Annotated in this window: 97 protein-coding genes and 1 pseudogene (1 of these 98 only partly in view); 50 read left to right on the plus strand and 48 right to left on the minus strand. The window is 64.7% G+C overall.

Annotated features, from left to right (window positions below):
• Positions 1 to 112 precede the first annotated feature (112 nt).
• The 3 genes from N7E70_RS20210 to N7E70_RS20220 all read left to right on the plus strand — a co-directional run bounded on the left by N7E70_RS20210 (position 113) and on the right by N7E70_RS20220 (position 2,110).
• Positions 113 to 1,258 (plus strand): alpha/beta hydrolase, encoded by a 1,146-nt coding sequence (locus N7E70_RS20210; protein WP_263007399.1) that lies wholly within the window; start codon positions 113 to 115, stop codon positions 1,256 to 1,258.
• 147 nt (positions 1,259 to 1,405) lie between these two features.
• Entirely contained in the window at positions 1,406 to 1,717 is a 312-nt protein-coding gene (locus N7E70_RS20215) for a YMGG-like glycine zipper-containing protein (protein ID WP_263007400.1), read from the plus strand.
• A 72-nt stretch (positions 1,718 to 1,789) separates the two neighbouring features.
• On the plus strand, positions 1,790 to 2,110 hold the full coding sequence (locus tag N7E70_RS20220) for a hypothetical protein (protein ID WP_263007401.1): 321 nt from the start codon (positions 1,790 to 1,792) through the stop codon (positions 2,108 to 2,110).
• 15 nt (positions 2,111 to 2,125) lie between these two features.
• Here N7E70_RS20220 and N7E70_RS20225 read toward each other — a convergent pair whose 3' ends face one another.
• Positions 2,126 to 3,217: a helix-turn-helix domain-containing protein gene (locus N7E70_RS20225; RefSeq protein ID WP_263007402.1), complete on the minus strand. Its 1,092-nt coding sequence runs from the start codon at positions 3,215 to 3,217 to the stop codon at positions 2,126 to 2,128.
• 144 nt (positions 3,218 to 3,361) lie between these two features.
• Entirely contained in the window at positions 3,362 to 4,357 is a 996-nt protein-coding gene (locus tag N7E70_RS20230) for an AraC family transcriptional regulator (protein WP_263007403.1), read from the minus strand.
• Between the two features lie 224 nt (positions 4,358 to 4,581).
• Between N7E70_RS20230 and N7E70_RS20235 the strand changes: the two genes are divergently transcribed.
• Positions 4,582 to 5,784 carry a M14 family metallopeptidase gene (locus tag N7E70_RS20235; RefSeq protein ID WP_263007404.1) on the plus strand — a complete coding sequence of 401 codons (1,203 nt, stop codon included), beginning with the start codon at positions 4,582 to 4,584 and terminating at the stop codon, positions 5,782 to 5,784.
• A 144-nt stretch (positions 5,785 to 5,928) separates the two neighbouring features.
• On the plus strand, positions 5,929 to 6,249 hold the full coding sequence (locus N7E70_RS20240) for a hypothetical protein (protein ID WP_263007405.1): 321 nt from the start codon (positions 5,929 to 5,931) through the stop codon (positions 6,247 to 6,249).
• A 106-nt stretch (positions 6,250 to 6,355) separates the two neighbouring features.
• Here the strand turns inward: N7E70_RS20240 and N7E70_RS20245 are convergent.
• Positions 6,356 to 6,559: pseudogene (locus N7E70_RS20245) on the minus strand (alkylhydroperoxidase domain protein); the annotation flags it as partial.
• Between the two features lie 192 nt (positions 6,560 to 6,751).
• On the opposite strand from N7E70_RS20245, the gene N7E70_RS20250 reads away from it, so the two are divergent.
• Both N7E70_RS20250 and N7E70_RS20255 read left to right on the plus strand, forming a co-directional pair.
• Positions 6,752 to 7,081, plus strand: a complete 330-nt coding sequence (locus N7E70_RS20250) for an ArsR/SmtB family transcription factor (protein WP_115732507.1) — start codon at positions 6,752 to 6,754, stop codon at positions 7,079 to 7,081.
• Positions 7,081 to 7,569, plus strand: coding sequence for an SRPBCC family protein (locus tag N7E70_RS20255; RefSeq protein ID WP_263007411.1), 489 nt, complete (start codon positions 7,081 to 7,083; stop codon positions 7,567 to 7,569). Before N7E70_RS20250 ends, N7E70_RS20255 begins: the two co-directional genes overlap by 1 nt.
• A 60-nt stretch (positions 7,570 to 7,629) precedes the next feature.
• Here N7E70_RS20255 and recQ read toward each other — a convergent pair whose 3' ends face one another.
• The gene (gene recQ, locus N7E70_RS20260; protein ID WP_263007406.1) at positions 7,630 to 9,429 is read right to left on the minus strand and encodes a DNA helicase RecQ; all 1,800 of its coding nucleotides are present in this window, start codon (positions 9,427 to 9,429) and stop codon (positions 7,630 to 7,632) included.
• Between the two features lie 541 nt (positions 9,430 to 9,970).
• Here recQ and N7E70_RS20265 point away from each other — a divergent pair.
• Together N7E70_RS20265 and N7E70_RS20270 are read left to right on the plus strand one after the other, a co-directional pair.
• Positions 9,971 to 10,897: a sulfite exporter TauE/SafE family protein gene (locus N7E70_RS20265; RefSeq protein WP_263007407.1), complete on the plus strand. Its 927-nt coding sequence runs from the start codon at positions 9,971 to 9,973 to the stop codon at positions 10,895 to 10,897.
• A complete protein-coding gene (locus tag N7E70_RS20270) occupies positions 10,897 to 11,679 on the plus strand; it encodes a TIGR02186 family protein (RefSeq protein WP_263007408.1) in 783 nt (260 codons plus the stop codon). The genes N7E70_RS20265 and N7E70_RS20270 overlap by 1 nt, the downstream gene beginning before the upstream one ends.
• Before the next feature lie 119 nt (positions 11,680 to 11,798).
• Here the strand turns inward: N7E70_RS20270 and rbsK are convergent, their stop codons facing one another.
• From rbsK to deoC, 4 genes are all read right to left on the minus strand, one after another.
• Entirely contained in the window at positions 11,799 to 12,731 is a 933-nt protein-coding gene (gene rbsK / locus N7E70_RS20275) for a ribokinase (protein ID WP_067966732.1), read from the minus strand.
• Between the two features lie 29 nt (positions 12,732 to 12,760).
• Positions 12,761 to 13,327: a nucleoside 2-deoxyribosyltransferase gene (locus N7E70_RS20280; RefSeq protein ID WP_263007413.1), complete on the minus strand. Its 567-nt coding sequence runs from the start codon at positions 13,325 to 13,327 to the stop codon at positions 12,761 to 12,763.
• 157 nt (positions 13,328 to 13,484) lie between these two features.
• Complete coding sequence (locus N7E70_RS20285; RefSeq protein ID WP_263007414.1) at positions 13,485 to 15,854, minus strand: aldehyde dehydrogenase family protein; 2,370 nt, start codon at positions 15,852 to 15,854, stop codon at positions 13,485 to 13,487.
• A gap of 251 nt (positions 15,855 to 16,105) precedes the next feature.
• Complete coding sequence (gene deoC / locus N7E70_RS20290; protein WP_263007497.1) at positions 16,106 to 17,095, minus strand: deoxyribose-phosphate aldolase; 990 nt, start codon at positions 17,093 to 17,095, stop codon at positions 16,106 to 16,108.
• 266 nt (positions 17,096 to 17,361) lie between these two features.
• On the opposite strand from deoC, the gene N7E70_RS20295 reads away from it, so the two are divergent.
• Positions 17,362 to 18,108 (plus strand): DeoR/GlpR family DNA-binding transcription regulator, encoded by a 747-nt coding sequence (locus N7E70_RS20295; RefSeq protein ID WP_249925987.1) that lies wholly within the window; start codon positions 17,362 to 17,364, stop codon positions 18,106 to 18,108.
• A 66-nt stretch (positions 18,109 to 18,174) separates the two neighbouring features.
• Here the strand turns inward: N7E70_RS20295 and N7E70_RS20300 are convergent, their stop codons facing one another.
• The 3 genes from N7E70_RS20300 to N7E70_RS20310 are packed head-to-tail and all read right to left on the minus strand — an operon-like array spanning position 18,175 to position 22,213.
• Positions 18,175 to 19,146, minus strand: a complete 972-nt coding sequence (locus N7E70_RS20300; protein WP_263007415.1) for a nucleoside hydrolase — start codon at positions 19,144 to 19,146, stop codon at positions 18,175 to 18,177.
• Position 19,147: 1 nt separating this feature from the next.
• Positions 19,148 to 21,367: an arylsulfatase gene (locus N7E70_RS20305; RefSeq protein ID WP_263007416.1), complete on the minus strand. Its 2,220-nt coding sequence runs from the start codon at positions 21,365 to 21,367 to the stop codon at positions 19,148 to 19,150.
• Between the two features lie 15 nt (positions 21,368 to 21,382).
• Positions 21,383 to 22,213, minus strand: coding sequence for a formylglycine-generating enzyme family protein (locus tag N7E70_RS20310; protein ID WP_263007417.1), 831 nt, complete (start codon positions 22,211 to 22,213; stop codon positions 21,383 to 21,385).
• Positions 22,214 to 22,437: 224 nt separating this feature from the next.
• On the opposite strand from N7E70_RS20310, the gene N7E70_RS20315 reads away from it, so the two are divergent.
• Positions 22,438 to 23,382 (plus strand): LysR family transcriptional regulator, encoded by a 945-nt coding sequence (locus N7E70_RS20315; RefSeq protein WP_192317096.1) that lies wholly within the window; start codon positions 22,438 to 22,440, stop codon positions 23,380 to 23,382.
• Between the two features lie 80 nt (positions 23,383 to 23,462).
• Here N7E70_RS20315 and N7E70_RS20320 read toward each other — a convergent pair whose 3' ends face one another.
• From N7E70_RS20320 to N7E70_RS20340, 5 genes are all read right to left on the minus strand, one after another.
• The gene (locus N7E70_RS20320; protein ID WP_263007418.1) at positions 23,463 to 25,694 is read right to left on the minus strand and encodes an arylsulfatase; all 2,232 of its coding nucleotides are present in this window, start codon (positions 25,692 to 25,694) and stop codon (positions 23,463 to 23,465) included.
• 122 nt (positions 25,695 to 25,816) lie between these two features.
• Positions 25,817 to 26,641: an ABC transporter permease gene (locus N7E70_RS20325; RefSeq protein WP_067963148.1), complete on the minus strand. Its 825-nt coding sequence runs from the start codon at positions 26,639 to 26,641 to the stop codon at positions 25,817 to 25,819.
• A gap of 3 nt (positions 26,642 to 26,644) precedes the next feature.
• On the minus strand, positions 26,645 to 27,493 hold the full coding sequence (locus N7E70_RS20330; protein ID WP_083948616.1) for an ABC transporter ATP-binding protein: 849 nt from the start codon (positions 27,491 to 27,493) through the stop codon (positions 26,645 to 26,647).
• Positions 27,490 to 28,494 (minus strand): ABC transporter substrate-binding protein, encoded by a 1,005-nt coding sequence (locus tag N7E70_RS20335; protein WP_263007419.1) that lies wholly within the window; start codon positions 28,492 to 28,494, stop codon positions 27,490 to 27,492. Before N7E70_RS20335 ends, N7E70_RS20330 begins: the two co-directional genes overlap by 4 nt.
• A gap of 138 nt (positions 28,495 to 28,632) precedes the next feature.
• Positions 28,633 to 29,445 (minus strand): formylglycine-generating enzyme family protein, encoded by an 813-nt coding sequence (locus tag N7E70_RS20340; RefSeq protein ID WP_263007420.1) that lies wholly within the window; start codon positions 29,443 to 29,445, stop codon positions 28,633 to 28,635.
• A gap of 186 nt (positions 29,446 to 29,631) precedes the next feature.
• Here N7E70_RS20340 and N7E70_RS20345 point away from each other — a divergent pair, with 186 nt between their 5' ends.
• The 5 genes from N7E70_RS20345 to N7E70_RS20365 all read left to right on the plus strand — a co-directional run bounded on the left by N7E70_RS20345 (position 29,632) and on the right by N7E70_RS20365 (position 35,242).
• Positions 29,632 to 30,381, plus strand: coding sequence for a GntR family transcriptional regulator (locus N7E70_RS20345; protein ID WP_263007421.1), 750 nt, complete (start codon positions 29,632 to 29,634; stop codon positions 30,379 to 30,381).
• The gene (locus tag N7E70_RS20350; RefSeq protein ID WP_263007422.1) at positions 30,378 to 31,349 is read left to right on the plus strand and encodes an ABC transporter substrate-binding protein; all 972 of its coding nucleotides are present in this window, start codon (positions 30,378 to 30,380) and stop codon (positions 31,347 to 31,349) included. Before N7E70_RS20345 ends, N7E70_RS20350 begins: the two co-directional genes overlap by 4 nt.
• 53 nt (positions 31,350 to 31,402) lie before the next feature.
• The gene (locus N7E70_RS20355) at positions 31,403 to 32,185 is read left to right on the plus strand and encodes an ABC transporter ATP-binding protein (RefSeq protein ID WP_263007423.1); all 783 of its coding nucleotides are present in this window, start codon (positions 31,403 to 31,405) and stop codon (positions 32,183 to 32,185) included.
• Positions 32,185 to 32,943 carry an ABC transporter permease gene (locus N7E70_RS20360; protein ID WP_263007424.1) on the plus strand — a complete coding sequence of 253 codons (759 nt, stop codon included), beginning with the start codon at positions 32,185 to 32,187 and terminating at the stop codon, positions 32,941 to 32,943. The genes N7E70_RS20355 and N7E70_RS20360 overlap by 1 nt, the downstream gene beginning before the upstream one ends.
• A 64-nt stretch (positions 32,944 to 33,007) precedes the next feature.
• The gene (locus tag N7E70_RS20365; RefSeq protein ID WP_263007425.1) at positions 33,008 to 35,242 is read left to right on the plus strand and encodes an arylsulfatase; all 2,235 of its coding nucleotides are present in this window, start codon (positions 33,008 to 33,010) and stop codon (positions 35,240 to 35,242) included.
• Positions 35,243 to 35,427: 185 nt separating this feature from the next.
• Here N7E70_RS20365 and N7E70_RS20370 read toward each other — a convergent pair whose 3' ends face one another.
• The gene (locus N7E70_RS20370) at positions 35,428 to 36,417 is read right to left on the minus strand and encodes a LysR substrate-binding domain-containing protein (protein WP_263007426.1); all 990 of its coding nucleotides are present in this window, start codon (positions 36,415 to 36,417) and stop codon (positions 35,428 to 35,430) included.
• A 119-nt stretch (positions 36,418 to 36,536) separates the two neighbouring features.
• Here N7E70_RS20370 and gabT point away from each other — a divergent pair, with 119 nt between their 5' ends.
• Positions 36,537 to 37,823: a 4-aminobutyrate--2-oxoglutarate transaminase gene (gabT, locus tag N7E70_RS20375; protein ID WP_263007427.1), complete on the plus strand. Its 1,287-nt coding sequence runs from the start codon at positions 36,537 to 36,539 to the stop codon at positions 37,821 to 37,823.
• Between the two features lie 8 nt (positions 37,824 to 37,831).
• Positions 37,832 to 39,289, plus strand: coding sequence for an NAD-dependent succinate-semialdehyde dehydrogenase (locus tag N7E70_RS20380; RefSeq protein ID WP_263007428.1), 1,458 nt, complete (start codon positions 37,832 to 37,834; stop codon positions 39,287 to 39,289).
• A gap of 293 nt (positions 39,290 to 39,582) precedes the next feature.
• Here the strand turns inward: N7E70_RS20380 and N7E70_RS20385 are convergent, their stop codons facing one another.
• The 3 genes from N7E70_RS20385 to N7E70_RS20395 form a co-directional block, all read right to left on the minus strand.
• A complete protein-coding gene (locus N7E70_RS20385) occupies positions 39,583 to 40,917 on the minus strand; it encodes a uracil-xanthine permease family protein (RefSeq protein WP_263007429.1) in 1,335 nt (444 codons plus the stop codon).
• 67 nt (positions 40,918 to 40,984) lie between these two features.
• Positions 40,985 to 42,337: an 8-oxoguanine deaminase gene (locus tag N7E70_RS20390; protein WP_263007430.1), complete on the minus strand. Its 1,353-nt coding sequence runs from the start codon at positions 42,335 to 42,337 to the stop codon at positions 40,985 to 40,987.
• A gap of 279 nt (positions 42,338 to 42,616) precedes the next feature.
• Positions 42,617 to 43,831, minus strand: a complete 1,215-nt coding sequence (locus N7E70_RS20395) for an ROK family transcriptional regulator (protein WP_263007431.1) — start codon at positions 43,829 to 43,831, stop codon at positions 42,617 to 42,619.
• A gap of 239 nt (positions 43,832 to 44,070) precedes the next feature.
• Between N7E70_RS20395 and N7E70_RS20400 the strand changes: the two genes are divergently transcribed.
• The 15 genes from N7E70_RS20400 (at position 44,071) to glpK (ending at position 61,427) form a co-directional block, all read left to right on the plus strand.
• The gene (locus tag N7E70_RS20400) at positions 44,071 to 45,306 is read left to right on the plus strand and encodes an extracellular solute-binding protein (protein WP_263007432.1); all 1,236 of its coding nucleotides are present in this window, start codon (positions 44,071 to 44,073) and stop codon (positions 45,304 to 45,306) included.
• Positions 45,307 to 45,421: 115 nt separating this feature from the next.
• Positions 45,422 to 46,306 carry a carbohydrate ABC transporter permease gene (locus N7E70_RS20405; RefSeq protein WP_263007433.1) on the plus strand — a complete coding sequence of 295 codons (885 nt, stop codon included), beginning with the start codon at positions 45,422 to 45,424 and terminating at the stop codon, positions 46,304 to 46,306.
• Positions 46,306 to 47,151, plus strand: a complete 846-nt coding sequence (locus N7E70_RS20410; RefSeq protein WP_263007434.1) for a carbohydrate ABC transporter permease — start codon at positions 46,306 to 46,308, stop codon at positions 47,149 to 47,151. Before N7E70_RS20405 ends, N7E70_RS20410 begins: the two co-directional genes overlap by 1 nt.
• Before the next feature lie 5 nt (positions 47,152 to 47,156).
• Complete coding sequence (locus N7E70_RS20415; protein ID WP_263007435.1) at positions 47,157 to 48,173, plus strand: SIS domain-containing protein; 1,017 nt, start codon at positions 47,157 to 47,159, stop codon at positions 48,171 to 48,173.
• Positions 48,174 to 49,103 carry a PfkB family carbohydrate kinase gene (locus N7E70_RS20420; RefSeq protein WP_263007436.1) on the plus strand — a complete coding sequence of 310 codons (930 nt, stop codon included), beginning with the start codon at positions 48,174 to 48,176 and terminating at the stop codon, positions 49,101 to 49,103.
• On the plus strand, positions 49,100 to 50,212 hold the full coding sequence (locus N7E70_RS20425; RefSeq protein WP_263007437.1) for an ABC transporter ATP-binding protein: 1,113 nt from the start codon (positions 49,100 to 49,102) through the stop codon (positions 50,210 to 50,212). The genes N7E70_RS20420 and N7E70_RS20425 overlap by 4 nt, the downstream gene beginning before the upstream one ends.
• A gap of 303 nt (positions 50,213 to 50,515) precedes the next feature.
• Positions 50,516 to 51,808: an NCS2 family permease gene (locus N7E70_RS20430; RefSeq protein WP_263007438.1), complete on the plus strand. Its 1,293-nt coding sequence runs from the start codon at positions 50,516 to 50,518 to the stop codon at positions 51,806 to 51,808.
• 405 nt (positions 51,809 to 52,213) lie between these two features.
• On the plus strand, positions 52,214 to 53,743 hold the full coding sequence (gene glpD, locus N7E70_RS20435; RefSeq protein ID WP_263007439.1) for a glycerol-3-phosphate dehydrogenase: 1,530 nt from the start codon (positions 52,214 to 52,216) through the stop codon (positions 53,741 to 53,743).
• Between the two features lie 37 nt (positions 53,744 to 53,780).
• Positions 53,781 to 54,863: an ABC transporter ATP-binding protein gene (locus N7E70_RS20440; protein ID WP_263007440.1), complete on the plus strand. Its 1,083-nt coding sequence runs from the start codon at positions 53,781 to 53,783 to the stop codon at positions 54,861 to 54,863.
• Between the two features lie 9 nt (positions 54,864 to 54,872).
• Positions 54,873 to 55,940, plus strand: coding sequence for an ABC transporter ATP-binding protein (locus N7E70_RS20445; RefSeq protein WP_263007441.1), 1,068 nt, complete (start codon positions 54,873 to 54,875; stop codon positions 55,938 to 55,940).
• A 3-nt stretch (positions 55,941 to 55,943) separates the two neighbouring features.
• Positions 55,944 to 56,810, plus strand: coding sequence for a carbohydrate ABC transporter permease (locus N7E70_RS20450; protein ID WP_263007442.1), 867 nt, complete (start codon positions 55,944 to 55,946; stop codon positions 56,808 to 56,810).
• 118 nt (positions 56,811 to 56,928) lie between these two features.
• On the plus strand, positions 56,929 to 57,747 hold the full coding sequence (locus N7E70_RS20455; RefSeq protein WP_442866523.1) for a carbohydrate ABC transporter permease: 819 nt from the start codon (positions 56,929 to 56,931) through the stop codon (positions 57,745 to 57,747).
• A gap of 13 nt (positions 57,748 to 57,760) precedes the next feature.
• The gene (locus tag N7E70_RS20460) at positions 57,761 to 58,042 is read left to right on the plus strand and encodes a DUF2160 domain-containing protein (protein WP_067963213.1); all 282 of its coding nucleotides are present in this window, start codon (positions 57,761 to 57,763) and stop codon (positions 58,040 to 58,042) included.
• A 74-nt stretch (positions 58,043 to 58,116) separates the two neighbouring features.
• Entirely contained in the window at positions 58,117 to 59,841 is a 1,725-nt protein-coding gene (locus N7E70_RS20465; protein WP_067963216.1) for an ABC transporter substrate-binding protein, read from the plus strand.
• Positions 59,842 to 59,933: 92 nt separating this feature from the next.
• Positions 59,934 to 61,427 (plus strand): glycerol kinase GlpK, encoded by a 1,494-nt coding sequence (glpK, locus tag N7E70_RS20470; protein WP_263007443.1) that lies wholly within the window; start codon positions 59,934 to 59,936, stop codon positions 61,425 to 61,427.
• A 105-nt stretch (positions 61,428 to 61,532) separates the two neighbouring features.
• On the opposite strand, the gene N7E70_RS20475 is transcribed toward glpK, so the two are convergent.
• From N7E70_RS20475 to hutI, 11 genes are all read right to left on the minus strand, one after another.
• A complete protein-coding gene (locus N7E70_RS20475) occupies positions 61,533 to 62,621 on the minus strand; it encodes an NAD(P)H-dependent flavin oxidoreductase (protein ID WP_263007444.1) in 1,089 nt (362 codons plus the stop codon).
• Positions 62,622 to 62,645: 24 nt separating this feature from the next.
• Positions 62,646 to 63,410 carry a heme ABC transporter permease gene (locus N7E70_RS20480; RefSeq protein WP_263007445.1) on the minus strand — a complete coding sequence of 255 codons (765 nt, stop codon included), beginning with the start codon at positions 63,408 to 63,410 and terminating at the stop codon, positions 62,646 to 62,648.
• 108 nt (positions 63,411 to 63,518) lie between these two features.
• Positions 63,519 to 65,285, minus strand: a complete 1,767-nt coding sequence (locus N7E70_RS20485; protein ID WP_192317143.1) for a glucan ABC transporter ATP-binding protein/ permease — start codon at positions 65,283 to 65,285, stop codon at positions 63,519 to 63,521.
• A gap of 243 nt (positions 65,286 to 65,528) precedes the next feature.
• Positions 65,529 to 74,120 carry a GH36-type glycosyl hydrolase domain-containing protein gene (locus tag N7E70_RS20490; protein ID WP_263007446.1) on the minus strand — a complete coding sequence of 2,864 codons (8,592 nt, stop codon included), beginning with the start codon at positions 74,118 to 74,120 and terminating at the stop codon, positions 65,529 to 65,531.
• Between the two features lie 350 nt (positions 74,121 to 74,470).
• Positions 74,471 to 75,043 carry an NADPH-dependent FMN reductase gene (locus N7E70_RS20495; RefSeq protein WP_067963236.1) on the minus strand — a complete coding sequence of 191 codons (573 nt, stop codon included), beginning with the start codon at positions 75,041 to 75,043 and terminating at the stop codon, positions 74,471 to 74,473.
• 114 nt (positions 75,044 to 75,157) lie between these two features.
• Entirely contained in the window at positions 75,158 to 75,727 is a 570-nt protein-coding gene (locus tag N7E70_RS20500; protein WP_263007447.1) for a HutD/Ves family protein, read from the minus strand.
• On the minus strand, positions 75,727 to 77,052 hold the full coding sequence (locus N7E70_RS20505; protein ID WP_263007448.1) for a YjiH family protein: 1,326 nt from the start codon (positions 77,050 to 77,052) through the stop codon (positions 75,727 to 75,729). The genes N7E70_RS20500 and N7E70_RS20505 overlap by 1 nt, the downstream gene beginning before the upstream one ends.
• A 73-nt stretch (positions 77,053 to 77,125) precedes the next feature.
• A complete protein-coding gene (gene hutU / locus N7E70_RS20510) occupies positions 77,126 to 78,799 on the minus strand; it encodes a urocanate hydratase (RefSeq protein WP_263007449.1) in 1,674 nt (557 codons plus the stop codon).
• Positions 78,800 to 78,812: 13 nt separating this feature from the next.
• Positions 78,813 to 79,640 carry an N-formylglutamate deformylase gene (hutG, locus tag N7E70_RS20515; RefSeq protein ID WP_263007450.1) on the minus strand — a complete coding sequence of 276 codons (828 nt, stop codon included), beginning with the start codon at positions 79,638 to 79,640 and terminating at the stop codon, positions 78,813 to 78,815.
• Positions 79,637 to 81,181: a histidine ammonia-lyase gene (gene hutH, locus N7E70_RS20520; RefSeq protein WP_263007451.1), complete on the minus strand. Its 1,545-nt coding sequence runs from the start codon at positions 81,179 to 81,181 to the stop codon at positions 79,637 to 79,639. The genes hutG and hutH overlap by 4 nt, the downstream gene beginning before the upstream one ends.
• Positions 81,178 to 82,410 carry an imidazolonepropionase gene (gene hutI / locus N7E70_RS20525; RefSeq protein ID WP_182573689.1) on the minus strand — a complete coding sequence of 411 codons (1,233 nt, stop codon included), beginning with the start codon at positions 82,408 to 82,410 and terminating at the stop codon, positions 81,178 to 81,180. Before hutI ends, hutH begins: the two co-directional genes overlap by 4 nt.
• Positions 82,411 to 82,501: 91 nt before the next feature.
• Here hutI and N7E70_RS20530 point away from each other — a divergent pair, with 91 nt between their 5' ends.
• From N7E70_RS20530 to N7E70_RS20545, 4 genes are read left to right on the plus strand one after another with little or no spacing between them, the layout of a single operon-like run.
• Entirely contained in the window at positions 82,502 to 83,854 is a 1,353-nt protein-coding gene (locus N7E70_RS20530; protein WP_263007452.1) for a formimidoylglutamate deiminase, read from the plus strand.
• A gap of 36 nt (positions 83,855 to 83,890) precedes the next feature.
• The gene (gene hutC / locus N7E70_RS20535) at positions 83,891 to 84,634 is read left to right on the plus strand and encodes a histidine utilization repressor (RefSeq protein ID WP_263007499.1); all 744 of its coding nucleotides are present in this window, start codon (positions 83,891 to 83,893) and stop codon (positions 84,632 to 84,634) included.
• A 53-nt stretch (positions 84,635 to 84,687) separates the two neighbouring features.
• On the plus strand, positions 84,688 to 85,137 hold the full coding sequence (locus N7E70_RS20540; protein WP_263007453.1) for a hypothetical protein: 450 nt from the start codon (positions 84,688 to 84,690) through the stop codon (positions 85,135 to 85,137).
• Positions 85,134 to 85,415, plus strand: a complete 282-nt coding sequence (locus N7E70_RS20545) for a hypothetical protein (RefSeq protein WP_263007454.1) — start codon at positions 85,134 to 85,136, stop codon at positions 85,413 to 85,415. Before N7E70_RS20540 ends, N7E70_RS20545 begins: the two co-directional genes overlap by 4 nt.
• Before the next feature lie 90 nt (positions 85,416 to 85,505).
• On the opposite strand, the gene N7E70_RS20550 is transcribed toward N7E70_RS20545, so the two are convergent.
• A complete protein-coding gene (locus N7E70_RS20550) occupies positions 85,506 to 85,850 on the minus strand; it encodes a RidA family protein (RefSeq protein WP_055979001.1) in 345 nt (114 codons plus the stop codon).
• A 193-nt stretch (positions 85,851 to 86,043) separates the two neighbouring features.
• On the opposite strand from N7E70_RS20550, the gene aztA reads away from it, so the two are divergent.
• The 6 genes from aztA (at position 86,044) to N7E70_RS20580 (ending at position 91,881) form a co-directional block, all read left to right on the plus strand.
• The gene (aztA, locus tag N7E70_RS20555) at positions 86,044 to 86,919 is read left to right on the plus strand and encodes a zinc ABC transporter ATP-binding protein AztA (RefSeq protein WP_263007455.1); all 876 of its coding nucleotides are present in this window, start codon (positions 86,044 to 86,046) and stop codon (positions 86,917 to 86,919) included.
• Between the two features lie 8 nt (positions 86,920 to 86,927).
• Positions 86,928 to 87,794 carry a zinc ABC transporter permease AztB gene (gene aztB / locus N7E70_RS20560; RefSeq protein WP_154385512.1) on the plus strand — a complete coding sequence of 289 codons (867 nt, stop codon included), beginning with the start codon at positions 86,928 to 86,930 and terminating at the stop codon, positions 87,792 to 87,794.
• Between the two features lie 23 nt (positions 87,795 to 87,817).
• Entirely contained in the window at positions 87,818 to 88,753 is a 936-nt protein-coding gene (aztC, locus tag N7E70_RS20565; RefSeq protein ID WP_263007456.1) for a zinc ABC transporter substrate-binding protein AztC, read from the plus strand.
• 136 nt (positions 88,754 to 88,889) lie between these two features.
• On the plus strand, positions 88,890 to 90,080 hold the full coding sequence (aztD, locus tag N7E70_RS20570) for a zinc metallochaperone AztD (RefSeq protein WP_263007457.1): 1,191 nt from the start codon (positions 88,890 to 88,892) through the stop codon (positions 90,078 to 90,080).
• A gap of 149 nt (positions 90,081 to 90,229) precedes the next feature.
• Entirely contained in the window at positions 90,230 to 91,450 is a 1,221-nt protein-coding gene (zigA, locus tag N7E70_RS20575) for a zinc metallochaperone GTPase ZigA (protein ID WP_263007458.1), read from the plus strand.
• A gap of 92 nt (positions 91,451 to 91,542) precedes the next feature.
• Positions 91,543 to 91,881 carry a TIGR01244 family sulfur transferase gene (locus tag N7E70_RS20580; RefSeq protein WP_263007459.1) on the plus strand — a complete coding sequence of 113 codons (339 nt, stop codon included), beginning with the start codon at positions 91,543 to 91,545 and terminating at the stop codon, positions 91,879 to 91,881.
• A gap of 46 nt (positions 91,882 to 91,927) precedes the next feature.
• Here the strand turns inward: N7E70_RS20580 and N7E70_RS20585 are convergent, their stop codons facing one another.
• The 7 genes from N7E70_RS20585 to N7E70_RS20615 form a co-directional block, all read right to left on the minus strand.
• The gene (locus N7E70_RS20585; protein WP_263007460.1) at positions 91,928 to 92,464 is read right to left on the minus strand and encodes a DinB family protein; all 537 of its coding nucleotides are present in this window, start codon (positions 92,462 to 92,464) and stop codon (positions 91,928 to 91,930) included.
• A gap of 8 nt (positions 92,465 to 92,472) precedes the next feature.
• Positions 92,473 to 93,216, minus strand: a complete 744-nt coding sequence (locus N7E70_RS20590; RefSeq protein ID WP_263007461.1) for a fumarylacetoacetate hydrolase family protein — start codon at positions 93,214 to 93,216, stop codon at positions 92,473 to 92,475.
• Positions 93,217 to 93,230: 14 nt separating this feature from the next.
• The gene (locus N7E70_RS20595; protein WP_263007462.1) at positions 93,231 to 94,100 is read right to left on the minus strand and encodes an MBL fold metallo-hydrolase; all 870 of its coding nucleotides are present in this window, start codon (positions 94,098 to 94,100) and stop codon (positions 93,231 to 93,233) included.
• 112 nt (positions 94,101 to 94,212) lie between these two features.
• The gene (locus N7E70_RS20600; RefSeq protein WP_154385436.1) at positions 94,213 to 94,716 is read right to left on the minus strand and encodes an HPP family protein; all 504 of its coding nucleotides are present in this window, start codon (positions 94,714 to 94,716) and stop codon (positions 94,213 to 94,215) included.
• Positions 94,717 to 94,842: 126 nt separating this feature from the next.
• Positions 94,843 to 95,877 carry an L-threonine 3-dehydrogenase gene (gene tdh / locus N7E70_RS20605; RefSeq protein ID WP_263007463.1) on the minus strand — a complete coding sequence of 345 codons (1,035 nt, stop codon included), beginning with the start codon at positions 95,875 to 95,877 and terminating at the stop codon, positions 94,843 to 94,845.
• A gap of 55 nt (positions 95,878 to 95,932) precedes the next feature.
• Positions 95,933 to 97,120: a glycine C-acetyltransferase gene (locus N7E70_RS20610; protein ID WP_263007464.1), complete on the minus strand. Its 1,188-nt coding sequence runs from the start codon at positions 97,118 to 97,120 to the stop codon at positions 95,933 to 95,935.
• Between the two features lie 191 nt (positions 97,121 to 97,311).
• Positions 97,312 to 97,791 carry a cupin domain-containing protein gene (locus tag N7E70_RS20615; protein ID WP_263007465.1) on the minus strand — a complete coding sequence of 160 codons (480 nt, stop codon included), beginning with the start codon at positions 97,789 to 97,791 and terminating at the stop codon, positions 97,312 to 97,314.
• A gap of 261 nt (positions 97,792 to 98,052) precedes the next feature.
• Between N7E70_RS20615 and N7E70_RS20620 the strand changes: the two genes are divergently transcribed.
• The gene (locus N7E70_RS20620) at positions 98,053 to 99,168 is read left to right on the plus strand and encodes a mandelate racemase/muconate lactonizing enzyme family protein (protein ID WP_263007466.1); all 1,116 of its coding nucleotides are present in this window, start codon (positions 98,053 to 98,055) and stop codon (positions 99,166 to 99,168) included.
• 51 nt (positions 99,169 to 99,219) lie between these two features.
• On the opposite strand, the gene N7E70_RS20625 is transcribed toward N7E70_RS20620, so the two are convergent.
• Together N7E70_RS20625 and N7E70_RS20630 are read right to left on the minus strand one after the other, a co-directional pair.
• On the minus strand, positions 99,220 to 99,687 hold the full coding sequence (locus N7E70_RS20625; protein WP_263007467.1) for a cupin domain-containing protein: 468 nt from the start codon (positions 99,685 to 99,687) through the stop codon (positions 99,220 to 99,222).
• A 261-nt stretch (positions 99,688 to 99,948) separates the two neighbouring features.
• Positions 99,949 to 101,151, minus strand: a complete 1,203-nt coding sequence (locus N7E70_RS20630; RefSeq protein ID WP_192317189.1) for an acyl-CoA dehydrogenase — start codon at positions 101,149 to 101,151, stop codon at positions 99,949 to 99,951.
• 119 nt (positions 101,152 to 101,270) lie between these two features.
• Between N7E70_RS20630 and N7E70_RS20635 the strand changes: the two genes are divergently transcribed.
• Entirely contained in the window at positions 101,271 to 102,164 is an 894-nt protein-coding gene (locus N7E70_RS20635) for a LysR family transcriptional regulator (RefSeq protein ID WP_263007468.1), read from the plus strand.
• On the opposite strand, the gene N7E70_RS20640 is transcribed toward N7E70_RS20635, so the two are convergent.
• Positions 102,154 to 104,199 (minus strand): NADH:flavin oxidoreductase, encoded by a 2,046-nt coding sequence (locus N7E70_RS20640; RefSeq protein WP_263007469.1) that lies wholly within the window; start codon positions 104,197 to 104,199, stop codon positions 102,154 to 102,156. The two genes, N7E70_RS20635 and N7E70_RS20640, sit on opposite strands and share 11 nt — an antisense overlap.
• Before the next feature lie 113 nt (positions 104,200 to 104,312).
• On the opposite strand from N7E70_RS20640, the gene queF reads away from it, so the two are divergent.
• A complete protein-coding gene (gene queF, locus N7E70_RS20645; RefSeq protein ID WP_263007470.1) occupies positions 104,313 to 104,774 on the plus strand; it encodes a preQ(1) synthase in 462 nt (153 codons plus the stop codon).
• A gap of 23 nt (positions 104,775 to 104,797) precedes the next feature.
• On the opposite strand, the gene N7E70_RS20650 is transcribed toward queF, so the two are convergent.
• From N7E70_RS20650 to N7E70_RS20660, 3 genes are read right to left on the minus strand one after another with little or no spacing between them, the layout of a single operon-like run.
• Entirely contained in the window at positions 104,798 to 105,280 is a 483-nt protein-coding gene (locus tag N7E70_RS20650) for a hypothetical protein (protein ID WP_263007471.1), read from the minus strand.
• Entirely contained in the window at positions 105,277 to 105,669 is a 393-nt protein-coding gene (locus N7E70_RS20655) for a nuclear transport factor 2 family protein (RefSeq protein WP_263007472.1), read from the minus strand. The genes N7E70_RS20650 and N7E70_RS20655 overlap by 4 nt, the downstream gene beginning before the upstream one ends.
• Positions 105,670 to 105,681: 12 nt before the next feature.
• Positions 105,682 to 107,247 carry a trimethylamine methyltransferase family protein gene (locus tag N7E70_RS20660; protein WP_263007473.1) on the minus strand — a complete coding sequence of 522 codons (1,566 nt, stop codon included), beginning with the start codon at positions 107,245 to 107,247 and terminating at the stop codon, positions 105,682 to 105,684.
• Positions 107,248 to 107,338: 91 nt separating this feature from the next.
• Here N7E70_RS20660 and N7E70_RS20665 point away from each other — a divergent pair, with 91 nt between their 5' ends.
• Together N7E70_RS20665 and mutL are read left to right on the plus strand one after the other, a co-directional pair.
• Positions 107,339 to 108,241: a LysR substrate-binding domain-containing protein gene (locus N7E70_RS20665; RefSeq protein WP_263007474.1), complete on the plus strand. Its 903-nt coding sequence runs from the start codon at positions 107,339 to 107,341 to the stop codon at positions 108,239 to 108,241.
• A 776-nt stretch (positions 108,242 to 109,017) separates the two neighbouring features.
• Positions 109,018 to 110,874 (plus strand): DNA mismatch repair endonuclease MutL, encoded by a 1,857-nt coding sequence (mutL, locus tag N7E70_RS20670; protein WP_263007475.1) that lies wholly within the window; start codon positions 109,018 to 109,020, stop codon positions 110,872 to 110,874.
• Positions 110,875 to 111,116: 242 nt separating this feature from the next.
• Here mutL and N7E70_RS20675 read toward each other — a convergent pair whose 3' ends face one another.
• The gene (locus tag N7E70_RS20675) at positions 111,117 to 112,016 is read right to left on the minus strand and encodes a DMT family transporter (protein ID WP_067963332.1); all 900 of its coding nucleotides are present in this window, start codon (positions 112,014 to 112,016) and stop codon (positions 111,117 to 111,119) included.
• 112 nt (positions 112,017 to 112,128) lie between these two features.
• Between N7E70_RS20675 and N7E70_RS20680 the strand changes: the two genes are divergently transcribed.
• On the plus strand, positions 112,129 to 113,034 hold the full coding sequence (locus N7E70_RS20680) for a LysR substrate-binding domain-containing protein (RefSeq protein WP_067966762.1): 906 nt from the start codon (positions 112,129 to 112,131) through the stop codon (positions 113,032 to 113,034).
• Positions 113,035 to 113,206: 172 nt separating this feature from the next.
• Entirely contained in the window at positions 113,207 to 113,440 is a 234-nt protein-coding gene (locus N7E70_RS20685; RefSeq protein WP_067966764.1) for a DUF2093 domain-containing protein, read from the plus strand.
• A 33-nt stretch (positions 113,441 to 113,473) separates the two neighbouring features.
• Here N7E70_RS20685 and lpxK read toward each other — a convergent pair whose 3' ends face one another.
• Both lpxK and waaA read right to left on the minus strand, forming a co-directional pair.
• Positions 113,474 to 114,499, minus strand: coding sequence for a tetraacyldisaccharide 4'-kinase (gene lpxK, locus N7E70_RS20690; RefSeq protein ID WP_067963335.1), 1,026 nt, complete (start codon positions 114,497 to 114,499; stop codon positions 113,474 to 113,476).
• A gap of 2 nt (positions 114,500 to 114,501) precedes the next feature.
• A protein-coding gene (gene waaA / locus N7E70_RS20695) for a lipid IV(A) 3-deoxy-D-manno-octulosonic acid transferase (RefSeq protein WP_263007476.1) crosses the window boundary here: on the minus strand, positions 114,502 to 115,343 show its 3' portion. 475 nt of this gene lie beyond the right edge of the window; the window shows 842 of its 1,317 coding nt (coding positions 476–1,317); the start codon falls outside the window, past its right edge — the gene reads right to left on this strand; the stop codon is at positions 114,502 to 114,504.

A 115,343-nucleotide genomic window follows, 5' to 3' on the forward strand; every position in this document is an offset into this window, starting at 1 on the left:
TGATTGGCCTGAAATCCCACCACCAGGCCTGACGTCCCAATCCTTGGGCAACCCGTTGTCCCCAGGCAGATTTGCTGCTTCTGATTGGGCGTAAGATTTGCTGGATCAGGGCATGTCGACGAAGCGTCTGTTGTTGGTTTTGTTCGTCACATTGCAGCTCGCCGGCTGCGGCGGCCCGCGTGCCGTGCTCGGGCTCGGCGCGGCGACCGAACAGGCAAGGCCGGCGGCGTCGGTGCCGGTCTATGTCGCCACCACGCGCGCGCAGTCCGACAACCTGTCCCTGCCCTTTTCGGCCGAACGCTCGCAGACGCTCAACTTCGCGCGCTTCGACATCGACATCCCCCGGAACCATGTCCCCGGCGAGGTTGAGAAAAGCGGACGACTGCCCGATCCCGCTAGGCATTTCGTGGCGCGGAGCTACCAGCAGATCGCCGGCCGCAGGCAATTCGTTGCCCAGCTCGACACGGCCCTCGCCCAGCGGCCGCAGCGGGAGCGCGAGATCTTCATCTTCGTGCATGGCTACAACAACAACTTCGCCGACAGCGTCTTCCGCGCCGCGCAGCTCGCCCATGACTACAATGTGCGCGCGGTCACGCTGCATTATGCCTGGCCGTCGGGCGGCGCCCTGCCGCTTTACGTCTATGACCGCGACAGCACCGTGGTCGGTCGCGGCGGACTGGCGGAGACGATCGAGATCGCGGCCCTGACCAAGGCCAACCGCGTGATCCTCGTCGGCCATTCGATGGGCGCCTATGTGGTCATGGAAGCACTGCGGGAGCTGGCGCAGACCGGCCGCAGCCACGCGCTGCGGCGGCTCGGCGGCGTGGTGCTGGCGGCGCCCGACATCGACACCGACGCCTTCCAGAGCCAGGTCCGCGATATCGGCGACCTGCCGATGCCCTTCGCCATCGTGGTGTCGCGCCGCGACCGGGCGCTCAGCATTTCCAGGCGCATCGCCGGCGGCCACCCGAGGGTCGGCAGCGGCTCCGACATCGCGCTGCTGCAGCAAAAACACATAACGGTGCTCGACGCCTCCGACGTCGATGGCGGCTCGCACAACATCTTCGCCAGCTCGCCGGCGCTCATCGCATTCGCCGGCCAAAGCGGCATGCTGCGCCGGTTCATCGAAGATGGCGACGCCGGCGCCGGCGAAACCATGCTGGCCGATGGCGGCTCGGCCATCGAGGGTGCCGCAGCCCTGGTGGTCTATCTGCCCAGCCGCATTCTTGGCACCGCATTGGCGGCGGGCCAGCGATAATCCGGGCCGCGGCCATTGCCGCCCGCTCAAATATGGACGCAGAGCACAGAGATGGGACCCATGTCAGGTTGTTTCACGAGGGATACCGACTAGAACTCAGGTGAGAGGGCTGTCGGCGGGAATTCATGGCCGGAGGAGATCGGTTTGATGCGAAACTTGGCTATCGTTGCGGCACTGTCGACACTGGCGATTGCCGTCAGCGGCTGTAACACGCCGCAAGAGCGCGCTGTCAGTGGCGGTGCCATAGGTGCGGCCGGCGGCGCCCTCGTCGGGCAGGCGATCGGGCGCAACACCGGCTCGACCTTGGCGGGTGCAGCCATCGGCGGTGTCGCGGGCGCCATGATCGGCGCGGGAACGGCTCCCGGCGAATGCAGATTCCAGCGACTGGACAGTCGCGGGCGCCCTCTGTTCGACAGGGACGGTCGACCAGTTACCTATCTGGCCCCCTGCCGCCGGTAATCGGCACAGGCGTCCGGACAATCAGGGTCACCTGAACTGACAGCCAGCAGGTTTCACGCGCGAGGACAACTCATGAAACGGGAACTCTTCATGAAACGGGAACTCTGGGCCTTTTGTCTTGCCATTGCCCTTGGTGCGCCCCTGGCAGCGCCCGTTCCGGCTCAGGCACTGGATATCAGCATCTCGGTCGGGACCAGCCTCAATCACGGCAGGGCAATCAGCTGCAGCCAGGGCCAGAGGCTGCTTCAGAACCGCGGCTTCCGCGATGTCCGGCGGGTGGATTGCCGCGGCCGGTTCTTCATCTATCACGCCCGGCGCGGCAGCGGTCGATTTGAGGTGGCGCTGAGCTCACGCACGGGACGCGTGACGGATGTGCGGCGCATTCGCTGGTAAGTGCGCCGATCTCGGCTAGTCAGCATTGGCGACGACAAGAGGCCTGCCGGATCCGGACGCAAAGCAGTTCCTCAGCAGAAGATTGCCCAGCGCATTTTTCCCATCCGGCAGGCTGCCCTGCTGCATGGGTGCTGGTTGCCGGCCGCACCACCCTTCCGCCCGCGCCTCCTTCGGCGTCATGCCGAATTCCTTGCGAAACATCCGGCTGTATGCCGATGGGTCCGAGAACCCCCAGTCATGGGCGATGGTCGAGATGGGTCTTTGATCCGACCGATCGGCGAGAATGTCGCATGTCCTGAGCAGGCGTCTGCGGCGGATAAAATTGGATATGCCGCCGACCGGCTCGAAAATCCGGTAGAGGCCAGAACGCGCCACGCCGAGGTCTCGGCAGAGCTTTTGCGGCGTCAGGTCGGGATCCGCCAACTTCCGCTCGATGATCCTGGAGGCGCGGTCGACGATCACGGAATCGATCGCCTGCTGGGCGCCGGCCAGATGATCACGCGACAGGGTCAGGCAAGCGGCGAGCAGGCTTGTCGTCGCCCCAACGATGTGGGGAACGTCCGTGGCCCTGAGATTGGGCAAGGAACGATCGAGAAGAAGCATGAAATCGGCCAGGAGCATGCTTGCCTCGTCACGTATGGCGACGCTGGAGGACCGGATGAACGGCAGGCTGCTCGGCATGATCAGGGCGACGCAGCCATCGTCTTCGCCGACATATTCGAACGGTTCGGCCAGGGACTTGATGACCGGCCTTGCCGCCCGCCGTCTGTCGCCGCCGTTGCGATCCCCCGACAGGGGCAGCAACACATACCAATTGTCGACCTTGGCCCTTTTCAGGTGACGCCAGCGATAGCGGCTGCCTTCACCCGGCAAGCCGAGCCGCAACGCCGCCATCGTTCCGAGATCCCAGGCCGTCTGGCGCGCGGGAAACGATTGGAACCGATCGTGGACGGGCTCGAATTCACAGACATCTTCATTCCAGCTTCGAAACAGGTCGAATTGCCGGGCGTGCGGAACCACTGAGGTGTCGACGTCGATGGCGCGCTGGAGGGGCGCATCGCGCCAAACCGGCTGCGATCTGTCAGCCGCATGAACCCTGGCGTCCATTGCTGTCCTTCCATTCTTCGACAGAAAGCCATCCCCGTGCCAGGGTCGCCTTGCGGCGGGTGAATTTCTATCCACTTTCCGACACGACGGTTGATGGGACAGCCGGGGACTCGCCCGCGGGCGGACAGGTCCCGCGTGCCGGCGTCACGCTGGATGGTTCGCCATTTTTTGCAGGTCGCCCCAGACAAACCGCCTGGTCTCGCCGGGCGAACAGCCGAAAAGCGAGGAATAGGCTCCCGCGAAACGGCCCAGATGCCAAAAGCCGAAACGCATGGCGATGTCGGTGACCGAGAGGCGATCACCCTCCGTCAGGATGAGACCGTGCGCTGCCCGCAGCCGCCGTTCCCGCTCATAGGCACGAGGACTGGCGGCCAGGCATTCCTGAAAGGCGCGCTCCAGCGTTCGCTCGCCGATGCCGAGCACGTCGCAGACGGCACTGACCGAAACCGGAGCATGCGGATTTGCCTCGAATATGGCGAGCGTGGCATCGACGACGTTGCGTTGCTCGCCGGTTCCGAGCCTGCGCTCGGCAGGCGCTTCGGTCTGAAACAGCGCCCGCGCAAGGGCGGCGCCCGCCTCACTTGCCGCAACGCCCAGGCTGGCGCCAAAATCGCGGCCACGCCGCGCGGCGGCTTCGGCGAAGGCTGTGGTGCGCAGCACCACTCGTTGCAGCTCCAGTTCGGCGCTTGAGGCAACGCCGCGTTCGTGCACGCCCGGCATGAGCCAGCTGCGCCGGTCCTGACGCCGACCGGATGCCGCATGCAGCGCGTCAAGTGAAGCGCCGCGCAGGCCGATCCGCATCAGGCGATAGCTGCCCGGCATCTCCAGTTTGAATTCGGTTCCCGGGCCGACGACCCGCAATCGCGGCACCTCGCTGCGTTGTCCGTTGAAGTGGGTCCCCTCGCCCCACAGGAACACGGCCGTCAGCGCGTCGTCCCTGATCGCGCCGGACATCGCGATGCCACCCTTGTCGCGCAAGTCGAGGACGTAGGCGTCGCCGTAGTCGATCGTCGTCAGGCGTGATGCATGGAACTCGCGGCCGGTCTGGCTGATGTGGAATTCCGCATCAGGATCCGTCTCGCGGGTGCGGGCCAGGACGGAATTGTACTTTCGTGCGTACCAACTGGGCGCCTCCAGCATCTCTCACCCCTGGCCAGCATGGACCGGTCTCGACGATAGCGGACGCGATTACTCCACGCGGTTCGGCCTTGCGTCGCTTTGCATAGCATCCCAATCCTGAGCGCCGTGTCCATTTCTTTTCTGCCGGGCTGTACTCGGTGAAGCACCCGGTGGACTGTTGTTGCCGATGTCACGGGTTTGATCGGATCCGACTGATCTGACCGGCGATACAAGGAACCATAGCCATGGCGAATGAAAACGGAGAACAGCTCGACAGGCGCGGCTTCATGATCGGCTCGGCCGCCACCATCGGTGCTGCCGCAGCCCTGGTGGCCGGATCGACAGAGCTGAAGGCGGCCTCGACGCCGGCAAATGCGGCAACGACCGGACCCCAGGCGACCGCCTATACGGGCGACGTCATCGACGGCAAGAAGGTCGTCACGTCGCTCGACGTGAACGAGCTGGAGGCCGGGCAGACGCACCGGCTGTATTTTCAGGGTGCACAGGCGCCCACCGGGCAGCACTGGCACGTCTCGGTGACGGTGGCCAAGGGGGCCAGGCCAGGCAAGCGTGTCGTGCTGACCAGCGGCGTGCATGGCGACGAGATGAGTTCGATCCACACCGTCCATACGGTGATGAACCAGCTCGACCCGACAAAGATGTCCGGCGCCGTGATGGCGGTCACCGACATTTCCCGCCCGGCCCTGGAAAGCATGCAGCGCCGGTGGCCGAACCAGGGCAGAGGCCTCGACCTGGTCGACATGAACCGGGAATGGCCCGGCAATGAGAATGGCCTCACCGCCGCAACGCGCCATGCCGGGCTGCTGTTCAACAGGCTGTTGCGGCCGAACGCCGACGCGGCGATCGATTTCCACACCGGGACGACCGGGTTCGAAGTCGCCGCATTCAACATCGGCGAGATCGACAGGCCCGAGGTCAAGGCCATGCTGGATCTCTATCCCGTCAGCCAGATCCTCAACATGTCGAAATCGGCCTATCCCACCGTCCTGCACAACGCGTTTCTGGACGTCGGAATTCCGGCCTTTTGTCCGGAGATCGGCGCTGCCCGCGTGCTCGATCGCGAGATGATCGCCTTGTTTGTCGAAGGCACGATGAACGTGCTGAAGCACTACGGGATCGTTGACGGGCCGATGGGCCGCACCGCCGAAGGCATGGCCGTCTTTGTCGGCAACAGCGGGTTCCCGGTGCTGGCCACCGCAGGTGGCATCGTCGAGCATCTGGTCAAACTCAACGACAAGGTCGTTCCTGGACAAAAGGTGGCCATCCAGCGCGACAGCTTCGGCGAGGTGGTGGCCGAGTACACGGCCGGCGTGGCCGGGGAAATATCGGGACAGCGCAGCGATGCAATGTCCGAGCCCGGCAACCCGCTCCTGTTCATCCTGTTCAACAAGACGGCGCAGGACGGCATTGAAATCTACCCCGAATAGTCTTCTGCGCGAGCTGTGTCCTGTCGGCGGGCATTCCCAACTCAGGCCCGGCCGAATGGGCGGAAGACATCCGGGGGGGCGGTTTGAGGGATTTTCCCCTCGCCGGCAGCAGCCTGGAGGACAATTTTGTGGAGAGAACTGGGCATGTGGAGAAAACTGGCGATCGCAGCAATCGGCGTCCTGATGCTGACAGGCCTCGGGCATGCTGCGTCAGGCGCGGCGATCGGTGGAGGCAACCCCTATCCGGTCAGTGACTATAGCTGCGAGGACGGCACACGCCTGGCCGTGCGCCTGCTTGGCGACCGCGCCTCGGTGTCGGTCAACGGCGCGGCCGCGATCGATCTGCCCGCCATGGGACAGGACGGAACGACCTTCTCGAACGGTCGACAGACACTGACCATCATACAGGGACGCCTGTCATGGGGCGTTGGCCGGGCCGTGCCGTCCGCCTGCACCGGCGGTTGAGCGGCTCGCGGCACGGGGTCGCCGACCGGCAATGGCCGGCCCCTGCAGCCGATCTCACATCTCGACGGTGGTCGCCGCATGACGGCGACCACAATCGTTCACGGCGTCATGCCGCAGCCGCTGCCGGCGGGGTCGGCTCGCCGAGGGACAGTATCAGGCGGTTGGCCCAGTTGAAGAAGGCTGCACCGTTGATCACGTCGACGATTGCCGCGTCATCGAGGCCGGCCCGGCGCAACTCGTCGACATGGCTTTCGGTCAAGCCGTGCGGCGTCCGCGTCAGCGCGGCGGAGGCGTCGATGATGGCGTTCCAGGCCGGATCGGTACCTGCGCGAAGCCGTGGGCGGCGGCAAAGCCGAGCGACATGAGCGGCACGCTGCGGGCGACATGCGGCGCGTTGCCGAACGGGAACCCCGGGTCGCCGGTCTGAAGACGGCCAGCGCAATCACTTAGGTAAATGCCTTAGTTTTCTTGACAGCCGCTGCGATCGGATTTACTAAGGCACATGCCTTACCATTCCACACCACTCGACCTCGCCTTTCACGCCCTCAGCGACCCGACCCGCCGTGCGGTGGTGTCGCGGCTGGCCGCGGGCGAGGTGCCGGTCAGCGCGCTGGCCGAACCTTTCGACATGGCGCTGCCCTCCTTCGCCCAGCATCTCAAGGTGCTGGAAGAGTGCGGGCTGATCGTCAGCGAGAAGCGCGGGCGGAGCCGCTGGTGCCGGCTGGTGCCGCAGCGCTTCGACGAGGCGGCGGACTGGATGGAAGCGGAGCGCCGGCGCTGGGCCGAGCGCCTGGATCGGCTGGAAACCTATCTGGACAAGACGGAAGGATGATGAAGAGCATGGAAAACCTGTTTGAAACCTGGTCGCTCGACCGCGAAATCGTGCTGGTCAAGCTGCTCAACCACCCGCGCGACAAGGTCTTTGCCGCCTGGATGGACCCCAAGGCGCTGGCGCAATGGTACGGGCCGGCCGGCCTCGCCATCGAGAGCCACGAAGCCGATATCCGCGAGGGCGGGGTCTGGCACTTCGACATGGTCGGCGTCTTCGAAGGCAAGCAGCAGCGCTTCCCCAACCTGATGCGTTTTCTGGAGATCGTGCCGAACGAGCGCATCGTGATGGACTACGGTACGCCCGCTTCAGAGGATCCCGACCGTTTCCGCGTCACCGTGACCTTCGACGAGCAGAGCGACGGCAAGACGGTGCTGACCATGCGCCAGCTCCACCCCAGCGCCAGGCGGCGTCAGGAGGTCATCGGCTTCGGCGCGGTCGAATACGGGCTGCAGACGCTGGACGGCCTCGCCGCCTGGCTGGACCGCTAGGCCTTTGGCGCCGAGGTGCATCTATCGACGACGGTGGATGCGGGGATGAGCCCCGCATTGTCATTCGTGTGTTGCGATCACCTCGAGGAAGGCCGGGCCATAGCGGTCGAGCTTGGCTTCGCCGACACCGGGCACGCTGGCCATCTCAGCACGTGACGCCGGCCTGGCTGCGGCCAGCTCGATCAACGTCTTGTCGTGGAAGATGACATAGGGCGGCACGTTCTGGGCCCGCGCGATCTCGGTGCGCTTCCGCCTGAGCGCCTGGAACAGGTCCTGGTCAGCATCGCTGACGGCAGCCTGGGCCGCGCTGCGCGCGACCTTGCCGCGCCTGGCGCGCACTGGAGCCGGCACGCGCAGCATCAGCGTTGGCTTGTCGCGCAGGAATTCGCGGCCGGCTGATGCAATCGACAGGCCGCCATGGCCGGAAAGGTCGACGTCGACGAGGCGTAGCGCGATCAGCTGGCGCAGGATCGCCCGCCAGGTGCGGTTGTCATGTTCGGTGCCGATGCCGAAGGTGGAAATCCTGTCATGGCCGAACTGGGCGATGCGCTCGTTGTCGACGCCCAGAAGCACGTCGACGACATAGGCCTGTCCGAAACGCTCGCCGGTGCGGTAGATGCATGACAGCGCCTTTTGCGCCGAAATGGCGCCGTCGAACAATTTCGGCGGCTCGGCACAGGTGTCGCAATTGCCGCACGGTTCGCACTCGTCGCCGAAATAGGACAGCAAAACCTGCCGCCGGCAGCTTGCCGTCTCGGCCAGGCCCAATAGCGCATCGAGCTTCTGCCGCTCCATGCGCTTGCGCTGGTCGGGTGCATCAGACTCCTCGATGAAGCGGCTGCGCAGCGCGATATCGTCATAGCCATAGAGCATCAGCGTGTCGGACGGCAGGCCGTCGCGGCCGGCGCGACCGGTCTCCTGATAGTAGGCCTCGATGCTGCCGGGCAGGTCGATATGGGCGACGAAGCGCACATCCGGCTTGTCGATGCCCATGCCGAAGGCGACGGTGGCGACCATGATCACCGCCTCGCCATGCTGGAAGCGCATCTGGTTGGCCTCGCGCGCCGCCTTGTCCATGCCGGCGTGATAGGCCAGCGCATCATAGCCGAGGCCCTTGAGCCAGGCGGCGGTTTCTTCGGTCCGGCGTTTCGACAGGCAATAGACGATGCCGCTCTCGCCCTCGTAGCGCTTGAGGAACTCCTTGAGCTGGGCGCGCGGATTGTCCTTTTCCTCGATGGCGTAGCGGATGTTGGGCCGGTCGAAACCGGCGATGAAGGCGTCAGCCGCGTCGATTTCGAGATGCGACAGGATTTCCGCGCGCGTCGGCTCGTCGGCGGTGGCGGTCAGCGCCATGCGCGGGGTGCCGGCAAAGCGCGAAACGATCGCGTCGAGCTGGCGATAGGACGGACGGAAGTCATGCCCCCACTGCGACAGGCAGTGCGCCTCGTCGATGGCGATCAGCGACAGCTTCACGCTCTCCAGCAGTTCCAGCACATCAGGCCGCAGCAAGGTTTCAGGCGAGACATAGAGCAGGTCGAGCGCACCGGAACGGATATCCCGCCACAGCGCGCGGCGGTCGTCGGGCGACAGGTCGGAGTTCAGCCCGGCCGCCCGCACCCCTGCCTGCCTGAGCGCTGTCACCTGATCGGCCATCAGCGCCAGCAGCGGCGAGACGACGAGCCCCATGCCGGGACGGACGATCGCGGGAATCTGGTAGCAGAGCGACTTGCCGCCGCCCGTCGGCATCAGCACGAAGGCATTGTTGCCGGCGATGACATGCTCGACGATCCGCGCCTGCGGTCCCCTGAACGCATCATAGCCGTAGACGGTCTTGAGGATGTCGAGAGCGGTGGCGGTCATCGGGCAGCACGGAGAATCATCTTGACCTCGTTCATAGCAGCTTCGCCGCCCTGACGATCATCGCTGCGCCTTTTTGTCGGTCTGCCTGTTGGCATCGGCGTGGTGTCACCAGCCTGTTCATTTGCGGCCTTGGGCAAGCCGCCACCCCAGGCACCGGCCTTTTCTCCCGGTTCCCATTCCTTCCTGGAATACCGTTAGTCCCAGTCGCTATGCGTGACGCACTCTCGATGCTGATAGCGTGTCCCCACTCCCAACCACCTAACTGATCGACCCAAACTGATCGACAAAGTCCTATGCCATCGCTTCACAAATTGATCGTCCTGCAGAGGATCTTCGCCGAATTGCTCGGCGCCTGCATGCGCGAACGGTATCACCCGGAACGGCACTATATGCGCGGCCCCGGCCCCGCCACGCTGAGCAAGGCGATGTCCGCCGACATGCGGCTTCGAGGTGGTCCGCGACAAGCCGAACAGGCCGAGCAGCCTTAAATAGCGGGCTTCCAGCCGAACCCCGAGCAGCCATTTCATGAGAAGTATCGCGGGTGGGCATTTATCTCCCGATTGCTGAGATGTCGGTCAATGTGTTCGTGCTCCTGGCGATGGGTGCGGCGGTCGGCTTTCTGTCTGGTATGTTCGGGGTCGGCGGCGGTTTCCTGATCACGCCGCTTTTGATCTTCTACAACATCCCGCCTGCCATCGCTGTCGCCACCGGCGCCAACCAGGTCATCGCCTCGTCCTTTTCAGGTGCGCTCGCCCATCTCAAGCGCGGCACGCTCGACTTCAAGCTCGGCACGGTGCTTTTGATCGGCGGTATCGCTGGCTCGGCGGCCGGCGGCTTCGTCTTTGCGCTGCTGCGCGCCATAGGCCAGCTCGACCTGCTCATCTCGCTGCTCTACGTCGTCTTCCTCGGCACCGTCGGCGGGCTGATGCTGATCGAAAGCGTCAATGCGCTGCGGCTCACCAAGGGCGGCGTGCCGCCGGCACTGAAGAAGTCGGGCCAGCACAACTGGATCCACCGCCTGCCCTTCAAGATGCGCTTCCGCACCTCGAAGCTGTTCGTCTCCGTCATCCCGGTACTCGGCATCGGCGCCGGCATCGGCTTCCTCTCCGCCATCATGGGTGTCGGCGGCGGCTTCATCATGGTGCCGGCGCTGATCTACCTGCTCAAGGTGCCGACCAATGTCGTCGTCGGCACCTCGCTGTTCCAGATCGTCGTCGTCTCGGCCTTCACCACCCTGGTGCACTCCTCGACCAACCAGACCGTCGACATCATCCTGGCGCTGGTCCTGATGGTCGGCGGCGTTGCCGGCGCCCAATATGGCGCCAAGGCCGGCCAGAAGCTGCGCGGCGAACAGCTGCGCGCGCTGCTCGCACTGCTGGTGCTGGCGGTTGCCTTGCGCCTCGGCTTCGACCTGTTCGTCAAGCCGCAGAACCTCTATTCGCTGACCGGCGTGAGCGGGCTGTTGTGATGCGGGTCGCGGCATGTCTCGCAGCCCTGATGCTCGCGTCAGCCCTTCCGGCCCGCGCCCAGGAGCCGGCGCATCCCGAAAGCATCCAGATCGGGCTCTCCACCGACCGTGTCGCCATCACCGCCGACTTCGCCGGTGCCGACCTCACCATCTTCGGGGCGCTCGAAAACGCCGACCCGCTGATCAACCGCCAGGGCCGCTACGACGTCTATGTCGTGCTCGAGGGTCCGGCGCGGCCGGTGGTGGTGCGGCGCAAGAGCCGCGTGCTCGGCATGTGGATCAACACCCAGTCCGAGACCTTCGTCAACGTGCCGATGTCCTATTCGGTGGCGACCACCCGCCAGCCCCAGGACATCACCGATCCCAACAACTACCGCCAGCTCTCACTGGGCGCCAACAACATCTACATGGAGCCCGAGGACAAGCGCGACAGCCCGCTGACCATCCAGGAGTTCACCGAGGCGCTGCGCGAGCGCAAGCTGGCGACCGGGCTCTACTCCGACAATATAGGCGGCGTGCAGTTCCTGTCGCAGAGCCTGTTCCGCGCCACGCTGCACCTTGCCCCCAACGTGCCGGTCGGCACCCACAAGGCGCGTGCCTTCCTGTTTCGCAACGGCATCTTCATCAAGGAAACCTCGGCCCAGCTGGCCATCGTCAAGTCGGGCTTCGAGCAGACCATCTTTCGCTTCGCCACCGACCACGGCTTCGGCTACGGCCTCTTCGCCATCGGCCTCGCCATGCTCACAGGTTGGCTCGGCAGGATCATCTTCAGGAAGGACTGAGGCGGGCACATGTCGGGCGCCGCGCGCCGTGGCGCAATCGCTCTTAACGCGCCTGTGCTTTTTATTGAATCAAGAAACCTATCTATCCTATTGTTTCTGCTCGGCTTGAAGTGGCTCCCCTAACCGTTGGCGCGGATGAAGGCGTCGATGTCGGCCCGCGTCGGCATGGAAGGCGCGGTACCCGGCTTCTGCACCGAAAGGGCGGCCACCGCAGCGCCAAAGCGGACGGCATCGACCGGGTTGCGGCCTTCGGCAATCGCAACGGCGAAGCCGCCGTTGAACGCGTCTCCCGCCCCCGTCGTGTCGACGACCTTGGTTACCTTGAAGGCCGGGACGAAATGCGTGCCGGCCTCGCCGTGCAGCAGCGCGCCCTTGGCACCCAGTGTGATGAGCGCATTGCGGGCGCCACGCCTGACCAGGCTGGCTGCCGCCTGCAGGGCGCCCTCGTCCGTTGCCGTGTCGATCCCGGTCAATGTCGCGGCCTCGGTTTCGTTGGGGGTGACGAAATCGCAATTGACGTAGATGGCGTCGTCGACCGGCAGCGCTGGCGCCGGGTTGAGGATGGTGGTGACGCCATGGCCGCGTGCCAGGCGAAGCCCTTCGATGGCCGTCTCGATGGGCTGCTCGAACTGGGTGACGAAGACCCTGGCGCCGCTGATCAGCCCTTCCGCGGCACGGACATCGGCAGGGCTCAGATTGGCCGCAGCGCCGCTCTCGATGATGATCGCGTTGTCGCCTGTCCTCGAGGAAACGAAGATGAACGCCGCCCCCGTCGGGGCGGCCTCGTCGATCAGGACGTGCGAGGTGTCGACCCCATCCCGCGACCAGGTCTGCCTGGCCATGTCACCGAACGAATCCTGCCCGACCCGGGTGATCATGGCGGAACGCGCACCGGCGCGTGCGGCTGCGATCACCTGGTTGGAGCCCTTGCCGCCGGGACCCATGGCAAAACCCTGGCCAAGCAGTGTCTCGCCGACAACCGGCAGCCGCTCGGCCTTGAAAGCCAGGTCGGCGACAAAGGTTCCAAGCACGACGATATCGGCACGATCCATCACATTGTCTCCCATTCCGAACATGAAAATCAGCGCGGGAATCTGGCCGCAGCCAGCCGCAGGCATTGCTCGAAGGCCTGATGGTCGGTGTACAGCGCCTCGGCCGCAACCTCGCGCGTGACGATCGTGCCGCCACGCGCCTCGATGCCGCCGTCGAGCATGAGATTGTCGATCATCTCGAAATCTTCGACGGCCAGTCCATCCGGCCCCCGCGGCCTGCCCTGCGCGTCGGCCTCGATGCGCCCCTCATAGAGCACAGCTACCCGAGCATAGTGATCGCCAACCGTGTTGGAAAACGCATAGGCGGGGCAGCCGCAGGCACACATGAAGCCGAGTTCGAATGCCGTGCCGATATCCGCCGCGATGCCACGGAATGGCGTCAGATTGGCGATGATCATGTCCGCGCTCATCATCAGGCGTTCGTTGATCGAGCTGATGGCAAGCCCTTTCGCCCTTTTGGTATCGGTCGCCGGCACCTCGAGATCGCCGGGAGAGACCGGAACGAAGCCGTAGCGCCTGGTCAATTCGATCTTGCGATCAAGCACCTCGCGCGCATTGGGCAGGAAGACTTCGGGGCCGGCAAGATAGATTTTCATGAATGCGTGCTCTCGGACTGGACGTTATTTGCGGAGGGCCGCAGGGGAGCAAGGGAGTAAGCGAGTAAGGGAGTAAGGGAGTAAGGGAGTAAGGGAAGGCGATAACCCTATTCCCCTATTCCCCTATTCCCCTATTCCCCTCAGTCCCCTATTCCCCTCAGTCCCCGTATGGGACCCAGACGTTCTTGATCTCGACGGCGCGGCGGAGGAAGGCTTCGCCCTGGGCGGTCGGCCAGTCGAGGCAACGGCCGTGGCTGGTCCAGACGCGCTTGAGATTGCCGACAGATTCAGCCTCCGCTTTGGCGCAGATCTCGGCCTCGGCGACGACCCAGAGGCCGTCGACGTCGTCATGCTTGGCAAGCACGGCTGTGAGTTCCGCCGTATGCCCGGTGACGATGTTGATCGCACCGGCAGGGACGTCTGAGTACTCGAGTACCTGGTAGAGGTCGGTGGCCACGAGCGGCGCGGTGGAGGACGGCACCACGACCGTGGTGTTGCCCATGGCAAGTGCCGGGGCGAGCAGCGAGATCAGGCCGAGCAGCGGCGCCTCGTCAGGGGCAACGATGCCGATGACGCCGACAGGCTCGTGCAGGGCAAGCGTGACGGTGCGCGCCGGCGGCTGGTGCACCCTGCCCTCGAACTTGTCGGCCATGCCGGCATAATAGAACAGCCGCTCGATCGAGGCCTCGACTTCTGCCTTGGCAGCCTTGTGGGCAGCACCGGTCAGTTCGGCGATGCGGGTCGCGAACTCTTCGGTGCGGCCGGACAGGTTTTCGGCGAGGTAATAGAGCACCTGGGCCCTGTTGTAGGCGGTCGCTTCGGGCCAGGCCTTGCAGGCGCGCGCCGCCGAGACCGCATCGCGGATGTCCTTGCGGCTGCCCAAGCCGACCTCGCCCGCGAGCTTGCCCTTGGAGGTGAGAACCGGCAGCGAATAGTTGCCGTCGGGGCGCACCTGCTTGCCTGCGATGAACAGCTTTGCCGTGCGGTCGATGCCGTGGCTTTCGCCATTGTCGCGGGCGGCCTGTTTCGGCGCCGTCGACGGCTTGATGACAGGGCCATGCGGCTCGCTCGGCGCCAGATATTCCTCCAGCCCCTCGCGCCCGCCCTCGCGGCCAAAACCACTCTCGCGGTAGCCGCCGAAGCCGCAGGCAGCATCGAACATGTTGGTGCCGTTGATCCAGACCACGCCGGCCTTGAGCTGCGGGGCGACATGCAAGGCAAGATTGACGTTTTCGCTCCACACCGAGGCGGCAAGGCCATAACGGGTGTTGTTGGCGAGTTCGACCGCCTCTTCGGTGTTGCGGAAGCTCATGGTGGCGAGCACCGGACCGAACACCTCTTCCTGGGCAAGGATGTTGGCGGGCGCAACACCCGTCGCCAAGGTCGGCAGGTGACAATAGCCTGATGATGGCACATCCTGGTCGGGCTGCCAGCAGACGGCACCCTGTCTTGCACCTTCCTCGACAAGGCGCCTGACGCGGTCGAGCTGGGTCTTGTCGACCAGCGGGCCGATGTCGGTGTTCTTGTCGAGCGGAGAACCGACCCGCAGCCGGCTCATGCGTGTCTTGACCTTGGCGATGAAGGCTTCGGCTACGCTCTCCTGCACCAGAAGCCGCGAGCCGGCACAGCAGACCTGGCCTTGGTTGAACCAGATGCCGTCGACAAGTCCCTCGACGGCGCTGTCGAGATCGGCGTCTTCGAAGACGATGAAGGCCGACTTGCCGCCGAGTTCCAGCGACAGCTTTTTGCCACTGCCGGCTGTCGCCTTGCGGATGATCTTGCCGACCTCCGACGAGCCGGTAAACGCGATCTTGTCGATGCCGGGATGGTTAACGATCGCAGCCCCTGCCTCGGGTCCGCCCTGGACGATGTTGACCACGCCCTTGGGCACACCGGCGCGTTCGCAGATCTCGGCAAACAAGATTGCCGTCAGCGGCGTGAACTCGGCCGGCTTCAGGACAACCGTGCAGCCGGTGGCAAGGGCCGGTGCGATCTTCCAGGCCAGCATCAGCAGCGGAAAGTTCCACGGGATGATCTGGCCGACGACACCGGCTGGCTTGCGGCCTGGAAATTCCTTGTCCAGCGACTGGGCCCAGCCGGCATGGTGGATGAAGTGGCGGATCGCCAGCGGCACGTCGATGTCGCGGCTCTCGCGGATCGGCTTGCCGTTGTCGAGGCTTTCCAGCACCGCAAACAGGCGCTGGTGGCGCTGCATGGCGCGGCCGATGGCATAAAGCACTTTTGCGCGCTCATAACCCGAGGCAGCACTCCACTTCGGCAGCGCCTTGCGGGCTGCGGCCACCGCCGTCTCGATGTCGGCGGCAGAGGCGTCCGACACCTTGGCCAGAAGCTTGCCGGTTGAGGGATCGGATGTGTCGAAGCTGTTGCCGTCAATGCCGGCGCGCCAGTCGCCTGCGATGAACAGCGCCTTCGAGAAATCGCGGGCCCCAAGCCAGGCATCGGCTTCTGAGCGGGCCTCGGGGGCTGGGGCATAATCCATGGCGTGGTATCGTTCGAGAATGTTCATTGGAATGTTCCCAGCAATTCGTTGCGAGGTCGGCGATCCTTCGCACCCCCCTCTGGCCCCATATTTGTCAAAGGGGCGGCCATCTCCCCCGCAAGGGGGGAGATCAGCCTGCGCTGACGTCGCCGCCAATCATCGAGGTTGGAGGAAAGGTGTGAGCGGCGAAGCTGCCAATCTCCCCCCTTGCGGGGGAGATGGCCGGTAGGCCAGAGGGGGATGCGAAGAAGCTCCACGGCGATTGCTTTCGCATCGTCTCACGCCATGGCGTGGCGGTGGTTGGCCGAGTAGCGGCCGCTGATGTGGTGTTCGAGCTGGCGCTCGATGTCGGTCAGCAGGCTCGACGCGCCGAAGCGGAACAGCTCCGGTTCGAGCCAGGGCCGGCCGAGTTCTTCCTTCATCAGCACCAGCCAGTCGAGCGAGACCTTGGCCGTCGAGATGCCGCCGGCCGGCTTGAAGCCGATGAGATAGCCGGTCTGCTCGTGATAGGCGCGGATGGCCCTGACCATGGCGAGGCCGACGGGCAGCGTCGCGTTGACGCTTTCCTTGCCGGTCGAGGTCTTGATGAAATCGGCACCCGCCATCATCGCCACCATCGAGGCGAGCGTGACATTGCGCAAAGTCGCCAGATCGCCGGTACCGAGGATGACCTTGAGAGGGGCCTCGCCGCAGGCAGCGCGCATCTGCTTGATCTCGTCATAGAGCTCCTGCCACTTCGCACCGAACACCAGTCCGCGCGGAATGACGACGTCGATCTCGTCGGCGCCGTCTGATACCGACGCCTCGATCTCGGCAAGACGTGTCGACAGGGGTGCCAGGCCATGCGGAAAGGCCGTCGACACCGCAGCGACATGGATACCCGACCCCTTCACCACTTCCACGGCGGTGGCCACGAACGGATGATAGACGCAGACCGCCGCCGGCCGGATCAGCACCTCACCCAGTCCCAGCGCCTCGGTCAGGTCGCGGCGCAGCGGGTTCAGCGCCTTGGCGCAGAGCCGGCGCACACGCTCGTCGGTGTCGTTGGAGTTGAGCGTCGTCAGATCCATCAGCGAGATCGACCTGAGCAACCAGGCCGCCTGGTTGTCGGCCTTGATCGAGCGCCGTTTGGTCAGCGTGCCGACCCTGCGCTCCAGCGCCGAGCGGTTGACGCTGCGCAGCGATTCCAGAAAGCCCAGATCCAGCGCCATGCCGGGATTGCGCGGCAGGCCGACATCGGCATCTGACGCAGCACGCACCACGCGCATGACCGCGCCGCTGCCCTCATTCATTTCCATTGCCAATCCCACGACAAGATCCATCAAAGCGCTACCGGACAAGCGGCCACCACGATGTTTGTGCTTCGATCGAGAGCACGATCATGGAGCCGCCGCGACTGAAAAGGGCATTACATTTGTGAGAATGTCAACATCATAATGTTATAATTCTCACAAGAAGTTTGACGATATCCTGCAAACTTGTACTGCTTGGACCAACTTGTTACGTCTCTGACATTCAACGATGGGAGTCTCCCGTGGCGAAAGCCGGCTCAGCAAAAGCGCAGCGTATGGAGCGCCTCCAGGCAGAGCTGGCACAAGGCCGGGCGCTGCATATCAGCGCCGTCGCGAAACTCCTTGACGTCTCCGAAATGACAGTGCGTCGCGACATCCAGCAGAACCCGGACAAACTGGGCTATCTCGGCGGTTATGTCGTGCCGCGCGGCATGTTCGAACCGGAGAACTCCTACACTCTTGATATGGCTGCCGATCAGCAGCGCGACGCCAAACGACGCGCCTGTGAAGCCGCCCTGCGTTACGTCAAGGCCGAAGAGACAATCTTCATCGACTGCGGCACGACGCTCATCGAATTGGTCGACCTCATTCCCAACGACATGCCGCTTACCGTTGTCTGTTACGCGCTCAATGTTGCCGAGCGGCTGGCACACAAACCGAATGTGACGCTGGTGATGCTCGGCGGCGTCTATTATCCCGCTTCGGCCACCTTCTTCGGCCCAGAGGCGCTGGCCACCATCGCATCGCTCGGCATCAACGTGGCCTTGTTGTCGGCCGCCGGTTTCGACTGGGCGCGAGGCGCGACCTGCGCACATTTCCACGAGGCCGAGATAAAGCGAAAGGTCATGGCCACTGCCAGCCGCAACATACTCGTGATCGACACAAGCAAGGTAGGCAGACTGCGCTCCGTCCTGTTCGCCGAAAGCAGCAGCTTCGACGCGGTTGTCACAGAACGCAGTGAGGATGAGACCTCGCAGCGCTCCACATGAGACAGCCGGGCTCGTGCCGGCGCCGGCCATTGCCTGACACGGGGATTGCGCCGACCATCTGCACCGTCAGCCTCCAGAGCTGCCCAGGATCGTGCGGCGGAACAGCTGCGCAAGACGGGCGCCATCGACCGCCAGCGCGACATCGACAGGTTGCCCCAGGCTTGCGCCATTCAGCTCGGATTCGCCGCGATGGGAACGACGGTCGACGATCGTCTGGCCGCGCGACCGCGATCCATCCGTGCAGACGCTGACCGGAAACCTGTGCGTCGTCAGGCCGGCGGGGTCGACAACGGCGCAGACCGTGCCGGCATCGCCCAGGGCTGCGATGGTACCGGCAGGGATGCGTTTCTGGTCGGAATCCTTGACCGCCATGTGCCGGAACAGCTTGGCGCACAACTGCGCCACCGGCCGGCTCGACCTTTCGAGTGCCGCGACATCATCCTCCGACACGGCCGCGCTGTAGAAGACGTCGAGCCCGTACATGACAGTCGGGATGCCGCTGTCGACGACGATCGCCACAGCTTCGGGATCGGCCCAGCTGTTGAATTCGGCGACCGGCGTGGCATTGCCGATGCTGGCGCTGCCGCCCATGAACACGATCCTGTCGAGCCGGGCCGCCACCTCAGGATACATGCGCAGCAAAAGCGCCACATTGGTCAGCGGCGCCAGCGCAATCAACGTCGGCGGCGTCGGGCTGGCCAGTATCTCCCGCCGCATCAGTTCGACGGCATGGATGTCGCTGCCGCCTTCGGGAACGGCGAGATCCAGCCCGGCGAGACCGTTATGGCCGTGGACATGGGCGGCGTCGCGCGGCGCGGCGATCAGCGGACGCGAGGCGCCGCGGGCGACGGGAACATGCCCGGCGCCGGCGACGGCAAGGACGGCACGGGTGTTGCGGTAGACATTGTCGAGCGAGGCATTGCCGGCAACGCAGGTCACCGCCCGCAGGTTGATATCAGGGTGCAGTGCCGCAAATGACAGCGCCAGCGCGTCATCGACACCGGTATCGACATCGATCAGAACTTCGACTTGTGCCATATCACTCGGTGCTTTCCATTGCTTCTGCGACGTCCTCGATCAGCGGCTGGTCGAGGAAGTCTATGGTCAAGGTCTCGAACGACCGCTTTGGGTAAGCGAAGTCGGCGGGATAGGCGCTGGAGACCCTGTCCGCCGCATCTGTGCCGACATCGATGCCCCAGAACGACAGATGTGCGGCGGTCACCGGGATACGTGCCGCCCCTACCCTTCGGCGGCCATGCAGCAAGACGATTTCGGCAGAATGGCCGTTTCGGTTATGGAGAGCAAATCCGGCCTCGCATGTTCCCGAGGGCAGGACGGCATCGGCGACGCAGACGACACGGTGGCCGAGTTGCACATGTTCGAAGCTCAGGCGTCCGTCCATGACATAGAGCACGTAGCCGCCTTGCGCGTCGCCACTCGATACCAGCACGCCATCTTCACCCGCGGCGCGATCGCGAAACGATGCAGTGACGACCATGGATCGTTCCGAACCCGCGATCATGCTGCTGATCGGCACATGGCTCTGGCCCGGGCGGAAGACCAGCCTGTCGCGTGACATCAGCCCGATGGGCGGCCGAGCGCGCAGCAATTGCACCAGCGTCCGGTCATCAAGCGGCAGCACATTGTTGGCCTCGGCCTCCTGCCACCAGCGGCCGATCAATTCCTTGAGCAGGTCCGGCTCCTGTCCGGCGCAATCCTGCGATTCCGAAAAATCGCCCTCGGTGTCGTAGAGCCGCCAGCTGTCGTCTTCATACGCGTCGCCCTGGCGATGCTCGGTGACCGCCCGCCAACCTTCATGCCAGATCGCGCGATGACCGAGGTTCTCCCAATATTGCGTGGACCGCGGCGCCGGTGCATCGGCATCGGCAAAGGTCGATGCGAGGCTGCGGCCGTCACAAGGCAACGGATGGTCGAGGCCGGCAAGCGACATGATTGTCGGCGCGAGGTCGATGACATGCGAGAACTGCGTCCTGACTTCGCCTGTCGCGGCGATGCCGCCGGGCCACGACACCACCATCGGCGAGCGCACGCCGCCAAGATCGACATGCTGCTTGTAGCGGCGGAAGGGCGTGTTGCCCGCCATGGCCCAGCCTTGCGGATAGTGCGCGCCGCCGTGACGGGTGCCGATCTGGTCGAGGCGCTTGAGCTGTTCGTCGACACTCTGCGGCAGTCCGCTATAGGGTGCGTTGGTGTCGACGGCACCATCCTTGCCGCCTTCGCGGCTGGCGCCATTGTCGGAGAGCACGATGATCAGCGTGTTGTCGAGTTCACCCAATCTTGCGAGCTCATCTACAAGGCGGCCGAGATGCAGGTCGGTGTGCTCAAGGAAGCCGGCATAGGCCGCCTGAAGATGGGTGTATAGCAGTTTCTGATCGTCGGAGAGCGTGTTCCAGGCCGAAACCTCCTCGTTGCGCGGCGCAAATTCGGTCTCTTCAGGTGCGATGCCAAGCGCCTTCTGGCGCAGCAGCCGGTCCTGGCGCGTCGCGTCCCAGCCCTTGGCGAAGACGTCGACATAAGGTTCGATGAAGGACCGCGGCGCCTGGAACGGCGCGTGCGTGGCACCGAAGGCCAGTTGCAGGAAGAATGGTTCCTCGTCGCGGAACACGGTGTGGTCGCGGACGTAAGAAATCGCCCGGTCGACCAGGTCCTCGGTGAGGTGGTAATTGTCAGGAAATTCGCGGTCGACCTGGTGGTTGTCCTCGCACAGCTCGGGCGTCATCTGGTCGGTGCAGCCGGGAAGGAAGCCATAGAACCGGTCGAAGCCGCGGCCGAGCGGCCAGTTGTGATAGGGTCCGGCCGGCGAAATCTCATGCGACGGCGTCAGGTGCCACTTGCCGACGAGATAGCTGCCATACCCCTGCTCGCGCAGCATGGCCGGCAAAAGCGCCACGTCGCGGTCGATTGAGCCGCGCGAATTGGGGAAGCCGGTGTCGGTATCGGACAGAAACCGCATGCCGACGGCGTGATGGTTGCGTCCGGTCAGCAGGCAGGTGCGCGTCGGCGAGCAGAGCGGCGTGACGTGAAAATTGGTGTAGCGCAGCCCGCGCGCCGCCAGCCGGTCGATTGTCGACGTGTTGATCTCCGAGCCGAAGCAGCCGAAATCGGCCCAGCCGGTGTCGTCAAGCACGACAACCACGATGTTGGGTTTCTGCTGCTTGTGGTTGCGGCTCGTCGGCCACCAGGGCGTCGACTCGGCAACAGTGCGGCCGACATGGCCCGGAAACTTGTCATGTTTCATTGCAGTTCCTCGAAATCAGAAGGAGCCGGCTGATGGCGCCGGCATGTCGGCCGAGCATCGAAAGCCAAGGTGGCTCGAGGCGGCATCGACGGCGTTGGAGGTGCGCGCCGAGACGCGATAACGATTGCAGTGGCTGCGGTGGCAGAGATAGGAGCCGCCGCGCATCGCTTTCAGCTGAGGCTGGCTCTGCGACCAGTTGTCCGACGTCCATTCCCAGACATTGCCGACCATGTTGAACAGGCCGTAGCCATTGGGCTCGAAGGCATCGGCAGGCGCGGTCGAGAGGAAGCCGTCCTCGGCCGTATTCTCCCGGGGGAAACGCCCCTGCCAGATGTTGCAGCGGTGTCTGCCCTGCTCCGTGAGCTCGTTGCCCCAGGGATAGATCCTGTCTTCAAGCCCGCCTCTGGCAGCGATCTCCCATTCGCTCTCGGTCGGCAGCCGCTTGCCGCTCCAGGCTGCATAGGCCCTAGCGTCGTTCCAGGAGACGTGGACGACCGGATGGTCGTCGCGGTCGCGCCAGTCGGTGCCGGCGCCGTCTGGTATCGACCAGCTTGCGCCGCGCACCGGCAGCCACCACTTGGGCGATCCGGTCCTGAGATCGAGCACGTCGTTTTCGGCGCGGGGATGAAGCTGGGCGTAGAAGACGAAGGACCAGCCGATGCGTTCCGCCTCGGTGACATAGCTGGTCGCCGCCACGAAACGGGCGAAAGCGCGGTTGGTCACCGCGGTCCTGTCGATCAGGAATCCGGGGCTGGCGACCATTCGCCGGGGCCCCTCGCCGTCCTCGGCATAGGCCTCGGGGCCGTCATAACCGATGCCCCGGATGCCGGCGGGAACAGCAGCCATGCCTGACAAATCGACCTTGCCAGCGCCTGCCATGGCCGCGCGCGACGGGGCCGGCTGCGGCTCGCTTTCCCGGACGGGTGAACAACACGACATCGCGGCGTTTCCTGGTGATGCCCGGAGTCTCGGCTCCAGGCGATATCAGGATTATTTGACAAAGCTCCATCAGGGGCCAATACATTTAGGCTTGAAGGTAATTCCAATAGGTTATGAGGCAGGCACCCGGCATGTCGTTCGAAGTTCCTAATCTGACGCTGCTCAAGCACTTCGTCACGGTCGCCGAGGACAAGGGAATATCGAAGGCGGCCAAGCGCTTGCGCATCTCGCAGCCGGCGCTTTCCAAGAACGTCAAGCGGCTGGAGGAGATGCTCGGCACGCGCCTGTTCGAACGCCATTCCAGCGGCGCCGACCTGACGCCGACCGGGCAGGCCTTCTTCAACAGGGCGCAGATCATCGGGCTCGAATACGAGCATGCGGTGCAGGAGATCCGCAATCTCCTGTCCGAGCAGGACGCCACGATCAGGGTCGCGGCCGGCCCGGTCTGGTCGTCGACGATCCTGCCGCCGGCGGCGTCACGCTTTCACCGGCGTTTTCCCAGGCATCGGCTGTCGGTGCAGACCGGACCGGTCGACCAGCTGATCGAGGATTTGCGGCTTGGGCGGGTCGACATCTTTGCCGGTGCTGTCATTGCCAAGAGCCGGCTGCCCGGCTTCACCTCGCGCCGGGTCGCCAAGGCACAGATCGGCATCATGTGCGCCGAACATCACCCGCTCGCCAAGGTGGAGGGCCCGGTCGACCCGATGGAACTGGTCAAATACCCGTTCGTCTCGTTCAACCTGAACCGGGACGTGCTGAAGATGCTGTCCGACTGGCTGAAGGAACGGGGAGCGCCCCCTGCCCGCTATTTGCTCGAGACCAGCTCGCTCTTCACCTGCGCCGAGCTGGCGCGCTCTGGCGACTATCTGTTCTTCGAATCGACGATGGTGGCCGGCAGCCCGATCGGACAAGGCCTGAAGGTGCTCAAGACCGACAAGGAGATCTTCCAGTACGATCTGGGCTTCGTCTTCCGCCAGGGCATGGACCGGCTGCCCGCCCATAGCGGACTGATGAAGGCGATGGTCGAGGTGTTCGAAAACAAAGGCCTGCGCAGCCCGCAGAACGCCGCCGACTAGGCAGCGCCCAGGAGCAATCCCAGGAAAAACCGCGCAGCAGCTTGCCCTGGGTAATTACGCAAAAACAAGAAGATGGAGCGTCAGTCGATTTCGCCGCTTGGCGGCACGACCTCGCGGTCATCGCCGAGTTCGATCACCAGCCGGTGCAATGTGCCGGTGAAGCGGAATTCGCCGTCGATGCCGTCGCAGACAGGCGGCAAGCCGCTGCGGCCGATGAACATCGGCGCCAGCGCAATGCGCAGCAGGGTCTGGTGCTCACGCTCGCCGCCTTGCCGCTCTCCGTTGACGAGAAGGGTACCGATGCCCTTGAGCAGACCTGTTTTGCGGTACTCGAAACCCAGGGAAATCGCGCCTGACGTGGTCAGCGGCACCGACACCAGGCGGGTGATCTCGCCAACATGGTTGTAGCTGTAGTTCAGCCTGCCATCCTTGAGGTAGAGCACATAACCGCTGCCATTGTTGCCGTAGCTGACCAGCGTGCCTTCGGACTGCGGATCGATTGTCACTTCGGCGGTGATCCGGTGCGAGGTGTCCTGGGTCAGGGGTGCTGCCGATGACGGGATCGATTCGAGCTGCGGATAAAAGACGTAGCGGCTGCGCGAACGGATGGAATCAGGCTTCGCCTTGGCGCGGAAACGAACCTCGCGGTCATCGAGCGGCATGACGTCGTAGCGGCCGGCTTCCGCCCACCAGCGTTCCGTCATCTCGCGGAGCTTGGCCGGGTTCTCGCTCGCCAGATCGCGGGTCTCATTGAAATCCTCGTCGAGCTTGTAGAGCTCCCAGTCGTCGAGTTCGAAGTCGTCGCCGCGCCGGTGCTTGGTGACGGCCTTCCAGCCCTTGTGCCAGATGCCGCGGTGCCCGAACATCTCGAAATATTGCACGTCCTTGCGCGTCTCCGCGTCGGGCGCATCGAAGGTGTAGGCAAAGCTGGTGCCGTGCACCGGCATCTGGCCGACACCTCGGTAGATTTCGGGGGCCGCGACGCCGCAGACCTCGAGCACCGTCGGCGTGATGTCGACGACGTGGTGGAACTGATGGCGGATGGCCCCCTTGTCGGCGATGCGCCGGGGCCATGACACGATCATCGGGTCACGCACGCCGCCGCCATGGGTGAAGGATTTGAACAGGCGCAGCGGCGTATTGCTGGCCTGGGCCCAGCCCCAGGGGTAGTTGCTGTTGCTCCTGGGGCCGCCGATCTCGTCGATCTCAGCCAAATTGCGTTCGAAGGATTCCGGGATCTGGTTGAAGCGCCTGAGCACGTTGGTCGTGCCCTCTGGTCCACAGTCGATGGACGCGCCATTGTCGGAGATGACGACGATCAGCGTGTTATCAAGCTTGCCTGTCGTCTCGAGGAAATCGAGCAGCCGGCCCAGTTGCTCGTCGGTGTATTCGAGGAAGCCGGCATAGGCCTGCTGCAGCCTGACGGCGACGCGCTTCCGGTCGGCCGAAAGCAGGTCCCAGTTCTCGACGCCGGGGGCGTCGGGCGGCAATTCGGTATTTTCAGGCACCAGGCCCATCGCCTTCTGCCGTTCGAGCCGCCTTTGCCGGATGACGTCCCAGCCGCAGTCCCAGACGCCGTCATAGCGGTCCATATAGGCCCTGGGGACCTGATGGGGAAAATGCCCTGCCGAAAAGGCGAGGTTGAGGAAGAACGGCGTATCAGGTGCGAGCGAGACATGGGCACCGAGCATCGCCATCGCCTTGTCCACCAGATCGGCGGTGAGGTGGTAGCCGTCTTCGGCTGACTTGGGCTGGGCGACCGGGTGATTGTCCTCGACCAGCTCGGGATGATACTGGTCGGTGCTGCCATTCATGAAACCGTAGAAGCGATGGAAGCCGCGGCCGAGCGGCCATTGGTCGAAGGGTCCGACGGCGGTGATCTCGTCGGTCTGCGCGACATGCCACTTGCCGACGGCGAAACTGGCGTAGCCGGCGCTTCCGAGCATTTCGGCGACCGTCGCTGCCCGATGCGAGATCGAGCCGCGGCCATTGCGGTAGCCGAAATCGAAGTTGGCCAGGCAGCGCATGCCGACGGCATGATGGTTACGCCCGGTCAGCAGGCTGGCCCGCGTCGGCGAGCACATGGTGGTGGTGTGGAAATTGCTGTAGCGCAGCCCCTGTTCGGCAAGCCGGTCGAAACTGGGCGTGCGGATTTCCGAACCGAAGCAGCCCAGGTCGGCGAAACCGACATCGTCGAGAATGACATAGATGACGTTGGGGCTGCCGGACGCCGGCATGGGCCTGGCTTCAAACCAGTTGTCCGACTCGTGATAGGTGCGGCCGATACGGCCTGGATTGTGGTCGTTGGACATTGGGGCGCCTCGGAATTCGGACAAACCGGAGATGCCGCATCGCATTCACAGACCATGCCGCATCGATCGAAACCCGGCCGGCCCTGGGGCAGGCCGGGTCCATGGACTTTCTGCTGCGGAGACTACATCGCGGCGCCGGGATCCCAGCGGATGACCCACTTCTCCAGCATCGAGACGATAGCGAAACCGGTGATGGCGATGACAGACGCCGTCAGGATCGTCGCAAACAGCCGCGGCGCGTTGAAGTCGAACATGCTCTGCAGCAGGAGATAACCGATGCCCTGGTTGGCGCCGATCCACTCGCCGACGATCGCGCCGAGCACACACATCGTCACCGAAATCTTGAGCGCCGAGAAGATGTAGGGCAGCGCGCTGTAGATGCGGATCCTGAGGAACACTTCGGTCTTCGACGCCGACAGGACGTGCATCAGTTCGAGCAGTTGCGGATTGACGGCGCGGAAGCCGCGCACCGAATTGACCAGCGTCGGGAAGAAGCAGATCAACGCGGCGATCACGATCTTCGGCTCGATGCCGTTGCCGAGGATGATCTTGAGCACCGGCGCAATCGCCACGATCGGGATCGTCTTGACCAGGATCGCGACGGGATAGAACATCTCCTCGATGACCTTGTTGTAGACGAAAGACACCGCCACCAGCAGGGCAACGGTGTTGCCGAGGAGAAAGCCGAGAAAGGCTTCGGTGATTGTCGGAACGGCTGCTTCGACAAGCAGCGGCAGGTCACGCGACAGCGCGCCGGCGACGTCGGTCGGCGCGGGCACCAGATAGGACGGCACGCCGAACAGCGTGACGACGAGCTGCCACAGGACCAGCGTCAGCGACAGCCCGAGCACTGCCATGCCGAGCGCACGCATCACTTCGGGGCCTGGGAGGATGCTCCAGATGCGAGGCAATGGGGCGGCGGTTTCGATGGAACGGTCAACGCTCATGGCTTATCCAGCTCCCAGCATGTCGCGCAGCCTGGCGACGTGGTGGCCCAGTTCAGGGGCGTCCTTCAGGGCAAGGTCGCGCTCTTCCGGCAGGTCGATTTCGAGAATTCCGCCGATCCGCGACGGACGTCGGCTCATCACCACGACACGCTGCGACAGGAAAACCGCCTCATGCAGCGAATGGGTGACGAAGACGATGGTCATCCCGCTCTGCTTCCAGATCCGCAGCAGCTCGACATTCAGCGTGTCGCGCACCAGCTCGTCGAGCGCGCCGAAAGGCTCGTCCATGAGCAGGACCTTCGGCCTTGTGACGAGCGCCCGCGCGATCGAGACGCGCTGGCGCATGCCGCCGGACAGCTCCGACGGCAAGGCATCCTCGAACCCTTCCAGCTCGACAAGCTTCAGCGCCTCATGCGGGTCCATGAAGTTGCCGGCCTTCGGGTTGGCCCCGCCCACCTCGAACGGCAGGCGGACATTGTCGATCACCTTGGCCCAGGGCATCAGCACCGATTGCTGGAACACCATGGAAAATGTGCGCGAGGCGCGCGCCGCCGCCGGCGTTCCGCCGAATATGGCAACCTTGCCTTCGGTCGGCGCGATGATGTCGGCGATGGTGCGCAGCAAGGTGGACTTGCCGCAGCCGGAATGGCCGATCAGCGAGACGAACTCGCCTTCGCGAACCGTCAGCGAGACATTGTCGATGGCCCGCACCGCCCGCGAGCTGCCGCCGAAGGTCACGGCGACATTGTCGATCTCGATGGCGTTGCGTGCCTGAGAGAGACGGACGTCGCCAGAGTGGGCGTCGCCGGAACGGGTGGCCCCGGAAGCAGCGATTGTCGCCATCATGTTCACCGCTTCGTCCTCTGTGCTGCCGCAAGGATGCTGCCGTCGAAGACGTCGTCCGCCGTCAGTTCGGACTTGATCTCGCCGATCTTGGCGTAGGTCTGCAGCGTCGCATTCCAGCGGTCCTTGCTGATGTTGGCAAAGCCGTGCTCGCGGGTTTCGTTGGTGTAGATGAAGTCCGACACGATGACCTTGAGCGAGGCGAGCTCCTTGTCTTTCTCGATCGCGCTCGACATCGAGGCAACCATGTCGATGGCCTCTTCGGGATGGTCGGCGGCATAGGCCCAGCCCTTGTCGCAGGCCTCGAGGAACTTCACCAGCATGTCGCTGTCGGAGCCGATCAGGTCGGTGCGGGCGATGTAGTAGTTGGACTGGAACTGCAGCCCGTTGTCCCAGATACTCTGGGTGTTGTAGCCAGCCGGATTCTGTACGATCGGCACGTTCTGGGCAACGTTGGTCGGCCAGGAGGCGACGACGTCGACCTGCCCCTGGAGCAGGCCGGGGATCTGGGCCTGGATGAAGGTGATGTCGTCGAGCTTCATTCCGTTATGGTCGAGCACGACCTTGATCTGCGCGGTCGCGCCCTGGCTCGCGCCGATGCGCTTGCCCTTCCAGTCGGCCACCGACTTGATGTTGGATTCGCCGAGCGAATAGAAGGTCAGCGGCGCTTTCTGGAAGGCCGCGCCGAAGGTCTTGATCGGCAGCCCCTGGTTTGCGGCATACATGATCTCGGGCGCATAGGCGGTGGCGATCTGCGCCACTCCGGAGAGCGTCTCCTGCACCGTGTTGGAGTTCGGGCCACCGGGAAGGATCTCGACGTCGAGGCCCTTTTCAGCGAAGAACCCCTTCTTCAAGGCGACGATTTCGCCGGCGGCGGCTCCATTGAAGAGCCAGGCGAGTTGCAGTTTGACCTGCTTCTGCTGGGCATAAGCGGGAGCCACGCCTGCAAGCCCCAGCGAGGCGAGCGAGATGATGCTGGCAGCTGCCAGAAGTGAACGTCGGCTGATCATCTATATCCTCCAATCAGACAAACCCAACGACCTAGTTTCTGCGAGGATAGACCGCGTTTCGCGGCTCCACACCATAACATGCGTCGGCGAACTCATTCCATGTGGTTATGGACTTCCATTCGGATCAGGCATGGTCGATCACTGCCCGACAAGGTCGCCGGCGCAGCGAAAACCGAGATGGCTCGAGGTCGCGCCGTGGTGGTTGCCGGTCCGGGCCGCAACGCGGTATCGGTTGCAGTAGCTGGCGTGGCACAGATAGGAGCCGCCGCGCATCGCCATCAATCCGGTCGGCTCGCCCGACCAGGGCGATGCGGTCCATTCCCAGACATTGCCGAGCATGTTGTGGAGGCCGAACCCATTGGGCGGAAAGCTGCGCGCCGGCGCTGTCGCGAGGTACCCGTCTTCGGCGCTGTTGCTGAGCGGAAAGCGCCCTTGCCAGATGTTGCACATGTGGCGGCCGCCGGGATTGAGCTCGTCGCCCCAGGCATAGATCGCCCGCTCAAGCCCACCACGCGCCGCGGCTTCCCATTCGACTTCCGTCGGCAATCGCTTGCCGGCGTAGTTCGCGAAGGCAACGGCGTCGTTCCATGAGACATGGACGACCGGATGGTCGCGCCGGTCACGCCAGCTGGAGCCTGTGCCATCGGGCTGATGCCAGCAGGCGTCGCGAACCGGCGCCCACCAGTCCGGCGCGCTGGCGTCGGCGTCCGTTGCGATCACCGCGTCAGGATGGATCTGGGCCATGAAGACGAAAGACCAGCCCAGGCGCTCGGCCTCCGTCACATAGCCGGTGGCAGCGACGAAGGACGCAAAGGCCTGATTGGTCACCGCGGTCTTGTCGAGCAGGAACGCCGGAAGGTCGACTGCTAGCACCGGACCTTCGCCGTCGTCAGGATTGGCGATCGAGCGATCCTCGCCGAGAAGCCAGCGCCCAGCCGGTATCAACGCCATGTCAGGCTGGCTGCCGGCATCGAGCGGCGCAGGCGCCGCAGCTGGCTCGGCAACATGATCGCCTAGGGATCGGCCCGGAGAACAACACGACATGGCGCCTTCCTGTCGAAAAATGGATCGGCGGAGTTTGACTCTTTCATGATCCTGCGTAAAGGTAGGACGTCCTACCTCTTGGAGGAGAGAGCGATGTCGGGAACTGCCACCGAACGTGTCCTGCAGTATATTCGCCAGCACAAGCTGGTTGCCGGCGACCGCTTGCCGGCGGAAATCGACATTTCCCGGATACTCGGCCTCAGCCGCAATTCGCTGCGCGAGGCCTATGCCGACCTGATGGCCAAGGGCCTGCTCAAGAACAAGCATGGCGTCGGCACCTTCATCGCCAATCCGCCCATTCTCAACGCCTTGACCGGCTCCGCCGGCTTCTGGAACCTGATCGAAAAGGCGGGCATGAAGGCGTCGTTTCGCGAGATCCGGCGCGACCAGGTCGCAGCACCCAAAGAGATCGCCGTCATTTTCGGCCAGGCGGAGGAAAGGCCGACCCACCGCCTGCGCTGGCTTTTTCTGGCCAACGGCCAGCCCTGTATTCTGGTCGACCATTATCTCGCCCGCAGCGTGCCGCCGAGCGCCTTCAACGAGAGCACGGAGCATGACGCGCTTGCCGCCATTGCCCCGTACACCGTCATCGACGGCGCGTCGCTGTCGACGCGCACCTCGGCGATCAACGCAACGGCAGACGTCGCCGAACTGCTGGAGGTCAGCGAGGGCGACGCGCTTTTGTGGAGCACCGCACTCGTGCATTCGGGCGACGGCAGCGTGCCGCTCGCCTCGCGCTCCTGGATGGTCCCGCATCTTCTCGCCAGCCATCAGGTGATGGCGCTGGCCCCCATTCAATTCCAGGGCAGTTCAGCCCTTTCGCTGGAGGACGAACCGAAATGACCCGCTTCAAAAAGATTGTCCTGAGCCTCGCATCAGGCCTCATGCTCTTCTCGGCCGGGATGGCCGGGGCGCAAACCCTGGAGCCTGTGCGCTTCGGTGTCGACGCCTACACCACCGGCTCCCAGATCTGGGTCGCCAAGGAAAAAGGCTTCTTCGAAAAGGAAGGCATCGACGCCCAGATCACCACCTTCGCCACCGGCGTCGAGGCGATCGATGCGCTGCTGATCGGCCGCGCCGACATGGCGGTCGGGCTCGATTTCCCGATCGTATCGCGCATCCAGGGCGGTAAGCTGACCGTGCTTGCCGGCATCTTCCATTCCAAGCCCGGCTTCCACAAGCTGGTGGTCAGCAACGACATCAAAGACGCCAAGGATCTGGTCGGCAAGAAGATCGGCATTGCCACCGGCACCGCCCAGCACCTGATCACCATGAAATATCTCGAAGAGAACGGCATAAGCGAAGACAAGGTCGAGATCGTCGGTTTCACCAGCCTGCTCGAGATCGTCGCCTCGCTCCGCTCCGGCCGCATCAACGCGGCCTTCGTCTGGGCCGACGGCACCGAGAAGTCGACCGACGGCGGCAACCACTATGTGCTGACCGACGACGCGGCCGCCAAGCGCAACAGCAGCGCCTACATCGCCGCCCAGACCGACTTCACCGAAAAGCATCCGGAGCTGACCGTTGCAACGCTGCGCGCGCTCAATGCGGCAAGCCAGTTCATCGCGGCCAACAAGGACGAGGCGGCAGCCCTGATCGCCAAGAACACGCGTGCCCCGCGCGACACGGTGCGCGACCTGCTCAACTACAATGAATTCGCCCTGGCGCTGACCGACTATGAACGCGCCGGCTTCAAGGAAGTCGCTGATTTCCTGGCCAAGACGAAAGCACAGCCGGTCAGCTTCGAAACGGGCGTCAATCCGAAATTCCTTGAGCAAGCTGCCCCCGACCTGGTCAAGCTGGGCAACTGAGCGGACCGGCGATGACAAACAATCAAACAAGCGCGGCCACGCCCGGAGCTGCCATGCCTGCGGTCGTCTTCGACAAGGTCGGCATGGCCTATCCCGGCCAGAAGGCAGGCAGCGAGCTGATCCTGGCCGACCTCTCCGTCGCGGTCGCGCAAGGCGAATTCTTCGTGCTGGTCGGCCCGAGCGGCTCGGGCAAGTCGACCTTGCTCAAGATCGTTGCCGGGACCGAAAAGCAGACCGAAGGCCGCGTGCTCGCCAATGGCGAGACGATCGCCGGCCCCGACCGGCGGCGCGGCATGGTGTTCCAGTCGATCGAGGAGCCGCTGTTCCAGTGGCTGACGGTCGCCGAAAACATCGGCTTCGGCCCCAGCGTCGCGGGCAAGCCGCGCACCGAATGCCTTGAGATGGCGCAGCGCTACGTCGACCTCGTCGGCCTGCGCGGCCATGAGCAGAAATTTCCGCATGAGCTGTCCGGCGGCATGAAGCAACGCGTGCAGATCGCCCGTACACTGGCCGCCCAACCTGAGCTGATCCTGTTCGACGAACCGTTTGCAGCACTCGACGCGCTGACGCGCCGCGTGCTGCAGAAAGAACTCACCCGCATCTGGCGCGAGACCGGCTGCACCATGGTCTATGTCACCCACGACATTCGCGAGGCCGTGCTGCTTGGCCAGCGCGTCGCCGTGATGAGTCGGGGCCCGCGCGCCAACATCACCCGCATCTACGACATCGACCTGCCCTATCCGCGCGACGACCTCGACAGCCGCTTCGCCGATGCGGTCAAGGCGATCGAGGGCGACATCGAACGGGAGGCGGCTTCGCAATGGGAGCAAAACTGATGCCATCCTACGCCTGGTCGGCGCTCAGCGTCGCTATCGTCGTGATCTTCTGGCAGATGGCCTCGACCTGGCTGGTCGATCCCATGTTCCTGCCTGCACCGCTCGCCGTGCTCAAGGGCGCCGGACAGATGCTGGCCGAGGGCACCCTCACCCAGTCCATCCTGGTGTCGATGATGCGCATTCTCTCAGGCTGGTTGCTGGGCAGCGCCATCGCCATCCCGATCGGGCTGGCCGTCGGCGTCTCGCCGGTGGCGCGCCATCTCGTCGATCCGTTCATCCACTTCTTCCGCTTCGTTCCGGCGATTGCGCTGGTGACCTTGTTCATCATCTGGTTCGGCGTCGGCGAGATGTCGAAGATCATCCTGATCGCTTATGCGACGGCCTTCATCGTCATGGTCAACACGGCCAGCGGCGTGTCCTCAGTCTCGCAGGACAAGCTGAACGCCGCGCGCTGCCTCGGCGCCAATGAGCGGCAGGTGTTCTTCAAGGTGATGGTTCCGGCCTCGCTGCCCGCGATCTATGTCGGCATGCGGCTGGCGCTCGCCTCGTCCTTCCTGGTCATCGCGGCCGCCGAAATGCTCGCCGCCGATGCCGGGCTCGGCTACATCATCTGGACCTCGCGCCTCTACTTCCAGGTCGACTGGATGTTCGCAGCCATCATCGCGCTCGGCCTTCTCGGCTTTGCCACCGACCGGCTGTGGCGACTGCTCGGACGCACGCTGCTCAAACGCTATCTGCGCGGCGTCACCGGCTATTGATCCAATCGGCCGGGCCGCCCTGTCGTCGCGGCCCGGCGACCATCTCACAAGATCGGGACAGAGCATGACTTCCGAATTTCGCGGCCATATCGGCCGCACGCACCACGAATCCGAGCGCGACTATGCCGACATCCCCAGCGGCCCGGCGGGCAAGCCGAACGTAATCTATGTCGTGCTCGACGACGTCGGCTACTCCGACCTCGGCTGTTTCGGCTCGTCCATCGACACGCCAAACTTCGATTCCCTTGCCGACAATGGCCTGCGTTACAGCAACTTCCACACCACCACGCTGTGCTCGCCGACACGCGCCTGCCTTTTGACCGGACGCAACCACCACTCCGTCGGCATGCGCTATCTGGCCAATGCCGACATGGGCTGGCCCTCCGGCCGCGGCGCGATCAGCCATCGCGCCGGCACGCTTGCCGAAATGCTCAAGCTGCAGGGTTATGCGACCTATGCTGTCGGCAAATGGCACCTTGCACCGACCGAAAACGCCAATGCCGCCGGCCCCTTCGACCAGTGGCCGCTCGGCCGCGGTTTCGAACGTTTCTATGGCTTCATGAATGGCAGCACCGACCAGTTCCACCCCGAACTCTGCCAGGACAACCAGCAGGTGCCGCCGCCGGCGACGCCCGAGCAGGGCTATCATCTGTCCGACGACCTGTCGGACCGCGCGGTGCGCTACATCGCCGACAAGATGGCGATCTGGCCCGACAAGCCGTTCTTCCTCTATCTCTGCTACGGCGCCGGACATTTCCCGCACCAGGCGCCCGCATCGGCGCTGGCCAACTATCGCGGCCGCTTTGCCCATGGCTGGGACGAAGAACGCGTGTCGAGGCTCGCCAAACAGAAGGCGATGGGCCTGGTGCCCGAGAATACCGAGCTGCCGCCGCCCAACCCCGGCGTGCGCGCCTGGGCCGAGCTGTCTCCGGAAGAGCGCGAGGTCTCGGAGCATATGCAGGAGGCTTATGCAGCACTTCTGGGCCATACCGACGCCGCCTTCGGCAGGCTGCTCGCCTTCCTCGACCGCACCGGCATTCGCGACAACACCATCATCGTGCTGATCTCGGACAATGGCGCCTCCACCGATTGCGATCCCGACGGCACGACCAACGTGCTGCGCTGGTTCAACCGCCTGCCGGAAGATTATGCCGTGTCGCGCGAGCGCCTGACCGAGATCGGCACGGCGCGCAGTTCGGGCAACTATCCCTGGGGCTGGGCGCAGGCGTCCAACACGCCACTCAAGCTCTACAAGAGCTTCACCCATGGCGGCGGCGTGCGCGACCCGATGATCTTCTCCTGGCCTTCTGGCATAGCCGACAAGGGCGAGGTGCGTTGCCAGTTCACCCATGTCACCGACATCACGCCGACAATCATGCAGCTGTGCGGCGTCACAGCACCCGAAAGCATCAACGGCGTGGCGCAGATGCCGATCCATGGCGAGAGCTTTGCCTATTCCTTCGACGCGCCCGATGCGGCGACCGCCAAGCAGTCGCAATATTTCGAGATGTACGGCCATCGCAGCATCTGGCATCGCGGCTGGAAAGCGGTGACGCAGCACAAGGCCGGCGACGACTTCGACAGCGAACGCTGGGAGCTCTACCATCTCGACGAGGATTTTTCCGAGCTGCGCGACCTCTCCGGGGAAAAGCCGGAAAAGCTTGCCGAGATGAAGGAACGCTGGTGGGCGGAAGCCGGCCGCTACGGCGTCATGCCGCTCGACGACAGCGACGTGCTGTTCAAGCCGCCCTACCGGCCCGGCGCACCACGCTGGCGCAACGAATGCAGCTTTTTCCCGCCGATCTCGTCTATCCCCGCGGAAGCGGCGCCGATGACGCAGGACGTCTCGCACCGCATATCGATCGAGATCGAGCGCACGGACAAAAACCAGGGCGGCGCGCTTGTCTGCTTCGGCAGCTGCCATGGTGGCTACGCGCTCGACATCGTCGCGAACCGGCTGGTCTACACCTACAACTATGCCGGCTTCGAGGTCACCCGCCTCGTCTCCGACCGGGAGATCCCGCTCGGCAAGACGACCGTCGTGTTCGACTTCGAAAAGACCGGCACGCTGAAGGGACGCGGCCGCCTGACGGTCGACGGCGAGCCGGCCGGCGAACATGTGTTCGAACGCACCCTGCTCAGGTTGTCGCTGTCGCCGCTTACCTTCGGACGCAGCAACGCCGAACCGGTCGACCCGGACAGGCCGACGAACCCGGATTTTTCGGGCCGCATCCTGCGCATCGACTACGCCATCGCAGATGATCGCGAGGTCGGCCCGGTCAGCCTCGGCGTGGATTGACCAGCATGTCGCCCAGACCGGTCGAAGGACTGTCACTCCTTTGACCAGCGACATCCGTTTCGACTGTCGCCGCTCGTTCCGGCGCTTGATCAAACGCCGGCTTCGATCAGATGTGTGCGCGCATCCTGAAAGCTCGGTAGCAGCGCAGCATCACCGGGCTGCTGGTCCTTCTTTCGCGGTATGGTTCAAAGCGTCGGGCCGACAGCTCCAGTTGCTGCCGACCTATCGCTGGAAGACGCTGCGGCAGCCTCCGAGCGCATCAATTCGCCGGCCAGCCAGTCATGCAGCTTGCGGATCGCCCTGTCCTTTCGGCGGGCCGGTGCGGCGATGAAATAATAGGCGCCGAGCCGGATGTCGGTGTCGAACAGCTCGACGAGGCGGCCCCTGGCCATTTCGTCGCCTGTCGTCAGCCGTGTCGCCAGCGCGACACCCTGCCCGGCCAGAGCGGCTTCGAAGCCAAGGCTGGCATCCCAAAGGCGCGGCCCCTGCAGCGCGTTATGCGCCACGCCGGCCTTGCGAAACCAGTCGGCCCATTGCTGGCGGTTTTCCTCGTGGATCAGCGGTGCCCGCACAAGTGCAGCAATGCTTTCCAGGGGACCTGCCGCATCCAGCCATTGCCGGCTGGCCACCGGAAACATCCTGGGATGAACGAGCAAGGTCGCTCCGACAGGAAGGTCGTCGGGGTCGCCGAAGCCGACCATCACATCGGCCTCGCCGACCGAGAAATCCGGCAGGCGGTCGATGGCGCGAAACACCAGTTCCGTGTCGCCAAGCAGATGCTGCATCTCAGGCAGCCTCGGCCCCAGCCAGCGCGTCGCCAGGCCAGGCATGCACCACAGCCTGAGCGTCCGCCGATGCGAGGGCGGACGAAGTTCGGCCGTCGTTGCAGCGATCAGCTCGAACGCCGTCGAGATGGCGGCATGGAAAATCTCGCCTTCGCGGGTGAGCCTGAGGCCCCGGGGACTGGACGTGACAAGTTTCACCGCCATCCAGAATTCGAGGTTCTTGACATGGCGGCTGACCACCGAGTGGCTGACGCCGAGATCGTCGGCCGCCTTGCGCATCGAGCCCATGCGCCCCGCCGCCTCGAAGGCGCGGATCATCTGCAGCGGCGGCATGGCCTGATGCGGCTGGTCTTTCTCGACGGACCGGCGTCTTCGAATGTCGGTGTTCAAGCAGAGGTCCCTGGACAGTCTGTGGTGCACTGTAGGCACCACAGCATCTAAATCAATCGCGCACTGCTTGCCAAGGATTGCCGCTAGGTTGCCGCCAGAATCTTACGGAGCACCTCCCCATGACCACCAACACCACCTTGCTGGCCCGCCGGTCGGCGGCAGTCGCACGCGGCGTCGCAACGGCCTTCCCCGTCTTTGCCGGCAAGGCGGAAGGCGCCGAGATCTGGGACGTCGAGGGGCGCCGCTACATCGATTTCGCCGCCGGCATCGCGGTGCTCAATACCGGCCACCGTCACCCCAAGGTGATCGCCGCCGCGAAGCAGCAGCTCGACGCCTACACCCATACCGCCTTCCAGGTGCTGCCCTACGAACCCTATGTCGCGCTGTGCGAGCGCCTGAACGCGCTGGCGCCCTTCTCCGGCGAGGCAAAGTCCCTCCTGTTTTCGACCGGCGCAGAAGCTGTCGAGAACGCCATCAAGATCGCCAAGGCAGCGACCGGCCGGCCCGGCATCATCGCCTTTGCCGGCGGTTTCCACGGCCGCACGGCGATGACCATGGCGCTGACCGGCAAGGTTGCGCCCTATAAGCACAAATTCGGCCTGTCGCCCGCCGGCGTCTTTCACGTGCCGTTCCCGGCGACGCCGCTGGATGTCGACGTCTCGGATGCGCTGCGCGCGCTGCAGCTTCTGTTCCGCGCCGACATCGCGCCGTCTAATGTCGCTGCGATCATCGTCGAACCGGTCCAGGGCGAAGGCGGCTTCTGGCCGGCCCCGACCGAGCTTCTGGCTGCACTGCGCGAGATCTGCGAAACGCACGGCATCGTGCTGATCGCCGACGAGGTGCAGACGGGATTTGCGCGCACCGGAAAGATGTTCGGCATCGAACATTCCGGCATCGAACCCGATATCATCACCGTCGCCAAGGCGCTCGGAGGCGGCTTCCCGCTATCAGGTGTCATCGGGCGTGCAGCGCTCATGGATGCTGTCGAACCGGGCGGGCTGGGCGGCACCTATGCCGGCAGCCCGATCGCCTGTGCCGCCGCACTTGCGGTTCTCGACGTCATCAAGGACGAAGGCCTTGTCGCCCGCGCCAATGAGATCGGCGCGACGATGCACGCTGCACTGGAGCGGATGTCGCAGCGCAACGACGCCGTGCCGATGGCGTCGATCCGCGGCCCCGGCGCGATGGTCGCCTTCGACATCGTGACACAGCGCGGCACCAATACGCCGGATGCCGAGACGACGAAGAAGGTGGTGCAGGCAGCGCTCGGCCACGGGCTGGTGCTGCTGTCATGCGGCGTCTTCGGCAACACCATCCGCCTGCTCTGTCCGCTGACCATTTCCGATGCGCAGCTCAAGGAGGGGCTGGACCTCCTCGAACGCGCCCTCGTCTCCGCCAACGCCTAGGAGCCGTCATGCGCACGCTCGAAGACAATGGCCTCACGAAGACGCAGGCCTTCATCGACGGCTGCTTTGTCGGGTCTGCCGACACGCCTGTCACCGATCCGGCCTCCGGCGCTGTCATCGCCCATGTCCCCAACCTTGGCGCGGACGCAGCCACCCAAGCCGTCGAGGCAGCTTCCAGGGCGTTCCGGCCCTGGGCGGCGAAGACGGCGAAGGAGCGATCGGCAACGCTGCGGCGCTGGTTCGAGCTGATCGTTGCGGCACGCAGCGACCTTGCCACCATCCTGACCGGCGAACAGGGCAAGCCCTTCGCCGAGGCACTCGGCGAGATCGATTATGCCGCCTCCTATGTCGAATTCTATGCCGAGGAGGCCAAGCGTATTGCCGGCGAGATCCTGCCGTCGCACCGCCCCGACGCCCGTATCCTGGTGCAGCGCCAGCCGCTCGGCGTGGTCGCGGCGATCACGCCATGGAACTTCCCGGCGGCGATGATCACCCGCAAGGTCGCCCCGGCGCTCGCCGCAGGCTGCACCGTCGTCGTCAAGCCGGCGCCCGAAACGCCGCTGACCGCTCTCGCCCTGGCCGAACTGGCGCGCCGCGCCGACTTTCCCGCCGGCACCTTCAACGTCGTGACAGGCGATGCGGACGCCATCGGCGGCGTGCTGACCTCGCATCCCGCCGTCCGGCTCGTCGGCTTCACCGGCTCGACGCCGACAGGCAAGCTGCTGATGCGGCAGGCGGCCGGCACGGTCAAACGTGTCGCCCTCGAGCTTGGCGGCAATGCCCCCTTCATTGTCTTCGACGACGCCGATGTCGACGCAGCGGTCGAAGGGGCGATGGCCTCCAAATTCAGGAACTCCGGCCAGACCTGTGTCTGTACCAACCGCATCTATGTCCAGTCGGCCGTCCATGACGTCTTTGTCGCCAGGCTGACGGAGCGGGTGAAGCAGCTGCGGGTCGGCTGCGGCTTCGACGACGGCGTCGTCCAGGGGCCGCTGATCTCGGAACGAGCCGTCGCCAAGGTCGAAGCGCATATCGCGGACGCGCTCGGCAAGGGCGCCGAGATTGCCGCCGGCGGCAAGCGCCACGCGCTTGGCGGCACCTTCTTCGAGCCGACAGTCATCACCGGCGCTGCCTCCGACATGCTGCTGGCCCAGGACGAAACCTTCGGCCCGCTTGCCCCCGTGTTCCGCTTCGACACCGAGGCCGAGGTGCTGCAGGCGGCGAACGCAACCGAGACCGGCCTCGCCGCCTATGTCTTCACGCGCGATTCGGCGCGGGTGTTCCGCATGATGGAGCGGCTCGAATTCGGCATGGTCGGCATCAACACCGGACTGATCTCGACCGAACTGGCGCCCTTCGGCGGCGTCAAGGAAAGCGGCAATTCGCGCGAGGGCTCGCATCACGGCATCCTCGAATTCACCGAGCTCAAATATGCCTGCATCGGCGGCATCGATGCGGAGGCCTGACATGGACAGCGTTGTGACCATGCCGAACCTCAGCGGCGACGGCGACCACCTGCAGCCGTCGCCGATGAGACGGCCCAGATCGGCTTCACCCACCCGCTGATGCCGGTCAACCGGATCCATGAGGAAGGCGCGCGCTTGAGCCCGGCAATGCTCGGCAGACACTCCGAACGCGTCCTTGGGGTCGCCGAAAGGCGTGGGCCGATCGCGCTCGGCGTCAGCGCCGAGCGCGAGTCCATCGCCGCGTCCATGCCCCAGCCGAGCGACGACGGATTCTCGGCTCGACTGCTCCTGTTTCAGCGCGCGCGCAGGAACTCGGGAAGGCGAACCAGGACGATCTCGGCGACCATGACGGTCACCGCGCCGACCACGATGGAATGCGCGAGCATCTCGCCGAGGATCTCAGGCAGCCCGCCCGACAGGGGCCCGGCCAGCGCAGGAATGCCCAAGCCCGCCATCAGGCCGAGCGGGGCCACCATGTTCTTGACAGGTGAACCCCGGTCCTGGCTCGCCATCTGGATGCCGGTCATGACCACGGTTGCCGCCGCCGGCAGGAACAGCCCGCCGACAACCGCGGCCGGTGTCGCCACCAGCACCGCTGCGACCTTGGGCAGGAATGCCAGGGCGATGAAGATGAAGCCGGCGACGCGGACGACATGGCGGCTGGCGACGCCGGTCAGCCTGATGACGCCGAGATTCTGGGCGTATGCGGTGGTGCCGAAACCACCGATCAGGGCAGCCAGCATCGAACCGCCGGCTTCGCCTGCTATGCCGGCATTGACGCGGCGATCGTCGAGTTCTGTGCCTGTCAGCCGCGCCGTCGCCTCATACATGCCCATCGCCTCGACGACGGCAACGATGAAGACGATGCACATGGTGATGGTAATCGCCGGGTCGAAAGTCAGCGCGCCATAAGGCAGCAGTTTCGGGAAGGCCAGCCAGGGCGCCTGGCCGACGGCGGAGAAGTCGAGCAGTCCGAGGCCAAGGGCAAGCACGTCGCCAACGATCAGCGCGGTCAGGAAGCCGAACATGCGCAAGGTGCCGCCGAAGGCGGCGCTGACCAGCACCACCGCCGTCGTGACACAGGCCAGGAACAGGCTCGATCCGGTGGCAAAGCTTGGCGAGCCGATGCCGCCGAAGAACTCCATGAAGGTGAAGCCCGCCAGCGCGACGCCCACAAGGGTGATGATCGTCCCGGAGACGGCCGGCGACAGCAGGCGGCGGAGCCTGGCGAACTGGCCGCAGACGGCGGCAAGGAAGACGAGTGCCGCGCCGATGATCAGGCCGAGGCTCGCCGCGGAAATCGTCCCCGCCTTGTAATAACCGATGGCCAGTGGCGAAAAGGCCGAGGACGGCCCCTGCACCACCGGCAAGCGGACCAGCCTGGTGCTCTGGATGACGGTGACCACGCCCGCGGCAAGGAAGGTCGCGGTCACCAGATTTGTCGCCAGCGTGGCGGAAAACCCCGCCACCGAAGCGATGAAGATGGGATCGAGCCAGGCGTTGGACACCAGCGCCTGCTGCAGTCCCAATGCGAAACGACGCTTGGCGGGGATGACCTCCTCGACATCCCCGACCACGGCGTCGACCGCTTCAAGCTCGCCCATATGGGCATGAACATGATCCGTCATTGATATACCTCCTCCCAGAAGTATGAGCCGCCTGCGCGGCATCAGGTGAAATTGGATTGGAGCCCGATCAGGCCTCGAGACACTGCATGCGGCGCGAATGGCGGGCATGCTCGCGCAGCACGTCGCCGAGCCCGGCCATCACAGGACGGCAGTCCTCGACCAGCACCTTGCCTGCGACGACCGTCGTGCCGGCGACCGCCGGGCCGCAGCGCAGCCAGGCCTCGACCGGATCGCTATGGGCGCCGGCAAGCGCCACATCCGACATGCTCCAGACGACGAAGTCGGCGCAGGCACCTGGCCTGAGATGGCCGATCTCGTCCTCCCAGCCGAGACAGGCGGCGCCGCCGCGCGTGGCGATGTCGAGCGCGTCGCGCGCCGACATCGAATGCGGGCCGTTGCGATAGCGTCCGAGCAACAGCGCCGTGCGCGCCTCCAGCCACATCGAGGCATGGTCGGTCGACGCCGAGCCGTCGCAACCAAGGCCGACACGCATGCCGCGGGCGCGCAGCCCCATGGCGTCGGCCGAGCCGCCGCCGATCAGCATGTTCGAACAGGGGCACTGGGTGGCGCAGACGCCGGCATGGGCAAGGCGGCCGATCTCGGCATCGGTCGGATAGATGAAATGCGCGACCCAGGAGCGCTTGCTGGCCCAGCCGACACGCTCGAAATATTCGGTCGGCGTGCAGCCATAGACCTCGGCGCAATATCTGTCCTCCTCCGGGTCCTCGGCGAGGTGGGTGTGCAGCCTGAGATCGTATTTGTCGGCCAACCCAGCCGATTCCGACATGATCCGCTCGGTCACCGAAAACAGCGAGCATGGCGCCAGCGCCACCCGCGTCATCGCGCCCGGCCCGGCATCGTGATAGCGCTCCACCAGCCTGACGCTGTCTTCGAGAATGTCGTCCTCGCGCTGCACCACCGACGCCGGCGGCAGGCCGCCATGCTCGACCGAACGCGTCATCGACCCGCGGGTGGCATAAAAACGGAAGCCGATGTCGGTGCTGGCGCGGATCTGGGCGTCGATCAGCCGGGGCCTGGGATGGACATACATGTGGTCCATCGAGGTGGTGCAGCCGCCCATCAAAAGCTCGGTCATCGCGACATAAGTGGAGGCATAGACCGAGTCCTCAGTCAGTCCGGCCCACATCGGGTAGAGCCCGGTCAGCCATTCGAACAGCGAACCATTGGTCACCGGCGCGTAGGACCGCGTCAGGTTCTGGTACATGTGGTGGTGGGCGTTGATCAGCCCCGGCGTGACCAGCCGGCCATGCGCCGAGATGGTCCTTGCGGCGACCGGCTCGTCGCCGGCCTTGCCCAGGGAATGCACTCTCTTGTCTTTGACGGCGATCCAGCCGTCGGCGATTTCCCAGCCGCGATCGACATACACATATGCGTCACGGACGAGCAGGTCTACGGACATGCAGCTTCTCCAGGTCGGTTCTCATTCACTCCGACGCAGCTGGTCTCAGCTTCGTCGCGCTATGAGCCCTGTCCCTGGAATTGCGAGTTCCGGATCGTCATCGACTGGTAGGTTGAGCGGGCTGCTCTGATCATGCTGTGCGGGAGATCGGCCTTGTCACAGCATCTCTCCCCGCCTGAGCGAAAGCTCGCGCGCTCGCATCATCAGGCTTGCCGATGCAAACGCAGTTTTGCCTTTCTGTCAAATTATTTTCACATCAGGAACTGACGCGCGAAATCGCTAGCCGCCCGAACGCGTCTTGAGGATCGCTGAAAAGCGCGGGTCGAAGGCGCGGCCGATCGGCTCGGCGGCAGCGCCAAGCGCTATCGACCAGGGGTCGGTGATGCCGAGCTGCAGGCGCGGCAAGCTCCGTCCCGGCCGGTTGGCGATCGACAGCGGCAGCGGCTGCATCGCCGCGAGGATCAGCCGCGCCAGAGCTTCCGGCGCGCCGCTGGTCAGGATCACGGTCTCAGGGTCGAAAAGCGTCTCGATGAGCTGGACGCTCCAGCGCAGGTCCATGGCGGCGTCCCTGACCCAGGCGATCAGTGCCGGGTCTTCGGCCAGGGCCAGCGCCTCGACATGCTGGTAGAGGCCCGTTTCGGACGGGTCGAGCCCGAGGTGCTGATAGAGCGAGGCCAGTGAGGCCCGGTGCTCGAGCACCGCACCGTCACTGCCGCGCGGCGACAGCAGCGCCATGCCGATTTCGCCTGAATTGCCGTTGCCGCCCCGGTAGAGCTCGCCATTGAGGATCAGGCCGGCGCCGATGCCGTAGCCGACATAGAGGCAGACGGCGTGATCGAGCCCGTGCGCGGCCCCCACCATGCGCTCGGCAATGGCGCAGGCGGCGGAGTCGTTCTGCAGGCTGACGTCGAGCCCGGTGCCGGCGGTGAGCGTCTCCAGCAGCGGATATTTCTGCCAGGCCGGCATCATCCATTTGTTGTCGCCGAACTCCTCCAGCCCGAACGGGCCGGGCATGGCGACGCCGAGGCCGACGATGCGCTGTTCGGACTGCTGCGAGATCGCGGCGAGGTCGCGCCTGATGCCGTCGATCACGGCGAGAATGATCTTCACGCCACCATGCGGATCGTCGGGAGGCAGCTTGGCCTCGGCGCGCACCAGCACGGTGCCGACGAGGTCGACGGCGACGGCACGGGTCAGATGGCGGTCGATCTGCAGGCCGATGGCAAAGGCGCCTTCGGGCACCAGCCGGTATGGTGTCGAGGGCTGGCCCCTGCCCTTTCTCACCGCGTCGAGCGAGACGACGAAACCGTCGCGCTCCAGCTCCTCGATGATGTTGGACACGGCCTGCTTGGTCAGCTGCGTCGCCCGCGCCAGGTCGGCCCGCGACAGCGCCCCGTTGAGCCGCAACGCGTCCATCATGACGCGGCGATTGTGGGCGCTGGTGCCCTCCTGGTTGGTGCCGCTGGTGGCGCGGATCGGGCTGCTGTCGCTCAACTGTTTTCCCCTCTTGACTCCACTAGATAATTGCAGAAGTAATAAGTCAAGTCAGTTGACTTAATAAGGAACCGCAAGAGTTCCAGGGAACCAAAGGCGGCTGGAGCCGCCGCATTTTTCGATCAGGACAGCCGCTTGCGACAGATCGCGAGGCCGAGGCCCCGTGCCCTTCCCAGGCGAGACGGCAGCGTAAAGCGCGCCGCCGGACGGATTTGAACAAGCTAGAAATGGAGGATGAAATGTTGAAATCGATTAGCAGGACATTGCTCGGCGCGGCTTTCGTTGGTGGCGCCTTCATGCCTCATGCATTTGCCGAAACCTCGATCAACGCGCTGTTCATGGCCCAGGCCGCCTATAGCGAGGCCGACGTGCGGGCGATGGCCGAGGCCTTCTCCAAAGCCAATCCCGACATCAAGGTCAATCTCGAATTCGTGCCCTACGAAGGCCTGCACGACAAGACGGTGCTGGCGCAAGGATCGGGCGGCTACGACGTGGTGCTGTTCGACGTCATCTGGCCGGCCGAATATGCCTCCAACAACGTGCTCGTCGACGTCTCCGCGCGCATCACCGACGACATGAAGAAGGGCGTGCTGCCAGGCGCCTGGACCACCGTCAACTACGACGGCAAGTCTTATGGCATGCCGTGGATTCTCGACACCAAGTACCTGTTCTACAACAAGGAAATCTTGGAAAAAGCCGGCATCAAGAGCCCGCCCAAGACCTGGGACGAGCTGGCCGAGCAGGCCAAGATCATCAAGGACAAGGGCCTGTTGGCGACGCCGATCTCGTGGAGCTGGTCGCAGGCGGAAGCGGCGATCTGCGACTACACCACTTTGGTCAGCGCCTATGGCGGCGACTTCATCAAGGACGGCAAGCCGGCCTTCCAGAGCGGCGGCGGTCTCGATGCGCTGAACTACATGGTGACGAGCTACAGCTCGGGCCTGACCAACCCGAACTCCAAGGAGTTCCTCGAAGAGGACGTGCGCAAGGTGTTCCAGAACGGCGAAGCCGCCTTCGCGCTCAACTGGACCTACATGTACAACATGGCCAACGACCCCAAGGACAGCAAGGTCGCCGGCAAGGTCGGCGTCGTGCCGGCACCTGGCGTTGCGGGCAAGAGCGAGGTCTCGGCGGTCAACGGCTCGATGGGCCTCGGCATCACCACGGCGAGCAAGCATCCCGAGGAGGCCTGGAAGTTCATCACCTTCATGACCTCGCAGGAAACGCAGAACCAGTATGCCAAGCTCAGCCTGCCGATCTGGGCCTCGTCCTATGACGATGCTGCCGTCACCAAGGGCCAGGAAGAGCTGATCGCGGCGGCCAAGCTCGGCCTGGCGGCGATGTATCCGCGCCCGACGACGCCGAAATACCAGGAGCTGTCGACGGCGCTGCAGCAGGCGATCCAGGAATCGCTGCTTGGCCAGGCAAAACCCGAAGACGCCCTCAAGGGCGCTGCCGAAAACAGCGGCCTGTAGGCTTTCTTGCCCCAAACTTCCGGGCGGCTCCGGCCGCCCGGCCCTTTCAGTTCAAGTGATTTCCGGGCGGCTCCGGCTGCCCGGCCCTTTCGTTCCAACTGAAAAGAGTCGCCTCATGTCGGGCTCATGGATGACGACCCGGGCATGGCTGCTGATGCTGCCGCTGCTCGTGGTCATGATATCGGTCATCGGCTGGCCCCTCGTCGACACGATCCGCCTGTCGTTCACCGACGCCAAACTCGTCGGCACCGAAGGCAATTTTGTCGGCCTCGACAACTACGCGAAGATGCTGACCGGCGCGAACTTCCAGCGCACGCTTGTCACCACGACATGGTTCGCGGTCGTCTCGGTGGCGGCGGAGATGGTGCTCGGCGTGTTCGCGGCACTGTTGCTGAACCAGCGGTTTTACGGCCGCACCGTGCTGCGCGCGCTGATGATCCTGCCCTGGGCGCTGCCGACCGTGGTCAACGCCACGCTGTGGCGGCTGATCTACAATCCCGAATATGGCGCATTGAACGCCGCGCTGACCCAGGCAGGCCTGCTCGACGCCTACCGCTCCTGGCTCGGCGAGCCCAACACCGCGCTGGCAGCGCTGATCGTCGCCGACTGCTGGAAGAACTTTCCGCTCGTCGCCCTCATTGCCCTTGCAGCCTTGCAGGCTGTGCCGCGCGACATCACCGCGGCATCGATGGTCGACGGCGCCGGGCCGATCGCGCGCTTCCGTTTCGTCATCCTGCCCTATCTCGTCGGCCCGCTTCTGGTGGCACTGGTGCTGCGCACCATCGAGGCCTTCAAGGTATTCGACCTGATCTGGGTGATGACCCGCGGCGGGCCGGCCAACTCGACCAGGACACTGTCGATCCTGGTCTACCAGGAAGCGTTTTCGTTCCAGCGCGCCGGCTCGGGCGCCTCGCTGGCGCTGATCGTCACCTTGCTGGTCACCGTGCTGGCCGTCGCCTATGCGGCCCTTGTCAGGAAAGCTGCGGGGAGTGCGACCTGATGGAACGCAGGAGCCTGGCTTTCACCATCTTCATCCATGCCGCAGCTCTGCTTCTGGCGGTCGTCATCCTGGCGCCGGTGTTGTGGCTGTTCGTCATGAGCATCTCGCCGACGGCCGACCTGTCGGCCAAGCCGTTGCGCTGGTGGCCCGCGGAGGTCGACTTTTCCCGTTACGCCTTGCTGCTTTCATCAGTCGAAAACAGCGCCGGCGCCGCCTTCACGGCCTCCCTCTGGAATAGCCTTAAGATCGCCGGCATGGCGACGATTGCAGCGATTGCGCTTGCCATCCCGGCCGGCTGGGCGGTGTCGCGCACGCCTCAGGTCGGCTGGTCGCTGTCGGTGGTGATCGCCACCTATATGTTGCCGCCGGTGGCGCTCGCCGTGCCGCTCTATATGGGCCTGGCCTATTTCGGCATGCTCAACAACATTTTCGGCCTGGCGCTGGTCTATCTCACCATCCTCGCCCCCTTCACCACCTGGCTGATGAAATCGGGCTTCGATGCCATCCCGCGCGAGATCGAAGCAGCCGCGATGATCGACGGCGCCAGCCTGTTCCAGACGCTGCGCATCATCACCTTGCCGCTGGCAGCACCCGTTGTCGCGACGTCGGCACTGTTTGCGCTGCTCCTGGCCTGGGACGAGTTCTTCTATGCGCTTCTGTTTACCTCCGACCTGCGCGCCAAGACGCTGACGGTCGCCATCGCCGACCTCGCCGGAGGCCGCGTCTCGGATTACGGTCTGATTGCCACCGCAGGCGTGCTGGCTGCCCTGCCGCCGGTGCTGATCGGGCTCGTCATGCAGCGTGCCCTGATTTCGGGCCTGACCAGCGGCGGCGTGAAAGGATGATGACCATGACCTCACCGAAGCCCAGACCTGCCGGCCTCTTGGCCATCGACCGCGAAATGGCGCGGCAGAATGGCGACGCGCTGGCGTCCTTCGCCGAAAACGCCGGAATGGCGGCCCGGGTCGCCGCCTCGCTCGAAAGGACCGGCAGACTGCTGCTGCTCGGCATGGGCGGCTCGCATGCCGTCGGCCGGGCGGTCGAGCCGCTCTATCGCGCGCTCGGCATCGACGCCATTGCCCTGCCGCTGTCGGAGCAACTCGGCCAGGGGCTCTCGCTCGATGGCCGCACGGTCATCATGACGTCGCAGTCGGGCGAAAGTGCCGAGGTGCTGCGCTGGTTCACCGAGACGGGCGGCAACAGCGAGACTTTCGGGCTGACGCTGGAGGCCGGCTCGTTCCTGGCCCGGACAGCACCTTCGCTGGTCGGCGTCGGCGGCACCGAACTCGCCTTTGCCGCGACCCGCAGCCTGACGGTGACGCTTTCGCTTCACCTCGCCATTCTCGCCGCGCTTGGCGAACATCCGGGCGGGGCGCTTGTCGCCCTGCAACTGCCCAAGGTCGTCGATGTCGGTCCCGCGCTCAAGGCTTTGGCCGATGTCGACACCGTCGTCACCTCGGGGCGACGCCTGCAGGGCGTCGCCGAAGCGCTGGCGCTTGGGCTGACCGAACTGTCGCGGCGGCCGTGCTTTTCGCTTGAGGGCGGACAGCTGCGGCACGGGCCGATGGAGATGCTTGGGCCCAACATCGGGGTCGTGCTGTTCCGGGGCAAGGATCCGACGGCACCGCTTGTCACCGCCATGGCGATCTCGGCCGTCGAGACCGGTGCGCCCGTCGTCATCTTCGATTCCTCTGGTGAGCAGCCGGTGGCGGGCGCGACGACCCTTGCCTTCAAGCCGGCAACCGGCATGGACGCCATTTTTGCCATGCTGCCGACAGCCCAGCGGCTGATGATCGCCTTTGCCGATGCCCGTGTCGACGACGCCGGCACGCCGGTGCGCTCGACCAAGATCACGCGGAGCGAATGAATGCGTCCGCTTGCTGTCATCGGCAACGTCAATGTCGACCTCATCCTGGGGCCGACAGCACCCTGGCCGAGGGCAGGAACGGAGATCATCGTCGACCATGACGAGTTGCGGGTCGGCGGCCAGGCGGGCAACAGCGCGCTTGCCTGGGATGCGCTCGGCGTCGACTTCGAGATCGCAGCCAATGTCGGCAACGACCAGTTCGGCCTGTGGCTGCGCGACGCCTTCGGCGATCGGGCCGCCAGATGGCCGGTCGCTGCCGCGCGCACGACGCTTTCGGTCGGCATCACCCATCCCGACGGCGAACGCACCTTCTTCACCACCCATGGCCACCTGCCCCGCTTCAGCCTGGCCGATGTGTTGTCGGTGCTCGACGGCGCGCAGCTTTCCGGCGGCTACGCCTTGCTCTGTGGTGCGTTCCTGACCACCGAGCTTACGCGCGACTACGACGCCTTCTTCGACTGGGCGCATGGCCATGGCATCTCGGTCGTGCTCGACACCGGCTGGCCACCCGACGGCTGGACCGAGCACAACTGCGCCTTGACGCGGACATGGCTTGCGCATTGCGACTGTGCATTGCTGAACGAAGTCGAGGCAACGACCCTTGCAGGCCTCGACAGTCCGGCCGAAGCCGCAGTCGCCTTGTGGCGCAGCATGCCCGAAGGCGCGATCCTGGTCGTCAAATGCGGTCCGGACGGCGCCGTCGCCATCGGTCCCGGCGGCGAACTGGTGTCGGTGACAGCACCCGTCGTCACGGTCATCGACACGATCGGCGCCGGCGACGTCTTCAATGCCGCCTTCCTGGCAGCGCTTGCCGGCGACCGGCCGCTTGCTGCCTGCCTGACGGCCGGCGTGCAGGTTGCCTCGCGCGCCATTTCCACCTTGCCCCGCCTCTATGGCGGGTTGCCCGAGATCAGGGACGAATTTGCATGAGTGCGCTCGACATCCAGAACATCCGCAAGAGCTATGGCGCGGTCGAGACGCTGAAAGGCATCGACATCGGCTTGCAGAGCGGTGAGTTCCTGGTGCTGCTCGGCTCGTCGGGTTGCGGGAAATCGACCCTGCTCAACATCATCGCCGGGCTTGCCGAAGCCACCAGTGGCGACATCCGCATCGCCGGCAAATCCATCCTCGGCGTGCATCCCAAGGACCGCGACATCGCCATGGTGTTCCAGTCCTATGCGCTCTACCCCAATCTCAGCGTGCGCCGGAACATCGGCTTCGGCCTGGAGATGCGCAAGGTGCCGCTTGCCGAACGTGAGAAAGCCGTCGCGGAGGCGTCGCGGCTGCTGCAGATCGAGCCCTTGCTCGACCGCAAGCCGAGCCAGCTCTCGGGCGGACAGCGCCAGCGCGTCGCCATCGGCCGCGCTTTGGTGCGCAAGCCTCAGGTGTTCTTGTTCGACGAGCCTCTGTCCAATCTCGATGCCAAGCTCAGGCTTGAAATGCGCACCGAGCTCAAGCGCCTGCACCAGATGCTGAAGACGACAGTCGTTTATGTCACCCACGACCAGATCGAGGCGATGACGCTGGCGACGCGCATCGCTGTGATGAAGGATGGCCGCATCGAACAGCTCGGCACGCCGGAAGAGATCTACAACCAGCCCGCCACGCTTTATGTCGCCGGCTTCGTCGGCGCCCCGCCGATGAACATAATCGACGTCGAGGTCGACAATGGCGCGTTACGAATCGTCGGATCCGAGGTTCGCTTGCGTTTGCCCGACCGTTTCAGGCCACTCCTCCAGGCCCCAGTTGTCCAGGACAAGACGCGGCTTGCGCTCGGCATCAGGCCAGAGGCGCTGCGGCTGGCGTCACTTGACCAGGTAGGCAACCAGGCCGGCGGCCATGTGCTGCCGGTGCGGATCGAAGTGGTTGAACTGACCGGACCCGAACTTGTCGCCACCGCGCGCATCGGCCCGCAAAAGCTCACCGCATGTCTTGCGCCAAGAGCCAGGGTCGGCCAGGGTGACGTGGCGGCATTTGCCGTCGACGACGACGCGCTGCACCTGTTCGACCCGGCAACCGGCCAGGCGCTGCTCGCCTGAGGCATCGTCCGAACGGGCGCAATCCATCAACAAAAACGCGAAACTGCTTAAAGCAACCGCCACTTGTGCGATGGCTGCATCAGGCAGAATTTAGGCCACGTTTGCGCAGGCAATCATGCCTTGCGCCATTTGTTGGCGGAAGCCGGTCCGGGGTGGAGACGCAAGACGCGTCCTGGGTCGGCACGAGAGGGCAGCAGGAGTTCGGCAGGAAAACGCCGGCGGCCATGCGGGGAAAGCATGGGTGCGTCGGTAAGCCTGCGCCAGGACCAGGCTGCCCCCTAACCGTCTGGGAGGAAGCAAAGAGTGCTTGAGAAGTATTTCAACCTGAAGGAACAAGGGACATCGGTCCGGACCGAAGTGATCGCCGGTGTCACGACCTTCCTGACCATGGCCTACATCATCTTCGTCAACCCGGAGATCCTGTCGTCGACGGGCATGGACCGCAACGCCGTGTTCGTTGCCACCTGCCTTGCCGCAGCGATCGGCTCGCTGATCATGGGCCTGGTGGCGAAATGGCCGATCGGCATGGCGCCGGGCATGGGCCTGAACGCCTTCTTCGCCTTTACCGTCGTCGGCGCCATGGGCTTTTCCTGGCAGCAGGCGCTAGGCGCGGTGTTCATTTCAGGCGTGATCTTCCTGATCCTGACCGTCAGCGGCGTGCGCAGCTGGCTGATCGCCGGCATCCCGCACTCGATGCGCAGCGCCATTGCCGCCGGTATCGGCCTGTTCCTCGGCATCATCGCGCTGAAAAGCTCCGGCATCGTCGTGGCCAGCCCGGCAACGCTGGTGACGCTGGGCGACGTCAGCCAGACCGGGACGCTGCTTGCCATCGCCGGCTTCTTCATCATCGCGGCCCTTGACGCGCTCAAGGTGCGCGGCGCGATCCTGATCGGCATTCTGGTCATCACCATCGCCTCGATGGCGCTCGGCGTCAGCCAGTTCAACGGCATCGTCTCGATGCCGCCGTCGATCCTGCCGACCTTCCTGCAGCTCGACGTCTTCGGCGCCCTGCATGCCGGCCTGGTCCATGTCATCCTGGTGTTCGTGCTGGTCGAGGTCTTCGACGCCACCGGCACGCTGATCGGCGTCGCCAAGCGCGCCGGGCTGATCGAGCCGGGCAAGCCCAACCGCCTCGGCCGCGCCCTTCTGGCCGACAGCACGGCCATCGTCGCGGGCTCCCTGCTCGGCACCTCGAGCACGACGGCCTATGTCGAAAGCGCCTCGGGCGTGCAGGCAGGCGGCCGCACCGGCCTGACCGCCTTGGTCATCGGCGTGCTCTTCCTCGCCGCGCTGTTCTTCTCGCCGCTGGCCGGCTCGGTGCCTGCCTATGCGACGGCGCCTGCCCTGCTCTATGTCGCCGGCCTGATGATGCGCGAGCTGGTCGAGGTCGAATGGGCCGATATCACCGAGGCAGCACCGGCGGCGCTGACCGCGCTGATGATGCCCTTCACCTACTCGATCGCCAACGGCCTTGCCTTCGGCTTCATCAGCTATGCCGCGCTCAAGCTGCTCACCGGCCGTCCCGGTGAAGTCCATGCCGCGACCTGGCTGGTGGCGATCCTGTTCGTCATTCGCTTCGCCTTCTTCCCCCACTGACTTTCCCGAACCCCATCTGCAGCCGGGGCCGCCGACGCGGCCCCGGCTTTTTGTTGTCCACAGCCGGCCGCACAGACGCCGCCTGCCGCCGCGACATGCACCGAAAATTCCGCTTTCGTTTTGGTCAATGAAGGCTGAAAACGAAGATCACAACCGGGAATTGTCCTGCATTGCCCGAGGGCAACAGTGTTTCGCCTGGCGAAAAACAGAAGGTTCCGCCCTTTTGTAGGCTTATAGCCGTCTAAACTGACGGATACACGCCAAGCCCCTGCCCTGACACAACGTCAGCATGTCAGCCTGCGATCAGCGATATATTTCGTTTGACATTCACTTTCAGTTCGAAATAATCCAAATCGAGCTTCGAATGGTGCTTAAATTGCTGCAGTGCGAAAAGGCGGCGAAGGCGTGAGCAGACCCGAAATCCACGACATCTTCGTTATCGGCGGCGGCATCAATGGCTGCGGAATCGCCCGCGACGCGGTCGGCCGCGGCTACTCCGTCTACCTTGCCGAAATGAACGATCTCGCCTCCGGCACCTCGTCCTATTCGACCAAGCTGATCCATGGCGGGCTGCGCTATCTTGAGCATTACGAGTTCCGCCTGGTGCGCGAAGCGCTGATGGAACGCGAGGTGCTGTGGAAGAACGCGCCGCACATCATCTGGCCGATGCGCTTCGTGTTGCCCTATGCCAAGGGCCTGCGCCCGGCATGGCTGATCCGGCTCGGCCTGTTCCTCTACGACCATATTGGCGGCCGCAAGTTGTTGCCGCCGACACGCACGCTCGACATGCACAGCGACGTCGCCGGCAAGCCGCTGAAGCCGATGTTTGCCCGCGCCTTCGAATATTCCGACGGCTGGGTCAACGATGCGCGGCTGGTGGTGCTCAATGCCCGCGACGCCGCCGACAAGGGTGCCGTCATCCGCACCCGGGCCAAGGTGACGAGCGCGCGCCGCGACAACGGCCACTGGCACATCCGCGTCGAGGACATGCGCAGCGGCCAGACCGAAGAGGTCAAGGCACGGCTGATCGTCAATGCCGCCGGCCCCTGGATCGACCATGTGCTGACCGAGACGGTCGGCCAGAACAACGTCCACAATGTCCGCCTCGTCCAGGGCAGCCACATCGTGGTGGCGAAGAAGTTCGACGATCCGCGCGCCTATTTCTTCCAGAACAAGGACGGGCGCATCATCTTCGCCATTCCTTACGAGGAAGACTTCACCCTTATCGGCACCACCGACCAGGATTACCAGGGCGATCCCCACACCGCCCGGATCAGCCAGGCCGAGATCACCTATCTCTGCGATGCGGCGAGCGAATATTTCGCCGAGCCGGTGAAACCCGAAGACATCGTCTGGACCTATTCCGGCGTCCGCCCGCTCTATGACGACGGCGCCAGCAAGGCCCAGGAAGCGACGCGCGACTATGTGCTGAAATCCGATTCCGGCGACGGCCGCGCGCCGATCGTCAACATCTTCGGCGGCAAGATCACCACCTATCGGCGCCTTGCCGAATCCATGCTCGAGATCATCGAGAAGCAGCTGGGCAAGAAGGGCAAGGCCTGGACCGCGACCGCCGCCCTGCCCGGCGGCGATTTCGAAGCGACCGGCTTCGACGCCGAAGTGGTCAAGCTCAAGGCTGCCTACCCGTTCCTCGACATGCGCCTCGCCCGCCGGCTGACCAGGCTCTACGGCACGCGCGCCGGGACGCTTCTCGGGCTGGCGAAGTCCGAGGCCGATCTGGGGCGCAATTTCGGCGCCGATCTCTACGAGGCCGAGGTCCGCTATCTCGTCGCCCATGAATGGGCGGTGAGCGGCGAAGACGTGTTGTGGCGGCGCACCAAGCGGGGCCTCAAGCTCAGCACGGAGCAGGCCGCGACGCTCGATGAATTTCTGCAAGGAATGAGCCCAGGCGTGCACAACGCCGCGGCAGAATAGGCCTGCCCGCCTGCGTCTGCCTCTGGGAGGAGGATTTATGCTCGAACTGCGCAACGTAACCAAGACGGTGGCCGGCACGGATCATATCCGCGACGTCTCGCTGACGCTTCAGCACGGCAGCCTGAACGTCCTGCTTGGCCCGACCCTGTCGGGCAAGACCAGCCTGATGCGGCTGATGGCCGGGCTGGACAAGCCGACGTCGGGCTCGGTCTGGTTCGACGGCACCGATGTCACCGGCGTGCCGGTACAGAAGCGCAACATCGCCATGGTCTACCAGCAGTTCATCAACTATCCGGCGATGACGGTCTATGAGAACATCGCCTCGCCGCTGCGTGTCGCCGGCGCCGACAAGGCCAGGATCGAACAGGAGGTCAGGCGCGCCGCCGACCTGCTCAAGCTGACGCCCTATCTCGACCGCACGCCGCTCAACCTGTCGGGCGGCCAGCAGCAGCGCACCGCACTCGCCCGCGCCATCGTCAAGAATGCCCGGCTCGTGCTGCTCGACGAGCCGCTCGCCAATCTCGATTACAAACTGCGCGAGGAATTGCGCGCCGAACTGCCGAGGATCTTCGCCGAAACCGGCGCGATCTTCGTCTATGCCACGACCGAGCCGCATGAAGCGCTTCTGCTCGGCGGCAATGTCGCGACGCTGTCGGAAGGCCGCATCACCCAGTTCGGCGCGACGATCGAGGTGTTCCGCAAGCCTGACGACCTGATCACGGCGCGAACCTTCGCCGACCCGCCGCTCAACACCATCGTGTTGAAGAAGAGCGGCCGCAATTTCCAGCTTGATGGTGGGGTGGACCTCCCGGTGCCAGGCGAGCTCGCCGGCATTGCCGACGACAGCTATACGATCGGCTTCCAGCCCCACCATCTTTCTTTTGAGAAGCGCACGACCGACGCCGTCGGCGTCAAGGCCAAGGTGTCGGTCACCGAGATCACCGGCTCGGAGAGCTTTGTCCACCTCAACTACGCCGACGCGCGCTGGGTGATGCTGACCCATGGCATCCGCCAGTTCGAGCCGGACGAGACCATCGAGGTGTTCATCGATCCACGCCACGTCATGGTCTTCGATGCCACCGGTCGCGCCGCCGGCGCACCCTCGTCACGCGCCGCATAGGAGGGGAAGATGGCACGCATCGACCTGAACCACATCCGCCATGCCTATGGCGCGAACCCGAAATCCGACAAGGACTATGCCCTGCGCGAAGTCCATTACGGCTTCGAGGATGGCGGCGCCTATGCCCTGCTCGGGCCGTCCGGCTGCGGCAAGACCACGCTGCTCAACATCATTTCCGGCCTGCTGCATGCCTCGCACGGCCAGCTTCTGTTCGACGGCAAGGACGTGACCCGCCTGTCGACGCAGGAACGCAACATCGCCCAGGTGTTCCAGTTCCCGGTCATCTACGACACCATGACCGTCTACGACAATCTCGCCTTCCCGTTGCGCAACCGGGGCGTTGCCGAAGCCGATGTCGATCGCAAGGTGCGCGAGACGCTCGACATGATCGACCTCGCCAGCTGGGCCCGGCGCAAGGCGCGCGGGCTGACCGCCGACCAGAAGCAGAAGATTTCGCTCGGTCGCGGCCTCGTCCGCTCCGACGTCAATGCCATCCTGTTCGACGAACCGCTGACCGTCATCGACCCGCATATGAAATGGGTGCTGCGCTCGCAGCTCAAGCAGCTTCACCGCCGCTTCGGCTACACCATGATCTATGTCACCCACGACCAGACGGAGGCTTTGACCTTCGCCGAGAAGGTGGTGGTGATGTATGACGGCGAGATCGTGCAGATCGGCACGCCGGCCGAGCTGTTCGAGCGCCCCAAGCACACCTTCGTCGGCTATTTCATCGGCTCCCCCGGCATGAACGTCATGCCGGTGGCGGTCGAAGGCAGGCGCGCCAGGCTCGGCGGCCAGACCATCGACCTGCCCGGCACGCCCAAGGCCGAAGGCGCAAGCATCGAACTCGGCATCCGGCCCGAATATGTCAGGCTCGGCGCCAAGGGCATGCCCGTCACCATACGCAAGGTCGAGGATATCGGCCGCCACAAGGTGGTGCGCGCCAGCCTCGAAGGCCGCGAGATCGCGGCGATCCTCGGCGAGGACGATCACGTGCCGGCCGATCCGCATGTCAGCTTCGATCCTGCCGGCATCAACCTCTACGACAAGTCCTGGCGCGTCGAGATGGGAGCGTAACCCGTGGAAAAGACCTGGAACAACAAGGCCTGGTTCATGGTGCTGCCAGTGCTGGTGCTGGTGGCCTTCTCGGCGGTCATCCCGCTGATGACCGTCGTCAACTATTCGGTGCAGGACACGTTCGGCGGCAACCAGTTCTTCTGGGCCGGAGCCGAATGGTTCGAGGAGATGCTGCATTCCGACCGCTTCTGGGCGGCGATGGGCCGCAACCTGATCTTCTCGGCGATCATCCTGGCGATCCAGATCCCGCTCGGCATCTTCATCGCCCTCAACATGCCGCGGAAGGGCTGGGGCGTGCCGGTCTGCCTGGTGCTGATGGCGCTGCCTTTGCTCATTCCGTGGAACGTCGTCGGCACCATCTGGCAGGTCTTCGGCCGCATCGACATCGGCCTGCTCGGCTACACGCTGCATGCGCTCGGCTTCGACTACAACTATGTCAACGACCCGTTCGACGCCTGGGTGACGGTCATCGTCATGGATGTCTGGCACTGGACCAGCCTTGTCGTGCTGCTCTGCTATGCCGGCCTGGTGTCGATCCCCGACGCCTTCTATCAGGCCGCCAAGATCGACGGCGCCTCGCGCTGGGCGGTGTTCCGCTACATCCAGCTGCCGAAGATGCAGCGCGTGCTGCTGATCGCCGTGCTGCTGCGCTTCATGGACAGCTTCATGATCTACACCGAGCCCTTCGTCGTCACCGGCGGCGGCCCCGGCAACTCCACCACCTTCCTGTCGATCGACCTGGTCAAGATGGCCGTCGGCCAGTTCGACCTCGGCCCGGCGGCGGCGATGTCGATCATCTACTTCCTGATCGTGCTGCTGCTGTCATGGGTCTTCTACACCGTCATGACAAATTACGACTTGGAGAAGTGAGATGGCGGGGACAAGGCAAGCAGTCGCGGACGCCGACAAGGACAAGATGATGCGGGATGCCGTGACCTCGACGGGCGTTGTCCATAGCGGCGCTCCAGACGAGGCGCTGGCGCGCAGGATGCGGCGGCGCGGCGAGGAATCGCGCTTCTGGTGGGTGGTGCCGACGCTCTACATCATCTTCCTGATGCTGCCGATCTACTGGCTCATCAATATGAGCTTCAAGTCGAACCAGGAAATCCTGGGCACATTTTCGCTCTGGCCGCAGAGCCCGACTCTGCGCAACTACGGCGTGATCTTCACGGATCCGTCCTGGTACAAGGGCTACATCAACTCGATCATCTATGTGGTGATGAACACGGTGATCTCGATCGCCGTCGCCCTGCCTGCGGCTTACGCCTTCTCGCGCTACCGCTTCCTCGGCGACAAGCACCTGTTCTTCTGGCTTCTGACCAACCGCATGGCGCCGCCGGCGGTGTTCGCCCTGCCCTTCTTCCAGCTCTATTCGGCCTTCGGCCTGATCGACACGCATATCGCGGTTGCGCTGGCGCACTGCCTGTTCAACGTGCCGCTGGCAGTCTGGATCCTCGAAGGCTTCATGTCGGGCGTGCCGAAGGAGATCGACGAGACCGCCTATATCGACGGCTACTCGTTCCCACGCTTTTTCGTGAAGATCTTCGTTCCGCTGATCGCCAGCGGCATCGGGGTCGCGGCCTTCTTCTGCTTCATGTTCTCGTGGGTCGAACTCTTGATCGCCCGCACGCTGACCACCACCGACGCCAAGCCGATCGCCGCGATCATGACACGCACCGTCTCGGCCTCGGGCATGGACTGGGGCGTGCTCGCCGCGGCCGGCGTCCTGACCATCATTCCGGGCGCGCTCGTCATCTGGTTCGTCCGCAACTACATCGCCAAGGGCTTTGCCCTGGGCCGCGTCTGAGGGAGCGTTTGTGATGGACCTTTCATGGATGGCCTGGACGCTGCCGACAGCGGCGTTCTTCATCACCATCTTCCTGATGCTCGTGGGCATGGGCGTGTGGGAATATTTCTCGCCCGGCGGCAATCCGCGCGTCGGCATCCTCCGCTTCGAAACGACCCGGGGCGACAGGCTTTTCGTTTCGCTGCTCGGCAGCGCCTTCATTCATCTCGCATGGCTGGGTCTGATCGGGCCCAACCTGTGGTGGGCTCTCGCTCTCGCAGTGGTCTACGCGATCGGCGTATTCCGCTTCGTCTAGAGGGGGAAATGTTGGGCCGCCGCAAGCCCGCGGCGGCGCCAAATGGCAATGCAACCTTGTTTGGGAGGAAATTAATGCGACGCCATATTCTAGCATCAACAAGCGTGATCGCCCTGCTCTTGGGATCAAGCAATGCCTTTGCCGGCATGGACGAGGCGAAAGCCTTCCTCGATACCGAGATCAAGGATCAATCGGCGCTCGACCGCGCCGGTCAGGAAGCCGAAATGCAATGGTTCGTCGATGCCGCGAAGCCTTTCGCCGGCATGGAGATCAAGGTCGTCTCGGAAACCATCACCACGCACGAATATGAATCGAAGACGCTCGCCAAGGCGTTCTCCGACATCACCGGCATCAAGATCACGCATGACCTGATCGGTGAAGGCGACGTCATCGAAAAGCTGCAGACGCAGATGCAGTCGGGCGAAAACATCTATGACGCCTATGTCAACGATTCCGACCTGATCGGCACCCACTGGCGCTATCTGCAGGCGCGCAGCCTGACCGACTGGATGGCCAATGAGGGCAAGGACGTCACCAACCCCAACCTCGACATCGCCGACTTCATCGGCACGAAGTTCACGACAGCACCCGACGGCAAGCTCTACCAGCTTCCCGACCAGCAGTTCGCCAACCTCTACTGGTTCCGCTACGACTGGTTCAACGACGAGAAGAACAAGGCCGACTTCAAGGCGAAATACGGCTACGACCTCGGCGTCCCGGTCAACTGGTCGGCCTATGAGGACATTGCCGAGTTCTTCACCGGCCGCGACGTCAACGGCCAGAAGGTCTATGGCCACATGGACTATGGCAAGAAGGACCCCTCGCTCGGCTGGCGCTTCACCGACGCCTGGCTGTCGATGGCCGGCAACGGCGACAAGGGCCTGCCGAACGGCCTGCCGGTCGATGAATGGGGCATCAAGGTCAATGAAAAGTCGCAGCCCGTCGGCTCCTGCGTCGCGCGCGGCGGCGACACCAACGGACCGGCCTCGGTCTATTCGATCGTCAAGTATCTCGACTGGCTGAAGGCTTACGCGCCGCCGGAAGCCCAGGGCATGACCTTCTCCGAATCCGGCCCGGTGCCGGCCCAGGGCGCGATTGCCCAGCAGATCTTCTGGTACACCGCCTTCACCGCCGACATGGTCAAGCCCGGCCTGCCCGTGATGAACGAGGACGGCACGCCGAAGTGGCGGATGGCGCCTTCGCCGCACGGCGTCTACTGGAAGGACGGCATGAAGCTCGGCTACCAGGACGTCGGTTCGTGGACGATCCTGAAGTCGACGCCTGACGACCGCGCCAAGGCCGCATGGCTTTATGCGCAGTTCGTGACCTCGAAGACCGTCGACGTGAAGAAGAGCCATGTCGGCCTGACCTTCATCCGCCAGTCGACGCTCGACCACAAGAGCTTTACCGACCGTGCCCCACAGCTCGGTGGCCTGATCGAGTTCTACCGTTCGCCGGCCCGCGTTCAGTGGTCGCCGACGGGCACCAACGTGCCTGACTATCCGAAGCTGGCTCAGCTGTGGTGGCAGGCGATCGGTGACGCGTCTTCGGGCGCCAAGACGGCCCAGGAAGCCATGGACTCGCTGTGCGCCGAGCAGGAAAAGGTGCTTGAGCGCCTCGAGCGCGCCGGCATCCAGGGCGATATCGGCCCGAAGATGGCGGAAGAGCACGATCTCGCCTACTGGAATGCCGAAGCGGTCAAGGCCGGCAATCTCGCGCCACAGCTGAAGATCGAAAACGAGAAGGAAAAGCCTGTCACCATCAACTACGATGAGCTGGTGAAGAGCTGGAGCAAGTAAGCGTTCGGGCGGATCATCCGCCCGGCCAACTATCCGGGGAGACGGCGCAGCGCCGTCTCCCCTATTCATGCAAGTGACTGCGGAGGGGGAAGATGAGCGGCTTCATTCTGGCAATCGACCAAGGCACCACGTCGAGCCGGGCCATCGTGTTCGACCAAACGATGAAACCTGTCGGTGTCGGCCAGAAGGAATTCACCCAGCATTTCCCTGCTTCCGGCTGGGTCGAGCATGACCCCGAGGAAATCTGGGACAGCGTCGTCACAACCTGCAGGGCGGCGCTGAAGAAGGCCGGCACGACCGCCGCCGACATTGCGGCCATCGGCATCACCAACCAGCGCGAAACCGTCGTCATCTGGGACCGAACGACGGGCAAGCCGATCCACAACGCCATCGTCTGGCAGGATCGGCGCACTGCCCCTCTCTGCGCCAGGCTGAAGAAGCAGGGGCTGGAGCCGAAATTCACTGGCAAGACCGGGCTTCTGCTCGATCCCTATTTCTCCGGCACCAAGATCGCCTGGCTGCTCGACAAGGTGAAGGGCGCGCGCAAGCGGGCCGAACGCGGCGAGCTGCTTGCCGGCACCATCGACAGCTTCCTGATCTGGCGCCTGACCGGCGGCAAGCTGCATGCGACCGACGCCACCAACGCCTCGCGCACGCTGGTCTACAACATCGCGAAGAACGACTGGGACGCCGAGCTGCTCGACATCCTGAAGATCCCCGCCGTCATGCTGCCCGAGGTCAAGGATTGCGCCGCCGATTTCGGCGTGACCGAGAAGGCGCTGTTCGGCGCCGAAATCCCGATCCTCGGCGTTGCCGGCGACCAGCAGGCGGCGACCATCGGCCAGGCCTGCTTCGAGCCCGGTATGATGAAATCGACCTATGGCACCGGCTGCTTTGCCATCCTCAACACCGGCACCGACATTGTGCGCTCGAAGAACCGGCTGTTGACGACGATCGCCTATCGCCTCGAGGGCAAGACGACCTATGCGCTGGAAGGCTCGATCTTCGTCGCCGGTGCCGCCGTGCAGTGGCTGCGCGACGGCATCAAGGTGATCGGCAAGGCCGAGCAAAGCGGCAAGCTGGCGGCCGACGCCGACGACAGCCAGGACGTCTATCTCGTGCCGGCCTTTGTCGGACTCGGCGCGCCGCATTGGGATGCCGAGGCGCGCGGTGCGATCTTTGGCCTGACCCGCAACACCGGGCCGGCGGAATTTGCCCGCGCAGCGCTGGAATCCGTCGCCTATCAGACCCGCGACCTGCTCGACGCGATGAAGAAGGACTGGAAGGGCGGCAACGGCAAGACCGTGCTGCGCGTCGACGGCGGCATGGTCGCCTCCGACTGGACGATGCAGCGCCTGGCCGACATCCTGGACGCGCCGGTCGACCGGCCGACGGTGCTCGAGACCACGGCACTCGGTGCTGCCTGGCTGGCGGGATCGCGCGCCGGCGTCTGGCCGAAGGCCAAACAGTTTTCCAAGGCCTGGGCGCTCGACCGCCAGTTCAAGCCGGTCATGGAGCCTTCGCTGCGCAAGGCCAAGCTGAAAGGCTGGCGCGACGCCGTGCGCCGGACGCTGACGCCGAAATAGGCGGCTTATCGACCAGAGCCCATTCTCATCAGATGATTCGGAATGGGGCTCTATCTTCTTGTTCTCGCATGATCTTTTGCGAAAACCGGCCACTACATCAAGGGATCATGCCATAGGCTGGCGGCCGAAGCGCGACAGCAGAGCCTGTGTTTCCGCGGCAAGGGCGCGCGTCAGGTCGGCCGCCGGCATGTCGCGGCCAAGCCGCGCTGCCTGCCCCGACCACAAGGACATGAAATCGCCCGAGCCCTTGGGTTCCGACGCCGCTCGCAGCGGTGCCAGTGCCCCGCCTGCCAGCGGGAATGCCGGCGCGTCTTCAGACAGTGGACCGACCTCGCGCATGATGCGGTTGACGATGCCGCGCGCCGGCCGGCCGGTGAACAGATTGGTCAGCGCGGTATGGTCGTCCTTGGCCGCGTTGAGTGCGGCCTTGTGCGGTGCTGCCACCTTGGCCTCGGGGCAGAACAGATAGGCGGTGCCGACCTGCACCGCCGACGCGCCAAGGGCAAAGGCGGCAACGATGCCGCGTGCGTCTGATATGCCGCCGGTGGCGATGACGGGCAGCTTGACCGCATCGACCACCTGCGGCACCAGAGCGAAGGTGCCGGGCTGGTTGGCGACGTCGTCGGTCAGGAAGATGCCGCGATGACCGCCGGCCTCGGCACCTTGCGCAATGATCGCATCGCAGCCCCTCGCCTCGAGCCACACCGCCTCGTCGGCCGTCGTCGCCGACGAAAGCACCTTGGCGCCCGTCGCCTTGACGCGATCGAGCAAGGCGGCATCAGGCAGGCCGAAATGGAAACTCACCACCTCCGGCCGGAACTCTTCGACGATGTCGCAGAAGGTCTCGTCGAAAGGTGCACGCGCCGAACGCGGCGCAGGCGCCGCGGGATCGAGGCCGAGTTCGAGATAATAGGGCGCGAGCCGCTGTTTCCACGCCGCTTCGCGGGCGAGGTCGTCTTCGGGCTGCTTGTGGCAGAAGAAATTGACGTTGATCGGCTTCGAGGTGCGCTGCCGGATGATGCCGAGTTCGGTGCGCGCCTTCTCAGGCGTCATCAGCGCGCAAGGCAGCCCGCCGAGGCCGCCAGCCTCGGAGACCGCGATCACCATTTCGGAATCGACGGGACCGGCCATCGGCGCCTGGAAGATCGGAAGCTCGAGGCCCAGGAGATCAAGAATTCGACGATCGGGCCACATGATGTCTTCCTCTTCTTGGGGCCGTCAGCCCTGCTGGCGCTCGGCCCTCCGAGCGGCAATCTGGCGCATGGCCGTGACACGGCGGCGCCAGATCTCGGTGCGCATCGCCATTAGATGCAGAGTGAAGAACAGAAGGGTAAAGCCAAGCGCCATGGTCATGAGGGGCCAGAGCATGCTCGGATCGATGGTCGGGCCGTCCATGCGGAACACCGAGGCCGGCTGGTGCAACGTGTTCCACCATTCGACCGAAAACTTGATGATCGGAATGTTGATGAAGCCGACAAGCGTGATGACGGCGGCAGCACGCGCCGAACGCGCGGGGTCGTCGAGCGCGCGGGTCAGCGCGATGATGCCGAGATACATCAAAAACAGCACGAAGACCGAGGTCAGCCGGGCGTCCCATACCCACCAGGTGCCCCACATCGGCTTGCCCCAGATCGAGCCGGTGAGCAATGCGAGCGCGGTGAACACGGCTCCGACCGGTGCGGCCGACTTGAGCGCGACATCGGCGAGCGGATGACGCCAGACCAGCGTTCCCAGCGCCGAGATGGCCATGACCGAATAACACATCATGGCGAGCCAGGCGAAAGGCACGTGGATATACATGATGCGAACGGTGATGCCCTGCTGGAAATCCGCCGGTGCGGCGAAGGCCAGATAGAGCCCGATCGCCAGCACCAATACTGAGGCGCCGCCGAGCCAGGGCACGATCTTGTCGACCAGCGAGATGAAGCGGGTCGGATTGGCCAGGTCGCTGAAACGCCAAGCCTGCGAGGTCGTCTGTGTCATGGACGCTAAATAGCCTTGGGCGTGCGTCTTCGCAATCTGTTCCGGCGTCGCGGGCAAACGCAAACGGGGCGCCAAGGCACCCCGTCCGGATCCGGTTTCAAGTAAGGACTAGGCCGCAGCCTCGACATGGGTGACGCGGCGGACTTCCTCGTCATTGAGCAGGCCGCCGGCGCGCAGCAGGGCGGCGAAGCGGCCATTGCGGGTCGACAGCTCGTTGAAGCCGCCCATCTCGACGACATGGCCGTGATCCATGAACACCACAAGGTCGGCGTCGCGGACAGTGCTGAGGCGATGCGCGATGATGAAGGTGGTGCGGCCGTCGCGCAGCATGTCGATGGCGTCCTTGACCCGGTTCTCGGTCTCGACGTCGAGGGCGCTCGTCGCCTCGTCGAGCACCAGGATCGGCGCGCTTTTGAGGATGGCGCGGGCAATGGCGATGCGCTGGCGCTCGCCGCCGGACAGCTGGCCGCCACGCTCGCCGACATTGGTGTCGTAGCCTTCGCTCTTGGACAGGATGAAGTCCTGCGCCGCAGCCGCGGTCGCTGCAGCGTGCACTTCCTCGTAGCTCGCACCGGCGCGGCCGACGCGGATGTTGTCTTCGATCGAGCGGTTGAGCAGGCCGGCGTCCTGGAAGACGGTGGCGATCGAGTGGCGCAGCGACTTCTTGGTCACGGTGCGGGTGTCGATGCCGTCGATCAGGATGCGGCCATGCTGGGGCGTGTGCACGCGCTGCAGCAGGTTGATCAGCGTCGTCTTGCCGGCACCGGTCGGGCCGACGATGGCGATGGTCTGGCCGGCGCGCACTTCGAAGGAGACGTCGGTGACGCCCTGCCCCGAATTGGGGAACTCGAAGCTGACGTTTTCGAAACGGACGTGGCCGGTGACGTTGTCGAGCTCACGCAGGCCTTCCGGCTCGCGGTTCTCGCCGGCGGCGTCCTCGAGGCGATAAAACTCCTCCAGCTTCGAACGGGCGTCGAAGATCTGGTTGGCGAAGTTCGAAACCTGGTCGAGGCGGCTGATCAGCAGGGCGGCGAAGCCGGTGAAGGCAACGATGTCGCCGATGCGCAGCTGGCCCTTGCTGACCAGATAGGCGCCGATCAGAAGCACCACCATCATCGAGATCGTCGAGGCCAGGCGGTGCATGGCGGATGCCAGCGCCCACCAGTCGAGCACCGGGTTCTGCGTGGTGATCAATGCCTTCACATAGGCACGCAGCGATTCCGTTTCCTGGCCGACGCGGTTGTAGCTCTGCAGCACGGCGACGTTGCTGACCGAGTCCGAGACGTGGGAAAACACCTTGTGATAGTGGCGCTCGACGGAGGCCTGGCCTTCCTTGGTCTTGCGCATGACGAGCCGGCCGATGGCGAGATACAGCGCGCCAAGCACGATCAGCACCAGTGACATGCGGACGTCGAGCGAAAAAGCAGTCGGGATCAGCAGCGCCAGCGCCACCGCCGTCGACAGATGGGTGCGCATGAATTCGAGCCACAGGCTGAACAGCGCTTCGACCGCGCGCAGCAAGGTGTGCAGCGAATGCGAGGTGCCGCGCTGCTGGTGCCAGGCCAGTGGCATGGTGATGACGCGTTCGAACGACTGGCACAGCACCTCGCCGCGGCGCGCATGCGCCAGGCGGTCGGCGCCGCGTGCGACCAGAACGAAGGCGACGATGTTGAACGCGCCGAAGCTCGCCCACAGCGCCATTGTCGGAACGACTTCCGTCTTTCCAGCGATGGCATCGATGATACGCCCGAACAGGATCGGTTCAGCAATGGTCACGATTGCCAACACGACGTTGGCTGCGCAAATCAGCCCGACCTTCTTGCCGTCGGCGGCAAGATAGCGGAGAGCTCTCCAATAGACTTCAAGCAACGACACTTTGGTACCCCTTGAGTCCCGTTCGTCCCTTTATTGTGCACTGCACCATAGCCGACAAATAGCGGTCATGGGTCCGCAAGACAATGCGCAGATAGCCGCTCCGTTCAAAAAAATCGAACAACACATGGCTACGGCCGGTAATCTGCTGTGATCCGATAAGGAATTGAGATTTAACGAAAAAAGGCATCGTTGCGGCAAAATGATGACAAAGCCGGCAACCAAGTTGACGCAGGGGCATCCCGGCTAGGCCGGGATGCGGATCACAACGTCGACTTCGCCGCTGTCGCGCATGGCAAAGGACGCGTCCTTGCCCTTCACGCCATCGACCTCTGCTTTCGCAGCTTTAGCGGCTTTGTCCCTCACCACACGCAACCTGTAGACGGCACCACCCAAACGGAGCGTCGCCGAATAACCTTCCCAATGCCTGGGAATGGCTGGTGCCACGACGAGCCTGTTGCCACGCTGGCTGATGCCGAGGATGCTTTCGACCGCCGCGCGATAGAGCCAGCCTGCCGAACCTGTGTACCAGGTCCAACCGCCGCGGCCCGCCTTGGAGGCGTCGGCATAGACGTCGGCTGCCACCACATAGGGTTCGACCCTGTAGGTCTCGGCCGCCGCCTCGTCGAGCGCATGGTTGACCGGGTTGAGCATCGAGAAGCAGCGATAGGCCTCGTCGACCTGCCCCATTTCCGCCAAGGCAATGACAAACCAGGTCGCGGCATGGGTGTACTGACCGCCATTTTCCCGCACGCCAGGCGGATAGGACTTGATGTAGCCCGGCTCCTTGTCGGTTTCGGAAAATGGCGGGGTGAACAGCTTGATCAGCTTCAGCTCGTCATCGACCAGCATTTTGGTCGCCTGTGCCATCGCCGTGCGCGAACGTGCCGGATCGCCCTCGCCCGAAATGACGCTCCACGACTGCGCGATCGAGTCGATCTTGCATTCATCGGAGTTGCGCGAGCCGAGCGGCGTGCCGTCGTCGAAGCTGCCGCGACGGTACCATTCACCGTCCCAGGCCGCATTCTCCAGCGCGCGCTTCAATGCCGTGGCATGCTTGTCCCAGGCGTTGGCGCGTTTTGTATCGCCCTCGGCCTTGGCCAGCGGGGCGAACTCGCCCAGCGTCCGCAATAGGAACCAGCCGAGCCAGACGCTGTCGCCCTTGCCCTCCTCGCCGACGCGGTTCATGCCGTCGTTCCAGTCGCCGCCGAGGATCAGCGGCAGGCCGTTCTTGGCCGTCCGCTTGATGGCGAGGTCGAGCGCGCGGGCACAGTGCTCGTAGAGCGAGGCCTTCTTCTTGGACGGCTCCGGCGTGAAGAAGGCGTCGTGCTCGCCCGGATTGAGCTGCGGGCCCTCGATGAAGGGCAGTTGCTCGTTGAGGATCGCCGCATCGCCGGTCACCGTGACATAACGCGCGGTGGCACTCGCCAGCCAGACGACGTCGTCGGAGATCATGGTGCGCACGCCGGCGCCGGTGCGCGGCAGCCACCAATGCTGCACGTCGCCTTCGGCAAACTGCCGGCCGGCAGCGTTCAGGATCTGCGCACGGGCAAGGCTTGCGTCGTGCATCAGCAGCGCCAGCGTGTCCTGCAGCTGGTCGCGGAAGCCGAAGGCGCCGCTGGCCTGGTAGAAGGCCGAGCGTGCACGGATGCGGCAGGCCAGGCTCTGGTAAGGCAGCCAGTTGTTGACCATGGCGTCGAGCGCCTTGTCGGGCGTCTCGACCTCGATGGTGCCGAGGAACGAACGCCAGTTGCGCTCATTGTCGGCCAGCCTCTGTTCGAAATCGACCTTGAGGTGGTGGGCGACCAGCGCGCTCGCCTCCTCGTCCGAACCGGCATCGCCGAGCAGCCAGAGCAGGGAGATCGAGCCGCCGGCAGGCACCTCGACATCCCTCGAGATCGCAGCACAGGGATCGACACCCGCCTCGACGCGGCCGGTCAGATCGGCGCCGAGGGTCACGGCGCGCGGCGCCTCGACGGTGCCGCCCAAGCCGATGAACTCGTGGCGATCCGAGGTGACCGAGTTGGTCTTGCCGTCCATCGCCATGAAGGCGACACGCTCGCCGAAATCGAGGCCGTAGCTGTTGCGGGCGAACAGCGCGCCCGTCGCCTCGTCGAGCGACGGCACGATGTTGGGCGCTGTCCTGGCCCGACTGTTGCCCAGCACCCACTCGGCATAGGCGTAGACCTTGAGCTTGGCCGGCACCGCGCCGGAGTTCTCGATCTTCAGCCTGGAAATGCGCACCGGATCGTTCGGATCGACGAGATGCGTGAGTTCAGTGGCCAAAGTGCCGCGCTTGGAGCGGAAGGTCGAGAAACCCTGGCCGTGACGGGCTTCGTAGCTGGCGCCCGCGTCACGCGCCACCGCTGCAATCGGCGAACAGGTCCTGCCGTTGGCGCGGTCGAAGACATAGATCGCCTCGCCCGGCCGGTTGGTGACCGGATCGTTCGACCATGGCGTCAGCTGGTAGTCGCGGCTGTTGCGGCTCCAGGTGAAGGCAGCGCCTTCCGCCGAAGCGTGGAAGCCGAAACCGCCATTGGCGATGACGTTGATCCAGGGCTGCGGCGTCGACCGGGCGCCATTGAGGCGCACGACATAGTCGCGGCCATTGGCGTCGAAGCCGCCGAAACCGTTCCAATAGGACAGGCCGTCACCGCCGCTCCTGCGGGCGCTGCGCAACGGCGAGGTCTGCAGCGCCGAAGTTTCCGGCCGGTCGGTCGCCTGTGCAGCGGTCAATGCGTCGCGGGCCGCAAGGGCTGCCGCCTCGGCACGCTCGATCTGGTCGAAGATCGTGCCGTTGCGGGTGTGCAGGCAAACGCGTGCGACGGCCAGCAGCGTGCGATAGGACGCCTCGTCCATCAGGTCGCGGCGGACGGCGAAGATATGCTGGCGCGGCCCGAGTTCCTTGCCGCGCAGGCGGCTGTTCTCGCACAGATGCTCGATCGCCTGCTGCAGGTCCTGGACATAGGACGAGGCCTGCTCGTTGACGATGACGAGATCGGCGAGGAGGCCGCGGGCGCGCATATATTCCTGGAAGCGCAGCGCCTGGGCGACGATCTCGATATCGGCGACGTCGCCGATCCGGATCGCCAGGATCGGGAAGTCGCCCGAGATCGCCATCGGCCACAGCGCCGACTGCCGGCCGAGGCCGGAGGCGATGGCATCCGCCGACAGGCGCAGGAACGGATCGGGATAGATCAGGAAGCGGGCCAGCTTCTGGACGTTTGCGGCGTCAGCCAGGTTGAGGCCGAGATGGCGCGTCTGCACCTGCGAGCGGGTCCAGGACAGCATGGCCTGGCGCTGGAAGCCTTCGGGGTGGTCGAGCTTGGCGACAGTCTCTTCGACCTCTTCGCGGGTCGAGCCGACGATGGTCCAATAGGTCAGCGTCACCTTCTTGTTGGCCGGCACGCGGACGCGGCGGCGCAGGGCCGCCACCGGATCGAGCGTGAAGCCGGCGCTGCCCGACAGCTTGGCGCCCGGATCGAACGCCGCCGGATCTGATATCGTGCGGCCACGGCCGATGAAGGCGCGGCGGTCGGTCTCGGCCTCGGTGTCGCGCACGAAGCCCGACTGATCGGTGACGAAATGCGCCGCAACGACAGACGGCTCGTTGGCGGCGCGGGTGCGCCGCGTCGCCAATATGGCGCTGCCATTGTGGGTGATTTCGGTCTCGACGAACATTTTCGAGAACGCCGGATGGGCGTTGTCATTGGCCTCCGGCGCCAGAACCAGCTCTGCAAACGAGGTCACCTCGATGTGGCGGTCGACGGCCGAGTCGTTCCAGATGGTGACCTTGCGCGCCTCGCCATTGCCTTCGGAGACGACGATGCATTCGACCTCGCTGCGCAGCGTGCCGACCGTCTTGATGAAGCTCGCCTTGTCGTCGCAGAACAGGGTCTGGGTCTGCTCGCCGGTGGCGCGCTTCGGCTCCGACGTCGCCGACCACCAGTCGCCTGTCTCGGTGTCGCGCAGGAACAGATAGGTGCCGAGCCGGTCCTCGGTCGGATCCGGCTGCCAGCGCGTGATCGCCATGTCGTTCCAGCGGCTGTAGCCCGAGCCTGTCGCCGTCACCATGACCGAGTAGCGGCCATTCGACATCAGGTTGGTCGACCGCAGGGCGCGCATCGGATTGAGCACCAGGCGCGTATCGGCGCTGTGATCGGCGGTCTCGTCCTTGGTGTGTTCGGCCACCTCGGTGCGGACGGTGGCGACGGGAATGTCGCGCGGCGCCTTTTCCTGCAGCAAAAGTTCAGCCGCCTCGATCACCGGATCGCTGTGGAAGCGGTCGCGCATGCGGCCTTCGAAAATCGCATTGGCAATCGCCACGATCGACATGCCCTGGTGATGGGCCATGTAGTTGTAGACGACGGCGTGGTCGGTGCCTTCGGGCACACGCTGCGGCGTGTAGTCGACGGCGTCGTAATAGCCGTAGCGGCCAAGCGCGCCGAGCTTGCGCAGGCGCCTGAGATTGGCCGTCGCCTCGCTTGGCAGAAACTGTGCCGCAAGCACCGTCGCATAAGGCGCGATGACGGTGTTCTGGCCAAGGCCGCGCTTGAGGCCAAGCCCCGGCACGCCGAAATTGGTGTACTGGTAGGTCAGTTCGCGGTCGCGGCCGTTATAGGCAGCCTCCGAGATGCCCCACGGAATGCCTTTCGAGCGGCCATACTGGATCTGCCGGTGGACGATCAGCTTGTTGGTCTGGTTGAGGATGCCGCCCTGCGGCTCCTTCATCACCAGCGGCGGCATCAGATACTCGAACATCGAGCCCGACCACGACATCAGCGCGCCCTGGAAGCCGATCTCGACGATCGGACGGCCGAGGCGGAACCAATGCTCGGTCGAGATGTCGCCCTTGGCGATGCCGAACAGGCTGGTCAGCCGTGCTTCGGAGGCAAGCAGGTCGTAGCAGCTTTCGTCGAGCTGGTGCTCCTCGACGCGGTAGCCGATGGACAGAAGCTTGCGCTCGTTGCGCATCAGGAACGAGAAATTCATCTCGAAGGCGAATTTGCGGGTGCGTTCGCGCAGTTCCATCAGCTTGCTGCGCAGGGCCGCGACCGCCTGGTCATCGCTGTGCGCGTCATGCACATGCGCCTCGCAGGTGACTTCCAGCGTCCTCGCCCAGTCGGCCAGCACTTCGCTCTTGGTCGAGGCCGCTTCGGTGTGGATCGCGCCCGCCAGCTTGCGGATTTCGCCTGACAAGACGGCCAGGTTGATGGTGCGGATCGAGGCCATTTCCGGCTGCGACTTGATGGTTTCCACGGCCCGGCGCATGCCGTCGATGCGGTCGATCAGGCGCTGGCGCAGCGGCCTCAGCTGGCGGCGGTCGTCAGGCAGGTCGGCGACGCTCTCCTCGATGATCGAAACGATGTCGAGAATGCCCTCGAAATCGCCCTGCAGATGGACCGAGGGCGCCTCGGCCCATTCCGAACAGGCGGCGGCAACCGCCACGAGATGGCCGGCGAGATTGCCGCTGTCGACACTCGAGACATAGAGCGGATAGAGCGGCCTGAGGTTCGTCGTGTCGTACCAGTTGTAGAGATGGCCGCGGTAGCGCTCCATCTTTTCGATGGTCGAGACGGTGGCGTCGATGCGCGACACCGCGTCCGCCAGGCTGATCCAGCCGAAGTCGCGGGCCGAGACGACCGACAGCAAATACACGCCGATATTGGTCGGCGAGGTGCGCGTGGCAATCACGCCGGTCGGGTTTTCCTGGAAATTGTCAGGCGGCAGGAAGTTCTGCTCCGCCGTGACGAAGGTCTCGAAATAGTGCCAGGTGCGGCGTGCCACGGTGCGCAGGGTGTGGACGTCCCAGGGCGCGACATGCAGCCGGTCTTCGGTTTCGGCCGAGCGGCTGATCAGCCAGGCAAAAGCCGGCGAACCGGCCCAGAAGATGGCGAAGGCGAAGGCAACGAAGGCGCCGGTCGAATCCGTCATCACAGGCAGGACCAGGCCGACGGCGGCGATGATCACCGCGCCATACATCATGCGGTAATAGGCAGCGAGGTCGTTGCCGCCGGACTTGTGCGCCTGCGAGGCGGTGCGCCATTCCAGAAGGTTCTCGCGGCTGACGAACAGGCGATAGAGCGTGCGGATGATCGCATCGCCCATCATCCAGGCCAGATGCGCCATCAACACGACCTTGAGCGCCACCATCGCGGTGCCGAAGGCAAGGTCGCGGCCGAGCGCGCTGAAATGGCCGCGCGGGGTCGCTTCGCGGTTCTTGGGCAGGATGGCATCGATGATGTCGAAGGTCGGCGCCATGAACAGGCTGAGGATCAGCAGCGCCTGCCATTGCGCGGCCTGGGTGAAGGGCAGCAGCGTCCAACCGGCAATCGCCGCCATGACCCAGAAGATCGGCGTCAGCGAGCGCCTGAGATTGTCGACCATCTTCCAGCGCGACAGCGCCGGCACGCCCGACTTCGGGTCGAAGATGTAGCCGAGCAGTTGCCAGTCGCCACGCGCCCAGCGATGCTGGCGCGAAGCGTCGACCGAGTAGCGGGTCGGATAGTCCTCGACCACCTCGACGTCGGTGACCAGTGCCGAGCGGGCGAGCGCGCCTTCGAGCAAATCGTGGGACAGGATGGTGTTTTCGGCGATGCGCCCCTTGAGCGCGGCTTCCATCGCGTCGACATGGTAGAGGCCCTTGCCGGTGAAGGTGCCTTCGCCGAAGACGTCCTGGTAGAGATCGGACACGGCAAAGACGTAAGGGTCGAGGCCGCGATGGGCTGAAAACACGCGCTGGAAGAACGAGGCTTCGTCGCCCGTCGTCAGCGACGGCGTCACGCGCGGCTGCAGGATGGCGTAGCCTGAGGTCACCAGGCGCTTCTCTGCGTCGAACTCCGGCCGGTTGAGCGGGTGGCACATCTTGCCGACCAGCTTGGTGACCACGCCGCGCGTCATGCGCGTGTCGGCGTCGAGGGTGACGACGTGAACGACATTGTCAGGCAGCGGCGTATCGGTCGGCAGGAAGGTGGTGTCGCCGTCGCCGCGCAGCAAAAGGTTCAGCTCGTGCAGCTTGCCACGCTTGCGCTCCCAGCCCATCCAGCAGCCCTGCGACGGGTTGAACAGCCGGCGGCGGTGCAGCAGGTAGAAACGCGCAGCACCCTCGCTGGGATAACGCTGGTTGAGCCTGGCGATCTCGCGACGGGCATAGTCATAGATCTCGCGGTCGCCGACGGAGATTTCGGCCTGGCTGTCGGGCCAATCGGAGAGCACGGCGAAATGGATCTCGCCCGACATGTTGGCGAGGTGATGGATCTCGATGTTGCGGATGTTCTCCTCGACATCGTCGCGCGAGCCGATCAGCGACGGCACCACCACCAATGTCCGGGCTTCCGCCGGCACCCCGTCCTTGAACTCGTAGCCGATCAGGCGGGTCGGCTCGAGAAACTTCAGCACGATGGTGTTGAAGAAGGCGAGCGCACCCTCGCTGGCCGGAACCGAAAACAGCACCAGCATCACCACCACCGCCGCCGTCGGCAGGCCCAGCGCAGCCAGCGCGTTACCAGCCAGCAGAAGCAGCAGAACGGTCAGGGCAAAGACCGGGAGGGCAATGCCGAGCCAGTTGGTCTTGCGGAAGGCGCGGTTGACGATGCGTCCGATGGTCGGGCGGTAACCGATCGACTGTTCCAGCTCCTGCCGGCGCGGACCGACGAGGAAGAAACCGACGTCGGAGCGTTCCTTCTGCAGACCCGAAGGATCCTCTGATGAAGCAGGCGCTTCCTTGAGCGCAAAATCGGTCGCCTGTTCGGCGACTTCCTTACTTGCAAAGTCGGTCGCCTGTTCGGCGACCTGGAATTCCGACAGCTTGGAATGGCGCGCCAGTTCCTCGATTGCGGTGCGATACTGGTCGCGCGAGGCGAAGTCGAGTTCGGCAAAATTGGTGCGCTCGCGCAGCAGCGTGTCGACGCGGCTGACATCCTCGAACCAGACCGTCCAGTCCTGGTCATTGATCAGGCGCAGGCCACGAATGATGTTGCCGGTCGTGACGTTGCCGGAAGACAACGTGTGGTGCTCGCCGATGATGATCTCTTCGGCGTCGCTGCCCGACTTCTCGAGCTCGTTCTCAAGCCAGATCAACGCCTTGCCGGCGTTCTGCGAACCGTCGCGCAAGCGATAGAGCAGCTGCGTCGCAAAGGTCGTGTCGCGGGCGTGGGCAGCATAGGCCCTGAGCAGGGCCAGGCCGTCGTCCTGCTCCTGCACGCTCTGCAGGCGGTCGGCGACGTCGTTGGCGATTGCGCGCATTTCGCGGGCGCGGTTCACGCGGACGGCGATGCGGCGCAGATTCTCGACCAGAACGAAACGCAGCAGCGACGGCAGCGCCCAGAGCTCGCCGATATGCAGCGGCTCGACGGCCTGGTAACCCTCGACGATCGCCTTGAACATATGCGCCGAAACGGTGCTGTCGGAATGGGCGACATAGACCCAGGCGATGGCCAGCGCGCGCGGCACCGACTGGCCGTTGCCGAGATCGATCGTCGGCAGTTCGCGGTAGAAGCGCTTGGGCAGGTCGCGCTTGACCTGGTAGATGGTCTCTTCGACGAGATAGTTGTTGTCGAGCAGCCATTGCGCCGCCGGCGTGATCGGCTCGCCCCTGCCCTGCGCGGCATTGGTGTCGCGATAGACCTGGAGGATCTTCTTGGCGCTCTCGCGGATGCGGGCGTGGAAGTCGAAGGCTTCGAGACCGAAATAGGAGCGCAGCTCCTTGCGGGCCATGCTTTCGCCCGTCGCGCGCAGCCGGTCCTCATGCAGCACCGTCGCCCTGATCGGCTGTTCGGCCACGGCCGGAAAACTCGGCACTACGTCTTTGATCCGGCGCGGGTCGGTCTGAATATTCATCTACAGCATTTCCGTTTGACAGAAAGTCCGCAGCGCCTGCCGGCGTCGCGGACCTGCCACATAAACCGTTTCAAACAAGAATTGGTTGCATGCAACCAACAGGTCGATTGAGCGCTCTTGCACCTGGATGGAGTGAAAATATGGCGTCGGCGCCGCCAATCTCCCTCCGCGCCTCATAGCAGTGCAGGGCCGCGAGCGGAACGCAAGGATTGGGGCTTTTTCGTGTTCGCATGATGAATCTTTGCCATATTTCAGGCGCTGCGCGTCAACCTTCGCAACACCGGCATTTCTTCAGCCGAATTTCAGGCCACCACCGTGGCCAAACGGGCTTCGAACCGCTCAGCCGCCACTCAGCCGCCGCGGGGCAACACGGTGTAGACCCTGACCACGAAGGCATGGAATTCGGCCATGTAGTTCTTGAGGAATTCGGCGGTGCCTTCATTTGTCACCTCGCCCTCGTCGGTGATCAGTCCTGGCTTGAACTGGATGTAGGCTTCGGGCGCGTTCATCTGCGGCGAGTTGCAGAAACTCAGCACGCTGCGCAGGCTTTGCTGGGCGACAGCGGTGCCGATCGCGCCGGGCGAGGTGCCGATGACAGCAGACGGTTTGCGGGTGAAGGAATTGGTGCCGTAAGGCCGGCTCGCCCAGTCGATGGCGTTCTTGAGGCCGCCGGGGATCGAGCGGTTGTATTCGGGCGTGACAAACAGCACGGCATCGACGCCGGCCAGTGCCTTCTTGAAGGCGCGCGCCGGCGGCGGAAAGTCGGCGTCGTAGTCATAGCTGTAGAGCGGCAGGTCGCGAAACGGGATCTCTTCCATTTCGAGGTGCTTGGGCGCGAGCCGGACCAGCGCCTTGGCGAGCTTGCGGTTGATCGACGCTGTGGCAAGGCTGCCGACGAAATAGCCGACCTTGTAGGTGTCCATGGCACATACTCCACTGCGCCGCGCGATCTGGATCGCCGGCCTGACCCACCCGTCCCCCAGGGGAGTGTTTGCCAGTTCCGCGCCGATGTCACGACGATTTTGGAGATTGCCCTGTTATATCAGGCGAATGGAGACCTTGAGCAGCGATGCCGGCCCGTTCGGCGCGACCGTCAAGCTGGCCGGCCCGTCATCTGAATAGAGCGTATCGAAGGCCGCGACCGCTTCGCTGCCGATGCGCGCCGCACCTGATGCGACGAAGACCAGGCTGATGCCCTGCCCCAGGGCGATTTCGCCCGGGTCCGAAAATTCCAGCCGCTCGACAGCATGGCTGACACGGTCGCGCCGGGTCATGACGTTGAAGTCGAGCACCGGCCCATCGGTGAGCACGGCCTCGGTGCCGACATCGCCTGGGAAAGCGTAAGGCTGCGACTGCGGAGACAACGCCACCGGTGCGGCATCGCCCGCGGCAAGCTGCATCGTGCCCGACAGAACGGTCAGCGTCCGGTCGATGCCGGCAAAGACCGAAAACGGCCCGCCGCCGGCGACCTGCGCCATCGAGATGCGCCAGTCGAAGGCGTCGAGCCCGGCCGCAGGCGGCCAGGCCAGGATTTCGGTCGTCACGCCGCCGCCGTTCTTCCACGGCATGGGGCGGCAGTCGGCGTGACGGATGATGCGCGCTGCCATTACGCCAGCCAGCCCATGCTGATCGCCAGCCAGGCGATCGGAGCGGTGACCAGAATGCTGAGAGCGGTGCGGATATACCAGATGATGATCAGGTCCCGGAAAGACAGGGGGATGGACGTCGCCAGCACGCACGGGATCGATGCCGACAAAAACAGCACCTGGCTGACCGACACGACCGCGGCAACGAACCTCAGCCCGAGATCGGCTTCTTTCAGCAGGATCGCCGGCAGGAACATTTCCGCCAGACCGGAAGCCAGCGACTTTGCGGCAAGCATCGGATCGTTAAACTGCGCCAGCCAGGTGAATGGATACAGCGCCAGACCCAGTATGTCGAAGATCGGCGTGTATTTGGCCGCCAGCAGGCCGAGAAGCCCGACCGCCATGATGCTGGGAAGGATTATCGATGCCATGCGCAGGCCGTCAACGAAGGTGTCGCGCAGCAGCGCGTGCAGCGGCGGAGCCGCCTGGGCCTGGTCGAGACCGACATCGATCGCCGTCTGGATGCGGGACTTTCCGGCCGGCAGCGGCTGGTCGCGGTCGGCGGGATGATCCTTGCCGGTGATCGGCCAGATTCGGGCGGTGATTGCCGAAACGACGAACGTCACGACGAAGGTGGTCCAGAAGTAGAGGTTCCAGCTGCCCATCAGGCCGAGGGTCTTGGCGACGATGATCATAAAGGTTGCTGAAACGGTCGAGAAGCCGGTTGCAATGATCACCGCCTCGCGGACGGTGTATTTTCCTTCCTTGAAGACACGGTCGGTGATCAGCAGCGCCAGCGAATAGCTGCCGACAAAGGACGCAACGGCATCGATGGCCGACCAGCCCGGCGTCCGCCAGACCGGCCGCATGACCGGTTGCACAAGCACTCCGGTGAACTCCAGCAGGCCGTAACCGACGAGGAAAGCGAGCGCCAAAGCGCCGATCGGCACGATCAACCCGACCGAGAGCACCAGCTTGTCGAACAGGAAGGGCAACATGTCGGGGGCAAAGAAAGTTTCCGGCCCGACCCCGGTGAGATACATGACCGAGAGCCCGAGCCCGAGGACACGCAAGGCCGAAAAGATCGCTTCGGTGACGTTCCTGTTCCAGGAACCGCGGACGAACGGGCCGATGGCGCCATAGGCTATCAGAAGGCAGACGAAGGCAACCGCCACGGGGCGCAACTGGACTGCCAGCGCGGTCGCGGCATGATCAAGGAGGATGGTGGATTTTGTGCCGATCGTGACCGGTACGAAAAAGAAGATGATGCCAATGAGGCTGAAAAGCACAAGCTTCAGGCCGGCGCCGGCCCGCGATCCGCCTTCATGGCTGGTGATATCGGTCATGAGGGTCCTCCTCCCAGTAAGCCCAAAAAGAAGCGAGGCGGCACTGGGTGCCGCCTCGCAAGGTCGATCAGTTTCAAAGGATGCCGGGCAGGTTGAGGCCCTTGTCCCTGGCGCAGTCGAGCGCGATGTCGTAGCCGGCATCGGCATGGCGCATGACACCCGTCGCCGGGTCGTTCCACAACACGCGCTCCAGCCGGCGGGCGGCGTCCTCGGTGCCGTCGGCGCAGATGACCACGCCCGAATGCTGGGAGAAGCCCATGCCGACGCCGCCGCCATGGTGCAGCGACACCCAGGTGGCGCCCGAGGCGGTGTTGAGCAGCGCGTTCAGCAGCGGCCAGTCGGAGACGGCGTCCGAGCCGTCCTTCATCGCCTCGGTTTCGCGGTTCGGTGACGCGACCGAGCCGGAGTCGAGATGATCGCGGCCGATGACGACGGGCGCCTTGAGCTCACCCTTGGCGACCATCTCGTTGAAGGCGAGGCCGAGGCGGTGGCGGTCGCCGAGGCCGACCCAGCAGATGCGCGCCGCCAAGCCCTGGAAATGGATGCGCTTGGCTGCCATGTCGAGCCAATTGTGCAGGTGCTTGTTGTCGGGCAGCAGTTCCTTCACCTTGGCGTCGGTCTTGTAGATGTCCTCCGGATCTCCGGAGAGGGCTGCCCAGCGGAACGGACCGATGCCGCGGCAAAACAGCGGCCTGATGTAGGCCGGCACGAAGCCGGGGAAATCGAAGGCGTTTTCGACGCCCTCTTCCTTGGCGACCTGGCGGATGTTGTTGCCGTAGTCGACGGTCGGGATGCCCATCTTGTGGAAGTCGAGCATCGCCTTGACATGCACGGCCATCGAGGCACGCGCCGCCTTTTCGACCGCCTTGGGGTCGCGCTCACGCTTGTCTTCCCATTCGGCAACGGTCCAGCCGATCGGCAGGTAGCCGTTGACAGGGTCATGCGCCGAGGTCTGGTCGGTGACCGCGTCCGGCTTGACGCCGCGCTTGACCAACTCCGGCAGGATTTCGGCGGCATTGCCGAGAAGTGCGACCGAAATCGCCTTCTTGTCCTTGCAGGCCCTGTCGATGATGGCGAGCGCGTCGTCGAGATCCTTGGCCTGGACGTCGACGTAACCTGTCTTGAGGCGCATCTCGATGCGGCTCGCCTGGCACTCGATGGCGAGGCAGGCAGCACCGGCCATGGTCGCGGCCAGCGGCTGGGCGCCGCCCATGCCGCCGAGGCCGGCGGTCAGAATCCAGCGGCCGGCGAGGTCGCCGCCGAAATGCTGGCGGCCCATCTCGACGAAGGTCTCGTAGGTGCCCTGAACGATGCCCTGGCTGCCGATATAGATCCACGATCCCGCAGTCATCTGGCCGTACATCATCAGGCCCTTCTTATCGAGGGCGTTGAAATGGTCCCAATTGGCCCAGTGCGGCACCAGATTGGAGTTGGCGAGCAGCACGCGCGGCGCATCCTTGTGGGTGCGGAACACGCCGACCGGCTTGCCCGACTGGATCAGCAGCGTCTCGTCGGCTTCGAGCTTGCGCAGGGCAGCCACGATGCGGTCATAGCTGTCCCAGTCGCGGGCAGCACGGCCGATGCCGCCATAAACGACCAGCTCGCCCGGCTTTTCCGCGACGATCGGGTCGAGATTGTTCATCAGCATGCGCAGCGGCGCTTCGGTGAGCCAGCTCTTGGCGGTGAGCTCGGTACCGGTGGCGGCGCGGATGACGCGGGCATTGTCGATGCGGGAATGTTGGGTCATTGCGAAAACCTCCCTAGGAGTGGCGGCTGCTCGCCCAGGCGAGCGCGGTTTCAAGGATTTTTGTCAGCGTCGCACGCATCGGCGCGGCGAATTCGGGGTCGTAGCGGGTCGGCCAGTTGGCAGGCTCGACCTTGCCTGTCGGCTCGAGCATGTAGCCGCGGCAGGACAGTTCCATCTGCAAGGCATGGACGCCCTGCTCCGGCTGGCCGTGCCGGCGGGTGATCCATCCGCCCTTGAAGCGGCCATTGACCACCCAGGGCCTGCCGCTCGCCGCCATCAGTGCCGCGACCTGTTCCTGCAGAACCGGATCGGCACTGTTGCCGGAATTGGTGCCGAGGTTGAACAAAGGCAGCTTGCCTTCAAACAGCCTGGGGATGACCGAGCGGATCGAGTGGCAGTCATAGAGCACGATCACGGGATGCAGCGCCCTGAGGCGAACGATCTCAGCCTCGAGTGCGGCATGATACGGATCGTAATAGGTCGCGCGACGCCTTGAGACTTCGGCCTCGTCGGGCACCTGCCCTTCGATATAGAGCGCCTCGCCGTCGAAGGTCGTGGTCGGGCAGAGTTCGGTCGTCGCCTGGCCGGGATAGAGCGAGGCGCCTGAGGGGTCGCGGTTGACGTCGATGATCGAGCGCGACACCGTGGTGCGCACCACCGTTGCACCGAGGCCGGCGGCAAAATCATAAAGCTGCTCGATCCACCAGTCGGTGTCGCGCCGCGCCAGCCAGCGCGAGACGAAGAGATCGTCCAACCCGGCAAGGTCTATGCCGGTGTGGGGGATGCTGACGAGCAGCGGGGCGTCGCCACGCTGGACCGTCAACCAGGGCGCGCCGCTCATCTTTCGCCACCCGAGATCTCGGGCAGGCCGACGCCGGCGATCGCCTGGACGATGGCGCCGCTGCGGACAAGGGCGATGGCCTTTTCCATGTCGGGATGGAAATGGCGGTCGTCGTCAAGATGCGGAATCTGGGCACGAACGAGCTTGCGCACGGCCTCGAGCGCCGAACTCGAGGCCAGCGGCGCATGGAAGTCGCAGCCCTGGGCCGCGGCAAGCAGCTCGATGCCGAGCACGCCATTGGCGTTTTCGATCATGCCGAGCAGCCGGCGGGCGCCATGGGCGGCCATCGAGACGTGGTCTTCCTGGTTGGCCGAAGTCGGGATCGAATCGACGCTGGCCGGATAGGCCTTCTGCTTGTTCTCGGAGACCAGGGCAGCGGCGGTGACCTGTGGGATCATGAAGCCGGAGTTGAGGCCGGGCTTCGGCGTCAGGAACGCCGGCATGCCCGACAGGGCCGGATCGACCAGCATGGCGATGCGGCGTTCCGACAGCGAGCCGATCTCGCAGACGGCAAGGGCGATCATGTCGGCGGCAAATGCCACCGGCTCGGCGTGGAAATTGCCGCCTGACAGCGCGGTGTCGTCCTCGGTGAAGATCAGCGGATTGTCGGTGACGCCGTTGGCCTCGGTGCCGAGCGTGTCGGCGGCCTGGCGCAACAAGGTCAGGGCAGCACCCATGACCTGCGGTTGGCAGCGCAGGCAGTACGGATCCTGGACACGCTCGTCGCCGATGCGGTGGCTTTCGCGAATAGCGCTGCCGGCCATCAGATTGCGCAGCGTCTCAGCCGTCTCGATCTGGCCGCGGTGCTTGCGCAGGACATGGATGCGCGGGTCGAACGGCGCATCCGAGCCCTTGGCGGCATCGGTCGACAGCGCGCCTGACACCAGCGCCGAATGATAGAGGTTTTCCGCCTCAAACAGAGCGGCGAGCCCGTAAGCGGTCGAGAACTGGGTGCCGTTGAGCAGCGCCAGGCCTTCCTTGGCGCCCAGGGTGATCGGCTTGAGTTCGTGGGTAACGAAAGCGACCTTGGCCGGCACGATGCCATGCGGGGTGTGGCAGTCGCCGACGCCGATCATGGTTGCGGTCATATGCGACAGCGGCGCCAGGTCGCCCGAGGCGCCGACCGACCCTTGCGCCGGCACGACCGGAATGACGCCCTTGGCGAGCATCTGCTGCAACAGGTCGATGGTCTGTTCGCGCACGCCGGAGGCGCCCTGCGCCAGGCTGGCGAGCTTGAGCGCCATCATCAGGCGGGTCACGGCAACCGGCATCGCCTCGCCGACGCCGGCGGCATGGCTGAGCACGATGTTGCGCTGGAGCGTTTCGAGGTCGTTGGCCGGGATGCGGACGCTGGCGAGCTTGCCGAAGCCGGTGTTGATGCCATAGACCGGCTCGCCCTTGGCAACGATCCGCGCCACCGTCTCGGCGCTGGCCTTGATCCCGGGGCGACAGGCCGGATCGAGTTCAGGAACGGCGCCGCGATAGATGGCGCGCCAGTCGGCAAGCGTGGCATTGCCGGGGTTCAATACAAGCGTGGTCATTTTCCCCTCCAGATACGGGCATGGAGCGGGTTGAACCCCATGCGATAGACAAGTTCGGCCGGGCTTTCGATGTCCCAGATGGCGAGATCGGCCCATTTTCCTTTTTCGAGCGTGCCGGTCTCGGTGAGCAGCCCGAGCGCGCGGGCGGCCTCGCGGGTGGTGCCGGCGAGGCATTCCTCGACCGTCATGGCAAACAGGGTCGCTGCCATGTTCATGGTCAGAAGCAGCGAGGTCAGCGGCGAGGTGCCGGGATTGTTGTCGGTGGCAACCGCCATCCTGACGCCGTGGCGGCGGAACAGCTCGACCGGCGGCTTTTTGGTCTCGCGGATGAAATAGAAGGCGCCGGGCAGGATGACGGCGACCGTGCCTGCCGCAGCCATTGCGGTGGCACCGGCGTCATCGGTGTATTCGAGATGGTCGGCCGACAGCGCACCATAATGTGCGGCAAGGGTCGCACCGCCGAGATTGGACAGCTGGTCGGCATGGAGCTTGACCGGCAGGCCCTTGGCGCGCGCGGCGTCGAAGACACGCGTGATCTGCGCGGTCGAGAATGCGATGCCCTCGCAGAAGCCGTCGACGGCGTCGGCAAGGCCCTCGGCCGCGATCCTGTCAAGCATCGGGCCGGCAACGAGGTCGATATAGGCGTCCTTGTCGCCGTTGGCTTCCGGCGGCAGCGCGTGCGCCCCGAGGAACGTGGTGCGCACGGTCACCGGCCGCAGTTCGGCCAGCAGCCTTGCGGCGCGCAGCGACTTGGCTTCGTTGTCGAGGTCGAGACCGTAGCCCGACTTGACTTCGACGGTGGTGACACCTTCTGAAACCAGCGCATCGAGGCGCGGCAAGGTCTGGGCCACCAGATCGGACTGGCTCGCCGCGCGCAGCGCCTTGACCGACGAGACGATGCCGCCCCCTGCCCGCGCCACCTCTTCATAGGTCGCACCCGCCAGCCGCATCTCGAACTCGTTGGCGCGGTTGCCGGCATGGACGAGATGGGTGTGGCAGTCGATCAGGCCCGGCGTGATCCAGCGCCCCTCGCAGTCGATGAGGTCGGCACCGTCGCGCAGAGCCTGGGGCATGTCGGCTTCCGGGCCAGCAAAGACGATGCGGCCGTCATGGGCGGCAATCGCACCGTTTTCGACAATGCCAAGGCCGGTGGCAGCTTCAGCCAGCGTCGCCAGCCGCGCATTGCGCCAGATTCTTGCCGATGTCGCTGATTGGTTGCCAGCCATCATCTTTTTCGTTTCCTCCAACTGCGATTATGTATATACATATCAGAAAGGCGATGCAAGTGCTATCGTGCACATGAAAGGTGAGGAGATTCTGGTGGCGACGATCTTTGCGGAACAGGCGCTGCTGGCCGACGGCTGGCAACGCAACGTGCGGATGACATTGGCCGGCGGCCGCATCGCGACGGTGGAAACAGGCACGGCCGCTCAGCCCGGCGACGAGCGCCACGCCATTGTCCTGCCCGGCATGCCCAATCTGCACAACCATGCCTTCCAGCGCGGCATGGCCGGCCTCGCCGAAATCCGCGGGCCGTCGTCGGACAGCTTCTGGTCCTGGCGGGAGGTGATGTACCGCTTCGCGCTGTCGATGACACCGGAGCAGGTCGAGGCGGTCGCAGCCCAGCTCTATGTCGAAATGCTGGAGGCCGGTTTCTCCCGCGTCGGCGAGTTCCACTATCTCCATCACGACCGCGACGGCAGCCCCTATGCCAACATCGCCGAGATGGCCGAACGCATTGCCGCGGCCTCCGTCGACACCGGCATCGGGCTGACCTTGCTGCCGGTGTTCTATGCCCATTCCGGCTTCGGCGGTGCGCCCGCCAATGACGGCCAGCGCCGATTCATCAACGATACGAATCGCTTCGCCAGGCTTTTTGAGAGCTGCGGCGAAGCGCTGAAGGGCATCGACGGTGCGGTTCTCGGCCTTGCGCCGCACAGCCTGCGCGCCGCAACGCCTGACGAACTGGCAGCCGTCACGGCGCTGACGTCAGGGCCAATCCACATCCACATCGCCGAACAGGTCAAGGAGGTCGAGGACTGCGTCGCCTGGTCGGGCGCCCGGCCGGTCGAATGGCTGCTGCGCCACGCCGATGTCGACAGGCGCTGGTGCCTGATCCACGCCACCCACATGACCGAGGCCGAGACGATCGCCATGGCGCGGTCGGGCGCGGTCGCCGGCCTGTGCCCGATCACCGAGGCCAATCTCGGCGACGGCGTCTTTGCGGCACCGCTGTTTACAGAACATGGCGGCACATATGGCGTCGGCTCGGATTCGAATGTCGAGATCGGCCTCAGTGGCGAACTCAGGATGCTCGAATATTCGCAGCGCCTCGCCCATCGCGCCCGCAACGTGCTCGCCACCTCGGGCCAGTCGACCGGCCGCGCCTTGTTCGATGCCGCACTTGGCGGCGGCGCGCAGGCGCTCGGCGCGGGCACGGCGGGACTTGGCGTCGGCGCTGCCGCCGATTTCATCTCGCTCGCGCCCGACCACCCGACGCTTGCCGGCAAATCGGACGACGCCATTCTCGATGCCTGGATCTTTGCCTCAGGCGGCAAAGTCGACTGTGTCTGGGCAAATGGCCGCAAAGTCGTGACTGATGGCGCACATTTCCGCAGGGATGCTATTGCGGCCCGGTTTCGTAACGTGATGATGGAACTGACGGCGGCGTAAGAAAGGGAGACTGGGGTGTCCGATTCGATAGCGGAGATGGTTGAAGAGACGGTTGGCGGCGACGCATCGACATCGCTCTACCAGCGCATTCTCAACGACATCAGGGACCGCATCGTCTCGGGCGAATGGGAGCCCGGCTACCGCATTCCGTTCGAACACGAGCTGACCGAACAATATGGCTGCTCGCGCATGACCGTGAACAAGGCGCTGTCGCAGCTCGCCAAGGCCGGGCTGATCGAAAGGCGGCGCCGTTCCGGCAGCTTCGTGCGCCGGCCGCAATCGCAGGCCGCAGTGCTCGAAATCCACGACATCCGTGTCGAGGTCGAAGCGCTCGGCCTGCCCTACCGCTATGAGCTGATGGCCCAGACCAAGCGGCGCGCCACCAGTGTCGACCGCGACAGGCTCGGCCCCAGCCCGTCGACCGCAGGCCAGGTCCTGGCCTTGCAGTGCCTGCATTATGCCGGGGTGCGTCCATTCTGCGTCGAGGACCGGCTGATCAGCCTCGCCGCCGTGCCCGAAGCCGCCGATCAGGAGTTTCGCAAATCGGCGCCCGGGCCGTGGCTGATCGGACAGGTGCCGTGGAGTGCTGCCGAACATGTCATTCGCGCCGCCTCCGCCGATGGCGAGACGGCCGCCGACCTTGGCCTCGCCAGCGGCGCGCCCTGCCTGATCATCGAAAGGCGGACCTGGAGCGCGGAGCGCCCGGTCACCCATGTGCGCTTCACCTATCCGGCCAATGCGCATGCCGTGGTGGCGCGCTTCACGCCGTCCGACGGCTAGGATCTGTTGATACAGTGCTGTTGCCGGTGCGATCCACAGCGTTAGGGGATGCCATGGCGACACTTAGGATTTACGATCTCAAGCATCACGTCCTCGCTCTCGATCTCAGAGACTTACTGCGGCTTTTGGCACCTCGGTCTTTGGAGGCAAATTGGATAGTCACGACCGTCAAGTCGTCCAAACATGGGCACGAATGGTTCGAGGCCACAGGTGAAGGCGGCGAGCAGCTGGAGGAGTTGGCCCAGGACAAGGCCCGCCTTTCAGGCTCCGACCTAGCAGCCTTGGCCGAGAAGACGCAGCAGGTTATCTGGGGCGAGTTCGTCGGCTCGGGACCGATGCAGTCAGACAAGGCATGGGTTACGATCCGAGCCGTCGACAGTACGTTCTACGAGATCGATACGGACGATGAGACGGTGCTGAGTAAGATCAGCTCGACCTACAAAGACGTCCGAACGGGGGACGCTACGATTACATCATGGCTTTCGGACCGTTCCGGTGAATGATGGCAGCCAGACGCGAACGGCAGCTAGAGCAAGTAGAGCAGCGAACGACCTCGCCGTTTTATGATAGCGAGTGGCTACGCGCCGAGGCCGCAGGCTCGGTCCTGGCCAAGCTGTGGAGCCGTCCCGTGCTGAAGCGCGATGCCATGGGAATTCATGGCACCCTGTTTTACGACAATGAGCATCGGCGAGACCATCTGCCGTTGTTGAAGCGCGAAGTCGATTGGGACGATGGTTCAGTCAACCAGGCTCAGCGCGCGCTGTTCGCCAGACACCGCTAGTCTGTCCGGGTCGCTGGGTGCAGAATCAAAAACGCCGCGCATCCCCAGGAATACGCGGCGCTTTTTTGTCTTGGGGCCGAAACGCGTCGCTTATGCAGCGGCGGTGACGATGATCTCGACCTTGTATTCCGGACCGGCCAGCTTGGCTTCGCCGGTGGCGCGCGCCGGCGTGTTGCCCTGCGGCACCCAGCCGTCCCAGACCGAGTTCATCTCGGCGAAGGTCGACATGTCGTCGAGCCAGATGATCGCCTGCAGGATCTTGGTCTTGTCGGTGCCGGCCTTGGCGAGCAGCGCGTCGATCTCGGCCAGAATGGCCTTGGTCTGCGCGGCAACGCTTTCGCCCGGGGCGCCGACCTGGCCAGCCAGGTAAACGGTGTTGTTGTGGATGACGATCTGGCTCATGCGGGGGCCGACATCGATACGACGAACGCTCATGGGTGGGTCTCCTTCCGTTAGGGGTGGCGCCTTCTTAGATTTTGCCACCTCCCCCGGCAAGGCCGCAGCGGTCGATTTGCGTGGGCCAGCGGCTTTGCCGCACCGATCCACCGCTTTGTCGCCCGACCTCGTTGACTAATGTAATAACATCACATATCCAAGGGTCAGTTCGCTGCCGTTAAGCATGAAGCCGATGACCGACGCCTGCCTGACATTCAAGGACCTGACGCTTGGCTACAACAGCCATCCGGCAGTGCACCATCTCAGCGGCTCGATCCCCTCGGGATCGCTGACCGCGGTGATCGGCGCCAATGGCTCGGGCAAATCCACTTTGATGAAGGGCATCGTTGGCGTGCTGAAGCCGATGGCCGGCATCTGCACCGTCACACCGGGCAAACGCGTCGCCTATCTGCCGCAGCAGTCCGAACTCGACCGCAGCTTCCCAGCCCGCGTCGTCGATCTCGTCTCGCTCGGTCTCTGGCCGAGGCGCGGCCTGCTTGGCCGCTATTCCACGGAAGACCGCGATGCCGTCTCCAAGGCGCTGATGGCGGTTGGCCTCGAAGGTTTCGAAAAGCGCGCCATCGACACGCTGTCGGGCGGCCAGCTGCAGCGCGCGCTGTTTGCCCGTGTGCTGGTGCAGGATGCCGATCTGATCCTGCTCGACGAACCGTTCAACGCGGTCGACGCCAAGACTGTCGGCGACCTGATCCAGCTGATCCAGCGCTGGCATGGCGAAAGCCGCACGGTGCTGGTCGTCGCCCACGACCTCGAACTGGTGCGCGCACATTTCCCGCACACGCTGCTTCTGGCCCGCCGGCCGGTCGCCTGGGGCGAAACGCGCGAGGTGCTGCGCCCGGAAAACCTGCTCAAGGCGCGCCGTTTCGACGAGGCCTGGCATGACGATGCGCCCTGGTGCGAGCCGGACGACGGGCACGGCCATGCGCATTCCCACGCTCATGGACATGACCACGCGCATTCCCACACAGAGGGACATGACGGGCATCACCATCACGATCACGGCGAGGTCCACGATCGTCCCGACCATGAATCCGGCCCCCGGGCAGCGTGACCTTCGCCATGTATGAGTTCCTGATCGCTCCTTTCGTCGAATTCGGCTTCATGCAGCGCGCGCTGGCCGGCTCGCTGATGCTGGCGCTGGGCGCCTGCCCGGTCGGCGTCTTCCTGATGCTGCGGCGCATGAGCCTGACCGGCGATGCCATGGCGCACGCCATCCTGCCCGGTGCTGCCGCCGGCTTCCTGCTTTATGGCCTGCAGATCGTGCCGATGACCATTGGCGGGCTGATCGCCGGCGTCATCGTGGCGCTCGGCGCAGGTGCTGTGTCACGCTTCACCGTGCAGCGCGAAGACGCTTCGATGGCCGCCTTCTACCTGATCTCGCTGGCGCTCGGCGTGCTGATCGTGTCGCTGCGCGGCTCGAGCGTCGACCTGATGCATGTGCTGTTCGGCACCGTGCTGGCGCTTAATGACGACGCGCTGACGCTGATCGCGCTGATATCGGGCCTGACGCTTTTGACGCTCGCCATCTTCTGGCGCGCACTCGTCGCCGAATGCCTCGATCCGCTGTTTCTGCGCTCGGTCAGCCGGCTCGGCACGCCTGTCCATTTCATCTTTCTTGGCCTCGTGGTGCTCAATCTCGTCGGCGGCTTCCAGGCGCTCGGCACGCTTCTTTCGGTCGGGCTGATGATGTTGCCGGCGGCTGCCGCACGCTTCTGGACGGCGCGCGTCGAGCCGATGTGCGCGCTCGCCTTCGGCTTCGGCGCCATCTCCTGCATCGCCGGCCTGCTGGTGTCCTACCACGCCTCCCTGCCCTCGGGCCCGGCCATCATCCTCTCTTCAGGCGCGATCTATCTCGCCTCCATCCTTTTCGGCACACGCGGCGTCTTCAACACCAAGCTGCGCCGCCACCGCCACCGCACCGCCTGATCCGCTTCAACATGGAGAGACACATGCTCAGAACAATTGGCTTCGCCTCGCTTATGAGCGTTATAACATTAACGTCGCTGACCACGATTTCGGCCGCAGCCGAACCGCTGAAAGTGGTGGCGAGCTTCTCGATCATCGGCGATTTCGCCAGAAATGTCGGCGGCGACCGCATCGAGCTGACCACACTCGTCGGCCCCGACGGCGACGCCCATGTCTATGAACCTTCGCCCGCCGATGCTGTGAAGATGTCCAAGGCCGATGTCGTGCTGGTCAACGGCCTGCAGTTCGAGGGTTTCCTGCAGCGGCTTGTCGAGGCCAGCGCCACCAAGGCGTCGGTCGTCGAGCTGACCAAGGGCGTTGAGCCGATCAAGATGAAGGAAGAACATGAGCACGCCGCTGAGGCAGGCGGTGATGACCACCATCACGGCGACCTCGACCCGCACGCCTTCCAGTCGATCGCCAATGCCAAGATCTATGTGAAGAACATCGCCGACGCCTTCTGCGCGGCGGATGCCGCCGGTTGCGATGCCTACAAGAGTAACGCCGACGCCTATACGGCCAAACTCACCGCGGCCGAGACCGAGGTCAAGGAAGCGGTGGCATCGATCCCCGAGGCGAAGCGCACCGTCATCACCTCGCATGACGCCTTCGGCTATTTCGAAAACGCCTATGGCCTGACCTTCCTGGCCCCCGAAGGCATTTCGACCGAAGCCGAGGCCTCCGCTGCCGACGTGGCGGCCCTGATCTCGCAGGTTCGCGGCGACAAGGCGTCGGCGATCTTCGTCGAAAACATCACCAATCCGCGCCTTGTCGAGCAGATTTCGGCCGAAACCGGGGTCAAGGTCGGCGGCACGCTCTACTCCGATGCCCTGTCCAAGGCCGACGGCCCTGCTGCAACCTATATCGACATGATGAAATCCAATATCGCCACCATCAAGGGCGCGATCCTCGGCAGCTAGGACTGCCCGTCCGAAGCACCGGCGGCCCGCGCGATCGGGCTGCCGCACGACCCAACCAGCCTGGTGAAGGCGGGGCGCAAAACCTCGCCTTTTCTTCTCGCACATTCTGTTATGTAATAACATTTATGAGGATATCATGAAACACCTGCTCGCCACGGCATCCGCGCTCGCCATGCTGATCGGCCTCGCCACCGCCCCCGCCTCTTCAGAGGAAAAGACGGCATGGCGGCTGTTCGTCTCCGACCATGCAGCCTCAGTCGTCCATGCCCTCGACATGGAAACCGGCAAGACGATCGAAACCTTCGACGTCAAGGCGCCAACCAGCCTCTACCGCTCAGACAGCGGCCGCAGCATCTTTGCCGTGCAAGGCAAGGGCGACGTGATCTCGGTGCTGTCGAGCGGCATCGCCTTCGGCGACCATGGCGACCACGGCGACATCAAGGTCGAGGCACCCAGGCTGCTCGACGTCGCCTTCGAGGGCAAGAAGCCGTCGCATTTCGTCGACCATGACGGCGACATCGCCCTGTTCTTCGACGGCGAAGGCAAGGCGCGCGTCACCCGCGAGGCTGACATTCTGGACGGCAAGCCGGCCATCCGCGAGGTGGTGACCGACGCTCCCCACCATGGCGTCGCGATCGCCCTTGGCGACGACGTGCTGATATCGGAGCCCAACACGGACAAACCCGACGAGCTGCCGACAGGCATTCGTGTCGTCGATCGCGCCGGTGCGACCGTCGGCGATATCCATGCCTGCCCCGACCTGCATGGCGAAGCATCCTCGGGCAACCTGGTGGCCATTGCCTGCGCCGAAGGGCTTCTTATCACCTCAGGCGACGGCAAGATCGAGCTTTTGCCTTATGACAAGGCCTTGCCCGCGGGCAAATCGACGACTTTGGTCGGCGGCCGCGGCCTGCAATATTTCCTCGGCAATTATGGCCCGAGCGCCGTCGTTTTGATCGACCCGAAGTCTGAGGACGCCTTCCGGCTGATCGAGCTGCCGACGCGCCGGGTCCATTTCAGCGTCGATCCGGTGCGGGCGAAGTTCGCCTATGTCTTCACCGAGGACGGCCAGCTGCACCGCATCGACGTCGTCGCCGGCAAGATCGACGCCTCGCTGAAGCTGACCGAGCCCTACTCGATGGACGGCCACTGGAGCGATCCGCGCCCGCGCGTTGCGGTTGCCGGCAACCGCATCGTCGTCTCCGACCCGCTCAAGAGCGTGCTGCATGTCGTCGATGCCTTAACCTTCAAGCAAGGAGACGACATCGCGCTCGCAGGCAAGCCTTACAACCTCGTCGCCGTCGGCGGCTCCGGCGAGACGCACTGAGCGACAAGCACCCATCCAGCGGCACTGGCCGCCGGATTTTTCCCCCACGCCCCGGCCGGCGGCATTTGCCGCCGGATTTTCCCCCAATGTCCTTGCCGGCGGCATGCGCCGCTGGACCCCACCCAGGCCAATTCCGAGGGAGCGCCTCCATGCCCGTTCGATCCAAGCCAACACCTTTGCCCGTAACCGTCCTGTCCGGTTTCCTCGGCGCCGGAAAGACCACGCTTCTCAACCATATCCTCAACAACCGCGACGGCCTGCGTGTCGCCGTCATCGTCAACGACATGAGCGAAGTCAACATCGACGCAGCGCTGGTTCGCGACGGCGGCGCCGAGCTGTCGCGCACCGACGAGCAGCTGGTCGAAATGACCAATGGCTGCATCTGCTGCACCTTGCGCGACGATCTGCTCAAGGAGGTGCGCGCGCTCGCCGGACAGAACCGCTTCGACTACCTGCTGATCGAATCGACAGGCATTTCCGAGCCCCTGCCCGTCGCCTCGACCTTCCAGTTCCGCGACGAAAACGGCCAAAGCCTGTCCGACGTCGCCCGCCTCGACACGATGGTGACTGTCGTCGACGCCGCCAATTTGCTCAAGGATTATGCGTCGTCAGATTTCCTCAGGGATCGCGGCGAACAGGCCGGCACGGGCGACGATCGTGCCCTGGTCGACCTGCTTGTCGAACAGATCGAATTCGCCGATGTCGTCGTGCTCAACAAGGCGTCGACAGCAAGCACCGCCGACCTCGATGCCGCCCGCAAGATCGTCCGCGCCCTCAACCCGGATGCCCGGCTGGTCGAGACCGATTTCGGCCGCGTACCGACAGACGCCGTCCTCGGCACCGGCCTGTTCGATTTCGACAAGGCCGAACAGCACCCCTTGTGGTTCAAGGAGCTGAACGGTTTTGGCGATCACGTCCCTGAAACCGAGGAATATGGCATCCGCTCCTTCGTCTATCGCGAAAGGCGGCCGTTCGACCCTGAGAAGCTGCACGCCTTCATCAACCGCCAATGGCCCGGCGTCGTCCGCGCCAAGGGCTTCTTCTGGCTCGCCACAAGGTCCGAATTCGTCGGCGAGATCAGCCAGGCCGGCGCGCTGGTGCGCACCGGCAAGCGTGGCCTGTGGTGGTCGGCGGTGCCGCGCGGGCAATGGCCCGATCACCCGGAATGGCACGAGGCGATGAAGCCCTATCTCGACCCGGTCTGGGGCGACCGCCGCCAAGAGATCGTCTTCATCGGCTGCGATCCGATGAACGAAGTGCGCATCCGCGCCGAACTCGACAATTGTCTTGTCGACGCAGCGTCATTTACCCCAGGCAAATGGCGCGATCTCGCCGACCCCTTCCCGTCCTGGCAGCGCCCAGCCGCCTGACACAGCCGGACAGGAGTTGCCCCGCGGCGCCAGCGGTGGCAAGACTGGCGCCGACGCGCCGCCGCGGCGGCCAACAAACTGTGAGGACGAAGATGGAATACCGTCAGATTACCGACGACTACTCGGTTTCAGGCCAGATCACTCCCGACGAAGTTGCCGCCATCAAGGCCGCCGGCTTCAAGAGCGTCATCTGCAACCGCCCCGACAACGAGCAGCCCGGCCAGCCCTCCGCCGACAGCGTCAAGGCCGCCGTCGAAGCCGCCGGCCTGGCCTTCCGCTACATCCCCGTTATCAGCGGCGCCATGACCGGCGACAATGTTGCCGACATGGCCGACGCGCTCGACGAGATGGACGGCCCTGTTTTCGCCTATTGCCGCTCGGGCACGCGCTGCACCAATCTCTACATGGCGATCCAGCAGAGCAAGGGCTGACCGGCCAACCGGCAAGACGCGGTCACCGGCACGCGTCTTGCCCGCTCTAGATCCCCAGCCGCTCGACCTCTTCTCCCCTGAAGCGCAGATCATAGTCGAGGAAGAACTCGTCGAGCTGCGGCGGCGCGACCGATGTGCCCGACAGCATCGCGTGGATCTGGCCGCGGTGATGGATCTGGTGAATGAACAGATGGGCCAAGAGGTCGCCGATGCGTTCGGGGATCTGGCCGGCCTCGCCGCGATCCGACAGCACCCGCCTGTCGAGATCGGCTGCACTCAGACCGTCGCAACAGGCGACCAGTCGCCGGTCGAACTCGGCCTGCGCCGCGGCAAGGGCTGAGGCCGTGTCGAGCGCGACAAAACCATCGAACAGCATCTGCCCCTCGCCGCCTTCCTCGATCATGTCGAGATAGAACAGGTCGACTTCCAGAATGTGGTTCAGCGTGTCCTTGAGCGAGGGGAAAAAGCTCGTCCGTTCGGCCTCGAGCTCACCCGGCTGCAGGGCCAGCACGGCGCGGTAGATGCGGTCGTTGGACCACAGATTGTTCCGCGCCATGCGGCTGAAATGGCCTGTCATCTCCACCAGGTGGCTCAGGCCGGCTCGAACCTGCCGACCTGGCGTTCGATCGCACCAAATATCGAATGGCCGGCCTTGTCCTTCATTTCGACGCGCAGCGTGTCGCCGAGCGACACCGAGAGCGTCTCGACCGCGCCCCTGACGATGGCGCCGGTGCCAAGCGCGCGGGATGCGGCGGCGTCCGCTATCACCTTGGGAAAGCTGGTCCAGACGGAGGTGACGTTGCGCGCCCCGGCAATCAGCGCCAGGTGCACGGCCCCGTCCCAGGCGCCGCCCAGCTCATCGGGAGTGACAGCGACAGGCGACAGCGCCGAGGTGCCGGCCTGGCCGCCATCGAGGATGGTGTCGGTGGAGAGCACGATCAGCGCCACCGCGTCTTTCGCCTCATCCTCCGATGCTGCCATGGCAACGTCCGAGACGATCACCGCGACGGCGGCGTCGATTTTTGCGTCGCGGATCTTGCCGGGCAGTTCGATCGCATCGCGCGGGCCGGCAAAGGCATCGCCGCCGCCGAGCCGCTGGTAGGCGCGCGGCAAGGGCGAATGGGCGTCGTGCTCGTGGAAGCGCGACGACGGCACCGCGCCGATTTCGAGCGAGCCGGCCAAAGCCGCGAGATGTGGGGAAATCCGGCGCCAGTCGTCGAGCGCCGCCTGCAGGTTGGGTGCCAGGAACGAGGCATCGGTGTATCGCGTCAGGTCGCGCGAGACGATGACCAGTTTCCCGTCACGCGAACCGTTCTTCAGCGTCGCCAGTTTCATGCACGTCCTCCCGGTTAGGGGGCGTCTTCGCCCTTGTCAGTCACAACAAGCCCGTCGCGGCCAATCGTCAAGGGACCATTCCATGTTTTCCTGACAGCTTCGATCCAATCGGCCTCACCGATGTCGGGATCGTCGGCCGGTATCAGGTGATTGAGCACCAGGCGGCCGACGCCGGCGCGCGCCGCAATCGTGCCCGCCTCGCCGGCCAGGCTGTGGCTCGCCATCAGATGTTCGCGCAATCGCGCGCCATTGCCGGTGCGCGCCACCAGCCGCTCGACACCTTCCTCCAGCATCGCCTCATGCAGCAGGATATCGGCGCCGCGGGCAAAATCGGCCAAGGGCGGGAAAAAGGCGGTGTCGGCGGAAAAGACGATCGACGTGCCCTGGTGCTCGAAGCGCAGGGCAAAACATTCGGTGACGGGCGGATGGTCGACACGCAGGGCGCTAACCGACAGGCTGCCGTCGCGCAGCACCTCGCCTTCGCCGAACTCGACGACCTCGACCATCTCGCGCAGATCCGGGCGGCCTTCGTCGACGATGCGGATTTCGATGTCGAATTCAAGCGCTTGCACGAAACTCTGCCAGTATCGATTCAATCCGACCGGGCCGAAAAGCCTGACCGGCGTGGCAAGCCCCGCGGTCCAGGCGGTGTGCAGCAGCGGCCCGAGCTCGAGCACATGGTCGGAATGGAGATGGGTGATGAAAACCAGGTCGAGGGCTTTGAGGCTGAGACCGGCATCGGTCACGCCGCGCGTCACGCCTAGGCCGCAGTCGACGATGACGGTGCGGCCGCCGAGTTCGAGCAGCGTCGATGTCGGCCATGGCCCGCCCGGCCTGATCGCCGGCCCGCCCTTGGTGCCGAGCAGGACGAGACGGTCGCTCATGCGCCCCTGCCCGCGCGAACAGTTGCGATCTGCGACTCGGATTTCATCTGACACCTCTTTTTGCCTGCGCCCAAGCTAGAGCGGCGGCAAGCACCGAGGCAAGGTCAAAGCGTCAGTCGACGCGGCGCGGATATTGGGCGCGCGGCGGGATCCAGTGATGGACCAGCGCGAGAAGCAACAGGCTGATACAGCTCAACAGCACGACGATGAACAAGGTGCTGCCCTGATAGGGTGTGGCCGTCGCCACGAGCGGGATCGCACCCGCGGGTGGGTGCGTGACGCGGAACATCAGCATCAGGGCGATCGAAACGCCGACCGCCACCGCCGACACTTCCCACAGGCCGGGAAAAGCCATAGCCGCCGCAACGCCGATCAGCGTGGCGATGAAATAACCGGCAAATATGTTGATCGGCTGGGCCAGCGGGCTGGCCGGCTGGCCGAACAGCAGCACTGCGGTCGCGCCCAGCGGCGCGATCAGCATCGGCAGGCCGGTGACCGAGGCAAGTCCGCCGACAGCCGCCAGGCCGACGATCGCGCCCGATCCCGACTTGACGTGCGAGAGCATCTGGCCTTTCGGCTCATGCCGGGCAGTAAGGGTGCGTATGTGGCGGCGCATCGTTGGTTCCAGGCCGAAGGGCCCGCCTCAATAGCAAATCAGGGCTTCGGCTGGCAACGTCGCTTTGTTCGAATTTTTCACCCTACAGTGAAAAAACTTTCCCTGGAAATGCCCTACCAATCGCCCCTACCAGTCCATGACGACCTTGCCGGAATTGCCGCTGCGCATGGCATCGAACCCGGCCTGGAAATCGTCGATGCCGATGCGGTGGGTGATCAGGCCGCCGACATCGAGCGGCCCCTGCACCAGCGCGATCATCTTGTACCAGGTCTCGAACATTTCGCGGCCATAGATGCCCTTGAGATGCAGCATCTTGAAAATGACCTTGTTCCAGTCGATCTCGAAACCGGTCGGCGCAATGCCGAGAATGGCGATCTTGCCGCCATTGTTCATGGTGTCGATCATGTCGCGGAACGCGACCGCCGAGCCCGACATTTCCAAGCCGATGTCAAACCCCTCGGTCATGCCTTCCTCGCGCATCACGTCGCGCAGCTTCTCTTTCGAGGCGTCGACGACGTGGTGGATGCCCATCTTGCGCGCCAGCGCCAGGCGGGTCGGGTTGATATCGGTGATGACGACCTTCCGGGCGCCGACGCACTGGGCGACCAGTGCCCCCATGATGCCGATCGGCCCGGCGCCTGTCACCAGCACGTCCTCGCCGACGAGATCGAAGGACAAAGCTGTGTGTACGGCATTGCCGAGCGGGTCGAAGATCGCGGCGATCTCGTCGGAGACGTCGTCGGGGATCGGCACGACATTGTGCTGGGGGATGGCGACATATTCGGCGAAGGAGCCCGGCCGGTTGACGCCGACGCCGAGCGTGTTGCGGCAGAGATGTCCCCGCCCGGCCCGGCAGTTGCGGCAATGGCCGCAGACGATGTGGCCTTCGCCGGAAACACGCTGGCCGACCTTGTAGTCCTTCACTCCGGCGCCGAAATCGGCGACCGTGCCGACGAATTCGTGCCCCGTCACCATCGGCACTGGCACGGTCTTCTGCGCCCACTGGTCCCAATTGTAGATGTGGACGTCGGTGCCGCAGATCGCCGACTTCCTGACCTTGATCAGCACGTCGTTGGGGCCGATCTCCGGCACCGGCACCTCTTCCATCCAGATCCCCGGTTCAGCCTTGGCCTTCACCAGGGCGCGCATCATGTTCGACATTGTCTTGTCCTCGGAATCGCTTGATCCGGAATCGCTTTTTGCAACTCCGGCAGTATTACCAGATCACTTCGAGCTCGCGCCCGACCTCGGCGAAGGCCGCGATCGCGCGGTCGATATCGGCTGAAGAATGGGCTGCCGACATCTGCGTGCGGATGCGCGCCTGGCCTTTGGGCACAACCGGGAACGAAAAGCCGATGACGTAGATGCCGCGCTTCAGCATGCGCGCCGCCATCTCCTGCGCCACCGTGGCATCTCCGAGCATGACCGGGATGATCGGGTGGTCGGCGCCGGCGAGCTTGAAGCCGAGCTTGCCCATGCCGGCGCGGAAACGCTCGGCATTGGCATAGAGTTTGTCGCGCAAGGCCCCGCCTTCGGCGATCAGCTCCAGCACCCTGATCGAGGCGCCCGTGATGGAAGGGGCAAGCGTGTTGGAGAACAGATAGGGCCGCGAGCGCTGGCGCAGCCAGTCGACGACCTCGCGTCTGCCCGAGGTGTAGCCGCCGGAGGCGCCGCCCAGCGCCTTGCCGAGCGTGCCGGTGATGATGTCGACCCTGCCCTCGACGCCGCAATGCTCCGGGGTGCCGCGCCCGTTCCTGCCGACGAAGCCGACGGCATGACTGTCGTCGACCATCACCATCGCGCCGTATCTGTCGGCGAGATCGCAGACGCCCTTGAGATTGGCGATGATGCCGTCCATCGAGAACACACCGTCGGTGGCGATCAGCTTGAAGCGGCTGCCTTCGGCCTTCTTCAGTTCTTCCTCGAGGGCCGCCATGTCGTTGTTGGCGTAGCGAAAACGTTTGGCCTTGGACAACCTGACGCCGTCGATGATCGAGGCATGGTTGAGGGCATCCGAGATGATGGCATCTTCTTCGCCGAGCAGCGTCTCGAACAGGCCGGCATTGGCGTCGAAGCAGGAGGAATAGAGGATGGTGTCCTCCATGCCGAGGAAGCCGGAGAGTTTTGCCTCCAGTTGCTTGTGCTCTTCCTGGGTGCCGCAGATGAAGCGCACCGAGGCCATGCCGTAGCCATAACGGTCGAGGGCTGACTTGGCGGCGTCACGCAGTTCATGGCTGTCGGCGAGGCCGAGATAGTTGTTGGCGCAGAAGTTCAGCACCTTTTCGCCGCCGACCTCGATCTCGGCACCCTGCGTCGAGGTGATGACGCGCTCGGACTTGTAGAGCCCGGCGGTTTTGAGGCCGGACAGTTCCGTCTGGAGATGGGAGAGGAAAGCATTTCTCATCGCGTCACGTCCCGTTCGTTGGCCTGATATGGCGGCAAGACCTGGCCGATACTACAGGGCCGATACTACAGGAAATACGACCCGAGAGGTCGATCATCCATGGCACAGGATGCGGCCAAGCAGGGCCGCCTTGCAACGGGCATGTTTGACGAGAAGGGCCGACCGGGCGGCCGGCCCTGCAAGGCTGTCGGTCAGGACAGGGGCGCACCGATGATGTCGATGCCGTTGCGGGCACAGGCCTCGGTCAGCGCCTTGATGGCCTCTGGCGTCGGCGCCACCTCAAGCGGAAACTCGGCCTTGTCGGTCGGCACGCCGATCTCGCGCACCAGACGCTCGAAGTCGCCGCGCGTGGTGACGGTCAGGCAGCGGGCGCCCTCGGCGGATTCGACGCGATAGCTGTGCGGAACCCCCTTCGGCGCCATCATGGTCTGGCCGGCGCGGCCGAAGAACTCCTTGCCGCCGACATTGAAGCGCATCACGCCGTCGAGGATATGGAACACCTCGTCTTCGTTGACATGGATGTGCAGCGGCGGCGATGAGCCATAGGGCATCAGATGTTCGATGACGCTGATCGTGTCGGCTCCCGCCTCACCCGATACCTTGATGGTTGCCAGAGAGCCGGCAAACCACAACAACTCGCCGTCACTGTCGGTCTTCGCATGCATGGTCATTTCTCGTCCTTTCGAGCAGCGCGGTCTGAAAATCCGCGGTGCCCCGATCTAAGCGGCGTCCGTATCCGCTCGAATTCAGCGAAACCGAACGCTGTATCCGAAAGCTGAAACAATTCGCGTCTCATACGAAAGCAAAAGAACCCTGCACTGGAGAGCCCGACCTGTCAGGAAAACGACGCGGCCAAGCGCCGTTTCCCTCGCCGCGGCGGCCGACTGCCCGGTTTATCCTTGGCCGAGATCAGTCTGCGCCGAGGGGACAACATGGCCGACGCGACCATTTCAGGCATCCGCATCTACAGGCAATGGCAGCCGTTTCGCGACGGCACCTATCGCTGCTCCGGCGGCCGAAGTGCCGAAGGCTTCGATTCGACAATCGTCGAGATCACCAGCCGCGACGGCATCAGCGGCTATGGCGAGATGGCGCCGCTCGGCAGCTTCTACGATCCGGCCTTTGCCGCCGGCGCCCGCGAGGCGATGAAGGAGTTGGCGCCGCAATTGCTGGGCTGTGACGCGTCCGGCATCGAGGCGCTCAACCGGCGCATGGAGCTTCTGCTCAAGGGCCATCCTTACGCCAGATCGGCCATCGACATGGCGCTCTGGGACCTGGTCGGCAAACGTTCAGGCCTGTCGCTGGCAGCGCTCTCAGGCGGCGCCGAGGGAGAGCAGCTTGCGCTCTACCGCTCGATTGCCCAGCAGGCGCCCGAGGCGATGGCTGTCAGGGCGACAAAATACATCGCCGAGGGTTACCGCCGGCTGCAGGTCAAGGTCGGGCTCGACGTCAACGAGGACATCGCAAGGCTGGAAGCGGTGCGGGCAGCGGTGCCCACTAACACGGTGCTGTTCTGCGACGCCAATGCCAGCTGGGGCACAGCGGAGACGCGGCGCTTCCTGATGGCGACACGAAATCTCGACTACACGCTGGAGCAGCCTTGCGCCAGCTACGAGGAAAACCTCGCCATCCGCCGCGCCACCGACCGGCCGCTGGTGCTGGATGAGACCATCGACAGCGCCGACATGCTCATCCGCGCGATCGGCGACGGGCTCGTCGACGGCATCACCATCAAGCTCGCGCGGGTGGGCGGGCTCACGCGCGCAAAACTATTGCGCGACATCGCGATTGCCAAAAACCTGAAGGTCACGATCGAGGACACCGGCGGCGCCCAGATCGACACGGCCGCCTATTCGGGCCTGCTGTTGTCGACGCCCGAGCATCTCAGGCAGCACACAGTCGACTTCCACAACTGGGTGACGGTGGCCAATGCAAGCGGCGAATTTGCCATTTCAGGCGGCATGATGGCTTTGCCCGGCGGGCCGGGCCTCGGCCTCGACGTCGAGCCTGACCTGTTCGGCGCACCGCTGTTTTCCTGCGGCCTTTGAAGAGATGGCTGGACGGACACGCCCCCGCACCCGTCCAGCCTGATGTCGGCGCTATGGTAGCGGAGCGCCGACGACCTCGATGTTGCGTTGCGCCGGGGTGTCGAAGAAGCGCCTGCTTGCGTCCCGCTCGACCCTCGACGGCAGGACGTCCGCCTGTAGCGGCAGGCTCATCTGGCGAACCATCTGCTCGAAGACGCCACTCTGGGTGACGATCAGGCAGGTCGCGGCGTCGGTGGATTCGATCCTGAAATGGTGCGGCAGCCCGCGGGGCGCCATCACCGTCTGGCCGACATGGGCAAGGAAGTCCTTGCCGTCGACAAAAAACTGCATCGTACCTTCGAGCATGTGAATGACTTCGTCGCCGCTCAGCGTGACGTACAGCGGCGTCGTTTCGCCCTGCGGCATGCGGCATTCGATGACGCTGATCTCGCCGGCGCTCGCCGGCACACGGATGGTCATCAGGTTGTCGCCGAACCACAAGATCTGGTTGGCGTTCCCAGCCCTGGTCTGATCGCTCACAGATTATTCTCCCCGCACGCAGGCGAAACTGCCGCCCAGGTCCGGAGTTATCGATGCGATGTAACCGTTTGAGGTTGGCAGCCGCCGCCAGTGTTTCAAGCCAATGAAACAATTCGCGCGTAAGTCGAAATATATTCGCACTTCCTAAACCTGAAAGCGAAAGCCATTCTGCATGCGCGGGCAGTTTGCGGCGCCAAGCAAAAGCGGCCGCGAAGCGCTTGCTTCGCGGCCGTTTCAGCGATTTCGGGTTGCGGCTGACGCTTAGAAGAACGCCTGCAGGCCGGTCTGGGCGCGGCCCAGGATCAGCGCATGCACGTCATGCGTGCCTTCATAGGTGTTGACCGTCTCCAGGTTCTGCGCATGGCGCATGACGTGGTAGCCGATCTGGATGCCGTTGCCGCCATGCATGTCGCGGGCGATACGGGCGATGTCGAGGGCCTTGCCACAATTGTTGCGCTTGACGATCGAGATCATCTCGGGCGCGAATTTATGCTCGTCCATCAGGCGGCCGACGCGCAAGGACCCCTGCAGGCCGAGCGCGATCTCGGTCTGCATGTCGGCGAGCTTCTTCTGGTAGAGCTGGGTACCGGCCAGCGGCTTGTTGAACTGCTTGCGGTCGAGGCCGTATTGCCGGGCACGGTGCCAGCAATCCTCGGCCGCGCCCAGAACGCCCCAGGAGATGCCGTAGCGGGCGCGGTTGAGGCAGCCGAACGGACCCTTGAGGCCCGAGACGTTGGGCAGCAGCGCGTCTTCGCCGACTTCGACGCCTTCCATGACGATCTCGCCGGTGATCGAGGCGCGCAGCGACAGCTTGCCGCCGATCTTCGGCGCCGACAGGCCCTTCATGCCTTTTTCGAGCACGAAACCGCGGATCTGGTTGTCATGGGCTGCAGACTTGGCCCAGACGACGAAGACGTCGGCGATCGGCGCGTTCGAGATCCACATCTTCGAGCCGGAGATCTTGTAGCCATTGGCGGTCTTCTCGGCACGGGTCTTCATGCCGCCCGGGTCGGAACCTGCGTCCGGCTCGGTCAGGCCGAAGCAGCCGATCCACTCGCCCGATGCGAGCTTGGGCAGGTACTTCCTGCGCTGTTCTTCCGAGCCATAGGCATAGATCGGGTACATCACCAGCGACGACTGCACCGACATCATCGAGCGATAGCCGGAATCGACGCGCTCGACCTCGCGGGCGACGAGACCATAGGTGACGTAGCCGGCGCCAAGGCCGCCATATTCCTCGGGAACGGTGATGCCGAGCAGGCCGGCCTCGCCCATTTCGCGGAAGATCGCCGGATCGGTCTTCTCGTCGAGATAGGCCTCCTCGATGCGCGGCGCGAGCTTGTCGGCGGCAAAGGCTGCGGCGCCGTCGCGCACCATGCGCTCGTCCTCGGTCAGCTGGTCTTCGATCAGGAACGGGTCGGCCCAGACAAAGCTGCCGCCGCCGGCCGGTGTGGATGCGCTCATGGTTCCTCCGGAGAATGGGTGATTTCCCAGACATCCTAGACCGCTTCGGCACATTTCGCTAACAAGTAATCTCGCATAGTTTATGCGTAAATTCGATCAACTCGGTCAAAGGCCAGGCGATGCGCCGCAGCTATGTCCCAACGATTGCGGAGCTTGAGGCGTTTCGGGCCTGCGCCAGCCTCGGCACGACAATTCGCGCGGCCGATCAGCTCGGCCTGACACAGAGCTCGGTCAGCCGCTCGATCGGGCAGCTGGAGGACCGGCTGGGCGTGGCGCTGTTCCACCGGGTCAGGCAGCGGCTGGCCCTGTCGGATGCCGGCCGGCGCTTTGCCCGCGATGCCGAGGCCATCCTCGACAGCCTGCATGAGGCGGCGGTGCGCACCATGGCTTTCGGCGGCCAGTCCGACGTGCTCAGCCTCGCGGTGCTGCCGACCCTGGCCGACCGCTGGCTGATCCCCAGGCTTGCCGGCTTCCACGCCGCCCATCCGCATGTCGCCATCGATCTTGCGGTGCGGCTGGAAACCGTCGACTTCGAGACCGAGGCTTTCGACGCCGCGATCCAGCGTGGCCCGGCCGGGACGGGACAGCCCGGCATCGTCAGGCTGTTCGACGAGGTGCTTGTGGTGGTCGCAGCCCCTGCCCTGCTCGATGGGCGCGCCGCCCTCGACGACGACGAGTTGGCGGCGCTGCCGCTGTTGCAGCAGTCGACGCGGCCGACGCTGTGGCTGCAATGGTTCCAGGCCGCCGGCATCGACCCGCGCACCACCTTGCGCGGCCACCGCTTCGAGCAGTTCTCGATGGTGGTCGAGGCGGCGGTCGCCGGCCTTGGCGTGGCGCTGGTGCCGGAGGTGCTGGTCGAGCGCGAACTCGGCAGCGGCCGGCTGGTCATGGCCTCGCCCAACCGCATCGCCGGTGAGGTGCCCTACCGCCTCGCCTTCCGCCCCGGCGGCGAGGACCGGCCGGGCTTGCGCGAATTCGTGCGCTGGCTGACGGCGGAGACCGTCAGATCCTGAGGCCGTAGCGGATGCCGTCATAGATGGCAGCGTGGATGTTGCGCGCCTGGACCGCGTCGCCGATGCGCAGCAAGAGGAAACGGCCATCCGGATTGTTGTCAGGGAAGATGTCACCGCCATGGATCAGGCTGGTGTAGTCGATGGCGCCTGAATTCTTCGACAAAGGCTTGAGCTCGAGATAGAGTTCGTCGAGCGGCAGCGTGCCATGCTCGACCACCACCTGGTCGACGCGGCGCTCCTCGCTCCAGCCCTTGGCGAAATCCGAAACAAGCGTTGCCACCAGCTGGTTGCCGTCGCGCCGCACCTGCTTGAGCCGTGTGTTGATGGTGATCTTCACGCCATGGCGGTGAAACGCCTCCATATAGGGCACGTGGTTCATGCCGCCGATCTCGGGGGCAAAGAAACGCTCCGGCGTCAGCAATTCCAGCTTGGCGCCGGCCTTGCCGATCAGCTCGGCCGCCGTCATGCCCTGGTGGCCGCCATTGTCGTCGTAAAGCAGCACGTTATCGGCCGGCTTGACGCTGCCCGCAATGATGTCCCAGCTCGAGGTCACCAGCTCGTCACCGCCGTCGAGCGGCGGGTTCTGCGGCAGGCCGCCGGTGGCGATCACCACGGCGTCCGGATCGAGCGCCAGCACATCGTCCAGGCCGGCCCAGATGTCGTAGCGGATCTCGACGCCGAGGCGCTCCAGCTCGGCCAGCCGCCAGTCGACGATGCCGATCAGCTCGCGCCGGCGCGGGTTCTGGGCGGCCAGCCTGATCTGGCCGCCGGCCTGGCTCGCCGCCTCCAGAACGGTCACTGTGTGGCCGCGCTCGGCAAGGACCCGTGCCGCCTCCAGCCCGGCAGCGCCGGCGCCGACCACGACGGTTCTGCGCAGCGGCCCGTCGGTGCGGGCAATGACATGCGGGATCGTCGCCTCGCGGCCGGTGGCGGCATTGTGGATGCAGAGCGCGCCGCCGCCCTCATAGATGCGGTCGAGGCAATAGGTGGCGCCGACGCAGGGCCTTATCCGGTGCTCTTCGCCGGCCATCACCTTGGCGGTGATGTGTGGGTCGGCGATGTGGGCGCGTGTCATGCCGACCATGTCGAGCTTGCCTGATGCAATGGCATGGCGGGCGGTGGCAACGTCGGCGATGCGTGCGGCGTGGAAAACCGGGAACTTCGTTGCCGCCCTGATGTCGCCGGCGAAATCGAGATGCGGCGAGGACGGCATGCCATGGATGGGGATGACGCCGGTCAGTGCAGCATCGGTGTCGATATGGCCGCGGATGATGTTGAGGAAGTCGAATTTCCCCGACGCGGCCAGCCTCTGGGCGATCTCGACGCCCTCCGCCTTGGACAGGCCCTTGTCGAAATCCTCGTCGGCGACCATGCGGATGCCGACGAGGAAATCCGGCCCGACGGCGGCGCGCACCGCATCGATCACCCTAAAGGTGAAGCGCAGGCGGTTGTCGAGCGAGCCGCCATACCAATCGTCGCGATGGTTGGTGGCCGGCGACCAGAAGCCGTCGAGCAGGTGGCCATAAGCCTCGAACTCGATGCCGTCGAGCCCCGCTGCCTGCATGCGCTGGGCCGCTGCGGCATAGTCGGCGACGATGCGGTCGAGGTCCCAGTCCTCGGCGGTCTTGGGGAAGGTGCGATGAGCGGCCTCGCGCACCGGCGAGGCGCTCAGCACCGGCAGCCAGTCGGCCTTGTTCCAGGCGGTGCGCCGGCCGAGATGGGTGAGCTGGATCATCACCTTGCAGTCATGCTCGTGGCAGGCGTCGGCCAGTTCGGCCATCCAGGGCACGATGGCATCGTCATAGGCATGCAGATTGCCGAAGGCGGCCGGGCTGTCGCGCGAGACGATGGCAGAGCCCGCCGTCATGGTCAGCGCCATGCCACCCCTGGCCTTTTCGGCATGGTAGAGCCGGTAGCGCTCCTTGGGCATGCCGTCCTCGGAATAGGCCGGCTCATGGCTCGTCGACATGATGCGGTTCTTGAGCCTGAGATGGCGGAGCTGGTAGGGCTGCAGAAGCGGATCGTTGCTGGTCATTGCCTTCCCGCAGTGTCAGGCGTTAAGACACGCCACGTGAAAATCTGGTCCGTGCAATCTGGCGCATCGAGCCGTTCCGGCAATGAGCCAGGCCCCTTCAGAAGAGCCGCCCAATGACCAACACCGACAGCCTCACCCAGCTCGGCACCCAGGTGCAGACGCCGACTTCGCCCGAGACAGCCGTGCTCGAAACCGTGCCTTACGACCGCCTCGGCGGCCCGCCCGCCATCGTGCGCTTCACCTGCCCGGAGTTCACCTCGCTGTGCCCTGTCACCGGCCAGCCCGACTTCGCCCACATCGTCATCGACTATGCCCCGGACCGGCTGCTGGTCGAGTCCAAGTCGCTGAAGCTGTTCATGGTCTCGTTCCGCAACCACGGCGCCTTCCACGAGGATTGCACCGTGATGATCGGCCGCCGCGTCGTCGCCGCGACAAAACCTCTGTGGCTGCGCATCGCGGGCTACTGGTATCCGCGCGGCGGCATCCCGATCGACGTGTTCTGGCAGACCGGCAGGCCGCCGGAGGGCGTGTGGCTGCCCGACACGGGTGTCGCGCCCTATCGCGGCCGCGGCTGAACGCATCGAAGGGATAGCGGCGCTCACTGGCATTGATACTGGCTGAGCGCCCATTCATTGGTCACCGACAGTAGGTCGGCGACCTTCCATTCGCCGTCGACCTTCTTCAGCTTCCACTGCATGCGATGCGGCTCGCCCTGAGCCGTAAACGCCGCGACGACGATCGCGGTGTCGCCTGTTTCCGAGCCGATGATCTTCAGGCTCCTGTCGAGTTCGGCCTTGTCATAGGCTGTGCTGTCGAGCGGCATGTTGGCATCGAGGCAATCGCCCTGCTCCGATTTCTCGAGCTGGTCGCGGGCGTCGAGCACCGCCTTGGCCGGATCGACGAAACGGCCGCGCTCGGCCGGATCGAGTTCGAGCCCGACATGGTCGTAGAACGGCCTGACCGCCTCGACGGCGGTGCCGGCCATGGCAGGCGTGACCAGAAAGGGCAGGATGGCAGTTGCAAAAGCGGCTTTCATGGCGGCCTCGGCGTTGGCGTGATGGCCCTCAATAGCACGCATCATCGGCCGCTGCCTTGCGCGCCAGCGTCATCCTTCACCTCGACACGCATGATCCTGCCGTCGACGTCGAACGTCACCGTCTCCTCGCCCGACCTGACAAGACGGACACCTGACACGGCATGCGTCGCCTCGAGCCGCCAGCGCGACCAGGCGGAGTGCTGTGACAATGCCGCCACCTGCTCGTCCATGGAGACCTGGTCGCCGTAACAGGCGAAATAGCCGCGAAACGCCGCCATGATCGCGTCGCGGCCGACGACGGCGTCACCGACACCATCGGAGACATAACAGGCGTCAGCCGCGAAACAGGCTTCGATGGCGGCGAAGTCGAGCACGTCGATTGCCGCGTGGTAGGTTTTCAGAGCAGCGAGGGGATCGAAGGCCGTGTCGTGCATAGGCTGCGGCCCTCAATACCAGGCATCTTCCATCGACGCCTTCCTGCGCGCCATGAAGTCCTGCAGCGCCTCGTTTATGCCTTCATCGAGCGGCGGCGGCTGATATTCGGCGAGCATCGTCTTCCAGCGCCGGTTGGCGCGAGTGGCGGCGTCGACCGAGCCTGCCGCCTCCCATTTCTCGTAAGGCTCGTTGTCGGCGATGGCCGAATCCCAGAATGCCGTCTCGTAATTGGCCATGGTGTGGGCGCAGCCGAAGAAATGGTTGCCGGGGCCGACCTCGCGGAAGGCGTCGAGCGCCAGCTGGTTGTCGTCGATCTTGACGCCGTCGAGATAGGTGTGCAGCGCGCCGCAGAAATCGGCGTCCATGACGAACTTCTCGTAGGACATCGACAACAGCCCGTCGAGGAAACCGGCCGAGTGCAGGATGAAGTTGGCGCCGCAATGCACCGCCGCCAGCATCGACATGGTGCCTTCGTTCATGGCGTGGGCGTCGGGCAGCTTGGAGGTGGTGAAATTGCCGGAGCAGCGCAGCGGCAGGTTGAGCCGCCGGGCCAGTTGCCCGATGACCATCGAGCCGATCGCCGGTTCCGGCGTGCCGAAGGTCGGCGAACCCGAGCGCAGCGACATGGACGACAGGAAATTGCCGAAGATGACGGGCGCGCCGGGCCGTTCGAGCTGGGTCAGGGCACAGCCGGCCATGGTCTCGGCCAGCGACTGGGCGATGGCGCCGGCATTGGTCACCGGCCCCATGGCGCCGCCGAGGATGAAGGGCACGATGACAGCCGCCTGGTTGGCGCGGGCATAGGCGCGTAAAGCCGTGGTCATGGTGGCGTCCCAGACCAGCGGCGAGTTGACGTTGACATTGCCCAGGATGACGCAGTTCCGGTCAGTGAAGTCCTCGCCAAAGACGATACGCGCCATGTCGATGGAATCTTCGGCACGGCTTTCCGAGGTCACCGAGCCCATGAAGGCGCGGTCGGAATAGCGGATGTGGCTGTAGACCATGTCGAGATGGCGCTTGTTCACCGGCACGTCGACCGGCTCGCAGATGGTGCCGCCGGAATGGTGCAGCCAGGGCGAGGACTGCGCAAGCTTCACGAAATTGCGGAAATCCTCGATGGTGCCGTAGCGACGGCCCTTGTCGAGATCCATGACGAAGGGCGAGCCATAGGCCGGCGAAAACACCACGCTTTTGCCGCCGATCTCGACCGAACGTTGGGGGTTGCGGGCGTGCTGGGTGAAGCTTGCCGGCGCGGTCTTCAGCACCTCGCGCAGCAGGCCGGGCTCGAACTTGACCAGCCCCCCCTCGACCTTGGCCCCTGCCCGTCTCCAGTGATCCAGCGACACAGGATCGTCGCGGAACTCGATGCCGATCTCGGCAAGGATCCTGTCGGCGGTCGCCTCGATGCGGACAAGGTTGTCCTCGGAGAGAATGTCGTAGGTCGGGATGTTCCTCGTGATATAGGGCCGGCCATGCGCCTCGGGCCCATGCGAACGCTGTTCGCGGCGGGCGTTGCGGCCGCCGCGCTCGCGGCGCTTGGCGGGCTCACCAGGGGCTTCGGCGGTGGCGACGCTCATGTCAGGCTCCAAATCGTTCCAGCATGAAGCTAGCCTTTGGATCGGGTGCTGTGACGCTTGAAAATCCTCATCATTTGCATAAGCATGACTTATGCAAAGCCTGCGCCACCTGTTGCCCTCGGCCGGCAGCCTGATCGTCTTCGAAGCCGCCGGGCGGCTGGCGAGCTTCACCGCCGCCGGGCGTGAGCTCGGCATGACCCAGGCCGCCGTGTCCTACGCCATCCGCGGGCTGGAGGATCAGCTCAGTGCCAAGCTGTTCCAGCGCCGCCACCGCCAGGTGCTTTTGACCGAGGCCGGCGAACGGTTCCATGCCGACGTCACGCTCGGCCTGTCGCATATCCGCAAGTCGGCGGAAGAGCTCAGGGCACGGGCCGGCGGCATGCATGTGACGCTGTCGGCCTCAACAGCCTTTGCCTCGTTCTGGATGATGCCGCGGCTGCAGAAATTCCGCGACGACCTGCCCGGCATCGACCTGCGCATCCAGACCGCCGACCGCGACCTCGACCTTATCGCCGAGGGCATTCCGCTCGGCATACGCGGCGGCGACGCCGCCGACTGGCCCGACTACGAGCTGTTGCAGATCGCCGACGAAGAGGTCTATCCGGTCGCCGGGCCGGCCTATCTGGCGCGCGCCGGCACGCCAATGACGCCGGCCGAGATGACCCTGCACCATCTGATCCACCTCGACGAGCCCTATCGCCCTGCTGCAACCTGGAACGAATGGTTCCAGTCGGCCGGCCTGAACGGCGCCGTCGCCAAGCGCGGGCTGGTCATCAACGACTATGTGCTGGTCATCCAGGCCGTGATGGAAGGCCAGGGCATCGCGCTCGGCTGGCGTCACCTCACCGACCGGCTGATTGCGGCGGGGCTTTTGGTCCGGCTGTCCGATCACGTCATGACGACGAACAAGGGTTTCCACGTCGCCTGGCCTAGGAATCGCGTGCTCAGCGAAAGCGCTGAAAAGGTGCGCGACTGGCTGGCGGCGCAGGCGTAAAACATCATTGAACAGAGGGGCGCGCGCAGAATGCCAAATGAAATTTCTGGAGTTCACGAGCATATGGTCGGGCTAGGACTTGGAGCACTAGCCCATGCCAATTGGCACGCGAACTATCACAGCTTTTAAAACCGATACTGGCCGGAACTGTCCGTCCTACAAGCTGCACACGCTGCTGAAATTCTGATCAAGGCTAGGATAGCACAGGAGCACCCCCTCCTGATTTTTGATCAGTTGCCGAAACAGCCATCTGATGCAAAACCTCTCTCTCAACAACAGCTAGTTGAGAGCGGCAGAACAGTTCAATTTATGGATTTGCCAGATAGATTGTGGGCAACAACCGGAATACGTATCCCTGACATAGAAAACTATCGAGCGTTTGGACGGCTGAGAAACAGTATCCAGCATTTCAATGTGCCCGACAAAATTAATCCCTCGAACGAGGCCATAAGATTTATCTATGGTGTAATCGATCCATTTATCAATGAATGCTGGGACTTGTACGCCATAGATTACAATGAAGACTACGACCCATACATTAGTTTGGTAGAAGGTCTGATTGGGCGAGGTATTCGATTCCTGATTTCATCCGATGTCATTGAGCACCTTGAGCATATGAAACTGGACTGGCCGAAAGACGACGCAGAGTATCGGCAAGACATGGAAGCTAGGTTCGCAGAGGCAAGTAGGGCTGTTGTGTCCAGCTGAGCCGCAGCACACCGATACGGCTTCCTTGCACCTGTCCCGACCCAACCGAATCCCGCTATAGTCCTGCCATGCCCATTCGCCAGCTTTCCGAGACAATGATCAATCAGATCGCCGCCGGCGAGGTCGTGGAACGGCCGGCCAGCGTGGTCAAGGAACTGGTCGAGAACGCGCTCGACGCCGGTGCCGGCCGCATCGAGGTGGCGACAGCGGGCGGCGGGCTCAATCTGATCCGCGTCGTCGACGACGGTTCGGGCATGCCCGAAGACGAACTGGCGCTGGCGATCTCGCGCCACTGCACCTCCAAGCTCGGTGACGACATCCTCGACATCCGCTCGCTCGGCTTCCGCGGCGAGGCCTTGCCGTCGATCGGCTCGGTGTCGAAGCTCGCCATCCGCTCGCGCACCAGATCAGCCGACAGCGGCGCCGAGATATCAGTCGAGGGCGGCCGGGTGTCGGGCGTGCGCCCGGCGCCGAGCAACCGCGGCACGACAGTCGAGGTGCGCGACCTGTTTTACGCCACGCCTGCCCGGCTCAAATTCATGAAGACCGAGCGCGCCGAGGCGACCGCCATCGCCGACACCGTCAAGCGCATCGCGATTGCCTTCCCGGCCGTGCGTTTCACCCTGTCGGGCACCGACCGCTCGACGCTGGAATTGTCGGCGACCTCGGACGAGGTCGAAGGCCGGCTTGCCCGCATCGCCCAGGTGATGGGCAATGACTTCCCCGACAATTCGATCGCCATCGACGCCGCGCGTGAGAGCGTGCGGCTCGAAGGCCATGTCTCGATCCCGTCCTACACCAGGGGCAATGCGCTGCAGCAATATGCCTATGTCAACGGCCGGCCGGTGCGCGACAAGCTGATCGCCTCGGCGATCCGCGGCGCTTATGCCGACGTTCTGCCGCGCGACCGCCATGCGGTGACGGTGCTGTTCCTGACGCTCGACCCGGCCATCGTCGACGTCAACGTGCATCCGGCCAAGGCCGACGTGCGCTTCCGCGATCCCGGCCTGGTGCGCGGCCTGATCGTCGGCGCGATCCGCCAGGCGCTGGCCAATGCCGGCATCCGGCCGGCGACGACAGGCACGCAGGCGATGATGGGGGCGTTCCGGCCGGGGCCGACCAGCTACGGCCACCCCGGCCCGGCCAACGGCCATCGCGCCTACAACCCGCAGATACGGCCGGATTTCCGTGCCGCCACCTCGGCCAATTACGAACCGCAGCGCTCACCGTTCCGGCCGCTCGACGCGGGCTTTGCCGAGCCGGCACAGACGAGCTTCGACGCCGGACCGCTTGATAGTGCCGATACCCGCGCCGGCCAGTCAGAGGTGGTCGAAGCGCTGCTGCGCACCGAACTGGGGGCTGCCCGGGCGCAGGTGCATGAAAACTACATCGTTGCCCAGACCAGCGACTCGCTCGTCATCGTCGACCAGCACGCCGCCCATGAGCGGCTTGTCTATGAGGCGCTGAAGAACGCGCTGCATGCGCGGCCGATCCCCTCGCAGATGCTGCTGCTGCCCGAAATCGTCGACATGCCCGAAGAAGACGCCGAACGGCTGGCGCTGCATTCGGAAACCTTGGCCCGCTTCGGCCTCGGCGTCGAACGTTTCGGCCCTGGAGCCGTGGCGGTGCGCGAAACGCCTGCGATGCTCGGCGAAACCGACGTCGTCAAGCTGGTGCGCGACCTCGCCGACGAGATCGCCGACAGCGACACCGCCGACACGCTGAAGGAAAGGCTGCATGCGATCGCCGCCACCATGGCCTGCCACAGCTCGGTGCGCTCGGGCCGCCGTCTCAGGCCTGAGGAAATGAACGCGCTGCTGCGCCAGATGGAGGCGACGCCGGGATCGGGCACCTGCAACCACGGCCGCCCGACCTATATCGAGCTCAAGCTCGCCGACATCGAGAAGCTGTTCGGCCGCCGCTAGGGCGTTTCGCGCTTTTCATCCTGAATCGCGAAACCGCTCTATCTCCTTGTTTCTACACAATCTCGGACGGGAAAGCGCTGCACAACCTTGCTGGAATTGCGCCGGAGCGCAGCACTTGTGCCTGAATCAAGGAAACTTGCTATCTCCTTGTTTTTGCGCAACTCCTGGGGAAAACCGCTTCAGACATTGATGGCGCCAGGTGCTGCCACCTGGCGCCATCAAGTCGCTACAGCCCGCCCGCCTCAGCGTTTGAGATTGACCAGCACCACGCCGGCCAGCGCCAGCGCGCCGCCCAGGATGCCGAACAGGCCGGGGGTCTCGCCGAGCCAGACAAAGCCGATCGCCACCGCCACCGGCGGCACGCAATACATGAAGTTGGAGGCACGCGACGCCGGCAGGCGCGACAGCGCCACCGACCAGCTGCCATAGGCGATCAGGCTGGGCACGATGCCGAGATAGATGACCGACCAGAAGGGTTCCGATGAGGCGACCGACATCTGGGCAAGGCCGTTGGGCAGCGCCGGGGCCAGGAACAGCGCGCCGAGGATCATGTTCCAGGCCGAGACGGTCAGCGGCCGATGGCTGATGTACAGGCGCTTCTGGACGATGCTGCTCAGCGAGGTGCAGAACGCCGAGCCGAGGATCAGCAAGGCGCCGGTGTTGAAGGTCAGCCCCTGCCCCTCGCCGAGCGCGATGATGCCGATGCCGGCAAAGGACAGGAAGGTGCCGGCCCAGGCAAGCACCGGAAAACGCTCGCCGAGCAGGATCATCGCCAGCACCGCCGTGATGATCGGATTGACGTTGATGATGAAGCTCGCCGCCCCCGCCGAAACCGTCGTCTCGCCATAGTTGAGCAGCACCGTGTAGAGCGCGATGAAGACCGCGCCGCCAAAGGCAAAACGCCAGAGTTCGTTCAGCGCCGGCAAGGCCGGGCGCAGGATCATCAGGTAGATCGCCGACGGCACGGCCGCGATGGCGAAGCGCAACGCGCCGAGTTCGATCGGATCGATGGCATCGAGCCCGGCGCGGATGGCCGGAAAGGACGAGGCCCAGCCGACGATCGTCACGACCACCGCAAGCACGGTGACAGTAGAAGACCGCTGTGTCGGATTGCCGGTCTGGATGGTGGTCTGGGCGGTCATGGCTGGGCCTCGTCAGTCTGGGTCTGCATGCCAAGATGTCGCCGACACCGAGCTGATTGACAAACGAATAAATCGAGGCTCAGCTGTGAGCATGGATCACAGCTCAGAACAGATGCTCCCTCTCGAAACCTTGCGCGCCTTCCAGGCGGCGGCGCGCAGCGGCAGCTTCTCGGCGGCGGCCGAAAAGCTCAACATGACGCATGGCGCGATCAGCCGGCAGGTCGCCAAGCTGGAGGACTGGCTCGGCCTCCGGCTGTTCGAGCGCGGGGCGCGCGGCGTGACGCTGACGCTCGAGGGCCAGCGCCTGCATCTGCGCGCCAATGAGGCGTTCTCGCTGATCTCCGACACCACCGACCGCTGGGTCGAGCCGCGCGGTGCGGCCGTGGTGCGGCTGACCTCGATCCCGTCGATTGCCGGGCTGTGGCTGATGCCGCGCCTGTCGCAGCTCGAAGCGGGCGAGCCGAAGCTGCGCGTCGTGCTCGACGTCGACATCCGCCAGGCCGACCTCGCCGACGAGGGCATCGATCTCTCCATCCGCTGCGGCCGCGGCAAGATCCCGGGGCGGATCTCGACGCAATTGTTCGAGGAGCACTGCTTTCCCATCGCAGCACCCGCACTTGCGGCCCGCATCGGCAAGGGCGACGCGGCAAGGCTGCTGGACTTTCCGCTGATCCACGATTCCGATGCGTCGAGCTGGCGGTCCTGGTTCAGCACCCACGGCCTCGACTACCGACCGCGACCGCAGGACCGGCGCTTCGAGGACTACAATCTGGTGCTGTCGGCGGCGAGCCACGGTCTCGGCATCGCTTTGGCGCGGCCGCCGCTGACCGAAAACCAGCTCAAGGCGGGCCATCTCGTCATGGTCGACGAACACCGCGCGCTGAACCCTGTGTCCTACTGGCTCGATCGCCCTGCGGGACGGCCGCGACATGCTGCGGCCGAGCTGGCGCGGCGCATCGGCCACCATGCCGGGCTGTCGCTGGAGACGGTCGAACGCTTCCTCGCCGAGGACAGGTAACTTGACCCAGGACGTTCTGTGACCGTAAAAGCCGGGCAAGGCACGGCCCGCCCTTCTTGACGGGCGACCGCCTTGACGGCCCCCCTTCTTTAGCGGGTCAAGAAACTGTAGATTTCGGCAGGCGATGCCGCCGGCGACCGGCAGCCGGCACAGGGAGATTGAGCGAAAGCCCATGATGAACCGTTTCGAAGGCCCCGGCGCACGCGAAGCCCGCATCCGCTATCTCGACGGCGATTTCCAGGTGACGAGCCCCGGTTCCTTCGTGCGCTGCGCGGTGACGGGGGAATCCATCCCGCTGGACGAGCTCAAATACTGGAGCGTCGCCCGCCAGGAACCTTACCGCGATGCCGCGGTGTCGCTGTCGCGTGAAATCGACATGAACCCGGAGCTGCGCACGCGCAAATAAGCCGGCCAGCCTGAGATCTTCAGGCTGAGATTTTCAACCTGATATCTTCCGGCGGCGCCAGGCTTCGAGCGTCTCGCTGATGATGCGCTCGGGCGCGTTCTCGACGTCGAAGACGGCGTCGATCTCCAGCACATTCAGGTTTTCGAGAAATTCTGGCGACGCCGCGCCATGGCGCAACCTGGCGGCATCCTTGGACGTCGTGACCAGTTCGAGCTCGCCGACGCGCGCGGCGGTGACCAGATCCTCGAGTTCGTCGGGCAGGTAGAAATGATGGTCGGCGAAGGGATGCGCCAGCACCACCGTCGCCCCTGCCTTGGCCAGCGTGGCGAAGAACTTTTCCGGATGGCCGATACCGGCGAAAGCCAGGAAACGACGGCCGGCAAAGGCCTTCTTGCCGCGTGGGCGCGCCACAGCGGCAAAGACCGGCTTGCCGGCACGCGCCGCCCGGCGCACCACCGCATCGGCGCGCTCGCCCTCGCCCATCTTGAGCACGGCGTCGGCGAAGCGGAGCTGGTCGATCAGCCGCGCCCGCATCGGCCCGCCGGGGATGACGTGGCCATTGCCGAGGCCATAACGGGCGTCGACGACGATCAGCGCATAGTCGATGTGGATGCGCGCGCTCTGGAAGCCATCATCCATGATCAGGAAATTGCAGCCGCGCTCGATCAGCATGCGCGCGCCGGCGGCCCGGTTGGCCGACACCGCGACCAACGCATGTTCGGCCAGAAGCAGCGGCTCGTCGCCGACATGCTTGGCGCTGTCGTGATGAGGATCGACGATGTGCGGTTCGGAAAAACTGCCGCCATGGCCGCGCGACAGGAAACCGGGCACCAGATGCATGCGCTTGGCCTGCCTGGCAAGGGCTATGGCAACAGGCGTCTTGCCGGTGCCGCCGACGGTAAAATTGCCGACGCACAGCACCGGTGCGTCCATCTTTTCGCGCCTAGCCGCCTTCATCCGCCGGCCCGCCACCAGGGCGTACAGCGCCGACACCGGATAGAGCGCATAAGCGCGCCAGTCCGGCTTTTCCCACCAGAAAGGAGGCGCTTCGCTGGCCAGAGCTACCTCCCGCCCGCGCCCTTGAGGCGCGACTGCACGATCAGCGGGTGGATGAAGGGTTCGAGCGCCTTCAGCGTGCGGGCGAGCGCGCCGCGCATTTCCTCGACGGTGGCGGCACCGGCCAACATCATGTCGTGGCGTGCGATTTCGTTGCCGAGCAGGAAGTTGACGGCACCGGCGAGCATGTCGCGGTCGCGGACGATCTTGGCTCCGCCCTTGTCGATCAGGCGCTGGTAGGTGTCGCGGAAGTTCTGCACGTTGCGCCCGGCAAGAACGGCGGTGTCGAGCATCGCCGGCTCGAGCGGGTTCTGGCCGCCCTGGGCCGTCATCGAACGGCCGACAAAGGCGATCTCGGTCAGGCGCAGGTAAAGTCCCATCTCGCCGATGGTGTCGCCGAGCAGGATGTCGGTGTCGGGGGTGATGCGGTCGCCGGTGCTGCGGCGGGCGACATTCAGGCCTAGGGCGGTCAGTTCCGTCACCAGGGCCGCGGCACGGTCGGGATGGCGCGGCACGATGATGGTCAACAGGCTGCGATGACGGCTGCGCAGCATGGCGTGCACTTCGGCAGCCATCACCTCTTCGCCGTCATGGGTCGACACGGCAGCCCAGGTCGGGCGGCGGCCGATCTGGCGCTGGATGGTGTAGAGCGCGGTTTCGTCGGCCGGCGGCGGCGCGGTATCGACCTTGAGGTTGCCCGAGACGGTGACCGGGCGTGCGCCGAGCGCGCGGAAACGCTCGCCGTCGACCTCCGACTGCGCCACCACATGGGCCATGTTTTCGAACAGCGCCTCGGCGATGTAGGCGCGCTTCTTCCACGACTTGAAGGAGCGGTCGGACAGGCGGC

This window comes from Aminobacter sp. NyZ550 (assembly GCF_025628925.2).
GTDB lineage: Bacteria > Pseudomonadota > Alphaproteobacteria > Rhizobiales > Rhizobiaceae > Aminobacter > Aminobacter ciceronei.

Excerpts from the sequence above, each read along its gene's own strand:
- N7E70_RS20500 (WP_263007447.1), bottom strand. The coding sequence starts at position 75,727 with ATGGCAGCGCGCATCATCCGTCACGCCGACTGCCGCCCCATGCCGTGG.
- N7E70_RS20600 (WP_154385436.1), bottom strand. The coding sequence starts at position 94,716 with ATGCGCCGCCACATACGCACCCTTACTGCCCGGCATGAGCCGAAAGGC.
- N7E70_RS20225 (WP_263007402.1), bottom strand. The coding sequence starts at position 3,217 with ATGGACGCCAGGGTTCATGCGGCTGACAGATCGCAGCCGGTTTGGCGC.
- N7E70_RS20270 (WP_263007408.1), top strand. The coding sequence starts at position 10,897 with ATGCGGGTCGCGGCATGTCTCGCAGCCCTGATGCTCGCGTCAGCCCTT.
- rbsK (WP_067966732.1), bottom strand. The coding sequence starts at position 12,731 with ATGGATCGTGCCGATATCGTCGTGCTTGGAACCTTTGTCGCCGACCTG.
- aztA (WP_263007455.1), top strand. The coding sequence starts at position 86,044 with ATGACCGACGCCTGCCTGACATTCAAGGACCTGACGCTTGGCTACAAC.
- N7E70_RS20300 (WP_263007415.1), bottom strand. The coding sequence starts at position 19,146 with ATGGCACAAGTCGAAGTTCTGATCGATGTCGATACCGGTGTCGATGAC.
- N7E70_RS20455 (WP_442866523.1), top strand. The coding sequence starts at position 56,929 with ATGCGGCGGCGCGGCGAGGAATCGCGCTTCTGGTGGGTGGTGCCGACG.
- N7E70_RS20590 (WP_263007461.1), bottom strand. The coding sequence starts at position 93,216 with ATGAAACTGGCGACGCTGAAGAACGGTTCGCGTGACGGGAAACTGGTC.
- recQ (WP_263007406.1), bottom strand. The coding sequence starts at position 9,429 with ATGACCGCCACCGCTCTCGACATCCTCAAGACCGTCTACGGCTATGAT.
- N7E70_RS20335 (WP_263007419.1), bottom strand. The coding sequence starts at position 28,494 with ATGATCAGCCGACGTTCACTTCTGGCAGCTGCCAGCATCATCTCGCTC.
- hutI (WP_182573689.1), bottom strand. The coding sequence starts at position 82,410 with ATGATGGCTGGCAACCAATCAGCGACATCGGCAAGAATCTGGCGCAAT.
- N7E70_RS20665 (WP_263007474.1), top strand. The coding sequence starts at position 107,339 with ATGCAAAGCCTGCGCCACCTGTTGCCCTCGGCCGGCAGCCTGATCGTC.
- N7E70_RS20220 (WP_263007401.1), top strand. The coding sequence starts at position 1,790 with ATGAAACGGGAACTCTTCATGAAACGGGAACTCTGGGCCTTTTGTCTT.
- N7E70_RS20685 (WP_067966764.1), top strand. The coding sequence starts at position 113,207 with ATGATGAACCGTTTCGAAGGCCCCGGCGCACGCGAAGCCCGCATCCGC.
- N7E70_RS20215 (WP_263007400.1), top strand. The coding sequence starts at position 1,406 with ATGCGAAACTTGGCTATCGTTGCGGCACTGTCGACACTGGCGATTGCC.
- tdh (WP_263007463.1), bottom strand. The coding sequence starts at position 95,877 with ATGTCGAACATGATGCGCGCCCTGGTGAAGGCCAAGGCTGAACCGGGG.
- N7E70_RS20315 (WP_192317096.1), top strand. The coding sequence starts at position 22,438 with ATGTCGTTCGAAGTTCCTAATCTGACGCTGCTCAAGCACTTCGTCACG.
- N7E70_RS20240 (WP_263007405.1), top strand. The coding sequence starts at position 5,929 with ATGTGGAGAAAACTGGCGATCGCAGCAATCGGCGTCCTGATGCTGACA.
- N7E70_RS20365 (WP_263007425.1), top strand. The coding sequence starts at position 33,008 with ATGACTTCCGAATTTCGCGGCCATATCGGCCGCACGCACCACGAATCC.
- N7E70_RS20490 (WP_263007446.1), bottom strand. The coding sequence starts at position 74,120 with ATGAATATTCAGACCGACCCGCGCCGGATCAAAGACGTAGTGCCGAGT.
- N7E70_RS20410 (WP_263007434.1), top strand. The coding sequence starts at position 46,306 with ATGGAACGCAGGAGCCTGGCTTTCACCATCTTCATCCATGCCGCAGCT.
- hutC (WP_263007499.1), top strand. The coding sequence starts at position 83,891 with ATGGTTGAAGAGACGGTTGGCGGCGACGCATCGACATCGCTCTACCAG.
- N7E70_RS20540 (WP_263007453.1), top strand. The coding sequence starts at position 84,688 with ATGGCGACACTTAGGATTTACGATCTCAAGCATCACGTCCTCGCTCTC.
- zigA (WP_263007458.1), top strand. The coding sequence starts at position 90,230 with ATGCCCGTTCGATCCAAGCCAACACCTTTGCCCGTAACCGTCCTGTCC.
- hutU (WP_263007449.1), bottom strand. The coding sequence starts at position 78,799 with ATGACCCAACATTCCCGCATCGACAATGCCCGCGTCATCCGCGCCGCC.
- N7E70_RS20610 (WP_263007464.1), bottom strand. The coding sequence starts at position 97,120 with ATGAGAAATGCTTTCCTCTCCCATCTCCAGACGGAACTGTCCGGCCTC.
- aztC (WP_263007456.1), top strand. The coding sequence starts at position 87,818 with ATGCTCAGAACAATTGGCTTCGCCTCGCTTATGAGCGTTATAACATTA.
- N7E70_RS20630 (WP_192317189.1), bottom strand. The coding sequence starts at position 101,151 with ATGAGCGCATCCACACCGGCCGGCGGCGGCAGCTTTGTCTGGGCCGAC.
- hutG (WP_263007450.1), bottom strand. The coding sequence starts at position 79,640 with ATGAGCGGCGCGCCCTGGTTGACGGTCCAGCGTGGCGACGCCCCGCTG.
- N7E70_RS20675 (WP_067963332.1), bottom strand. The coding sequence starts at position 112,016 with ATGACCGCCCAGACCACCATCCAGACCGGCAATCCGACACAGCGGTCT.
- aztD (WP_263007457.1), top strand. The coding sequence starts at position 88,890 with ATGAAACACCTGCTCGCCACGGCATCCGCGCTCGCCATGCTGATCGGC.
- N7E70_RS20360 (WP_263007424.1), top strand. The coding sequence starts at position 32,185 with ATGCCATCCTACGCCTGGTCGGCGCTCAGCGTCGCTATCGTCGTGATC.
- N7E70_RS20380 (WP_263007428.1), top strand. The coding sequence starts at position 37,832 with ATGCGCACGCTCGAAGACAATGGCCTCACGAAGACGCAGGCCTTCATC.
- N7E70_RS20475 (WP_263007444.1), bottom strand. The coding sequence starts at position 62,621 with ATGTGGCCCGATCGTCGAATTCTTGATCTCCTGGGCCTCGAGCTTCCG.
- N7E70_RS20620 (WP_263007466.1), top strand. The coding sequence starts at position 98,053 with ATGGCCGACGCGACCATTTCAGGCATCCGCATCTACAGGCAATGGCAG.
- N7E70_RS20400 (WP_263007432.1), top strand. The coding sequence starts at position 44,071 with ATGTTGAAATCGATTAGCAGGACATTGCTCGGCGCGGCTTTCGTTGGT.
- N7E70_RS20650 (WP_263007471.1), bottom strand. The coding sequence starts at position 105,280 with ATGATGCGTGCTATTGAGGGCCATCACGCCAACGCCGAGGCCGCCATG.
- N7E70_RS20340 (WP_263007420.1), bottom strand. The coding sequence starts at position 29,445 with ATGGCGTTGATACCGGCTGGGCGCTGGCTTCTCGGCGAGGATCGCTCG.
- N7E70_RS20595 (WP_263007462.1), bottom strand. The coding sequence starts at position 94,100 with ATGAGCGACCGTCTCGTCCTGCTCGGCACCAAGGGCGGGCCGGCGATC.
- N7E70_RS20660 (WP_263007473.1), bottom strand. The coding sequence starts at position 107,247 with ATGAGCGTCGCCACCGCCGAAGCCCCTGGTGAGCCCGCCAAGCGCCGC.
- N7E70_RS20390 (WP_263007430.1), bottom strand. The coding sequence starts at position 42,337 with ATGTCCGTAGACCTGCTCGTCCGTGACGCATATGTGTATGTCGATCGC.
- queF (WP_263007470.1), top strand. The coding sequence starts at position 104,313 with ATGACCAACACCGACAGCCTCACCCAGCTCGGCACCCAGGTGCAGACG.
- N7E70_RS20250 (WP_115732507.1), top strand. The coding sequence starts at position 6,752 with ATGCCTTACCATTCCACACCACTCGACCTCGCCTTTCACGCCCTCAGC.
- N7E70_RS20230 (WP_263007403.1), bottom strand. The coding sequence starts at position 4,357 with ATGCTGGAGGCGCCCAGTTGGTACGCACGAAAGTACAATTCCGTCCTG.
- N7E70_RS20255 (WP_263007411.1), top strand. The coding sequence starts at position 7,081 with ATGAAGAGCATGGAAAACCTGTTTGAAACCTGGTCGCTCGACCGCGAA.
- N7E70_RS20385 (WP_263007429.1), bottom strand. The coding sequence starts at position 40,917 with ATGACGGATCATGTTCATGCCCATATGGGCGAGCTTGAAGCGGTCGAC.
- N7E70_RS20405 (WP_263007433.1), top strand. The coding sequence starts at position 45,422 with ATGTCGGGCTCATGGATGACGACCCGGGCATGGCTGCTGATGCTGCCG.
- N7E70_RS20310 (WP_263007417.1), bottom strand. The coding sequence starts at position 22,213 with ATGGCTGCTGTTCCCGCCGGCATCCGGGGCATCGGTTATGACGGCCCC.
- hutH (WP_263007451.1), bottom strand. The coding sequence starts at position 81,181 with ATGACCACGCTTGTATTGAACCCCGGCAATGCCACGCTTGCCGACTGG.
- N7E70_RS20550 (WP_055979001.1), bottom strand. The coding sequence starts at position 85,850 with ATGAGCGTTCGTCGTATCGATGTCGGCCCCCGCATGAGCCAGATCGTC.
- N7E70_RS20355 (WP_263007423.1), top strand. The coding sequence starts at position 31,403 with ATGCCTGCGGTCGTCTTCGACAAGGTCGGCATGGCCTATCCCGGCCAG.
- N7E70_RS20420 (WP_263007436.1), top strand. The coding sequence starts at position 48,174 with ATGCGTCCGCTTGCTGTCATCGGCAACGTCAATGTCGACCTCATCCTG.
- N7E70_RS20325 (WP_067963148.1), bottom strand. The coding sequence starts at position 26,641 with ATGAGCGTTGACCGTTCCATCGAAACCGCCGCCCCATTGCCTCGCATC.
- gabT (WP_263007427.1), top strand. The coding sequence starts at position 36,537 with ATGACCACCAACACCACCTTGCTGGCCCGCCGGTCGGCGGCAGTCGCA.
- N7E70_RS20305 (WP_263007416.1), bottom strand. The coding sequence starts at position 21,367 with ATGAAACATGACAAGTTTCCGGGCCATGTCGGCCGCACTGTTGCCGAG.
- N7E70_RS20465 (WP_067963216.1), top strand. The coding sequence starts at position 58,117 with ATGCGACGCCATATTCTAGCATCAACAAGCGTGATCGCCCTGCTCTTG.
- N7E70_RS20210 (WP_263007399.1), top strand. The coding sequence starts at position 113 with ATGTCGACGAAGCGTCTGTTGTTGGTTTTGTTCGTCACATTGCAGCTC.
- deoC (WP_263007497.1), bottom strand. The coding sequence starts at position 17,095 with ATGCGCGTGGTGCGTGCTGCGTCAGATGCCGATGTCGGCCTGCCGCGC.
- N7E70_RS20680 (WP_067966762.1), top strand. The coding sequence starts at position 112,129 with ATGCTCCCTCTCGAAACCTTGCGCGCCTTCCAGGCGGCGGCGCGCAGC.
- N7E70_RS20480 (WP_263007445.1), bottom strand. The coding sequence starts at position 63,410 with ATGACACAGACGACCTCGCAGGCTTGGCGTTTCAGCGACCTGGCCAAT.
- N7E70_RS20505 (WP_263007448.1), bottom strand. The coding sequence starts at position 77,052 with ATGACCGATATCACCAGCCATGAAGGCGGATCGCGGGCCGGCGCCGGC.
- N7E70_RS20445 (WP_263007441.1), top strand. The coding sequence starts at position 54,873 with ATGGCACGCATCGACCTGAACCACATCCGCCATGCCTATGGCGCGAAC.
- N7E70_RS20655 (WP_263007472.1), bottom strand. The coding sequence starts at position 105,669 with ATGCACGACACGGCCTTCGATCCCCTCGCTGCTCTGAAAACCTACCAC.
- N7E70_RS20425 (WP_263007437.1), top strand. The coding sequence starts at position 49,100 with ATGAGTGCGCTCGACATCCAGAACATCCGCAAGAGCTATGGCGCGGTC.
- N7E70_RS20440 (WP_263007440.1), top strand. The coding sequence starts at position 53,781 with ATGCTCGAACTGCGCAACGTAACCAAGACGGTGGCCGGCACGGATCAT.
- N7E70_RS20235 (WP_263007404.1), top strand. The coding sequence starts at position 4,582 with ATGGCGAATGAAAACGGAGAACAGCTCGACAGGCGCGGCTTCATGATC.
- N7E70_RS20350 (WP_263007422.1), top strand. The coding sequence starts at position 30,378 with ATGACCCGCTTCAAAAAGATTGTCCTGAGCCTCGCATCAGGCCTCATG.
- glpK (WP_263007443.1), top strand. The coding sequence starts at position 59,934 with ATGAGCGGCTTCATTCTGGCAATCGACCAAGGCACCACGTCGAGCCGG.
- N7E70_RS20545 (WP_263007454.1), top strand. The coding sequence starts at position 85,134 with ATGATGGCAGCCAGACGCGAACGGCAGCTAGAGCAAGTAGAGCAGCGA.
- N7E70_RS20280 (WP_263007413.1), bottom strand. The coding sequence starts at position 13,327 with ATGAAAATCTATCTTGCCGGCCCCGAAGTCTTCCTGCCCAATGCGCGC.
- N7E70_RS20580 (WP_263007459.1), top strand. The coding sequence starts at position 91,543 with ATGGAATACCGTCAGATTACCGACGACTACTCGGTTTCAGGCCAGATC.
- N7E70_RS20495 (WP_067963236.1), bottom strand. The coding sequence starts at position 75,043 with ATGGACACCTACAAGGTCGGCTATTTCGTCGGCAGCCTTGCCACAGCG.
- N7E70_RS20285 (WP_263007414.1), bottom strand. The coding sequence starts at position 15,854 with ATGAACATTCTCGAACGATACCACGCCATGGATTATGCCCCAGCCCCC.
- N7E70_RS20615 (WP_263007465.1), bottom strand. The coding sequence starts at position 97,791 with ATGACCATGCATGCGAAGACCGACAGTGACGGCGAGTTGTTGTGGTTT.
- N7E70_RS20640 (WP_263007469.1), bottom strand. The coding sequence starts at position 104,199 with ATGACCAGCAACGATCCGCTTCTGCAGCCCTACCAGCTCCGCCATCTC.
- aztB (WP_154385512.1), top strand. The coding sequence starts at position 86,928 with ATGTATGAGTTCCTGATCGCTCCTTTCGTCGAATTCGGCTTCATGCAG.
- mutL (WP_263007475.1), top strand. The coding sequence starts at position 109,018 with ATGCCCATTCGCCAGCTTTCCGAGACAATGATCAATCAGATCGCCGCC.
- N7E70_RS20635 (WP_263007468.1), top strand. The coding sequence starts at position 101,271 with ATGCGCCGCAGCTATGTCCCAACGATTGCGGAGCTTGAGGCGTTTCGG.
- N7E70_RS20320 (WP_263007418.1), bottom strand. The coding sequence starts at position 25,694 with ATGTCCAACGACCACAATCCAGGCCGTATCGGCCGCACCTATCACGAG.
- N7E70_RS20345 (WP_263007421.1), top strand. The coding sequence starts at position 29,632 with ATGTCGGGAACTGCCACCGAACGTGTCCTGCAGTATATTCGCCAGCAC.
- N7E70_RS20460 (WP_067963213.1), top strand. The coding sequence starts at position 57,761 with ATGGACCTTTCATGGATGGCCTGGACGCTGCCGACAGCGGCGTTCTTC.
- N7E70_RS20415 (WP_263007435.1), top strand. The coding sequence starts at position 47,157 with ATGACCTCACCGAAGCCCAGACCTGCCGGCCTCTTGGCCATCGACCGC.